The sequence below is a fragment of the Paludibacterium denitrificans genome (genome assembly GCF_009707705.1).
Lineage (GTDB): Bacteria > Pseudomonadota > Gammaproteobacteria > Burkholderiales > Chromobacteriaceae > Paludibacterium_A > Paludibacterium_A denitrificans.
Map to the genome: position 1 here is coordinate 2,864,270 of NZ_WLYX01000001.1, position 108,125 is coordinate 2,972,394.

The following is a 108,125-nucleotide window of genomic DNA, read 5'->3' on the forward strand; positions in this document are numbered from 1 at the left end:
TGTGGCAGAGCGTGGCGCGCAGTTGGGTTTGCCTGAAGCCAAGGTTGGCCTGTTGCCCGGCGGTGGCGGAACCAAGTTGCTGGCGGACAAAGTGGGCATTGCCCGGGCCAAGCGCATGATTCTTGGTGGCGAAATCATCGTCGCGGAAAAGGCCTACGAGATTGGTCTGGTCGAGGAATTGGTCGATCCCGGGTTTGCCAAGATCGTGGCCGTCAGCCCGGCCAACAAGGTGGTCAATCAGGCGCCGAATGCCGTGGCCGAGGCGCGCCGTTTGATTGAGGAAAGCTCCCAGCTTAGTCTGAGCGAACATTTGCAGCGGGAACGCGCCGCACTCGTCAGCCTGATCGGCGAGCCGGAGCAAATGGAAGGCGTGGCGGCTTTTATGGGAAAACGCACGCCAAAGTGGGCGGAAGAAAGCTGATTGACAGGTTTTGCATAAAAAAGGGATGGCCTGTGCCATCCCTTTTTACATCGCCAAGCTGAATTACTGCTGAATCTTGGCTTGCGATTTCAGGCTGTTGATGTACTGATCTACCCGTTCGCCCATGATGCGTTGCGTCAGTTGGGGGCGAATCTGGTCCAGTTGCGGAACGTTGCGTTCGCTACGGACGTCATCCAGCTTGATGATGTGCCAGCCGAATTGCGTTTGCACCGGTTGAGCGGTGATTTGGCCTTTGCTCAACTTGGTCAGCGCAGTGCGGAACGACGGCACAAAGGTACGGGCATCCTGCCAGCCCAAGTCACCACCATTATCCTTGCTGCCCGGATCGGTCGATTTTTCCTTGGCCAGCTGGGCAAACGGTTTGCCCTTCTTCAGTGCTTCCAGAGCTGCCTTGGCTTCAGCCTCCGATGCTACCAGGATATGCTGGGCGTGATAGCTCTTGTTTTCCGGGATGGTGGCAACCAGTTTGTCGTACTCGGTTTTGAGCTCGGCGTCAGTCAGCGGATGGGTACGCTGAAATTCGCGGATAACGCGGTTGGCCAGTGCCATGGCTTGCATGTTTTCCAGCTCGGCGCGGTAGTCTGCCGATTTGTCCATGCCTTGTTTCACGCCTTCCGGCGTAGCACTTCAAAGGTGATCAGCTGGTCTTTGACCATGTTCTGCAGTTGTGGGCCGTTGGCTTGTTGGTTTTGTCCTTGAGCCCGGGCTTCCATCATCTTGACTACGGCGTCAATGCGAGCCCTGGGAAATGGCGGTGCCGTTGACTACCGGGCCAGCGAAGGCGGTGGAGGTGCTGAGTGCGGCCAGCATGAGGCCAGCCAGCATGGTCTTGCGCATGATGCAAATTCCTGTGTTAAAAGTTTCGCTTACTGGATTTTTGCCTTGGAACGAATGTCGGCCATGGCTTTGCTCACGGTCTCTTCTTCCAGTTGGCGGACGATTTGTGGTTTGACTTGTTCCAGCGGCGGCAGCTTGGCGGTGCGCACGTCTTCTACCTTGATGACGTGCCAGCCCATGGGCGACTGGAACGGTTTGGTGGTGTACTGGCCTTTATTCAGCCCTTTGAGGGTTTCGGCCAACTGCGGAGCCATGGCAGACAGATTGCCCCAGCCCATGTCGCCGCCAGATTGTTTGGCTGCCGGGTCGATGGAACGAGCACGAACCAGGTCTTCAAATTTGCTGCCTTTCTTCAGGGCGGCAATGACTTTCTGTGCATCAGCTTCGCTGGCAACGGTAATCTGACGGGCGTGGACTTCCTTGGTGCCGTTCAGCTTGGCAGCGGTCTCGTCGTAACGTGCCTTGATCTGGGCGTCGCTGGGCGGATTCTGTTTAACGAAGTCGGCAAACAGCGCTTCACGCATCATATCTTCACGAATTTCGTTCAGGCGCTTGGTGAATTCCGGCTGTTTGTCCAGACCGCGCTTGCTGGCTTCCTGCAGAATCAGGGTGCGGTTGATCAGGGTGCCTTTGAGCTGTTCGCGTAGCGAAGGCGAATCCTGTACGTTGCCACCACTGCTTTGCACCACGGCGGTCACGGCATTGTCGAGTGCGGTTTTGTCGATGCTGGTGCCATTTACCACAGCAATGGATTCGGCCCGGGCCAGTGCTTAAGCAGGCTGAGCGAGGCTGCAACCAGCAAGGTTGCGATGTGGGTAGAGGTCATGGTGATCCCTTCGAGATTCATGATGGATTTAGAGTTCGGCAGGCGCTAGCGCCCGAATGGCCAAGGCATGCACATGCTGTTGCATCAGCGGGCCCAGTGTGTCGTAAATCAGTCGATGGCGTGCGACGCGATTCAGTCCTTCGAAGCGGGCACTGACGATGGTAAGGGTGTAATGCCCTCCGCCGGAGCGGGCGCCAGCATGGCCGCTGTGCGCGGCGCTGTCGTCTTCAATCGAGAGATGTTCTGGCTGCAGCGCGGCGAGAGCCTGTTGCAGTAGTGCCGCGGTGTCACTCATGCAGGGAAAACCTTGCGGAACGGCTTGACTTCGGTGTGGGCATATACGCTGCGACGTACGGGTCGGCCTGCGCCCAGCTTTGCGCGTCTTCCAGCGAGGGAAATTCAGCCACAATGAGGCTGCCAGTGAAACCGGCATTGCCCGGATCGTTGCTGTCAATGGCGGGAAAGGGGCCTGCGACAATCAGACGGCCTTCTTCCTGCAAGGCTTGCAGCCGGGCCAGATGTTCCGGGCGCACCGACAGGCGTTTATCCAGTGAGCCGGGGTGATCCCGGCCGATAATGGCGTACAGCATTATTTTTTTCCTCAACGTATTTGGCCAGAAACAGGCTTTGAGCGATGACAAACAACACCATCAAGCCAAGGCCGCCGAACAATTTGAAGTTGACCCAGATTTCTTCGCTAAAACGGTAGGCAACAAACAGGTTGAGCGCACCCATGCTTAAGCAAAAAAGCTGGTCCAGGCGAGCGTCAGCTTGCGCCATACCGGCACAGGCAGTTCTAACTGCTGGCCCATCAGCGCTTTGAGGCCATTTTTGCCAGCGAGTTCACTGATCAGCAGCCCACCACCCATGATCCAATAGAGCACGGTTGGTTTCCACATGATGAAGTGCTTGTCATGCAGCAATAGCGTTGCGCCGCCCAGTACCACGATCAGGCCGAGGCTGATCCATTGCAGGGTGTCGACCTTGCGGTGTTTGAACCAGGCATAACCCACTTGCGCCGCTGTCGTGACAATGGCGACACCAGTCGCCAGATACATGTTGCGGGTGAGCCAGTAGGTCACAAAGAACAGAAGAATGGGGAATAGGTCGGATAGGAATTTCATGCTGTTGATTATGGAGGCTGCCTGCCGGTTTCACAAGCGACAGGCAGCAAGCAAGTTAGCGGGAGCTTTGTTTGACCACGCTCATGGCGGTGGCCACCAGTGAGCTGACGTCGGCCACATTGGCCGGTAGGATGATGGTGTTGTTCTCTTTGGCCAGTTTGCCAAAGGCGCTAACGTATTGTTCTGCCACTTTAAGGTTGACGGCTTCCAGCCCGCCTTGGGTCTGGATGGATTCTGCCACTCGGCGGATGGCATCGGCCGTGGCATCGGCCACCAGTCGCATGGCTTCTGCTTCGCCTTGGGCATTATTGATGGCAGCCTGACGCGCGCCTTCTGACTGGTTGATGGCGGCACGCATGTCGCCTTCGGATTTTTGAATGGCAGCTTCGCGCGCGCCGGTGGCCAGATTGATCTGCTCCATTTTGCGGCCTTCAGATTCGGCAATGCGCGCGCGTTTTTCCCGCTCGGCCGTGATTTGTGCCTGCATGGAGTGCAGGATGTCTTGTGGTGGCACGAGGTCCTTGATTTCGTAGCGCAGAACCTTCACCCCCCAGTTGATGGCGGCTTCGTCGAGTGCGGCGACCACGGCCTGGTTGATTTCATCGCGCTCTTCAAAGGTTTTGTCCAACTCCATCTTGCCGATCACCGAGCGCAGGGTGGTTTGCGCCAGTTGGGTAATGGCGATGATGTAATCGCTGGTGCCATAGGACGCGCGCTGTGGATCGGTAACCTGAAAGTACAGGATGCCGTCCACTTTCAGCTGCGTGTTGTCACGGGTGATGCAGATCTGGCTGGGGACATCCAGCGGGACTTCTTTCAGGCTGTGTTTGTAGGCCAGCCGGTCGATGAACGGAATGATGATGTTCAGGCCCGGTGTCAGGGTGGCGTGGTAGCGGCCCAGTCGTTCCAGAATGTAGGCATGCTGCTGCGGGACTACGGTGAGCGATTTGAGGATGAAGATCACTACCGCCGCAAAGAGAAACAGTGCAAATTCCATGACTTAGCGCTTTCCCGGTTGTTTGGAAGAAATTTTGAGCTGATTGCCATCTCGGCCAGCGATAAAGCCCTGATCACCGGGTTGCAAATCGGCATCCAGTTGGGCATCCCATTCCGTACCACGGTAGTGGACACGGGCTTGCTGCGGCCCGGTGAGGCGTACGATGCGCACGGGTTGGCCGAAATCCGGGTCGCTATCGCGGGGCGCCAGCCGATGTTCATGTCGCCGTTTCCGTGCCGAAACCATGAACACGCCGATAACGCCGGTTAGGCTGGCAATGGTCCATTGCCCATTCGTGCCGATTTCCAGCAGCGCCGCCGTGCCACCACCAGCCATGGCGATGGCGATCACCAGCAGGTAAAACGTGCCTGACAGGAATTCGGCAATCAGCGCGAGTAGGGCGCAGACAAACCAGAAGGTGGCGGGTGGCAGCATGGTGGCTTTTCCAGAGTGAGATCGCCAGTGGCGTTGGCGCATTGTCGCGGAGTGCTGCGGTCATGACAATAGCGTCAAGCTGGCTAAGCGATCTGAGAAAAGCGCTAACCGATGCACGCGGCCGCGTTACCATGTTGCCCTTTGTGTGGCAGGGATGACGGATATGTTCCAGCTGGCCGGGCCGGTGCAGGCGACTATCGAGATCAAGAAAAGCCGGTTTATCGCGCTGTTATGGCCGGTAGCTAGCCGTGAGGAAGCACGACAAAGGTTGGCCGAAACCCGGCAAAACTGGCCGGATGCCCGTCACTATTGTGCCGTGCTGCTGACGGCCAGTGATTCCATGCTCGACGACGACGGTGAGCCGTCCGGCACGGCTGCCCGCCCAATGTATAACGTGCTACAACACAAACAGCTGAACAATGTGCTGGCCGTGGTGGTGCGTTACTTTGGCGGGATCAAACTGGGGGCGGGCGGTTTGGTGCGGGCTTACACGCAAGCGATCAATCAGGCTTTGCTGGATGCCATATTGCAGCCGGTGGTGCAATGGACAGAATGCCGTGTTGCCGTGGCGTTTGCCGATGAATCCAGGCTGCGGCGACATCTGGCTGATCTTGGCGTGGCGGTGCAGCAGGCAGAATACGCGCAACAGGTTGTGCTGACGCTACGTCTCCCTGTTAACCAGCAGCAGGAAAGCATGGCAAAGCTGGTTGATGCCATGTCGGGAGCGGTTACTGTGCTGGACGGCGAGCCATCGATAACCAACGCTGACGATTGAGGTTGGCCGAACCGTTTCGGCCAACCTGATGACGGCGCAGGCGAGGGGTTTATAACTGGCGCAGCAGAGTCAGCGCCTGATGCAAATCCGCGCACACGGCCAGCGCTCCGGTGGTGGCGTGGGCCGGAGGTGTCACCATGTCAGGCACCACGATGACGCGCATTCCCGCTGCCAGCGCGGCTTGCATGCCGTAGAGCGAGTCTTCCAGCACCAGACAGCGCTCGGGGGCAACCTTCAACCGACGCGCAGCGGTCAGATAAATATCCGGGTGCGGCTTGGGATGTTCGACTTCGTCGCCTGCGACGGTAACGTCAAAATAACGGCTCAAGCCCGTGCGTTGCAGTTTGATATCGGCGAGTTTACGTTGGGTTGATGTCGCCACGGCGCGCGGCAACTCGACGCTGACTATCCAGTCCAGTACGTTTTCGATGCCGTTTTTCAGGTTGAGTTCGCCTTCCTGCAGTTGCCGGTGATAATGCCGTCGCCCGGCTTGGCTCAGTTGCTCGGCCAGTGCGCTGTTGCCCAGATAACGAGCCGCGTAGGCTACGCTCAGGGTGACAGATAGCCCCACCATGCCAAGAATCATTTCTTCCGGTACTACTACACCAAGTTCCCCGGCCTGCCAGCCGCCGGGCATTTCCGCTGATGCTTTCGGTGTCCACCATCAAACCATCCAGGTCAAACAACACCGCATCAATGCTTCGTTCCATAAAGTCCTCCTGCTGTCAGCCTACTGGTAGCCATGGCATCGGTGCAAGCCTCATGACTCTGGTATAGTGGTGGACTCATTAACAAGATGGAGGTGCCTGTGCTGTCCGTACTTGTGGCCAATCCCAAGGGAGGGAGTGGCAAATCCACCTTGTCGACCAATTTGGCCGGTTATTTTGCCCAACGCGGGAAAAAAGTCATGCTGGGCGATGTGGATCGTCAGCAGTCATCGTTGCGCTGGCTGGATCAGCGCGACCCGGCGCTCCCCACTATTGCCGGTTGGGAAGTCTCACCCGGCGATCCGGCGCGGCCGCCCAAAGGAACCGAGGTGGTGGTGCTGGATAGCCCGGCTGGCCTGCATGGCAAGAAGCTGGCATCGCTGTTGTCGCGGGTAGAACGCATTCTGGTGCCGATTCAACCGTCGCCGTTCGATATGTGGGCCAGTGGAGAATTTTTTGATCAACTGCTGGAAGAAAAAGCCATCCGCAAGAGCAAGGTGTTCATGGCCGTGGTTGGCATGCGTATTGATCCGCGAACCCGCTCGGCGCGCGAGCTGGAGCGCTTCCCGGCTGAACACGATGTCCCGGTACTCACCGGCTACGGGATACCCAGTTATATGTACAGGCTGCCGGTGCAGGGCAGACATTGTTTGATTTGCCTCCGTCACGAACGGAAAAGGACCGCCAGGCTTGGCAGCCGATCCTGAACTGGTTGGGTGAAGGTGAGAATCAGAGCTGGTGCGATAAATAGCGACGGTGTGATCAATGCAAAAAAACAGGAGCCTTAAGGCTCCTGTTTTTTTGGGCCTCGCTTACTTGAACGAGATGCCTTGGTTGCCATTTGGCAACAAATACTTATCAATAATGGGAATTAAATTAACTATTTTGTTACAATTGCGGAATTGAGAATAATTAAGTTTTGACAATAAAACTATAAATGAAGATAAATCTGCCCGTTACCACACAAGAGCGCTTGGTTGACCCACGTAGACCGATTGTTACCAAAACCAATCCCAAAGGCATTATTACCTACGCCAACCGTGCGTTTATCGAGATCAGCGGCTTCAGTGAAGAAGAGTTGATCGGCAAGAACCACAACATGGTGCGCCACCCCGACATGCCAGCGGAAGCTTTTGCCGACCTGTGGGAGACCGCCAAGGCCTAAGCCAGCCTTGGCGCGGACTGGTAAAGAATCGGGCCAAGAATGGCGATTTTTACTGGGTGGAAGCCTATATCACCCCCATTACCGAGCATGACAAGATTGTTGGCTACATGTCGGTACGCTCGGCACCCAGTCGGCCAATGATTGACGCGGCAGAGGCTCTTTACCGTGCGGTGCGCGACAAGCGGGCAACCCTGCCGTCCACACTCAAGGCACTTAATAGCCGCCCCGATGCCATGAAATGGTCGGTGTGGCTGGCGGGTGGTGGTGCGCTGATGGCGATGGCCGCCGCTTGTGTGCCGGATTCCCTGCTTGGACTGCGCCTTGCCATGGGTGTGTCAGGTAGTGTGTTGGCGCTGAGCGCCTCATCCTGGTGCTGGGTACGTATTCGGGCCGGTTTGCGTTTGCTGCGCGATGGGTTGTGTTGCTTGCGCGAAGGGCGGCTGGACCAGAATTTGGTCATCCGTGAGGGCGGCCTGCTGGGGCGGGCGCTACTTGGCGTGGAGTCGCTGCGCATTCATTACCGTGCCACTCTCGCCGATGTTATCAGTGCTGGCGAAGATACCCGTCGTCAGGCTTATAGCGTGCGTGATGAAATGCACGCGCTGGCCGCCCGTAGTTTGCAGCAGCGCGAAGGGCTCAACCAGATCAGCACCAACATGGAAACGATCAATGCGGCGGTGCATGAGGTGGTGACGCTGGCACAACGCAATCAGGACGATGCCGGGCAAACCCGTAGCGTGGCAGAGCAGGGGGAGCGCCACCATGCAGGCGGCAGCACAGGCGGCCAACCGGGCAGTGGAGGTGGTTGGTTGCTCGCGTTCTTCCATGGTGGAACTGGATCAGGCGCGTGAACGCATTCGTAACATGACTGATCTGATTCGCGAGATTGCCGATCAGACCAACCTGCTGGCACTCAATGCCGCGATCGAAGCGGCTCGCGCTGGTGAAAGTGGCCGAGGCTTTGCCGTGGTGGCCGATGAGGTGCGCAAGTTGGCCGAACGCACCGCCAGCACCACGGATGCCATTACCACGATAGTCGGGGAAATCAGCCAGATCACTACCTCCGCCGTAAGCAGCATGGATGCCACGGTGCATGAAGTCACCGAGGTAATTAAGCAGATTCAGGCTTCTTCGGCCAACCTGCAAGGCTTGATGACGGCGGCGGAGCAGGGTGATGTGCGTGCGCAGACGCTGGTGCAGGAAATGGGTAGCAAGTCGGATGCGCTGGCTGTGATGGCGGCATCGCTGGAACAGCTCAATGCGATTGCCGAGCAGAATCTGCTCACGACCCAGTCGATTGATCAGACCGCCAGCAATCTGGCGACGACCTCGGACGACCTGATTAAACTGACTGCGGATTTTCGCAAGTGGCAGCAAGCCTGATTCCTTAACCAATCAAAAAAGGGGCGATTTTTGCCCCTTTTTTTGCGTTTGGCAGGCCTTGTTCCGAGGATTACGCTGCGGTTGGCGCCGTGTTCTCTGGCCGGACTTGTACCCAAATGGACGTTTCCATCTGCACGGCAATCTCTTCGTGCTGATTGCGCGTCACCCAGCCTAGCTTTACCACGCCAAACCCCGGTTGGCTGTCCGAGCGGCGCCGTTCCAGCACTTCTATTTCTGCCGTTAGCGTGTCGCCCGGTCGGGTTGGTGCTTAAGCCAGCGCATCTTGTCCACCTGCATGCCGATCAGGCCATTGGCGATATGGCGCAGTTCCGAACGTGCCACCAGCTTCATGGTCAGGCAGCTGGTATGCCAGCCGCTGGCGGCCAAACCGGCAAAGACGCTGCGGCTAGCCGCTTCCGGGTCAGTGTGAAAATATTGCGGATCAAATTGTTGGGCAAACGCAATCAGCTCATCCTGGCTGAGGTGGTAGCTTTCCGTGATGAAGCGGCGGCCCGGAGTCAGGTCTTCAAAATACATGAGTGACGTTAACGTAAGTTAAAATCACACGATAAGTGATTTGCCCTGAGTGGTAAAGTCAAATCCGTAACGCGTTGATCAGTGCGCTTTCCAGTGCCAATACTGCCTTGTTGTCCTTGAGTGTTTCGCCGGACACCGGAAGGAGTCCTCTACGCGGCTGCCCAGCGTCATGATCTTGGCCGATTGCACATGCAGCTGGTAATCGGTCAGCACCTTGGTGATGCGCGCCAACAGGCCGGGACGGTCACCGGCGACGATGGACAGTACAAAATAGTTTTCCCGGTCGTCGGCACGAATGATGACTTGCGGCGTGATCGGGAAATGCTTGAGGTGACGATTGATCCGCCCTGCGCCCGGTAGCGGAATCGGCGTGTCTTTGCTCAGGCATTCGGCCAACTCGAATTCGATGAAGTTGATCATGTCGCGGTAATCGCCGTCATGATGCTCCGGAATGAATACGTGGAAGGTATCCAGCGCATAGCCATGGCGCGTGGTGTAGACCTTGGCGTCGGCAATGCTGTAGTTGGTGCGGCCAAGGAAGGCGCAGATACGGGCAAACAGCTCGGGCCGGTCTGGGGTGTAAACCAGCACCGGATACCTTCATGGTCATCCGACAGGCGTGCCCGGACCATGGGATGTTCCACGGTCACGAAACGATTCAGAATGCGGGCATGCCGAGGCGATTTCCTTGGCCTCGTGGCGCAGGAAGTACAGCGTGTCGAGCTGCGACCACAACTTGCTTTCCACTCCTTCCGGTACGGCATACAGCCGCAGCAGGGCCTGTGCCTGACGTTTGCGATCTTCCAGCTCAGAGTCCAGATCCATCTCGCCGCCGCGCAGCAGGGTACGCAAGGTGGCGTGATACAGGTCTTCCAGCAGCTTGGCCTTCCACGCGTTCCATACCTTGGGGCTAGTACCGCGAATATCTGCCACGGTGAGCAGATACAGCGCGGCCAGCCGCCGCGGCGTTTTGGCGATGTCGGCAAAGCGCTGTACCACTTCCGGGTCGTAGATATCCTCTTTTTGCGCAATGCTCGACATTGACAGGTGCTCGCCCACCAGCCAGACCACGAGTTCGGTATCGTCGGGCGACAAACCGTGTTGTTCGCAGAACTCGCGTGCATCGGCCATACCAGGCGGGAATGGTCGCCGCCACGTCCTTTGGCTATGTCGTGGAACAGACCGGCGATATAGAGGACTTCCGGCCGCTCGAAATCATTGACCAGGCGCGACAGGGCCGGGTATTCGTGATTGAACTCGCTAATGGCAAAGCGGCGCAGATTGCGCACCACCATCAGGATGTGCTCATCCACGGTGTAGACGTGAAACAGATCGTGCTGCATCTGCCCGACGATACGGCCGAAGCCGGGCAGATATTTGCCCAGTACGCCGTACAGGTTCATGCGCCGCAGGCTGCGGGTCAATCCGGGTTCACGCAAAATCTGCATGAACAATTCGCGATTGCGCGGATTGCGCCGGAAGCGGTCGTTGATGCGGGTGCGGCCATGCCATAGTGCCCGCAGCATGCGCGGTGCAAAACCTGTCAGTTCCGGATGGCGCTGCAGCATGAGAAACGCTTCCAGAATGGCCGATGGCTCTTTCTCGAACACATCGGTACGGCGAATGCCCAGCATGCCGTTGACCGAATAAAAGCGCTCATTCAGGTTCTGCGTGACCCGTGGCACTTGCGAATACAGCCGCGCTCGCAGGTTGGGCAACAGGATGCCGTTAAGCTGACTGACGGTCTTGGCCGCGCGGTAATAGCGCTGCATCACTTGTTCGCTGGCGCGTTTGGCCGGGGTGTCCTGCAGATTGGCCGCCTGTGCTACTTGTTGCTTGCAGATCGAAAATCAATCGGTCTTCGCGACGCCGGGCCAGAAGGTGCAGGTCGATGCGCAGTCGTTGCAGCTGGCGTTCGCTTTGACGGATCAGGCGCGCTTCGGCCAACGTCAGGATGCCGCGGTGGGCCAGCGCTTCCCAGTTGTCGCCCAGTCCACTGCCCTTGCTGATCCATAAGATCGTGTGCAAGTCACGCAAGCCGCCCGGGCTTTCCTTGATGTTTGGTTCCAGATTATTGGTGACGCCAAAGTGCCGGTTGTGGCGCTGTTGCTGCTCCAGCGTCTTGCCTTCATAAAACGCGACCGGGTCACGCTGTTGTTCCAGCAGGGTGATCAGTTGCTGGTAAGCCTGCGTTTCACCGGCAATCAGCCGGTTTTCCAGCAGATTGGTCTCAATGGTGATGTCCTGACGGGCTTCGCTCAGGCATTCGGCCAACGTCCGCACGCTGTGACCCACTTCCAGCCCAACATCCCACATCAGGCTGATAAAGCGGGTGATGCGCGCGGGCAGGTCGTCCGGCGTGGGGGTGGGCAGCAGAATCAGCAGGTCAATGTCTGAATGCGGAAATAACTGCCCCCGGCCATAGCCGCCAACGGCAATCAGACTGGCCTGTTGTCCCAGTTCCAGTTCTGCCCACAAGCGCTGGATCAGCTGATCCACCGCCTCGCTGTACCCCTCGAGGAAAACTACCGGGTCGCGGCGCTGGGTATAGAATTCGGCCAACCTTGTGCGGCTATCACACAGGTTTTGCCGGTATTGGGCAATCTGTTCCGGAGTCAGGTCGTGCATGTCAGCGTCTTTCCGGCGGAGGATCAGGGCAATGCCCGCCAGCAGGAACAACAGTGTGGGCAGTGTGGCGGCGACAATGGCATTCCAGTCGTACAGCAAGCCAAGGTGGCCAAACAGCCGGTTGATGAAGTGGAACCCCACCCCCAGACAAATACCGGCAAACAGCTTTACCCCCAACTGGCCGTGGCGGCGTTGTTGCGGTGTAAAAGCCAGCGCCACAAGCGCCATGGAAACGCAGGCGAGCGGATAGAACAGCTTGCTCCACAAGGCAATTTCATAGCGTTGGGTTTGCTGCTTGTTGTTGTGCAGGTGTTCGATGTAACGGACCAGATTGAGCGCCGACATTTGTTCCGGCACCACCAGCAACACATTCAGAATTTCCGGTTCGATGATGGATTTCCACTCCACTTTGGCCAGTTGACGGCTGGTGGTGTGGTCGGTCATCAGATTGGTTTCCTTGATGTTGACCAGTTCCCGTGCGTGGTTGGCCTTGGAGAAACTGCCGCGTTCGGCAAAGCGCGTTTGCATCAGGCGGAAATTTTCATCGTAGGTATAGATGCGCACGCCCAGCAGCGTGGTGTCTGGCAGCATTTCCCGCACGTTGATGAAGTTGCGATTGTCCTTGACCCAGATGCCGGAGCGGAACTCCCGGGCCACCATGGAGCGGGTGGCGGACAGTTTGAGCCGTTCTGCCTGTTGCTCGGCATAAGGGGCCGCAAACTCGCCCAGCACCACGGTCAGTACGGCAAAACCCAAGCCAAAACGCAGCAAGATGCTTAAGCAATCTGGCCAAGAGTGATGCCCGAGGTGCGGATCACGGTGTATTCGCTGGACATGGCCAGTTGTGTCATCGCCACCATGCCGCCAATTAGTACCGCCAGCGGCATCAGTTCATACGCATGCCCCGGTAGCAGCAGGGCAATGTACCCTGCCATTTTGCCCAAGTCGTAATTGCCATGCCCCAGATCGGGAACTTCACGAATGATGTCAAAAAAAGCGTAGAGCCCGAGCAAGGCTGCCAGCGTGAACAGGGTCGTCTGGCTTAACGCGCTGATGATGTAACGATAGAGCAGCTTCATCGTGATCAGGACTTCCGGAATAGGGTGCGCAGCGTGTGCGAGAACGTGGTGGCCGGGCGGTTGCGATGCTTGAGCAGGATGAGCGCCAGCACGACGAACAGCAGGTGTACCGCCAGCATGGCCATGACGCCCACCTTGCCTTGCGATACCCAGTTGCGTGCCAGAGTCAGACCGTTCTGGTACAGGAAAAAGGTCAGCAGGGCAAAGATCAGGTTGTAGGTATGGCCGCTACGCGGGTTGTAGTAGGACAAGGGGATGGCCAGCAACGCCAGCACCAGACAGCTAAGTGGCATTGACAGGCGCCACATCAGTTCGGAACGGTGCTTGGGGCTGTCGTCAGCCAGCAATTGCTGGGTGCTCAACGCCTGTTTGTCGCCGCCTGGCCCGGCAAATTTGGTGCTTTCACCAATGATCACGCTATAACGCTTGAACTGGGCTTCTTCATAATCGGCGCGGCCCGGTTCGCCAACGTAGCGGCGACCATCTTCCAGTACCAGCACCCGTTCACCATCCTTGTTGCTGGTCAGATAGCCATGTTTGGCAAAGATGGAGGCCACGTGCCCGCCGCTCATGTCCTGCATGAAAATATTGGTCGCCGCGCCGTGCTCGCCCGAATAATCTTCAATGAAATAGACTTTGCTGGATGAACTGGATTCCTTGAAGATCCCCGGGGAAATTGCCGAGATTTCTTCGCGGTGTTTGAGGATTTCTGCGTAAGACTGGCTGCGTTGTTCTGCCCGTGGCGAGACCAGCAGGGTAATGCCACCGGTGACAATCGCCAGCGGGATGGCAAACCGCATGATCGGCCAGATCCAGTTTTTTAACGATAAGCCGGACGATAACCAGACATCCATTTCATGGTCACGCCACAGTCGGGTCATGACCACCAGTACGCTGACGAATACGGTAAGAATCAGTAGCAAGGGGAAGAAACCCAGAGCCCAGAAGCCGATCAGCGCGGTCACGGCTTCGTTGGCGACCGGCCTTCTGCGGCGCGGCCAAGCAAGTTGATGGCCTGCGTGGAAATGATAATGGCAAGAAGAACGACAAAAACGCCCAACGCCGTAAAAGTCAATTCCCGAGTCAGGCTTTTATGAAAAACCATTGATGTGTGCCTTTTTGACTTTTTATGACTAGCTTAGTGATAATTTGATCCGAAAATTCTGAAGCGCCATATCCGGCATGTTTCGGGATAGACATAATCGATGTCTTCACCGGGGGCAGAGCCGTCCAGACACATTACCCATGTAGTGACGGCCGGTCGTGAAGTGGGGCAACTGACACTCGTTATACACGGGAGTACTTGATGGAATTTAACATAAAAAGCGGTAGCCCGGAAAAGCAGCGCGTGGCCTGCGTCATTGTCGGCGTCTATGAGGCGCGCAAGCTGACTTTTGCCGCCGATTTGCTGGATCGTACCGCCAACGGGTTTATTAGCGACGTGATCCGTCGTGGCGACATGGAAGGCAAGCTCGGCAGCACGCTGCTGCTGCACTCGGTTCCCAACGTGTTGTGTGACCGGGTGTTACTGGTGGGATTGGGCAAGGAACGCGAGTTCCGCGCCAAGGAGTACCGCGACGCGGTGCGCGCCTCCATCAAGGCGCTGAGTCAGACTTCCGCCACGGAAGCGGTAAGTTATCTCACCGAATTGACCATAAAAAAACATGATGTTGAATGGATGGTAGAGCAAGCCACGGTCGTTACCGAGGATGTGTTATACCGTTTTGATCAGTTCAAAACCAAGACCGATGAAGCCGCGCGTGCGCTGCGCCGGTTGACCCCGGCGGTGCCGCGACGCAGTGATCTGGCTGAAGGCGAGAAGGGGCTGCAAACCGGGCTGGCAATCAGCCGGGGCATGAAACTGGCGCGTGATCTGGGGAACCTGCCGGGAAATGTCTGCACGCCGTCATATCTGGCCGAACAGGCGCGCACGTTGGCCGAAACCCTTGGCGTCGAGTCCCAGATTCTGGAGCAGGACGAACTTGCCACACTCGGCATGGGCTCGTTCTTGGCGGTAGCCAAAGGTAGCCACGAAAGCCCACGCCTGATCGTGTTGCAATATCACGGTGCCAAGAATGCCAGCGATAACCCGGTGGTGCTGGTGGGCAAGGGGATCACCTTTGATTCCGGCGGGATTTCCCTCAAACCCGGCGCCAAGCGATGGACGAAATGAAATACGACATGTGCGGCGCTGCGGCCGTACTGGGCACCTTCCGGGCGGCGGTGGAAATGAAATTGCCACTCAATCTGGTCGCCATTGTCCCCACCTGCGAAAACATGCCGTCCGGCATGGCTGTCAAGCCGGGTGATATTGTGACATCGCTTTCCGGTCAGACCATTGAAATCCTCAATACCGATGCCGAAGGCCGGTTGATTCTTTGCGATGCGCTGACCTATGCCGAACGCTTCAACCCTGCGGCGGTGGTCGATGTGGCCACGCTTACTGGCGCGTGCGTGATCGCGCTCGGTCATATCGCAACCGGGCTGTATAGCAATCAGGACAGTCTGGCGCGCGAACTGCTTCTGGCCGGGGAAGAGGTTGCCGATCGCGCCCGGCACATGCCACTGTGGGACGATTATCAGGAGCTGCTCAAGAGCCCGTTTGCCGATATGGCCAACATCGGTGGGCGTCCGGGCGGCAGCATTACCGCCGCATGCTTCCTGTCCCGTTTTGCCAAAAACTATGACTGGGCGCATCTGGACATCGCTTAAGCACCGCCCTGGAAGAGTGGCGCGGACAAGGGGGCAACGGGTCGTCCGGTACCGCTTCTGGTGCAGTTCCTGCAAGACCGGGCGGATATTGCCACGGGTAATGTCGTTCGACGTGGCCGCCCACGGCGTGAGGCCGTTGAAACGGTAGATGATGACGCAGATTGATTTTTATACCAATGTTGCCAATCCGCAGGATTTTGCCTGCCGTTTGGCGGCTACGGTGTATCGCAAAGGCGAGCGCTTGCTGGTGTGGCTGGAAAACCAGCAGGCGCTGGAAACCTTCAGTAACCGCTTATGGTGCGTCGGGGACACGCAATTTGTGCCGCATTGCACCATGACCGCCGATGAAGCCGCAGATACCCCGGTGTGGCTGACGCTGTCATTACCGGACACACTTACCCACCCGGTGCTGTTAAACTTGGCGCCGGAGTTACCCGATCACCCCGAGCATTTTTCCCGATTACTGGAAATCGTCGGGTGTGACGAGGCCTCGCTGGCCAAGGCTCGCGTACGTTTCAAGGCTTACCGCGCCAACGGGTACGAAATCGAACACCACGACATGAGCCACAAGTGATCATGACCGAGTCGCCAAAGCCTGATTTGCCCAACTGGGATGCCTTGGATCTGCCTGTTCTTACCGATGTGGTCGAGGACAGTCAGGTGCCTACGTTGGCCGAAACGCCACTGGATATTCCTGACTTCGATTTTTCGCATGAGCTGGATGCGCTGGACGCTGCCACCGCTCACGGTGAAGACAACTTTGCGCCCCATGTCCCGGAGTTGACTGATCTGGCTATTCCGGAGTTGGAGATTCCGCTGCTGACGCGCACGGAAGAATCCGCTCCTGTGGCACTGGATGACATTCCGACGCTCGACATGACGTCTTTGCCATCGCTGGATCTTGATGTGCCGGTGGTGGAAGAACTGGCGCTGGATGACATGTCACCGTCGCCAGCAGCGGCGGCGCTTTCTGCCGATACCGCCGTAATCCCGGAACTCACCGCTGCGCCCGAGCCGTTTGAGTTTGAATTGCCGCCGCCTTCGGCTGCCGTGCCTGAGATCCCGGAACCCGTCGTAGCAACTTCTCTATCGCCATTCGACTCGGCCGATGCCGATATCGAAACCTTGGTGCTGGATGATTTGCCACTGCCAACGTTGGCCGAAACCGATGGCGCAGATGAGCAAAATGCGTCCTGCGTGGCAGAAAACAGCGATTTCAATCTGGAAGCCTTTGCTGCCTTTACCCGTGCGGATCTGGATGAAGAGACGCTGGCTAAACTGGGTCTTGGCGTGCCTACCGCGGGTACACAACTTCCGGTCGTTACACCAGCGTCTGTTGACAGTGAGCCTGCCGTGACGCCAGCGCCCGTCACCAATGACCAGATTGCCACGCCAACCCCGCTTACCGGCTTTACCAGTATCGATCTGGAACAGTTGCCGACCGGTGTATTGGGCGGTGGGCTCGGTCCGGCAGAAGCCGCTCCCGTTGCGCCGCCCGCTCCGGTGACTTCCATCGAGGATATTTTGCAGGCGGCCGAGCAGGCTCTGGCCGCCCAGCAGAGCATGGAAGCGGAAAAGACACCGGCAGAACCAGTGGCCGCGTCGTTGTCTGTAGACGAACCGTTGCCGCCCTCGATACCTGATCAGCCGGTACCGGAAACTGTATCTGTTCCGGAGATGATCGATCCGGCTCCGCTGATGGCGGCCTTGGAACTGCAAGCACCAGAGCAAGACCACACATCAGGCACCGAACAGGAAGAACTTGTCGAGGCGCCTGTCGCCACTAGCGAATCGGTGTTGGTGTCCGAACCATACTCGACCGAGGTGAAGGTCGACGCTAGCGCCGCGTCTGAGGCTCTCGCTACTGAAGCTACCGTTGCCGCGGCGGCAGCCATGCTCGCTCCGGTTGCCGAGCCGGTGCCATTGACGGCTGGGTTGGCCGAAACGGCTGCCAGCGTTGCGATGGTTGAGCCGCCAGTGCCGGATGTGCCGGTTAGCGCTGAACTGCCTGCACCGGTTGTCCCCGAGGCGCCAGTTGCTCCGGTGATGGCTCCACCTGCCGCACCTGTCGTGCAGCCAGAATCTGTAGCCCCTGTTGCTGCGCAAACGGTGGCTGTGGTCAATGAACAGGCGCTGATCGACACCTTGTACCAGCAACTACTGCCGCGCATGAAGCTGGAACTGTCGCTCTGGTTGCAAGACGCGCTGGAAATGCAGTCTCGTCAAATGCGTAACGGGGTCATGCACCAACTGAAGGAAGATTACGAAATGCTGTTTGGTGAAGCCTTGCGCGATAGCCTGCGCCAAGCCATTACCGTTCTTGGCAAAACTAGCGATCAGGACGGGCAACACTGATGGGCCACCGGCTTTCTCGTATCGTGACTCGTACCGGTGACGATGGGACCACGGGACTGGGCGACGGCCGCCGTGTCGGCAAGGATGCACCGCGAGTGGCGGCGCTGGGTGATGTGGATGAACTCAATTCGGTGATTGGTGTCTTGCTGGTTGAAGCGTTGCCAGACAATGTAACGAGCTGGCTGTCAGCCATTCAGCACGATCTATTCGATTTGGGGTCTGAGCTGGCGGTGCCCGGCTATGTCGCATTAAGCGAACAGCAGCCGTTGGCATTGGAAGAATGGCTCGCCGTCATGAATGCTGATCTTCCAATGCTCAAAGAGTTTATTCTGCCCGGCGGCTCACGTGCAGCCGCGCTGGCGCATCAGGCGCGCTCGGTCTGTCGGCGTGCTGAACGTGCGGTAGTGGCCTTGGCGCGTGACGAAGGCGTGTCTGCCGCGGCCCGCCAATACCTCAACCGTCTTTCCGACCTGTTGTTCGTACTGGCGCGTTATCTCAACAAATTGCAAGGCGTGCCGGATGTACTCTGGCAACCTCGGCGCCAGCAAACGCTTAAGCAACCTGAATCTTTACAGCGGCCTTCATGGCCGCTTTTTCATGCTTGCTGCCATCAGTTACGTGCAATGCGCAATTGATAGCGAAAAGCATCGCCGCGATACGACACATAGTCCATTTCCAGTGGCGCCCCTTCGGTGGTGTAGGTTACCCTTTCCAGTTGCAGTACGGCGTCCCCCGGAGCGATCTCCAGTTTGGCGGCCAGATCGGCATCGGCATTGGCAGCCTGAATGCTTAACAGGGCGTGATCCAGTCCAATACTGTAATCATTTTCCAGAATGAGAAAGATGTCGCGTGTGGCTAGATCTTCGCGTGCCAGACGTTGGCCAATTTCAACCGAGACATAGGTGCGGTCGAACGAAATGGGCTGCCGATCCGGGTAACGCACGCGCTGTATCTCCGTAAGTGGAGCGCCGACGGGTAGGGAAAATGCCGCGGCCATGGCAGCGTTGGCGCTGACAGTTTGCAGGCTGATCAGGCGGTTGAAGGCTTCATAGCCTTGTCGCCCCATGGATTCGGCAAAACCTTGCAAGCGGGCGAGTTGTTGTGTTGGCTTGGGCTTGGAAACGTAGCACCCCTTGCCGGGAATCTTGAAGACCATGCCTTCCTGCCCCAGCGCTGCCAAAGCATGGCGCACGGTAATACGGCTGACGCCAAAACTCTCCATGAGCTGCTTTTCCGATGGCAACTTGTCGTGCTGCTGATACTGGCCATCCAGAATCTGTGTGCGCAGGCTATCGCGTATCTGGGTATGCAGAGGCAAGGGCATGGATGTCATGAAAAATTTCCTTAAATACTAATGCCGCCCGGATTAAACCGGGGCTGCATGGCAGCACATCGGCCACTGGTATATTTAGTCATAACCTATTATGACAGGTTATGACCTTAATGGATTTGCAAAGCAGTTTTATTCAGTTCTGTTGTGCTATTCCACTCCCTACAATCGCCCTTGCCACCCCGTTTGAACCGACGCATACCGCCACCTCAGGTGTGCAGACAAGGAGATTGACATGAGTCTGGATATTTTTTGGTTTCTGCCCACCTCGGGAGACACCCGTTACCTCGGCCAGTCGGAAACCGGCCGTGCCGTGAGCAATGAATACCTGCGTCAGGTCGCCGTCGCGGCCGATACACTGGGCTATGACGGGATTCTGATCCCGACGGGCAGTGGCTGCGTGGACCCGTGGGTAACCGCCGCTACGCTGGCTCCGGTCACGCAACGGCTAAAACTGCTGGTCGCGGTGCGAACCGCATTGACCTTGCCGTCCGCTGCCGCACGCATGGCCGCCACGCTGGATCAGGCAACCCATGGGCGTTTGCTGATCAATGTGGTGCCGGGGGGCGATGCGGCGGAACTGGCGGCTGACGGGATTTTCCTCGATCACGATGCGCGCTATGAAGAAGCCAGCGAATTTCTCACCATCTGGCGCGGTCTGCTGTCTGGTGAAACGGTTAATTTCGATGGCAAATACCACAAGATCAAAGACGGGAAAAACTATTTCCCGCCAGTGCAGCAGCCTTATCCGGGGATTTATTTTGGTGGTTCGTCTCCGGCGGCGCATGAGTTGGCTGCTGAACATGTTGATGCCTATCTTTCTTGGGGTGAGCCGCCAGCCGCCGTTGCCGAAAAAATTGCCGATGTACGTGCCCGTGCCGCCAAACATGGTCGCACCGTACGTTTTGGCGTGCGCTTGCATGTGATTGTGCGGGAAACCAATGAAGAAGCCCTGGGCGGATGCCAATCGGCTGATCAGCCGTCTGGATGATGAAGTCATCGCCAAGGTGCAAGCGCGTTATGCCAGCATGGATTCGGAAGGGCAGCGACGCATGGCAGCGCTGCATGGCGGTAGCCGTGACAAACTGGAGATCAGCCCTAACTTGTGGGCGGGGATCGGGCTGGTGCGCGGAGGTGCCGGAACAGCGTTGGTGGGTGACCCGCAAACCGTGGCGGCGCGGCTGAAAGAATATGCCGATTTGGGCGTAGACAGCTTTGTCTTGTCTGGCTACCCGCATCTGGAAGAAGCCTTCCGCTTTGCCGAACTGGTCTTCCCGCTGCTGCCGGGCAAGGGTGCGGTCAATGCCGGAGACCACGTGTTTACTGGCGGCCCGTTTGACGTCAGCACTACACAGAAATAAGCGTGGGCGTGGTCATGACAAAAATCATAGATATGCGTTGCCGTCCGGCGTTTTTGCACGATTTCTTTGGCGCAACGCCGGGAACACCGGCTTATGACGCAGCACGCTGGCTCAATCGTCGTGTCGGGGCGCTGCATGACGAGCACTTTACCCGTTCGTTAACGCAGGAAGGCTTTGTGGCTGAAGTGCGCGAGGCTGGCCTGTCGCGGGCGGTGGTGGTGGGGCGGCAAACACCGGCGCAGCATCTGCCCAACGAGCGCATTCACGGCATTGTTCATGGCCATGAAGAGCTGATTGGCATTGGTGCGGTTGATCCGGCAAGCCAAGGGGCCGCAGCGGTTGACGAGGCGGAACGGGCCATTCGCAAACTGGGGCTGGCGGGTATCAATCTGGAGTCGGGGTTTGGTGAACCGGCACGCCATGCTGATGACCCTGTTTATTACCCGGTGTACGAGCTCTGCGCGCAACTGGGGGTACCGGTTTTTCTGATGTCCGGGCCGACAACACCTGACCCGCGGTTTAACGACCCGTCACCCATTGCCAAGGTGGCCCGCGATTTCCCGCAATTGCCCATCGTTTGTTACCACGGCTTCTGGCCAAATGTGGACCAGATCGTGGGGATTGCCTTCCGCTACGAGAATGTCCACGTGGTGCCGGACATGTACCTGTTCGTGCCGGGGAGCAAGCTGTATGTGGAGGCGGTCAACGGCTTTATGTCTGATCAATTCCTGTTTGGCTCGTCCTATCCGTTCCGGCCGATCAAACAGTCGATCGATGACTTTCTGAACTTGGGTTTCAAAGATTCGGTGCTGGAGCGGGTGCTGTACGGCAATGCACAACGGCTATTCAGATTGGCCGAATAAGGCCATCGGCCGCCAAAGCACCAGTACTGATATACAAATCACTTAATCTTGTTTCACTTTGGTGAGGGTGATTCTTACCATTCTCGCCATGCAGCCTGCCTTCGCCAGGCTAAGCGATAACAACACAAAAGGTAGTGTCATGAATCATGTTAACCGACCGCGCCGTGGCCTGTTGGGGCTGTTGGCGGTATTAGGGGTGTCGTTTGCCTTGTCGACCAATGCGTGGGCCGCAAAAGCCGATCCGCTGCGTATTGGCTATCAGAAATATGGCAGTCTGGTCCTGCTCAAGGCACGCGGCACGCTGGAGAAGCGTTTGGCGCCATTGGGTGTAGAGGTGAAGTGGACCGAGTTTCCAGCCGGGCCACAATTGCTGGAAGGGCTGAATGTCGGCAGTGTCGATTTTGGCACCACGGGTGAAACTCCGCCAATCTTTGCCCGGGCCGCAGGTGCCAATCTGTTATACATCGCCAACGAACCGCCTTCTCCGGCGGGCGAAGGTATCGTCGTGCGCAAGGATTCGCCCATTCGCTCGGTCAAGGACCTGAAAGGTAAGCGCGTGGTGCTGAACAAAGGCTCCAATGTGCATTACCTGCTGGTTAAGGCGTTGCAAAAGGCCGGGCTGAAATACAGCGATATCACGCCGGTTTATCTGCCACCGGCCGATGCACGCGCTGCGTTTGAGCGTGGTAGTGTCGATGCCCTGGGTTATCTGGGACCCATTCTTTGCTGCGGTAGAAAAACAGACGGGGGCACGGTTGGTGGCCGATGGCCGCGGAACGGTGAGTAACCATCAGTTCTACCTGTCGTCCAGAACCTATGCCGAGCGTAACCCGGCGGTGATCAAAATCATCATTGAAGAACTGTCCAAGCTCGATATCTGGAGCAAGAGCCATCTTCCCGAAGTCGCGGATGCGCTGGCGGCGCAAGTGGGCCTCGACAAGACCATTGTGCAGGTGGCGGCTAACCGGTCAGCTTACGGGGTGAAACCGCTGGATGGCAAGGTAATCGCCGAGCAGCAACGCATTGCCGATACCTTTTATGAACTGAAGTTGATTCCGAAGAAGTTGTCAGTCAAGGATATTGTTTGGCATCCCAAGCACTAATCCTGAACTCGGTATTGGCAAAAACCCCGGTAGCTATATGGCTGCCGGGGTTTTTGGTTTGTGCGTGAGCAAACGAAGAGCAGGGTAGAAATTTGGTGCTTATTACTTTGGAGGGAGCCACATAGGTTGGCCGAAAAAGAGGGTTTTCGGCCAACCTCTACCGGACGAATGCTCAGGCCCGGGGCCGCCACCGCATCGCGGTGATGGCTTGAGTTCTCTGCGCCAATGTTGAGGCCTTCCAGCCAGCGGAGCAGGCATTCGGCAACCTGTTGCCAGCGTGTGTCCATCATCATCATGTGGCCCATGTTCGGCAGTATTTCGGCGCGAACATTAAGCAGTTGCGCGGTTGCCTGTACGTCTTCCGCTGGAATCAGTGCATCTTCTCCGCCGCCCAACACCAGCGCGGGCAGCGGTGGAATCGGGCGGATGCCCAGCAAGTTGACGAACGCCATGTCCATGATGGCGCGATCACTTTCCGGCTGGAAGTGCTGGATCATCGCCTCAATCACATCATCCCCGGCATCGGAGGAAAACAACATGCTGCGCAATTCATAGAATTCCGGGTTGTACATGCCATGTTGGTACATGTTCAGCTTCAGGAATAATGAAGGCGTTTCTGTCAGCAAGCGCAGGCTGGAAGATGCCAGACCTGTCGGCGGAACCGATGCCAGAAAGGCTGCTGCTTAAAGGGTATGCGTCGTCAGGTACTGCTGCAGAACAAACCCACCCATGGAATGGCCGATTACAATAGGTGGCGTGCCAATTTGCTGGATGGCGTCGTGCAGGTTCTTGACGTAATCATCAATACTGATGGCCGCCAGATAGTCCTGTCCTTCGCTCTCGCCGTGGCCTTCCAGGGCTTACCGCCCAGCAGTCATAGCCGCGAGCGGCAAACCACGGCAGAAAATGCTGTTGCCAGCACCACGCACCGCAGTAGGCACCATGCACGAACAAAAGGGGCGCGTGACGTTTGTCCGTCACGCCACCTTTTGCCGCCTCATGGACCAGTTCGAGGCGTGCTTGCATTACAGTACCTCTGCCGCGTGATCGGCCAGACGCGAGCGTTCGCCGCGTTGCAACGTGATGTGGCCGGAGTGCTCCCAACCTTTGAAACGGTCGACCACGTAAGTAAGACCCGAACTGCCTTCGGTCAGATACGGCGTATCGATCTGGGAAATGTTACCCAGACAAACCACCTTGGTGCCCGGGCCCGCACGGGTAATCAGGGTCTTCATCTGTTTGGGCGTCAGGTTCTGCGCTTCGTCGATGATCAGATACTTATTGAGGAAAGTGCGGCCACGCATGAAGTTAAGGGATTTGACCTTGATGCGTGAACGGATCAGGTCGCGGGTTGCCGCCCGTCCCCAATCGCCACCGTCATCGTCGCTCTTGTTGAGAACATCGAGGTTGTCCTCCAGTGCGCCCATCCACGGCGCCATTTTTTCTTCTTCGGTGCCCGGCAGAAAGCCGATGTCTTCGCCCACCGGCACCGTGACCCGCGTCATGATGATTTCCGAGTACAGCTTCTGCTCCAGTGTCATGGCAAGGCCAGCAGCCAGCGTCAGCAGGGTTTTACCGGTACCGGCCTGACCCAGCAGGGTGACAAAGTCGATATCCGGGTTCATCAGCATGTTGAGGGCAAAATTCTGCTCACGGTTGCGGGCCGTGATGCCCCAGACGTTGTTCTTGCTGTGGCTGTAGTCTTTCAGCGTTTCCAGAACGGCAACCTTGCCCTCTACGCTGATGACGCGTGCCTGCAGCGGCTGGTTGCCTTCTTGCCACAGCATCTGGTTGATATAAAGGTTGGCCGTATCCGGGCCTTTGACCTGATAGTAGCTGCGGCCATGCTCCTGCCGGGAGGTCATTTCCTTGCCGTTGCGTTCCCAGAAGGCTTCGTCGATTTCGCGGGTGCCGGTGTAGAGCAGGTCGGTATCTTCCAGCACCTTGTCGTTGAAGTAATCTTCGGCTTCCAGCCCCAGCGCACGCGCCTTGATGCGCATGTTGATGTCTTTGGACACCAGAATGACCGAGCGATCTTTATGCAGATCTTTCAGCGCCATCACAATGCCGAGGATCTGGTTGTCGGCCTTGCCTACCGGCATGGAATCCGGCAGCACGCTGTGAATAGCCTGCGTTTGCAGGATCAGTTTGCCGGTGGCGGCGTCACGGCTGGCGCTCTTGAGCGGAATGCTTACGGCTTCGATGTCGGCTTCCCCGGCACTGACGATGTCATCCAGAAAACGGCTGGCCGGCGGGCGTTACGCGCTACTTCGGACATGCCTTTTTTGTGGGTGTCCAGTTCTTCCAGCGTGATGATCGGGATAAAAACGTCGTGCTCTTCAAAACGGTACAGGCAGGTCGGGTCGTGCAATAGTACGTTGGTATCCAGTACAAACAGCTTGGTGGTTTTGTTCTTCTTGCGGCTTGCCATGATGGCCCCCTTGTTCTGGCAGTGTCTGGCCCGCCCGGCCAGCCTGCATTGGCTTGATTTAGAGTGATTTGACGAAGTCGAGCACTTCTTCGGCGTGGCCCGGCACTTTTACCTTGCGCCATTCGCGGACAATCGAGCCGGTGGAGTCAATCACAAAGGTGCTGCGTTCTATGCCGCGTACCTGTTTGCCATACATGTTCTTCATTTTGATGACATCAAACAGGGTGCAGACGGTTTCTTCGCTATCGGACAGCAGCTCAAACGGCAGGTTCAGCTTGGCCTTGAAGTTTTCATGTGATTTGAGACTGTCACGCGAGATGCCAACGACGCTGGCGCCTGCGGCAACAAACTGGTCGTGCAAGTCACGGAAAGCCATGCTTTCGTTGGTGCAACCGGGGGTGTTGTCTTTGGGGTAAAAGTACACAATCAGCGGTTTTTTTGCCGCGCTCAATTGGAAAACAAGGCCGGAGGTGCCGGGAAGACTGAAGGCGGGGCAGGGTGTGCCTGACATGGAAAACTCCTTTTATTGCGATGTCGCGGGGTGGCTGCGACCACTCAAGAGTAACCGAAACACCGGGAAAATGACATGGGGTAATTGGGTCTATTCAGACGTCTGACGCCGCTTGAGCAGCACCATCAGCGCCCCGCTGCCGCCATGCTGCTCACGTGACTCGCAAAACGCCAGCACATCGGGGTGGCGTTGCAACCAGCCGCGTACCATGCGTTTGAGTACCGGTTCGCCATCCGAACCAAACCCCTTGCCATGAATCACGCGTACGCATTGTCCGCGTGCGCGTGCGCGGTGCAGGAACAGGGTTAATACCTCCTGTGCCTGATAGCGGTCCATGCCGTGCAAGTCGAGTTCCCCTACGATGCGCCAGTGCCCGGCACGTAATTTTTTCAGCGTGGTGGTGGGCATGCTGGTGCTCAGGTAGCTGGCATCCAGCTCGTCGGTGTCAAACCAGCCTTAGCCATGTGGTTGTAGAGCGCGCGCTGCTGTTCGACCGTGAGTATGGCTGATTGAGGCTGCTGCTTGGGGTGTGGGCTGGGCTTGCGTGGTTGCGGATAGTGCCGATTGCCGGTTTTGAGTGGAATAACGTCGTGAAACAGCTGCTTGAATTCCGGTTCGGGCGGCTGCTGTAACTGAGGAAGGTTGGCCGAAGCCGCGGCAGGTGAGAGTTTTGGCTTCACCTGCCGACGGATATCCTTCAATGCGTTCTTGAAGGTTTTCAAGGGGGTTACTTCAGGCTGTCAAGGTAGCGTTCTGCATCCGGGGCTGCCGGCAACCGGAGGCGGCGCTGGTCACGGCCTGACGGTAAATGTGATCTTGCACGTCGCCTACTGCAAATACACCGGGAATGCTGGTGGCGGTGGCATTGCCGTCACGCCCGCCTTTGGTGACCAGATAGCCGGTGGCATCCATGTCCAGCTGGCCTTTGAAAATATCGGTATTCGGCTGGTGGCCAATCGCCACGAACAGACCCATTACCTTGATCTCTTCGGTGCTGCCATCCGTTACCGATTTCAGGCGCAGACCGGTCACGCCGGAGTCGTCGCCCAGCACTTCATCCAGACCTCTTTCCAGTTTCAGCGTAACTTTGCCTTCGGCTACGCGTTCCATCAGCTTGTCGACCATGATTTTTTCAGCACGGAAGCTGTCGCGGCGGTGAATCAGCGTGACATGCTTGGCGATATTGGCCAGATACAGTGCTTCTTCAACGGCGGTGTTACCACCACCAATCACGGCAACATCCTGATTGCGGTAGAAGAAGCCATCGCAGGTGGCGCAAGCCGACACGCCTTTACCTTTGAACGCTTCTTCAGACGGCAAGCCCAGATACTTGGCTGATGCGCCAGTGGCGATGATCAGCGCATCGCAAGTGTATTCACCTGCATCGCCCACCAGACGGATCGGCTTTTCGTTCAGGTACGTGGTGTGGATGTGATCGAAGAGCATTTCGGTGCCAAAGCGCTCCGCGTGCTGCTGGAAGCGTTGCATGAGTTCCGGCCCCATCACGCCCGCCGCGTCGGCTGGCCAGTTATCCACTTCGGTGGTGGTCATCAGTTGACCGCCCTGAGCCGGGCCAGTAATCAGCAACGGTTTCAGGTTGGCGCGGGCAGCATAGACGGCTGCAGTGTAGTCGGCAGGGCCGGAACCGAGAATCAGAAGGGGGCTGTGACGGGTGTTGCTCATCGTGATGGTTCCTGTTCTGAGGTGTCAGTGTGCTAGTTTAGCAGGTATGTCATGACAATCTGCCAATGGAGAATTACACTTAGGGGTGTAAATCATCTGTTTGGTCAGGAGGTGGGGGCATGAGCGATATTAGTCAAGTCACGGCAGCTGGGGGCTGTCTCCAGTCAAACGCAAATTTTTGCGTTGAACAAAACGCGTGAAGTGACCGCGCAAAGCGTGTTGTCGCTGGTGGATGGTGCAGCCCAATCTGCTCAGGCGATACAAGCAAGCAATCCGGCTCATCTTGGGCAAAAGATTGATGTGAAAGCCTGATAAGGCGGTCAAGTCATACTTGGATAAGCGATAAAAAAGGCGGCCAGATGGTCGCCTTTTTGCTGTGCAGTGAAGAGGATGACTTACTTCAGGAGCACCAGCGCCAACATGCGGTCGGCCAGTTCGTTGACGTTCAGTTCGCCATTGGAGCGGAACCATTGCACCGACCAATGCAGGCTGCCCAGCAAGGTACGGCGTAGCAGCCGTGTATCCGGCTTGACCAGCCCATCGGCAGCAGCTTCGTCCAGTACGGTTTGCCAGAGTGCCTCATAGCGATCACGTAACACGATGAGCCCCGGTTTGGCGGCGTCAGACACGCTGCGCCACTCATACAGCATGACTTCCAGCGCGTGCTGGTTATCACCCAGCAGCGAGTTGAGATGCACGTGGAACAGGGCGGCCAGTTTCTCCCGTGGGGTGTGCACGCTGGCAATGGCTTCAGCGAGCTGCTCGGTGGTGGCGGTAATGCCCAAGGCCATTACGGCCACCAGAATCTCTTCTTTGGTACGGAAATGATAGAACAGGCTACCAGACTGTAGTCCGACGGCGTTCCCCGTGTCGCGGACAGTGGTGCGTTCATAGCCTTGGTCACGAAACAGGCGGGCCGCGGCCCGGATCAGTTCCATGCGACGACTATTTTCTTCGGGTAATCCGTGTTTGTCTTTTACGCTCATGTTTCAATCGGCAAAGAGGCCGTGTAATTGTTATGTTAAAGGCCGGGGCAGCTATCAGTTCAGGTCGGGCAGGAAGCGTTTGGCTGCTTGCCAAGCCATATCGGGCAGCAGTTGTTCCAAGCAGTTGGTATGACCGTATGGGCAGTTGCGTTCAAAGCACGGGCTGCAGTCCAGATTCAGCGAGACCACAGCGGCCTGATCGGAAAGCGGTGGTGTGAAATCCGGGCTGGATGAGCCATACAGCGCCACCAGCGGTTTACCCAGCGCGGCCGCGACGTGCATCAATCCTGAATCATTGCAGACGGCGAGTTTGACCAGTGACAGCAGATCAATCGCCTGCTCCAGTCCGGTTTTGCCGCACAGATTGATGGCGGTGCCGTTGGAGAGATTGGCGATTTCCGTGCCAATTGTCGCATCCTTGGCCGAGCCAAACAGCCAGACGGCATAGCCTGCCTGACTAAAGCGTTGGGCTAACTGGGCAAAATGGCGCGTGTACCAGCGCTTGGCCGGTCCATATTCCGCCCCGGGACAAAAACCGATTACCGGTCGTGACACATCCAGCTTCAGCGACTGTGCCGTTTGCTGTTGCGCCAACTCGCTGACCGTCAGGTGCGGGTAGGGAATGGGACGTTTGACGGGGTGGCGTTTGTCTTCCGCCAGAGCACAGAAGCGCTCCACCATCATCGGCAGTTCATGTTCATCCAGTTCGCGGGTGTCATTCAGCAGGCCGTAGCGCGCCTCGCCGATGAAACCAGTACGCAGCGGGATGCTAGCGAATAACGGCACCAGCGCGGACTTGAGCGAGTTGGGCAACACGATGACTTGGTCGAACTTCTCGGCCGCCGTGGTTCGGCCAACCTTCCAGCGTTCGCGCAGGCGCAAGGCGCCGTGACCAAACGGGTTGAGGTGTGCCTTGGCAACTTCCGGCATGCGCGCCAGTAGCGGCAGCGTCCAGCCCGGGGCAAAGACGTGCAATTCCAGTTGCGGGTAACGTTCATGCAGGCGCTGGTACAGCGGCTGGGCCATGACGCCGTCACCCACCCACGAGGGGGCAATAACCGAGGATTTTTTTCTTCATTTAACAAGCAAAAAAGGTGCGGCACGCGCCGCACCTTTCCTCGTCCATGGGGATCGAACAATCAATGGTGGCCGCCAGCCGGGCCCACCAGTTTGTAAACGGTGCCACAGTACGGGCAACGCGCTTCACCGGTTTTGTGTACCGGCAGGTAAACACGCGGGTGCGAGTTCCACGACACCATGTCGGGGGTCGGGCAATGCAACGGCAGGTCTTTGGCGGTAACTTCGATTTCGCGCTGGGTGTTTTCTTTTAATTCAGCCATGATGTGTCCTCAAGAGGGCTTGGCGTGCAAGCCCGGTTGCTGCTTGACGCGGTGTTATTGTACGTAAGTGAGCCACGCTTCGTGCTTGGCATCGCGTCCGTTGACGATGTCAAAGTAGCGCTGTTGGATTTCTGCGGTGATCGGGCCGCGCTGGCCGATGCCGATGCTGCGGCGATCCAGTTCGCGAATCGGCGTCACTTCGGCGGCTGTGCCGGTAAAGAAGGCTTCTTCGGCGCTGTAAACTTCGTCGCGGGTAATGCGCTTCTCGATGATTTCCAGCCCCATTTCCCGGCAATGCACAGCACGGTGTCACGGGTGATACCTTCCAGCGCGGCTGTCAGGTCCGGAGTGTAGAGTTTGCCATTGCGGACGATGAACACGTTTTCGCCGGAACCTTCGGCCACGAAACCATCCACGTCGAGCAGCAGGGCTTCATCGTAACCATCGGCGGTGGCTTCGTTGTTGGCCGGATCGAGTTCATGTAGTTGCCGTTGGCCTTGGCTTTGCACATGGTGATGTTTACGTGGTGACGGCTGAACGAGGAGGTTTTGACGCGAATCCCTTTTTCCATACCTTCTTCACCGAGGTAAGCACCCCACGGCCGGGCGGCGACGATGACATGCACGTCGTCTTTCATCGGCGCCACGCCCAGTTTACCGGAGCCATAGAAGGCCATCGGGCGGAAGTAGCAGGAGTCCAGCTTGTTGGCTTTGACTACATCCACATGCGCCCTGGTTGATCTGTTCCTTGCTGAACGGCAGGGCGATGTTCAGGATTTTGGCCGAGCGGAACAGGCGATCGGTATGGTCCTGCAGGCGGAAAATTGCAGCGCCTTTGGCTGTTTGATAGGCACGTACGCCTTCGAATACGCCCATGCCATAGTGCAGGGTGTGAGTGAGTACGTGGGTAGTGGCATTGCGCCACTCGACCAGTTCACCGTCATACCAGATGAACCCGTCACGATCAGCCATGGACATTATCGCGTGCTCCGTCAATAAATTTACATCCGGCGATTATACCGCCGTGTTGCGTGTTGTGAACCGCCGCCCGGGAAAAACGCTCAGATCGTTTCCGCAAAGACCAGCTGCCACAGCTCGCGGCATAGCTGGTAATGCGCCAATAGCTCCGGGCTGAGTTCGATGGTTTTGCTTTCGTTCAGGCGTGCGGCGTGTTGCAGCTTGCGGTAATGACGGTAGGACTCGCGCGCCGCTTCGGCCAATCTTGTCGGGATCAGCCCTGCCTCGGCCGCTACTGCCAGCAGTGCGATGTTGCCGGTGTTGCGAGTGAAGGCTGGCAGCTGATGGGCGTGCCCCAGTATCAGGTATTGCACGATGAATTCGACGTCGATGATGCCACCACGCGCGTTCTTGATGTCGTAATCATGCGCTGGGTGGCTGTCCAACATGCGCTGCCGCATGGCCAGTACTTCCTGCCGCAGCGTTGCCGTGTCGCGCGGCTGGGTCAGCACGTCGTGCCGGATGGCTTCAAACTGCTGGCCGATATCGACGTCGCCAGCCACGTAACGGGCGCGGGTGAGCGCCTGATGTTCCCATACCCGGGCGTCGGTTTCCTGATAGTGCCGGAAGGCGGCGACCGAGCTGACCAGCAGCCCGCTGGAGCCATTGGGGCGCAGCCGCAGGTCGATGTCGTACAGCGTGCCGGACGACGTGGTGCTGGTCAGCCGGTCGACATCTTGCGCGCCAGACGCGAGTACAGCTCCGGCGCATCCGGATGATCGTCGTCATAAAGGAAAATGATATCCAGATCCGAGGCGTACCCCAGTTCTTTGCCGCCCAGCTTACCGTAACCGATGATGGCAAAGCGTGGGGTTTCGAGATGGCGCTTGGGAATGTCCAGCCAAGCGTGGCGCAATGTCGCGGCGAGCACCAGATCGGCCAGACTGGAAAGCTGGTCGGACAGCGCCTCGACCGTCCACATGCTTAACCCAAATCCTGCGCCACCAGCCGAAAAGCCTGTGCGTGCTGGAAGTGGCGCAGGGTGTCCATTTTGAGTTCGACATCGCCATCGCACTGCTGCAATTGTTCTTCCAGCTGACGCGCCTGTTCGGCCCAGTCTGGCGTGGCGTACAGCACGCGGGCGTCCAGCAATTCATCCAGCAGGATGGGGTGGCGCGTCAGGTAGTTGGAGACCCGGTGCGCTGGAGGAGTAGAGCGAGGCCAGCCGTTGCAGGGTTTGCGGATATTCGGTCAGCAAGGCCAGATACGACGCGCGGCGACTGATGGCTTCCATCAATCCGAGAATGCGGTTGAGCGTGATGTCCGGGTTGCCGAAGTGCGCGGCGACTTCGATCAGTGGTGGTAGCAGGGCATCGAATTTCTTGCGATTGGTCAGTGGCATCTGCTGGTAACGCTGGCTGGCCGCCATGGTGCGTAACTGGCGGGCAATGTCGTCCGGCTGGGTATAGCCCAGTTCGGCCAACCGGGCGGGCGCATCATCCTGTTCGGCAATATCGCGCCAGAGCGCGGAGAGCGGGTGATCGGGCTGCGTTTCGGTGGGCAGGATGAATACCTGCTCGAAATGGCGCGTCACCTTGCGCCGCTCGGCATTAAGCGCATCAAGGAAGCCGTGCCAATCGGCAAAGCCCATGCTGGTGGCGATCTTGAGGCGGTTTTCATCGCTGCTGGGCAGCGTTTGCGTTTGCTGGTCATCGAGATACTGCAGGCGATGTTCCAGATTGCGCAAAAAGGTATAGGCCTCAAGGATTTCGCGTACCGCATCCGGTTCCAGCAGCCGCAGTTCGGCCAACCTTGCCAAGGTGTCGCGCGTACTGCGCAGTTGCAGGCTGCGATCGCGGCCACCGCGAATCAGTTGGAATACCTGAGCAATGAACTCGGCTTCGCGGATGCCGCCGGGGCCGAGCTTGATGTTTTCTGCCATGTCCTTGCGTGCCACTTCGCGGCGGATTTGCGCGTGCAACTCCCGCATGGCGCCATAAGCGCCGTAATCGAGATATTTGCGGTAGACAAATGGCCGGACCAGTTCGGCCAACCCTGCCGCATCGCCCGTGAGTGCCCGCGCCTTGATCCATGCGTAGCGTTCCCACTCACGGCCTTGTGTCAGCAGATAGTTTTCCAGCGCGGCAAAACTCATCGCCAGCGGGCCGGAATCGCCATACGGGCGCAGGCGCATGTCGACGCGGAAGACCGGCCGTCTACGGTGGCGTCGTTGATCAGGGCGATGATTTTTTTGCCCACTTGGGTGAAGTATTCGTGGTTGCTGATCTGACGGCTGCCGTTGGTTTCGCCGCTTTCCGGGTAGATGAAGATCAGGTCGATATCGGAAGAAACATTCAGTTCTTTACCGCCCAGCTTGCCCATGCCTATGACGATCAACTCTTGCTTGGTGCCACTTTCCTCGCCGATCGGGTCGCCATACTGTGCCAGCGCGCGGCAGGCACACGGCAACGCCTGTTGTACGGCAAATTCGGCCAACTGGCTGATGGTGGTGACAACTTCATCCAGGTCGGCAAGGCCATTCAGGTCGCGGGTAATGAGTCGCGCCATGACCGCCTGACGCAGTTGACGCAGGGCAGGCGCCAGTTGTTCTGGCGTTGCCAGTGCTGGCCAATCCGCATAATCCGTCATCTCGTCTATAGAGAAAGGATGGGCCAGACGTTGCTCCAGTCGTTCGCGCTGCTTAAGCTGCGCGGTGAGCAGGCGACACAAATATTGGGAAAATGCTTGTGCCTTGATCATGGCGTCGGTCGGGTTTGCTGGCATAATAGCTCCGGAATGCTCGTCAATTTCTGCAACGTTTCATTGTAACGGTTTAGTCCTTTTGGAAAAGCTCCGCGCACGGTTGAGTCATCTTGCCGTCATCCGCACTTTCAAACGAACAGGTGCAATTTTGCTGGCGCTCATGGCGCTGGCTGGCGTCGTGCTCGCGGCGGCGTTCTCGGTATTTACCTTCTGGCTGTTGCCAAATCTGGATCACTATCGGCCGGAACTGGAACGCCAGCTGTCCAGCAAGACCGGTCGTGCGGTGCAGATCAAACGGCTGTCCGGCGCATGGGAAGGCATTGCTCCACGGCTCGATCTGTCTGGGCTGACTATCGCCAACCGCAACGGCGGCGTTCCGCTGACGCTGCAAACCGTATCGGTCAAACCGTCGTGGTTGTCATTGCTCAACCGGGAATGGCGGCTGGCTGACGTGGTGCTGGAAAGCCCGTTCATCGAACTGCGCCGCGATACGCACGGCACGGTTTTTCTGAATGGCTTTGACCTGACCAGCGGCCCTTCCGATTCCAGCACCAGCAACTGGCTGCTACGCCAGCCGCACATTGAAATACGCAATGCCCGCTTGGGCTGGCAAGACGACCGTATCGGCCTGCCGCGACTGGACCTGAGCCATGGCCATGTCGAACTGAGTAATGGATTGTTGGGCCACAGCCTAAAACTGTCCGGCGTGCCGGTGGCAACGCTGGGCAAGGGCTTTGATCTGGATGCGTCCTGGCGTGGTGATGATGTGAGCCAGTGGCGCCGCTGGTCCGGCAGCTTGAAAGTGGCGCTTAACGGTGCGCGTGCCGGGTTGTGGTCACGCTATCTGCAACAGGCCGGGCTGCTACGGAGCGGCGAGGGTAACGGCTCGGTGAACATGAGTTTTGCTGACGGCCAACTTGATACGCTGGATGCCAATGTCAGCGTGCGCAATGCGGCGTACACCCCGCCTAATGCCAGTGAGCTGGTGCTGCCTCATATCGAGGGCGAACTCAAGCTGGCGCGTACGCAGGGTCACACTTACCAGATCAACGCCAGCAATTTGACGCTGGCCAGTGCCAGTGGTCTCGCTTTCGATAAATCCAATATCAAGGGGCAATGGACCACCGGTACACAAGGCCGTGGCCAGCTGACGCTAGACAATGTCACTGTGCAGCACTTGATGCCATTTTTGCGGGCGCTGGGCCTCGACAAGAACCCACTGTTTGCCCATTTTGCTCCGCAAGGCGCACTCAAGAATCTGACGCTGGGCTGGCAAGGGGCGTGGGATGCGCCGCGTGCGTTTGTCGTGCAAACCTCGTTTGAGCAGCTCGCCCGGCAGCCCTTCGGTTCTGTGCCCGGCGTGTCCGGAGTCTCCGGGTCTATCCGCTTTGATCAAAATGGCGGGCAGTTGCGGCTGGATAACCACGCCTCGACGGTGAACTATCCTACGGTTTTCCCGCAGCCGCTGCCCTTTACTGCCTTGACCGCTGATGTGCAATGGCACCGGCAGGGCGATCAGGTCAAAGTGGATTTTCACGACGTGCAGTTTGCCAATACTGACCTGACCGGCTGGTTCAAAGGTAGTTACCAGTTCATCCCGGGCAAGGCCGGTGTAGCCGACATGCACGCGGGCATTGAGTCGGTGCGCGCCAATCGGGTGCCCGCCTATCTGCCGCATGCCGTTGGTCAACATACCTTGCAGTGGCTGAAGGATGCGCTCAAGGCCGGACTGGCGCGGCAGGTTGATTTGTCGCTCAAGGGCGATCTGGATAAGTTTCCCTTCGTTGGTGGCAAGGGTGGTGATTTCCGTGTCGACGCCAAGGTGGAGCAGGCCGTGCTGCAATACCAGAAAGGTTGGCCGAACATCGACAACATTGATGCTCAGTTGTCTTTCCATAACGAACGCATGGAAATCACCAGCCAGCGCGCCAGTACGCTAGGCGTGCCATTAAATGCCGTGGTCGCCAAGATTGATAATCTGGGGGCGGCTGTCCCGCGGCTGAGTGTCAACGGCAAGGCCGCAGACAGTCTGTCACGTATGCTGGCGTTTACTGGCAAAAGCCCGGTAGATGGCTGGTTGAGCGGTTTTACCAGCCGTATCGGTGCGACCGGCCCGGCGACACTTGATCTGGCGTTGCAGATTCCTCTGGCTGGCTCCGACAAGGTAACGGTCAAGGGCGACATTCATTTGCTGGATAACCAGCTGATCTTCCGCAACTTGCCAACGCCAGTGGTCAATCACGCACGAGGGACGCTCACTTTTACAGAGCGAGGCGTGGAAAGCTCGGGTATCCAGATCAAGGCGTTCGGCGGCAACTTCACGCTGAAAGCCGCCACCCCGGCCAGTGGGCGTATCAACTTTGACATTGCAGGTGATGCCGACAGTAATCAGGTCATGCGGCAATACCTGCCGTGGCTGCAACCCTATGTCACTGGCCGCTCCAACTATGCCGTACAGTTCACCATCCAGCATGGGCTGGAAAACCTTACGGTCGCTTCCAGTTTGCAAGGTACAGCGGTGCATGCGCCCTCGCCAGTGGGCAAGCTGGCTGAGCAGGCCGCGCCCTTGCAATTGCAGCTCCACCCCGGCAAACCCGGCAATGCCTTGCAGCTGGCGTTTACCGTGGGCTCCAGCGCCAGTGGCTTAGCTGAGATTGTCTCCGCAAGGCGATTTGCTGGCGGGCGTTGTGGCGACCGGCCCACAAGCTGGCGAGCTACCCACCCGGGGGCTGTTGCTACGAGTGCAGGCGCCCAGCGTACAGTTGGCCGAATGGGTAGATTCGGTGCAAAAAGCCGGTAACAGTCAAAACCCGCCGGGTTTGCCCTTGGCGCTGGAACTGGATACGCCAGTGCTGGACGCATGGGGGCAGGTATTGCACAAGGTGAGTGCGCGGCTGGCGCACGCTCCGGCGCAGGCCAATTGGCTGCTTAACATCAAATCGAGTGAAATTCAGGGCGATGTCCGTTACTGGCCGGAAGGCAATGGCCGGGTTCAGGCCAATCTGGCGCGGGTAGTGCTGTCGTCCGCCAACAAGTCCGCCAGACTGGCCACCCCGACCGAGTCGCCACGGGCACAAGCCTGCGTTAGCGATGGACGTCCACGTCGGTGAGCTTGTCTATCAAGGCCGGTTATTGGGGCGGGTGGATATGAGCGCCCATCGCGCAGGCTCAAGCTGGGTGCTGGACCCGTTCCGCCTGACTGTCCCGGAGGGCGCGCTCAAGGCGGCGCTGACTGTTACGCTGGCGACCAATGGTCGTCAGGAGGTAGATTCACGCTTTGACATGAATACCAGTGATGTGGGGCGTTCGCTGGCCCGACTGGGGGTTAATGATTCATTCCGCAAAGGTGAGGGTACGTTGTCGGGCACCTTGCGCTGGCCGGGGAGTGTGCTGGATCTCGACTTGGCTCGTGCTTCGGGTCAACTGGAGCTTAACCTCAAGGCCGGTCGTTTTGCCAAGGTCGATCCCGGCGTCGCTCGTTTGCTGGGCGTATTGAGCCTGCAATCGCTGCCGCGCCGGATCCGACTGGATTTTACCGACGTATTCAGCGACGGCTTTACCTTCGATGTACTCAAGGGTAGCGCACGGGCCAATCAGGGCGTTTTTGTGTTTGATAACGTCGAAATGAAAGGTCCGGGTGCCGATGTCAGCCTTGCGGGTAGCGTCAATCTGGTACACGAGACCCAGCAGGTTAACGTGCATGTCGAACCGCACCTGGCCGAAAGCGTAGCGCTGGCGACAGGCGCGGCGCTGGTCAACCCGGTGGTGGGCGTCGCGGCACTGGCGGCGCAAAAGTTGCTACAGGACCCGGTAAGCAAGATTTTCTCGGTAGACTATGTGGTGACCGGTTCGCTGAAAGATCCGCAAGTCAACAAACCTGAGCGCAACACACGCAGGAGCAATTAAATGGATGGCGATGCCATGAAAGAAAAGTTCATCGCGGCGGCGGTACAAATGGTATCGGGCACACAGGTTTCGGCCAACCTCGACAAGGCGGCAAAACTAGTGGCCGAGGCGGCACAACACGGCGCCAAGCTGGTGGTATTGCCTGAATACTTTTGCCTGATGGGGCAACACGATCAAGACAAAGTGGCGTGTCGCGAAGAATACGGCCACGGCCCCATTCAGCAGGCCCTTGCCGAGTTGGCCCGGCAACACGGTATCTGGCTGGCTTAAGCGGCACCGTGCCGCTCACTTGCCCGGACGAAGACCGTGTATTCAACACAACCCTGCTTTTCAACCCGAGCGGCGAAGTAGCAGCCCGGTACGACAAAATTCATCTATTCGGGTTTTCCGGTTTGGGTGAAACCTATTGTGAAGCCAATACCATCCGACCGGGCACTACGCCGGTCAAGGTGGCAACGCCGTTAGGGGAAATTGCCTTCAGTATTTGTTATGACCTGCGTTTCCCTGAGCTATACCGCGCCCGGCGCCGTTTGATCTACTGCTTATGCCCGCTGCCTTTACTGCGACCACCGGCGAGGCGCATTGGGAACCACTGCTACGCGCCCGGGCGATAGAGAACCAGTGCTACGCCATTGCTTCCGCGCAAGGAGGCTTGCACGAAAACGGCCGCAAAACCCATGGCCAGTCGATGATTGTCGATCCATGGGGGCGGATTCTGGCGCAATGCGACAAAGGCGAGGGTATTGCTCTGGCCGAAATCGACCCAAACCTTACTCAATCCGTGCGCAAGCGTTTGCCCGCTTTGGCTCACCGCGTCTTGAGCTGACCACCATGCCTGCCGACCAACGATCATCGGCCATGGCAAGACATTGAATACGAGAACAACAGCATGCAACACCATCATGATACGGCCCAGCAACTCTTGCTCCAGCCTTTTGGTCTGGATGAAGACGCACTGGACGCCACCTTGTCCCGCCTGCGCCAGCATGACGTGGATTATGCCGACCTGTATTTTCAATACACCCGCAATGAAGGCTGGAGTCTGGAAGAGGGCATCGTCAAAGCGGGCAGTTTCAACATTGATCAAGGTGTAGGCGTACGTGCAGTTGCCGGAGAGAAAACGGCCTTTGCCTACTCCGACGATATCAGCCCGGCCGCGCTGACGCGCGCTGCCGATGCGGTACGTGCCATTGGTCAGGTTGGTGGCGAAGGCCGCATCGGCCCGGCGCGCAAAGTCCACGGGCAAGCGTTGTATCCTGCTATCGATCCATGCCCCAGTCTGGATGCCGCGCACAAGGTGGCCTTGCTGGAAAAACTGGAGAAGCTGGCGCGGGCTATCGATCCACGTGTCATTCAGGTCATGGCCGGGCTGGCATCGGAGTATGACGTGGTCTATCTCGCGCGCCATGACGGGGTGCGGGCGGCAGACATCCGTCCGTTGGTGCGGTTGTCTGTGTATGTCATTGCTGAACAGAATGGCCGTCGCGAGCAAGGTTCCAGCGGTGGAGGCGGGCGCTTTGATCTGACCTACTTTACCGATGAAATGCTGGAGTTATATGCCCGTCAGGCGGTTAGTCAGGCATTGACCAATCTGGAAGCGCGCCCGACGCCAGCTCTACCAGATGACCGTGGTACTCGGCCCCGGCTGGCCTGGTGTGCTACTGCACGAAGCCATTGGCCATGGGCTGGAAGGCGATTTCAACCGCAAGGGTACATCCGCTTTTGCTGGCAAGATCGGCCAACAAGTGGCCGCGGCTTAACGTGACAGTGGTTGATGACGGCACGATCGCAGATCGGCGTGGTTCGCTGTCGATTGATGACGAAGGTAATGCAACCCAGCGCACGGTATTGATTGAAAACGGCATTCTTAAGGGCTATATGCAGGACGAGATGAATGCCCGCCTGATGGGTATGGCATCGACCGGCAATGCCCGACGGGAATCTTATGCCAGCATCCCGATGCCGCGCATGACCAACACCTATATGCTGGCCGGTCAGCATGATCCCAAGGAAATTATTGCCTCAGTCAAGGATGGATTGTATGCGGTGAATTTTGGTGGTGGTCAGGTCGACATCACCAGCGGCAAGTTTGTGTTCTCCGCTTCTGAAGCATGGCGTATTGAAAATGGCCAGCTAACTTACCCGGTCAAAGGCGCCACGCTGATTGGTAATGGCCCGGATGTCTTGCAATATGTGTCGATGATCGGCAACGACCGGCCCTGGATCAAGGCGTGGGCGTATGCGGGAAAGAAGGGCAGAGCGTACCGGTTGGTGTTGGGCAGCCAACATTGCGAATCGACGGTGGTTTAACGGTGGGTGGAACAAGTTAACAACATTGTCAGTCTTAACGCGGGGTGGCCGAATTAAGTTTCGGCCAACCTACAGAGTTAGTGAAGATGTTCGCCGTAGTTGATTCGGGCAGTTTAGTTAATACTCTAATAATCTTGTTGTTAAGTATCTTTATGCCGGGATATGATCTTTAGATCATTTCCCCGGATGTCACATCATGGCTGCTCTTGTCTGGTTGATTGTCTCTGTCTTTTTCCTGATTCTTTCTGCCTTGTTTGCTCCTGTGCTGTCACATCATGATCTGATGGTTTCAATTTTTTCCGGGTTTCAGGCAACCTCGCTCATGGCTTTGTTCTACCATTGTTGGGTACATTTCTTCCCCGACTTTGCAAGACGCCACCTTGCCAAACAAATTCGGCAACTCGAATCCAGATTAGCAGCCAGAAAAACGCAATAAGTACAGAAGTCTTTCAGGCAAGACACTCATCGGGTCAATTTCCACAACCGCTGCAACCAATGACGCATGAAACAAAAGCCGGATAGGGGTTTGCCACCCCGAATCCGGTTTTTGTTGGGTGCTAATGGCCAGCAACGTGTCCCGCTCGACTAGCGGGCCGCGCCAGCTAGATGCGGCAGCTGTTGATGTTCAGAGTGTTGTTGACCGCGCGGAGCTGGTCTAACAGGTTATCGCCCGGCAGATTGTGGTCGAGCCGATACTTGATCGCGTCGCGCTGTCTGCGTAGTCCGACACAATCAACCGATGGTTGGGCTTGCCGGTAGGATCCAGCACCCACTGAACTGATGTAGGGATTGTCGCCGGGCATCGAATCCACAAAGGTGGTTCCGCTGGGGCAAAACTGTGCGTTGGTCAAAATGTACCGACCGGAGTTGCCGACTTCGCATTTCAGAACCAGCGCGTGGGCACTGGTGGCTATCATCATCACGGGGGCTGCGATCAGCATTTTTGCCAAGATTTTTTGAAGTGCGTTTTTTGGCATTTTTTGGGGTCCGTTCCTGTAGGTGCGTCGCGTCCGAAAAAGAGACGGGCGACTATGTAATACCCGTCTCTTGTCCCATTATGAAACAACGGACCCCATTTTGTACCCGATTGTCATTGCCTGAAAACACCAATTTTTGACCCGTTCAAACAGTCATTTCGAGGCCATTTTTCGTCCCGTTGGAAATACCCGAAAAGTTAGAGCAAAACGCCACAAAATTCGTTGCAAGCGCAACGATGCGCCCGCGAAGCCTTAAAACACGGGCTTTCTGTGCCAAAAATAAATGTGAGCATAATGGCGGTTATGTTTACTTTCTGATGCGAGAGGGCCTGAAAACAGAAAATTTCAGGCCGTAAGATTGTGTTGTCATTAAGCAACAGATTTAGACCGTTTGCAGTTGGTCGAGGCGTTTAAGAACGTCGGCCAACCTCTCGACCGGTTCATGGTTCGGCGTTGATGGCAGACGAAAAACCAGCAAGCCCGCCTCCTTGATGGCGCGGTCACGAATCTTGTCCTTATCGCGCTTGTTGGCATGGCTGGAATCGTCCAGCTCAACAACCGCGATCATCGTGAAGTCTTTACGGCAGATCACAAAATCAGCCACTTTCTGGCGCATGGTCGAAAACAAAGCATGATTCTGGTAACCCGTGCCGCCTTTGACCGTCAGCATCTGGCTAAAAGCCACTTGACCCATGACGATGAAATCCGGCCCAAGTGCATTAACCAAACGCCAGTAACAGCCTTGCTCGCGCTCAGTCAGCAATGCCGGGTTTTTCAACGTAAATCGTGCTGACCCGTAGTCAGTAGTCTTAGGCCTAACGTCCAACTGGCGAAAGTCATCCATCTGACTAACCTTGCCACGAGGCTGATCAAGATCGGGAAATGACGGGAAATTACGACGCCTACGCTTTCTATTTGTCTGGCCAACCAGAAATGCTGAAGCAAAAAGAACCAAAAAAACAAATCCGAGAAGAAGGTAAAAGATCGGAGGAAATGAAATACGAGGCAAAGCCTGCTGTGGAGTAACCACTTGAGGCTGGACAGGTTGACCAGGTGAAGAAGAAAAAGTTGATACACCCTGAGGACTAACGGGAGTGGCAACATAACTACCCGATTCCCGCCTAGGGAACGTCTTTTGAGGCGCGGTGCAATCAGGGTGATCAGAATATGTAGTGTGGCCCACTGAGTCAACGCAGGTATACGCCGTGGCAAGGGCCAATTCACTCAGGAGCAAGAGAAAAAGCGGAAAGATTTTCATGCCAACATCTTATGAACGTACCCACTACGGCGCAAGCGCCTAGTGCCCCTACGCCCGGAAGATGCAAAAGACGCATCATCCGGTCAAGGGGTGACGCGTCCCGCTAGGTACTCAGGAAAGATCGTCCGTAAGGGGCGATTTTTTTGTCTGCAACAAGGAGGGGGTTCAGGAGGCCTTGCGAGGCTGGCTGTCTTTTGTGTAGTCCTGAGCAGCAAAGCCGTGGGGGCGGTTGGCCGAGTCAGTCATAGCCATGGAGGGCGGATTTTGTGATGGAGGCGTTATTTGTTGCGGTGGCGGTGTGCGGCCCTGCCCTTGTTGGCCGTTTTCATCCACCCTTGCCTGACGAATGTCCTGCTGTTGTGGCTGATAAGGGTCAAACTGAGGACGGGCGACATTGTCCCGGCATTTTTTCTCCGGTAGATCAACCTCGGTGCCCTGCTGGGTGTAGCACTTGCACTTGGTAGACGATGAAACGCACATGGCGACACGTGGGAACGTAGTCGGCCTTGCCAAATCGTCATAGCGTGGTTCTGACTCGGGTATATCAGGGAAACGTGGCGTGCGCTCTTGCATGTACTGCGCAGGCGTCAGTGGCTGGCGCTCTTTCTGCTGCTGGGGCGCTTGCATCATGGAGCCAGCCGGAGCGGAAGCCAGATGTTTAGAGGGGTCCAAAGACATGGATGGCCCACCGGTGGCTTTCTTGATGTACGTCAGGCTGAAATACAATCCCACACAAGCAAGAATAAAGAAAAAGATCATGTACCAGACCTTTTTAGGTATAGAGACCTTGATGGTGTGAGCCTCAGCTGACTTGTACCACTTGTAGACCTCTTTCGGATAAATGAACTTTTCAGAATGCGGGCATGAACGCTTGACGCCTGCCGCATTGGGTTTTTCCTGCATTTCCTCCCAACGGTAAAGCTGTGAAGCTGGCATACCGAAAATGCGGACAAGGTGATAATGACGAGTAAAAAGCGCCTTTAAATGGCTGTCAAAATTCTGGACGCCTTGAGTAATAAGGGGCTTTGTTGCACAAATCTGGGCTTGTATACGTCCGGTAGAATGACGGCATGAGCAAGCCCCTCCCTCCCAAGTACCAAACCACCAACTGGCAGACCTACAATCAGTCCCTCAAGCAGCGAGGGCAACTACTCCTCTGGCTCGACAAGGCTATGAACTGGCTAGCGCTTACCACTGGTAAACGGGGGCGCCAGCCAACGTTTACCGACGCCGCCATTCAGTTCTGTCTCACCATTAAATGCCTTTTTGGCCTCGCGTTACGCCAAACCACTGGCATGGTCGAAAGCATGCTGCATTTGGCCGGGCTCGACTGGGCGGTGCCTGATTTCAGTACGCTCTCCCGACGCCAGAAAGACCTACAAGTGCGTATCCCGGTACAGAAAAAGCAGGGTTGCCTGCATCTGCTGGTGGATAGCACCGGCATAAAGATGATGGGCGAAGGCGAGTGGAAGGTGAAAAAGCATGGTGCAGACTACCGCCGCCAATGGCGCAAGCTGCATCTGGGGGTAGATGCGCAGACGCTGGAAATCCGTGCAATGGAAGTGACGGACAACCGCACTGGCGACGCCACCATGCTGCCAGAGCTGCTATCGCAAATCCCAGCGTCAGAAGAACTGATGACGGTAACCACGGATGGGGCGTACGACACGCGCCTGTGTCACGCTGCGATTGCAGAACGTGGCGCAGCGGCCATCATTCCCCCGCGGCGAAACGGTCAACTCTGGAAAGGGAATTCACAGGGCAATCAGGCTCGCAATGAGTCACTGCGCGCGGTGAAGTACTTGGGAAGGACGCTCTGGAAAAAGTGGACTGGCTACCATCGCCGCAGCCTGGTCGAGACGAAAATGCATTGCTTCAAATTGTTGGCAGACCGCGTCAAATCGCGGGACTTTGACCGGCAGGTTGCAGAGCTTCAAATCTGTGCTGCGATACTCAATCGCTTTACTGCGCTGGGCACGCCGCACACGGTCCGCATGGGATAAGTCCGCCCGGGGTTTGGGGTAGTTCGGCCTTTAACTGATTTGTGCAACAAAGCCGTAATAAGGAAAAGGCGAAGACCGTAATGGCGGTGGGTATCAAAATGCTGGATGTAGTCCGGGATTTTGGAGCCGTTGGGGCGCTTGGGAAATATTTTCTGAAATTCATCAATGACAACAATGGACTGAGCCGGAAGCTCAAACCATTTGTGCGGGTCATCCAGTTCGACCCAATTTTTTAGCCGCTCTTTTCCGTATTCTGTCAGGTCAATGCCGTAGTAGTAGACCTGACAATTCTCCCGTTCAGCCAGATCATTAACATTCTTAATAATCCAGAGGGTTTTGCCAGAGCCGGGACGAGCCGTAAGCAGGTTAAGCGTTGTCATGCTTTAAACCCTTTCCATTTGCTTTGAATTAGGTTGCCTGCGCTATCCATGCCCGCCAATGTCGTGCGAATAACCAAGGCGGAAAACAAAATAGAAAGGCACTGACCTACACCGGCCATGGCTAAAATTGAAACGATAGCAACAGGTAGGGAGGAAAGATTGGAAGAAACTTTGTCCTGTAATAATTTCATGGCGAAATTACAACCCGAAAAGGCAATCATGCCAAAACCCAAAGCACCAATAATCCGAGAAATAAGGGACGACAAAAGCGCCGTAATAACAGAAGAGACAATCCCAATAATGACAGGCATGTCACCCCCTCCTGAAAATAATCATTGACGCGCCAACCAAGGAAACGGCTACCAATACCCAACGAAGATTTTGAGCAAAGGTACACAACGGACCGAACGAAATCGGGAAGGAACCAGAGGTGACGCCTAAGTTAATGGGAACGGTAATATCTGGCGGACAGGAATAAGTGCCGAAGAAAGTGTCCTGAGTGTTTAACATTGAGGACAAATCGCCACCCACACCGTCAGCCAGATTAGATGTGTCAGTGTCAGGACGTGCAGGAGAAGAGTCATCCGAGCACAGGAACTTGAGCAGGCCGGTATATTCGCAGGTGCCGCTATCCGTTCCATTGCCCGTGCCTGTAGTACCTGACGCCGTGCCAGTGGTTCCAGAAGCCGTGCCGGTGGTGCCAGAAGCAGTGCCACTGCCCATGTTGGTGTTTGATGTTGGGTTAAAAGTAGTGGAGCCACCGCCACCAGATTGAGTGATCGGCGTATACGGCCAAGGCGGCAACAAAGTACATTGACCCGCGATATTTATCTGGCCAGATGGACAATTTCCATTTGAATCAGGCGCATTGGTTTTAGTGCACTTACCATCATAAGTGGTCATTTCCCCTGCACCGCACTTGCCATTCAAATCCTTGCCATCATTGGTAATCGGCGGATTTTTAGTGCCGGGCGTAGGAGCATTTTTGACGCAAACATAATCATTATTGACCTGACCATAGGTGTAACCGTCAGGACAAACGGCATTCGGTGCCGGGCCTGCATCATAAAGCTGGGCCGGGTCCGTCGTGTTTTTAGGTGCAGGCGTTGCAGGAGGTGGCCCGCCACAGTAACTGCCTGTATAGCTATAAGCCCAAGAACCGCCATTGGCATAGTCGGCATTAGCCTTGATTTCACAACCATAAGGAGAGGTTGAACCGGTTTGCTGACAAGCCCTTTGAGTGGGTGACCACGCGGAGCTAGATCCGGTTAATGTTGGGAGGCTAGGAAGGCCCTGCCCTTTTTTAGCTGCGCAAACGGCAGCAGCATCAGACGCACCAACGCGAGTACATGTTGTGCCGGAAAGCGTCCAGGTTGAATCAGGACAACCCGCTTGAACCTTAGAAGAAACGTAATAATGGACGCCGTGGTTATCGTCGCCAATCAGGCAAGCGCCCGAACGGGGTTCGTAATAGTCATAAACACCGGCGTGGTAGGTGTTATGAGAGCAAACTTCCGAGGGTGTAGAGTAATAGCCAGTAAAAAGATTACCGGGGGCATAGTAAACCGTGACAGAAACAGTAGCCGTCGTTTCTGCGAAAGCACTAGTGGAAAAGAATCCAGCCAGCCCCGACAAGAGCAAGAATAACGAAATAGCCCGCCACATTGAGCACTCCCCGAAAAGATAAAAAAAGGGGCCGAAGCCCCCTCGCCTAGCCAAAAATTAAATGGACTGACGTACAGCACGGAAACCAGCCGCAGCGGCCTTAACAGCCAACCAAGCCAAACCAATCGCACCAACAGCCGCAACAATAGTCGCGATGTAAGCGGTAATCGTAGAAACATCAATGGCAGGGAGGCCGTCGGCAAAGGCAGACGAAGCAAAGGCACCGATAGCCACCGGGGCAGCAAAACGGGCCGGGATACGGGAAGCGAAACGACGAGCAGCGTTGATCAGTTTCATGATTAATCTCCAGATGAATCAGGTTGATAAGACATTGCCGCAGAGAGCGGACGAAAAACCCATGCGACAACCCAAACCGAGAGAATGGATACGGAAATGGCTGCCCCATCGGCTAGTGATAGCGGCATCCAGATGGACCCCGCTAAATTCGAATATTCTTGCGGCGTAACCGCCAGATAACCGGTGCACGAGGCCGGAGCATCTTGTGTTGTGTGGACCGCGCCAGAGGCGTCAGGGACTAGGCAAAGTGGCATTGTCGCGTTCCGTTAGTGAATCCAGCCGGGTGGATGGAAAATGAAGGAAGATTCGGTGTGGAAGTCATCGAAAACCTCCACTTCATCAAGCAGGGATTCCCGGTAATCCGCTCTACTCTGTCCGGTGGCCGTACAGTTATTGACACGAGTCCAAGAGCGGCTAACGCCGCCGTCGCGCTGGCCGTCGTCCCTCCGTCCCGCGCCGTCGGCTGTCGCCGCTTCGGACGCGGGTTGCACTGTCCATTCATGGATGCGGGAAATAGCGACAACCCCGAAGCCATCCACGCCACGAATCACGGCTGACTCTTCACCGTATTGATTCGTGACCGGCTCACGATAGGTGTGAGCGGCCAAGTCGGCACGCTTGGCGGTAGCGCCACCCATCAAGCGCAGGTACTGGCACCAGTCAGAGCAATCCGCCGCCGTAATGAGGTCGGCCAGTTCCGGGCGTTCATCCTCAACGTGGAGGCGGCGCAGTTCGCGCCATACCGTGACCGGTACAGCACCGATTTGCTGGAATTGGCGAATGCCCCACTTCGCCCAGTGCTTCGACGCGGAAAGCGGACTCGCTGAATAGCTGGGGGTCGGTGGGATTGGATTCATGGTCGAAATCCGAGAGGGACAGACCTTCATGGTTACGACCATCGACGTTCTTGGCGATGTACTTGGCGACGTAGCCGCAGGCCGAGCCATTAACCAGATCAATGGTTTTAAAGGTGCACCGGCGACGCCATGCACCCGGTTGATTCGGTTCGACTTGCAGTGCGTAGTGGCGCATGACCTTACGCACGATGCGGCGATACTGGCCTTCAAAGAAAAGCACCATGTGCCAGTGCGGCGTACCGTCGTGGTGTGGTTCAGCCACACGGAAGCCGTACATACGAACACCGGCACGGGCAAGTTTTGCTCGTGCACGCGCCCAAACAGTGCGCAGGTGCATTTGCGATTCACGCGGGCCGAACAGGGGGTTGTAGCCGGGATTCGGTGCGCCGGTTTTGGATAGGCGCGGATGGTAGGAGCCGGGGCACGTCAGGGTGATGAAATCACAGACGTGACCTTCCTCCTTGGCGTACTGTTCAAAGCCACGCAAGCGCACCATGAGTTCAGCGCGACGAATCAGCGGATTGGAGGTGGACAGTGCCGCCAGTTCCTCAAGGGTATAAGACTGGCCTAGCTCGTTGATCACTTGCGTCATGGCGAGCAATTCACGACTCTGACGCTTGCGTGCGGCCAGACGCTTTACGGCGTCATCTGAGGCGTATAGCCCGGCGCGATTATGCACACGTCCGGCAATAATGGCTCCTCGCTCCAAAGTACGATGTGAAGCCTTCCTAATCTGGCGCCGCCACCAGACGGGGTTGCTGGCGCGGAGCCAGACGCTTTGTTCGGTGTGCGGAGCTTTGCCGGGGTCTGGTAGGTCCACAGCATAGAGCCGGGCCAGCGCTTGTACTTCAACGAGTGAAGCGCCATTCCGGCACATCCAACCGACACGCCGAGCAAGTGCCTTTGCCTTTGCAGTAATGTCATTTTCATCAATGAGGACGTGGCGCGGCAGGCCAAGGCCGCGAATGGTTTCGGAGATATGGCGAAGCCAGATATTGGCGTTACGTGGGCGATCATCGGGAACGTGAATCCCCATGACGCCACGCTGAGGGTTGATGCGGCGACCCTTGGGGGTTTCCAACGGGACGTGTTTACGGCCTTCCCATTCACGCAGAACCCCCTCAGAAACCGCTTGGGGAATGCCCCGAACGGTTTCGAAGGCGAATTCTGAATCAATGTGCAGACGGTTGAGCATGATCAGACCTCGAAGAACTCGAGCGGGGTCAGGAAGGTCAGGCCCTTGGGGGTGCGGTAAATCGCCAGTTGCTCAGGCTCGTAGCCAAAGCCAGCCGCGCCCAGCCGGTCCAGTTCGACTTTCTCCGATGCGGAGAGGTCGGAAAACTGAACGCGGTTCCAGTCCAAAAAGCGGGGGTTATGGGGCATGAGTTCCGGTAGGTTGGGCGCGGTGTTCATTTAGGCGGCTTTCTGGTCTTTAGGCAGGCGGGCGGCGCACTTGTTGACCAGTGCGGCGTAGTCGGACGGAGAGACAAGCACCGGATCAATGGCGAGTGCGTCGTAACGGTCGGAGTAGATCGAAGCGACGTCATGTAGAAGCCAGCGGCATACGGCAGCTGATCTTCTTGCAGGCGAATTTTGATTTCAGTCGGGTACTTCTTGAGTTCGCCGGTTTCAACGTCGAAGGTATGCGCGTAGCAGGTTTGGTTGCGGATTTTGTACGGGGTGCCCTTGGCGCTGATGCCTTCACGCTGCTGGACGTTGGGGGTTTCAACTTCGATAACGATCATGATTAGCTCCGGTTGGTAAGAGATTGGAGGCGGAACGAGAGGTATTGCAGGTAGCGGCGGCAATCCACGTAGGCGCGGAGTGATTCATTGTCGACAACACCAACCGTCAGGCGGGCCGTGACGGTGTTGGCTAAGGAGTTCATCCGCCCCATTGTTTCTGCCATGCAAAGCTGGATGATGTAAGCGAGGCATTGGCGGTCTGGACCGTCGGCAGTCACGAACAATTCGGGCGGAAAAAGCCGTGGAAACATGGCGATACCTATTCCCTGCTAGAATTAAAGAATAGTCGGCGTACTCAGCCGAAGACGTTTAGATGGTAGTGTCCTCAAACGAAGACATGCAAGGGGAGAAGAATGGAAAAAAGCGTTGACTACCTGAAAGCAGCAATAGAAAAGCTGGGTGCGAAAAGTGATACCAAAGCTGCGCAATCACTTGAGATCAGCAAGCAAGCCATTAGCCAATATCTCAATGAGAGCCGAGTAATGGATGATTTCGCAGCGGCAAAAGTAGCCGAGGCGCTAGGAATTCACCCGTGGGAAGTGATTACTTTATGTAATGCAGAACGCGAGAAAACCGAGGAAAGACGGGCGTTTTGGAGGGGTTTTAGATCGGGGGCGGCAGGAATTCAGGCGCAAGCAGGATGCGCAACAGTCAAAGGCATGGCTGCAACCGCACTGTCCGCCCCCGCGCTGATTTTTGTGGTCAACGCGGCCCGGGAATTATGGCGGTTATGTTGAAAAGATTGCGTGGGCAGCCAAGAACATTGGTGTTCGATGGGTTTCCCCGACGGGAAATTCTTACTCATGACTACACCTTTGATCTCAGTGTTCGCCGTCTCCGGTCTCAGTCTCTCCATCTTCGAGAACCAAATGGTTTTGCAATTGTTTGTTGTTCTTGATGCCTAACTTGCGTAGTTTCTCGGCGCTGGTTACCAGGTTGCCGCGACCGCTGCCCAGTTTTTTCATGGCGTCAGCGAATGTGTCGCGTGAACCGTCCAGTTGTTTGCCGAGTTTTTCCATGCTGTCGATAAAGCCGACAAACTTGTCATACATGGCGCCACCTTGGCGGGCTATTTCCTGTGCGTTCTGGTTCTGATACTCGTAACGCCAGATGCTTGCGACGGTACGCAATGTGGCCAGTAGCGTGCTCGGGCCAACAATCATGATACGGCGCTCGAAGGCCTCGTTAAACAGGGTCATGTCATGCTGCACGGCCAATAGATACGCGGGTTCTACCGGGATAAACATGAACACGAAATCCAGCGTGTTTAGCCGGTACAGATCCTGATAGCGTTTCTCTGAAAGTGCACGAATGTGCTGACGGATGGCTGCAATGTGTAATTTCAGCTCGGTATCGCGGCTCGTTTCGTCACTGGCCGCGGTGTAACGCACATAGGCGTTGAGCGAGACCTTGGAGTCCACGACCAGCTGTTTGCCTTCTGGCAGATCGATTACCACGTCTGGCTGATAGCGTTTGACGCCGTCTTCGGTGTCGACAACGTCCGAAACTTGTACCCGGTATTCGCGGTCTTTCTGCAGCCCCGAGGTTTCCAGTACCTTCTCCAGTACCATTTCCCCCACGTGCCTTGCGCTTTGTTATTGCTGCCGGTCAGTGCGTTGGTCAATGCCACGGCGTCGTTATTCAGGCGGGTGTTCAGTTCTTGCAAACGGCGCAGTTCATGCTCGAGCGTCAATCGCTCTTTGGAGTCTTTGTCGTAGGTGTCTTGCACCAATTTGCCGAAACCTTGCAGGCGTTCATGTAGTGGGATTAGCAAGGCGCCCATGTTCTGTTGATTCTGCTCGGTAAACCGTTTGGATTTTTCTTCCAGAATGTCGTTGGCCAGTGCCTTGAACTGGTTGGACAGTGTTTCTCGCGCCTCGGTTAGTAGCCCGATTTTTTCCTGAGTTTGTTGGCGTTCCTGTTGTAGCGTGGTGGTCAGTTCCTGTTCGCGTGCGGTAAGCCGGGTGATGGTTTCGGCCAACCTTTGCTGCTGTTCGGCGGCGGACACCAGTTGCTGTCGCAGCTCTTCCATTTGCCGCCCCTGCTCTTCTCTGGCTGCCAGTTGGCCAGAAAGATTGCGCAGTTCGTCCATTAGCTGGTGCACGTGGGTGTCACGTTCCGTGATGCTTTGCTCCAGTTCTGGCAGGCGTTGTGCACGCGTCTGATAGGCCGCCAGTTGTTGTTGTGTCGTGGCCAGTGTCTGGCGATGTTCGGCCAACTCTGCCTTTGTGGCACGCTCGCGCTCTTGCCATTCGGCGGCCGGGCGATTGGCAGTTTGGGCTTCGGTTTGCAGGTTGGCGGCTTCCATTAGCCATGTGTTGCGTGCCTGTTCCAGTAGTGTTTGCCCTTGTTGGCGTGCAAGCAGCCAGCCAGCGATGGCGCCTAGCATCAAGGCAAAAATGGCAATTACAGCGAATGTTGTCATATCAATGGGTTATCTGTATTTGTTAATGCAACCTCTAATGCTTGAGTCACGCAAAAACAAAGGGTTATTAACAATAGTTAGAGTGATTTATAGATTTCCGTCGATCTTTAGCCTTGCCGTAAATCTCGCGGCGAAGGTGTTTTTCAGAATTTGATATCAAATAAAAACAATTGGTTGCGAGTTTTTATTAGAGTTAACTGGCTTGCCAGTGTTGGATGTAGATTTGCATCTCCTTGCGTCCCTGCCACTCGTTGGAGATCAGTTGATAGACGGCATCTACACTATCCGGCAACCAGTCAACCTGGTTGAACAGCATGGCATCAAATTCTTGGCCATCTTTGGCCAGACGCAATTTCAGATGCTTATCTCCGACCACACGTTGGCTCGTGACGGCAAAGTGGTCACAGAAGTGAGGCACTGGAAAGCCCTGCCCCCACACTTCTGCGGCCAATTCCTCGGCAAATTCCAGACACAACTCGCGGGTCGGCAAGCTGCCATCGGTTTCGATGGTACGCGTCAGTTCGTGTTCGGTGAGGAGTTCCCTTGCCACCTGTTCAAAGGCTTGCTGAAACTCGGTGAAGCGTTGTTCGGCCAACGTTAGCCCGGCCGCCATGGCGTGGCCGCCAAATTTCAGGATGAGCCCCGGGTGGCGTTTGTAGACCAGATCCAGCGCATCGCGCAGGTGAAAGCAATCGAGCGGCCCGAGCCTTTGATTTCGCCAGCGTCGCCGGGTGCAAAGACGATGGCTGGACGATGAAAACGTTCTTTTAGCCGCGAAGCCACAATGCCGACCACGCCTTGATGCCAGTCGTCACGATACAGCGTCAGGGTGTATCGCCCGGCCGGGTCGATAGCCGACAACACGGCCAGCGCTTCGTCCTGCATGCCGTGCTCGATGGAGCGCCGCTCGCGGTTGAGACGATCCAGCTCTTGCGCCAAGGCCATTGCCTGAGCTTCGTTGGGGGCGAGCAGGCAGGCGATTCCGAGGCTCATGTCATCCAGCCGCCCTGCCGCATTGAGGCGTGGGCCGATGGTAAAGCCCAGATCAAACGCATTGGCCTTGTAGGCGGCGCGGCTTAGCCACGCGGAATAGCGCGGCAATGCCCGGCGCCATACGCCCAGCGCGCATGCGGCGCAGGCCGTTTTCCACCAGAATGCGGTTGTTCTGATCTAGTCGCACCACGTCGGCGACCGTACCCAGCGCGACATAGTCCAGTAGCTCGCCCAGATTGGGTTCTGGCTGATTGGCAAATACACCGCGTTGACGCATCTCGGCACGCAACGCCATCAACACGTAGAACATGACGCCAACACCGGCCAGATTCTTGGACGGAAACGGGCAACCCGGCTGATTGGGGTTGACGATCAGCGCCTCCGGCAAGGTGTCGCCCGGTAAATGGTGATCGGTCACCAGTACTTCTATATCGCGCTCTTTGGCTGCTTCCACTCCGGCGACGCTGGCAATGCCGTTATCCACGGTAATGATGATGTCGGGCTGGCTTTGCGCGGCCAGTTCGACGATTTCCGGCGTTAAGCCGTAACCGTATTCAAAGCGGTTGGGCACGATGAAATCGACGATGGCACCAAGCATGGACAACCCCTTGATGGCCACGGCACAGGCGGTGGCGCCATCGGCATCGTAGTCCGCCACAACCAGCAAACGCTGTTTGGCTGCAATGGCGTCGGCCAGCTAACTGGCCATGGCTCGTGCATTTTTCAGCGAATCAAAGGATTGCAGTGCCTTGAGCCGATAATCCAGCTCGTCGGCCGAGGCGATGCCGCGAGCGGCATAAAGGCGCGCCATCAGCGGGCGAATGCCCTGAGCTGTAAGGGTTTGTTGTGACGCGGGAGGGACTGGACGAGTAACGATGCGAGACATATCTGCTTCAGTAAAGTGCCGCGAGTGCGATGGGACGCTGCCAGAATTTCCAGCGCAAGGATGGCGTTAATGTGGCCTTGAAGCTTACCGGGCCGTGGCAATGCAGGGTTAATTCTGTCAGCTGGCTGCGGGTCAATGCTTGCTGTAATGGCTCAAACCAGTCCGATTCCGGTGCGCGAGAGCGTTTCGCGCCAACCCCAAGCGTCGCGATACTGGGCGGGAGCCTGTAGCGCGTCCAGTACGAGCAGCAGGTTTTGTTCTTGCGGATGCTCCGCCAGTATTTCGGCCAACCCTGTGTAGGCGTGAGGGGCCGCTTCGACCGCTGCTTGGCTGGTCGCGGCCAGCAAGTGCAGATCGGCGTCATCCGCCAGTACGCGGTCATAGTGTGTGGCTGGGGGCGTGAAGTCGCCCTCACCCCAAAGCCAGACGCTGTTAACCGGCAATTCGCCACGCGCTTCACGCTGGTCATTGACCGGATGGGTGTAAAGCAACATCTGCATTTCGTTGAGCAACCGACTCCACTCCAACCCATGTTCGCCCTGCGGGAGATGGTCGTTGACGTTTTCGCCTACGGCATCCACAAGCGGAGTAAAGCGGGCCTGACTGGTGTGCTGGCACTGCACAAACCAGCGCCCGGGTGATGGCGCAACGAAGTGCAAGCCATCGTCGGCAAAGTGCTGGTTCAGTGTGGCGGTAAGTTGCTCTGCTTCCTGTTGCGACAGCGCCATGACGCCGATGTCTGCCAGTAGGGCGCGATCCCGGTCAATGCGCACGTGCACCGGGTCGGCAATCAGCCAGTGGCCATTGCCAAAGTCCAGATTTGCCTGCTGCGCCGCCAGCGCGGCCATGCCTTGCCGTGGTTGGCCGAACAGGCTACCAAGCATGGCGCTCAGGCTGGTGGCTTGCGGTGTGCACCGGGCGCGCCCCAACAGGTGTTGCAGTGTCGGTAGTTGTAGGCCTTTGCAGACCTCTGCGCCGTCGTAATGATCGAGCCAGGTCAGGCCCGGCAATGCCAGTGTCAGCTTCATCGTAAGGAATCATGAGCCAACGCCGCGCTGGGCGCGGCGTTGATGCAACAGTTAAAACAGCGCGTGAATGCTGGGAGTGAATCAGGCGAGGGTGATGCGGGCAAATTTGCGCTTGCCCACCTGCAGGACCACGCTGCTGCCTTTGGCTAGCGTCAGTGCTTTGTCTTCCACTTTTTCACCGTCTGCCTTGACCCCGCCCTGCTGGATCATGCGGAATGCTTCCGAGGTGGACGCCACCAAGCCAGCTTCTTTCAGCACCGAGCCAATGGCCATGGCGTCGCCTTCCGGTACGGTTACGGTTACCTCAGGCAGATCGTCCGGAATGGCGTTTTTCTGGAAGCGCGCCTGAAAGTCGGCCAGTGCCGCATCGGCGGCGGCCTTGTCGTGGAAGCGTTCTACCAGCTCCAGCGCCAGTTCGATCTTGATGTCGCGCGGATTGCGGCTTAAGCCTCAACCTGTTGCTTGAGTTCGGCGATTTCGGCCAGCGACTTGCTGGATACCAGCTCGTAATAACGCCACATCAGGGTGTCGGAAATCGACATCACCTTGCCGAAGATTTCATTGCCCGGCTCGGAAATGCCGATGTAGTTGCCAAGCGACTTGGACATCTTGTTGACGCCATCAAGGCCTTCCAGCAGCGGCATCATGATCACGCACTGCGGCTTCTGCCCATGCTGTTCTTGCAGGGTACGGCCCATCAACAAGTTGAATTTCTGGTCGGTGCCGCCCAGTTCGATATCGGCGTGCATGGCCACCGAATCGTAGCCTTGCAACAGCGGATACATGAATTCGTGGATAGCGATTGGCTGGTTGCTGGCGAAGCGTTTTTTGAAGTCATCGCGTTCCAGCATGCGGGCTACCGTGCTGCTGGCGGCCAGTTTCAACATGCCTAAGCTGCACCCGTGTCGTTGTTCCAGCTGGAGTTGAAGCAGATTTCCGTTTTGGCCGGATCCGGGATTTTATATACCTGTTCCTGATAGGTTTTGGCGTTGGCTTCCACTTGTTCGCGCGTGAGCGGTGGGCGGGTGGAGTTCTTGCCGGTAGGGTCGCCGATCATACCGGTGAAATCGCCGATCAGGAACATGATCTTGTGGCCCATGTCCTGCAGCTGGCGCATCTTGGTCAGCACCACGGTGTGCCCCAGATGCAAGTCCGGTGCGGTCGGATCAAAGCCTGCCTTCACGCGCAGCGGACGGTTTTCTTTTAGCTTGGCAATCAGCTCGGACTCGATCAGCAGTTCTTCGGCGCCGCGTTTGATAACGGCAAGGGCATCTTCAATGGAAATATCCGGACGTACGCCAGTGGTCATTACAAAAATCCTTGTTGGGCTTTCAAGTGTGTCCAAAGCGGAACGGTGCCAAGTCACTGTTTTGTAAGGCTTGGGTTCACCTTGGCCGGTGGCTCTGTTAGAATCCGCTTTTGAATCTGGAACTTATGCCAGCGGGCCCGTGCCTTAATGCACGGTTGGCCGAAAGGCCGTGTCCATGGCTAGACTCGGTCCGAGGGGGCGTAGTGCCCTGCCCGGCATCAAAGTGATGAATTATCGCAAACTGCTTCAAATACCGCAAAACTGTACACGACATCTGGTCAATAACCATCTGAGCTGGCTTGGCTTGGCGGCCAGTTTGCCGCTGTTTGGCACGCTAACGGCCTTTGCCATCGCGCCGGGCGGCTATCAATCGGCCTCAGCCGAAGTGTCGGTACAGGCAATTACCCAACGGCTGGCTTTGCCGACCTTTACGTCCAGCGTCAGCCATACGCGCTACTGGCGTGACGTAGCCATCCGGCGTGGCGACACCATTGCCGGTACGCTCAACCGTATCGGCGTGCAAGATAGTGAAGCCAATCACTTTCTGAGCGCCAGCCCGTTGTCCCGTGATCTGCTGAAACTCAAAACTGGCGCCACCATTTCGGTGCAAACCAATGACGCGGGCGAACTGTTTGGCTTGCGTTTTTTGAACGATGACGAGAACGGCGAGAAGGTGTTGGTTGTCATCGAGCAGAAAAACGGTCAGTGGCGTGCCAGCGCCGATCCGGTGGCCACGCAAACCATTGAGTCGGTGCGTTCGGTAACGCTTACCAGTAGCGCCAGTGGCGCACTGGCGCGGGCACAAGTGCCGGTGGAAGTGCGCGCGCAACTGTCGGAAATCTTTTCCGACCAGTTTGAGTTGTCGTCGCTGACGGCTGGCGATCGCATCCGTCTGGTCTACGAAACCCTGCTCTATCACGGTAGTCCGATCGCCAGCGGCAATGTGCTGGCGGCGGAAATCGAACACGCTTGTTTTGCATCAGGCTTTTTACTTTGCGCACGACAGCGAATCCGGCGCTTACTACGATGCGTCGGGTAAACCGGTGAAAAAAGGCTTTAGTCGCCAGCCGATCAGCGGTGCTTCCATCAGTTCCGGGTTTGGCATGCGCTATCACCCTATTCTGCAAGCGCTGCGCATGCACGAGGGTGTGGATTATGCCGCCAGCGTGGGGACGCCCATCGTGGCGCTTACCGATGGCGTGGTCAGCGCGGCTGAAACGCAAAACGGCTATGGCAATGTGGTGACGCTGCGGCACAACGCCAAACTGTCCACGCTGTATGCCCACATGAGCAACTTTGCCGCTTAGGCATCCACCCGGGAACATGTGTCCATGCGGGCGATGTCATCGGCTACGTTGGCACCACCGGGCGCTCTACTGGCCCGCATTTGCACTTTGAGGTGCATATCAACGATCAGCCGGTTGATCCGGCCACCACCGCCTTGCCAAGCCCGGGGTTGTCCGCCGCGCAGCGCGTGGCATTCCACACGGCTTACAACAAACTTTCGGCCAACCTCAAGCTACTGCGCGACATTCCTGTCAATGTGGCGCAACTGGATTAAATGACTGAACGCTATATAGGGCTGATGTCCGGCACCAGTTTGGACGGCGTTGATGCCGTACTGGTGGAGTTTGATGCCGCCTGCACGCCACGGGCCACGGCAGACTTCTTTGTTGCTTACCCGCAGGCAATCCGTCAGGCCGTGTTGCAATTACAGCCGAGCGGCCATGATGAATTGGCGCGCAGTGCCCAACTGGGTAACGAGCTGGCCAGACTCTATGCCGAGGCGGTGCATGGCCTGCTCGCTGCGCAACAGCTGTCACCTGCGGCGATCACGGCCATCGGCTGCCATGGACAGACGGTTCGCCATGCGCCGCAACATGGCTATACCCTGCAAATTGGCAATCTGTCATTGTTGGCCGAACTGACCGGCATTGATGTGGTTGGCGATTTTCGTAGCCGTGACGTGGCCGCCCAAGGGCAAGGCGCGCCGTTGGTCCCCGCCTTTCATCAGTCCGTGTTTGCGTCGCCGACGGAAAATCGCGTGATCCTGAATGTCGGCGGCATCAGCAACCTCACCCGTCTTGCCGATGCCGCTCCTGTCATCGGCTTTGATTGCGGCCCCGGCAACATGCTGATGGACGCCCTGGTGCCAGCAGCACCTTGGGCACGCTTATGATCGTGACGGCCAGTGGGCCGCCAGCGGACAAGTCCATGCCGATCTGCTGACGCGCTGCCTGCAAGAGCCTTTTTTCGCGCAACAGCCCCCCAAAAGTACCGGACGCGACCTGTTTGATCTGGCATGGCTGGCGCAGCAACTAGCCGCCCTGCCCGGCGAACTGGCGCCAGCGGATGTGCAACGCACCCTGCTGGAGTTGACCGTTACCGGCATCACCACGGCAATTCGCCAGCATTGTCCGCAGACACGTGCGGTTTATGTGTGTGGTGGCGGAGCCAACAATCGCCTGTTGATGCAAAGGTTGGCCGAACATCTGCCCGAGTCGGCCATTACCACCACCGCCACGCTGGGTCTGCCGGTGCATCAAGTGGAAGCGGCGGCATTTGGCTGGCTGGCCTTCCGCTTTACCCACCGGCTTTCGGCCAACCTGCCCGAGGTAACCGGCGCAAGAGGTGCCAGAATTCTTGGTGCGTTGTATCCTCATTAGCCCGTAACGCCGTCATGTCAGGCTATAATCGTCCACTGTCATAGCCACCCACGAAGAACATGCGACTTTTCAAACGAAAGGCCGTCGTCAAAAACAGTCATACTCCGCTGCCACCCAAACTCGCCAACCTGCTGCGCGAGGCCTGGTGGCTGCTGATGGCTGTGGCGGCAGTCTATCTAGTGCTGGTGCTGGCCAGTTACTCCCCGCTGGACCCTTCCCCGGTCTCACAGTTCGGCCGATCGTACCGTACGCAATTACGGCGGGGCGTTTGGCGCTTGGCTATCTGATCTGCTGCTCTACGTGTTCGGGCTGTCCGCCCGGTGGCTGGTGGTGTTCTGTCTGGTCGCTATCGCCCGGGGCTATCGCCGCATAGAAACCCCGGGTTTTCATCTCAATCCGATAACCCGGCCGCTATTGGCGGATTCTTCCTGCTGTTGATCTCCAGCTCCAGCGCCGAGGGTGTGATGCTGGCCGACAAGGCGCTCAAACTGCCACTGGCGCCGGGCGGCATGTTTGGCCATTTTATTGGCAGTGGCATTGCACGCGGATTGGGGCTGTCTGGCGCCTATCTGCTGCTGTCAGTCACCGGAGCCATCGGCTTTTCGCTGTTTACCGGCTTGTCCTGGCTGGAATTGATGGAGCGCATCGGTGGCGCACTGGAAGATGGCGTACTCAAGGTGTGGCATGCCCGGCAGGCGCGCAAGGATCGTGAAATCGGTCGCGAGATCGCCCTGAAGCGCGAAGAAAGCGTTTCCAGCCAAAAGAAAAAAGACGAAGACAAACCTCCCGTGCACATCGAACCCGCCGTGCTGGATGTGCCACTCTCCCCCAAGGCGCAAAAGCCGGTACAGCAATCATTGTTTGCCGATCCGCTGCATGGCGAGCTGCCGGGGCTCAGTTTGCTGGAAGCGCCTAAAGAACAGCACGAACCGGTTTCCGCCGATACCGTGGAGTACACCTCCCGTCTGATCGAACGCAAGCTGGCGGATTTTGGCGTGGAAGTCAAAGTGATCGCGGCGTATCCGGGGCCGGTGATCACCCGCTACGAAATCGAACCGGCGGTTGGGGTGAAAGGTGCGCAAATCGTCAACCTGATGAAGGATCTGGCGCGCGCGTTGTCGCTGGTATCCATCCGTGTGGTGGAAACCATTCCCGGTAAAACCTATATGGGTCTGGAATTGCCCAACCCCAAACGCCAGATTGTTCGCCTGTCGGAAATCATCGGCTCAGATTCCTACCAGAACATGACTTCGCGCCTGACCATGGCGTTAGGTAAGGATATTGCTTAAGCCAGCCGGTCTCTGCGGATCTGGCCAAGATGCCGCACCTGCTGGTGGCCGGTACCACCGGTTCAGGCAAATCTGTCGCCATCAATGCCATGATTCTGTCCCTGTTGTATAAGGCCACGCCGCATGAAGTCCGGCTGATCATGGTTGACCCCAAGATGCTCGAACTCTCGGTGTATGAGGGCATCCCGCACCTGTTGGCCCCGGTCGTGACCGACATGAAGCAGGCCGCCAACGCCCTTAATTGGTGCGTGGGTGAGATGGAGCGACGCTATAAACTCATGTCCAAACTGGGTGTGCGCAATCTGGCCGGTTACAACCAGAAAATTCGCGAAGCGGAAAAAGCCGGGGAAAAACTGACCAACCCGTTCAGCCTGACCCCGGAAACGCCCGAGCCGCTGGATACGCTGCCGATGATCGTGGTGGTCATCGACGAGTTGGCCGACCTGATGATGGTTGCTTAAAAAGAAAATTGAAGAACTGATTGCCCGTCTGGCCCAAAAAGCCCGGGCGGCAGGCATTCACCTGATCTTGGCCACGCAACGGCCATCGGTTGATGTGATTACCGGCCTGATCAAGGCCAACATCCCCACCCGCATTGCCTTTCAGGTATCCAGCAAGATCGACAGCCGCACCATCCTCGACCAGATGGGGGCTGAGGCATTGCTGGGTCAGGGTGACATGCTTTATATGCCACCGGGCACCGGTTATCCGCACCGCGTGCACGGCGCTTTTGTCGCTGACGAGGAAGTGCATCATGTGGCCGAGTATCTGAAAACCACCGGTCAGCCCGACTACGTCGAAGGTATTCTTACCGGACAGGCGGATGCCGACGACAGCAGCAGCGAATCTGTCAGCGAAAACAGCGCAGGTAGTGAAAGCGATGCCCTGTACGATGAAGCGGTAGCCATTGTGCTGAAAACGCGCAAGGCGTCCATTTCGTCAGTGCAGCGCCACTTGCGCATTGGCTACAACCGCGCGGCACGCCTGATCGAACAGATGGAAGCTGCCGGGCTGGTGTCCGGCATGGAAACCAATGGTAATCGCACCGTTCTGGTGCCAGCACGCGACGACTAACATCATCATAGCGATGGCGCCCTTCTCGTGGGGCGCCTGACTTTCTGCATCATTCAGTAGGGTAGAACAACCATGCCCCGTTATCTGCCAGAGCCGCCCTTCCGCCATGATTACACGCCCAAGATTGGGGTGTTGCTCATTAATCTGGGTACGCCACAAGCCCCCACCGGCAAGGCGCTGCGCCCTTATTTGAAGCAATTTTTGTCAGATCAACGCGTCATCGAGATTCCGCGTGCCATCTGGTGGTGCATCTTGAACGGCATCATTCTGAATACCCGGCCAAAAAAATCGGCAGAAAAATACGCCAGTATCTGGACTGAAGAAGGCTCGCCACTGTTTGCCCACACGCAGAAGCAAACGCTGTTGCTTAAAGGGCTACTGGGCGAACGCGGCCACAAAAATCTGGTGGTGGATTTTGCCATGCGCTACGGACAACCCTCGGTGAGTGCGGCGATCCAGAACATGCGTCAGCAAGGCGTGGAACGCCTGCTGGTACTGCCGCTTTACCCGCAATATGCCGCCTCATCCAGTGGCACGGCTCTTGATGATGTGTTCCGTACCTTGATGTCGCTACGCAATATGCCGGAACTGCGCAGCGTGCGGCATTTTCATGATGACCCCGGTTACATCGCGGCGTTGGCCGAACGTGTGAAAACGCACTGGCAGCAAAACGGCCGGGGCGACAAGCTGGTCATGAGTTTTCATGGCGTTCCTCGCTTCACACTGGACAAAGGTGACCCCTACCATTGCGAATGCCTCAAAACGGGGCGTTTGTTGGCCGAAGCGCTGGGGCTGTCCAAAGACGAATATGTGGTGTGCTTCCAGAGCCGTTTTGGCCGGGCCGAATGGCTCAAACCGTATACCAGTGCAGTACTGAGCAATCTGGGTAAAGCCAAGACTGGCAAAGTGGATGTGATCTGCCCCGGTTTTGTGGCGGATTGTCTGGAAACACTGGAAGAAATCGCCATGGAAGGCAAGGAAACTTTCCTTACCGCCGGTGGCGGCGAGTTTCGCTATATCCCCTGTCTGAACGAGCAACCGCAGTGGATCGGCGCTTTGGCCGATCTGGTCGAGCGTCAATTGGCAGGATGGGATTTGGCAGAAGCAGAGCAAAATCTGGAACGCCTAGAGCGGGCCAGACAGCTTGGTGCGCGAACGTAACACTCTGTTGAAAATTATTGACAGGGTGTGAGTCAACCGCGTTGACACTTGCGTAAACACCTCCCCATAATCAATGCCAACTGACGGTTGTTTCACAAGAACGACAGAGTCAGTCAACAAATAGATCGCCAAGTCTACATGGTTAAGATCAGGGGAAATAAAACATGAATAAATATGCTCGCTTGAGCCTCATCGCTGCAGCCGCTATGACATTGGTTGCGTGTGGCAAACAAGAACCGTCCGCTGCAAGCAAGGACGCCTCCGCCACGGCTGCCAGCGATGGCGATGTGGTGAAAATCGGTCAGGTTTCGCCGATGTCCGGTCCGGTTGCTCACCCGGGCAAAGACAATGAAAACGGTGCCAAGCTGGCCATTGAAGACCTCAATGCTGAAGGCGTTGAGATCAATGGCAAGAAGGTCAAGTTCCAGTTGGTATCGGAAGATGACCAGGGCGACCCGAAAATTGGCACCCGGGTGGCTCAGCGTCTGGTTGATGCCCACGTCGTGGGTGTGGTCGGCCACCTGAACTCTGGCACCACCATTCCGGCTTCCAAGATTTACTCCGACAGCCGGCTGATCCCGCAGATTTCGCTTAAGCTTCCACCAACCCGGACTACACCAAGCAAGGCTTCAAGACCACCTTCCGCGTTATTGCCAATGACGTACAGCAAGGTGGCGCGCTGGGCGAGTTTGCCGTTGGCACGCTGAAGGCCAAGAAGATCGCCATCATCGACGACCGTACCGCCTACGGTCAGGGCTTGGCTGACGAATTTGAGAAAGCAGCCAAGGCCAAGGGTGCGCAAATCGTTAAGCGCGAATTCACCACCAATAACGCTACCGATTTCAACGCCATTCTGACTTCCATCAAGGCAACTCAGCCGGATGTGATCTTCTATGGCGGTATGGATGCGCAGGCGGGGCCGCTGGCCAAGCAGATGCAGCGTCTTGGCATCAAGTCGAAATTGCTGGGTGGTGATGGCCTGCAATCGCCGGAATTCATCAAGCTGGCTGGTGATGCAGCCGAAGGTCAGTACGGCTCCAGCTGCGGCATGCCGCCGAGCAAGATGCCGGGTTTTGCCGCCTTCAATGAGAAGTTCAAGAAGAAGTTTGGCACCGACGTACAGATCTACGCGCCGTTTGAATACGATGCCGTACGTGTTCTGGTTGACGCCATGAAACGTGCCAAATCGACTGACCCGAAAGTCTACCTGCCGGAAATTAGCAAGACCAACTACACCGGCGTCACCGGCAAGATCACCTTTGATGACAAGGGTGATATCAAGAACGGTGCCGTTACCGTGTATCAGGTCAAAGGCGGCAAGTGGCAAGTGGTCTCCACCGTTGGTGGCTCTGCCCAATAATCGCGGTTCCTTTGCGAGTCAAAAAGCGCAGCGTTGGCTGCGCTTTTTTTGCACTCTCATCACACGTTATTTGTTGACGTAAAAGCAAAAAAAGCGAAAAATTAGCGGGTCAATGATGGAGATTGTATCCGCTCCCCAGCATTTTCGGCCACCACTCACCCCCGGTTGCCGACTGACATGAAATGCCAAAAGCTTTCGTGGCGAATGACCCTATAAAAACTCTTTAACTGACCAGGGCATTTCCATGTTTTCCCCACGACTCTCCCTTATTATGCTCGGCGTACTGGCGCTGACTGCCTGTAACAAAGCTGCCGAGACCAACAAGACTGCCGCCTCCGCGCCTGCTGCTGCCGCTGACGGGTCTACCGTAAAAATTGGTTCGGCCAACCCGCTTACCGGCCCGTTCGCCCACTGGGGGCGTGATGCCGATAACGGCGTAAAGCTGGCAGTTGAAGAGGCCAATGCCGAAAACATCACGCTTGATGGCAAAAAAGTAAAATTTGAAGTGGTATCGGAAGATGACCAGGCCGATCCTAAAGTCGCCACTCAAGTTGCCCAACGCTTTGTCGATCAGAAAGTGGCTGGCGTGATCGGTCACCTGACCTCTGGCGCTGCCATTCCGGCTTCCCGCCTGTATTCCGACGCAGGAATTCCGATGATTGCCGGTTCGGTTACCAGCCCGAAATTCACCGAGCAAGGCTACAAGAACACCTTCCGCATCATCGCCAACGACGTGCAACAAGGTCAAGCGTTGGCCAAGTTTGCCGTTAGCGGCCTAAAAGCCAAAAACGTCGCCATTATCGATGACCGCACGACCTACGGTCAGGGCTTGGCTGATGACTTTGCCAAGTCGGTAGAAGCCGCTGGTGCCAAAGTGGTGAAACATGAATTCACCACCAACAGTGCTACCGATTTCATGGCGATTCTGACCTCGATCAAGGGTGCCAAGCCTGATCTGGTGTTCTACGGTGGTATGGACGCTCAAGCTGGCCCGATGGTTAAGCAAATGCGTAAACTCGGGCTGAACGCTGCCTTCATGGGTGCTGACGGCGTGAACACCGCTGAGTTTGCCAAACTGGGTGGCAAAGATGCCGAAGGCTCTTACGCTTCCAGTGCTGGTGCTCCGAAAGAAAGCATGCCTGGCTTCGCCAGCTTCAACGAGAAGTTCAAGAAGCGTTTCAATGCAGAAATCCAAGCCTATGCACCGTATACCTACGATGCAACGCGCGTAATGATCGATGCCATGAAGCGCGCTGGTTCGGCCAACCCTGCCAAGTACCTGCCTGAACTGTCCAAGACCCAGTTGCAAGGCGTTACCGGCAAGATCGCTTTTGATGCCAAGGGCGATATCCAGAACGGTACCGTGGCCTTGTATCAGCTGAAAGCAGGTAAATGGGTGTCTGTTGACGCCCCGGCGGCCAAGCCCACTGCCAGTGCCGCCAAGTAAGCTACGCGGTTAAAACAAAAACGGCGCCCTTGGTTGGCGCCGTTTTTTTGTTGCCGAGAATGCTCAGTCGCGAAACTCGGCAGTTTGTTTACTCATCAGCGCCATGCTCGGCTTTCTGCAAATCCTCGGACAGCAACATGGCGGCATTCCGGTGGCTACATAATTCAGGCTGTCTGCAACCGAATGATCGCGGCTGTAGTTAAGGATCTCCTTGCTGCCGCGTATGGCCAACGGGGATTTGCTGGCAATTAGCTGTGCCGTCGTTAGCGCCGCCTGTAATGTGCTGTCGGCATCGTCGTAGAGGCTGTTGACCAGCCCGCCTTGCCACGCTTCATGTGCGCCGATATCGCGCCCGGTCAGCACCCATTCGCGTGCCCGGCCTTCTCCACAAATTCGGCCAAGTCGTTGCAGCGAACCCACATCAGCTACCATCCCCACATCAATCTCGCGCACGCCTAACACGCTGTTTGCCGCTGCGTAGCGGAAATCTGCCGCCAGCGCGATGTCCAGCCCTCCCCCCAGACAAGAGCCGTGGATGGCTGCAATCACCGGTTTGCGGCATTGTTCCGGGCTGGAAACGCTGGTCTGCAGTGCCAGAATCAACCGGCGCAGGTTTTCCCGTTTGCGTGCCTCGCATGTTTCGCGGATGGACGATTGCACTTCCATGAGCATGGCCAGATCAATGCTTAAGCACAAAAGTGCTTGCCCTGCCCGGCCAAAACAACGGCGCGCACGGACGGCTCCAGATCGGCCCACTCCATGGCCTGTTGTAGTTCTTGCCACATGGCGGCATTCAGTGCGTTAGCTTTGTCCGGACGGTTAAAGCGGATCAGGGCGATGCTGTTTTGTTGCTCGCACGTCAAAGTCGTCAGATTCATGGGCCTGCCCTCAGGTTCGTTGTTTGGGCACCCAAGCCCATACCATTTCGCAACTGATGGGCGATTCACCCGATTCATCCGTCACGTTGACCGCCACCGTCACATTGCCCTTCTCCAATTCATGCATGCTGGCGATCTGCTCGGCAGTCAGCGAAGCACTGGCACGCATATCGCCTTGTGCACGCTTGAGATAATCGATCTTCATCGACTTGAGCAGCATCAGCTTGTCGTCCGGCACATTCATGCCAACGACAAAGCCGGTGGCGGTTTCGGCCAACAGTGCCATGGCCGCGGCATGTATCCCCTTGATATGGTTCTGTACTTTCCGGCGGTTACGCAACGATACAACCAGCCGTTGCTGGCTGACTTCCTCAAAGCGCAAGCCCGCTGTCGACAGAAACGGTACCACTTTGCCAAACATCACGGTCAGCGCCAGTTTAACGCCAGCCGACCGGTAGCTTGGCAACGCGGGCGGTCATACGGCTCATGCCGTTTTTTTTGTAGTCCATGTGTTGTCCCCTCTATTGTCATGGATGGTGGTTCAGGTAAGTCCCAGCAACGCTCTGATTTGTTGTTTGATGATGTCCAGTGCCCTGGTCATCAACCCGGGCCAGTTGCAATCCGCCTTGCAACGCGGAAAACAGCACAACGCCCATTGCCTCGGCGCTACCGGCAAAATGCATTTGCCGCGTTTCCAGCCCTCGGCGTACAACGGCAACGGCCCACTGTCGCATTTCATCAATAAACGCGCAGGCTTCCTGCTGCATTTCCTCCGGTAACGTCTGGAATTCAGTAGTCAGAATGCCGCTCGGGCAGATTTTCTTGTCATGCTGATAGTACGTTTCTGTCAGGCCGAAGTAGCGTTCCAGTTGGGCCGTGGCGTCCAGTTGGCTTTGCGCCTCGATAAAGCGTTGGAAGCGGCGGCGATAACGTTGAATCAGTGCCACGCCCAGATCGGTTTTTTTAGGAAAATGGTAATGAATGGCAGCATTGCGCACCCCCAGCTCAAGGCTGATGTGCTGATAACTGAAAGCATTAAAGCCTCGGGCCAGCAGCAAGGCTTCGGCAATATCCAGAATGCGCTTGCGTGTATCGGTTTTAGGGTCTATTGGCGTTTTCATTAGGTCACTTTACTTACTGATCAGTAAGGATGTCAATTGCGGGGCAGCCACAATGCTGTACAGCGATTTGGGATGGGTTATGATGGTGGCTATTTCGGCCAACCTGCGCCCGGACACGTAAATAAAAATGAAATTGAAATTTAGCAAGATGCACGGCCTTGGCAACGACTTCATGGTCATTGATGGCGTTCGGCAAACTGTTTCACTCAACACCGAAACCATTCGTCGGCTGGGGGATCGCCATTTCGGCATCGGCTTCGATCAGCTGCTGCTGGTTGAAGCGCCGCACCAGCCAGAAAACGATTTCCGCTATCGCATTTTCAATAACGATGGCGGCGAAGTGGAACAGTGCGGCAATGGTGCGCGCTGTTTTGCCAAGTTTGTCAGCGATCAGAAGCTCACCAATAAGCAGTCGATTCGAGTGGAAACCGCCAAGGGCGTGATTGTCCCCAAATATCTGGGCCGCAATCAGGCGGTGGTTGATATGGGTGCCCCGCGTTTTCAGCTTAAGCTGAAATACCCTTTGTCGCTGAGGCCGAGGCGCTGATCTACCCGCTCGATACTCCGCAGGGCTGTTGCGATATTTCCGTGGTTTCCATGGGCAACCCGCACGCGGTACAGCTGGTGGATGATGTCGAAACCGCCCCGGTGCAAACGCTGGGCGATGCCATCGAGCACCACCCGCGCTTCCCGGAACGCGTCAATGCCGGTTTCATGCAAGTGATCTCGCGTGAGGAAATTCGCCTGCGCGTGTATGAGCGCGGCGCAGGGGAAACCCCGGCCTGTGGCACTGGCGCCTGTGCGGCGGTAGTGGCCGGTATTCGCCGTGGCCTGCTGGATAACAAGGTTCGGGTGCATACCCGTGGCGGCGAGTTGACCATTGAATGGGCGGGTGAAGGCGCTACTGTGCTAATGACCGGCCCTGCCATCACCGTGTTCCGGGGTGAAATTGAAATCTGAATCACCGTTTGCACATAAGGATCAACAATGCACGCTGATGACGTTCTGGCCTTTCTGGATAGCCACCCCGATTTTCTGGTACAGCACGCAGAACGGCTCAACTTGCCGGAACCCTCGCTGTTTTCCGAATCGCAACGCGGGGTGATTCCGCTGGCAGAACGTCAGTTGCTTGGCTTGCGTGACCGCAATCGCCAGCTGGAAGCGCGCTTGCATCAATTGGTGCGGCATGGTGAAGCCAATGATCTGATCATCCGCCGCTCACACCGCATGGCCGTGCAACTGTTACGCGGGCAGACACCGGCAACCATGCTGCAGGAACTGCGACAGTGCTTTGCCAACGAGTTTGGGCTGGATCGCTTTGCCATCCGGGTCTGGCATGACGCGGCGGCGCGCTATCCGGATATTTATAATAGCCGCCATGACATTCAGGCACTGGCGCGCAACCTTGCCGCTCCTTATTGCGGCCCCTACGTCAATGACGAGGTGATGGGCTGGTTCCCGCCTACGCCCGTATTGCAATCCTTTGCCCAAGTCGCCCTGCGGGATGATCAGGGCCAACCCTTTGGCTTGATGGTTCTTGCCAGCGATGATGCCGAACGCTTTACCTTTGACATGCATACCCACTATCTGGCGCAGATGGGGGAACTGGTGGCGACCGGCCTGCTACGGGTATTGACCGAATCATGATGCTTACCGCCATGGCTGGGGCTTGCTGGCCGTTTTGTTGTCGTTTTTCTTGCTGATTCTGTGGCGCCTGATCGCTGCCAGAAGCGGTGTTGCCATCGCCTGCTTTGTCGCGGCCTATTTCATTCTCGCCGGACTGTTCCGGCTGGCCGACCCGCAAACGCTGTTGCGCCCGATCTGGTTGCCGTTTGTCTATATCTATAGCTGGCTGGCAATCGCTACCGTGTTATGGGCGGCGGCGACCATGCGCGTTACGCGCCGCGCCTTGTCGTTTCCCGGGCAACCGCCATTATTGTCAGCGCTGTTTTCCTCGCAGTTGGCCTTGCATCTGGGCGTTGTTGCACTGTCGCCCTGGCTCGGATGGCGCCCGCTGGCGGCTTATGCCATGTTGCCGCCGGTGGTGGTGGTGGTCAGTTATGGCTGCTACCGGCTTTTTGCTTATGTGACTGGCAAACTGGGCTGTGCCACCGTCCCTTGGCCGATACTCGGCGGAGCGGTATTGCTGGCGCCTCTCGCGCTCATGGCATTGGGCAAATGGCTGGTTCCATACTTGTTAGGCTGGGTATAGTTGGCCGAACATACACAAAAAAACCGGGGTTGCCCGGTTTTTTTGTGTCCATCCAATTAGTGTTCTGATTACAACCGACGGCCCGGGGCTTCGGCCAAGGGTTTGAGTTCGCCTACCAGTTGCTGCAATTCCTGCGGGGTCAGTGCTTGGTCCGCATCACACCATGCCTCGCACGGCGTTGGATGCATTTCTATCATCAAGCCGTCTGCCCCCGCTGCCAAAGCCGCTTTGGAGAGTGCAGGTACCATCCAGGCTTTGCCACCGGCATGACTCGGATCAACGATCACCGGCAAATGCGTTTCCTTCTTCAGCACCGGGATCGCGGTAATATCCAGCACATTGCGATAAGCATTTTCAAAGCTGCGAATGCCGCGTTCGCAGAAAATAATATTGTGGTTGCCACCAGCAGCAATGTATTCCGCGGCCATGAGCCATTCGGTCAGGGTGGCCGATAGCCCGCGCTTGAGGATGACCGGCTTGTTGATTCGGCCAACTTCCTTGAGCAGATCAAAGTTTTGCATGTTGCGCGCGCCGATCTGGATCACGTCGACATCGTGCTCCAGAAAGGTATCCAACATGCGCACATCCATCAGCTCCGTGACAATCGGCAGGCCGTAGTGCGCGCCCGCCTCCTTCAGATAATCCAGCCCCTTGACCCCCAGCCCCGGAAACTGTAAGGGCTGGTACGTGGCTTGAAGGCTCCTCCGCGCATCAGGCGGCAACCCGCAGCCTTGACCTCTCGCGCCGAAACTGACATCTGCTCGGCGGTTTCTACCGAACACGGCCCGGCGATGATCTGGATAGTCTGACCACCCACCGGCACCCCACGAATATTGATCACACTGTTGGCTGGCTGGGTTTCGCGCGAGACGATGCGGTACTCCTTCACCACCCGCATGGCACGCTCCACGCCTTCCATCAGTTCAAACATGTCCGGAGTCAGCGCGCGTTCATCGCCCACGGCACCAATAATCGTGCGTTCAGTGCCGCGAGAGACATGCTCAACCAGCCCGGCAGCACGGATTTTGTCGATCACCGCCTGTATCTGGCAGTCTTGCGCATTGTTGGCCATGACGATGATCATGGGGGAAGTTCCTGTATGAAGTTTGGCTTGCCACGGGGCAAGAGAATTACAACAAGCTTTGCAAACCAGCCACGGCGGCCTGGCAGGAGGCAAACACCTGTCTTAAGCGTAGCGGCGCCATACATGTAGGCCGGGGCCGAAACAAAGCGATGTGTCCGATCAACGCAGGCTTGTTCTACCGGCGTTTCGACATGTTGCTGCCCCCACTGCTCGAGCGCGGCGATCATGGCCTGACCTTCCGCCGCATGACCAAAAGTGATGCGGGCGCCTTGAATCCCGGCCTCTTTGGCAATCAGCCCCAAGACCAGAGGGGCGGCACACAGCGCCACCACGGGTTTGTGGGCCAGAACAAAGGGCAAAACCGCCGCCTTGACGTCATCGAACAGCTTGGCATTGGCGCCATCGCTGGCAAAACTGGTCAGATTCTTTGCTGCACCAAAACCACCGGGAAACACGATGGCATCAAATTCGGCAGCATTGAGTGCTTCCAGTGGCTGAATCTGGCCGCGCGCGATACGGGCGGCTTCGTCCATGATGTTGCGTGTTTCAGCCATTGGTCGGCCTGCTGCATGGTTGACCACTGCTTGTTCCCGGTTCGGGGCAAAAAAGCGCACAGCCAAGTCCGCCTGCGACAAGGCAATCACCACGCTTAGGCGGCTTCGGTAATCTCACTACCATCAAAGACGCCACAACCAGAAAGTACCAGCGCTACGGTTTTCATTGTCTGCTCCTTGTGTTGCTGGTCCTGAATGCTGTCATTTTCGCAGATGCTGCCAGCGTTCAGCCAGTTTTTTGGCAAGTCTTGACCATGCCTGACGGCGACGCGTGCGCCACGTTTGCAATAGTGCGCGGAATGTTATCCAGGCTCGCGTCAGCGCCAAGCGATAATAGATCCGCTGGCGAAACTGCAGGAACCATTGATATAGCGTAGAAAACCATGGCACCTGAAGCAATGCATCTCGGGTCAGGCCAAACAGCCACGCTACCACGCTGGTGCCCAGCAGTTTGGCCAGCAGGATGATGGCAAGGCCCAGCAGTGCATGCCCCTGCCCGATGAGCCAGACAGCGGTCAGTTTGACTGGCAACAGGCCCAGCACCGGGATGGTGTACAACGCCAGTGCCTGATGTGGTGACAGGCGCCGGATGGCAGGCTCCAGCCGCCTGAGCCTAAGAACGTGCCCCAGACGCCGCAGCCCGTCGGCCAGTTCATCCCGGTGCAAATTCCTCAAACGCAATGACCAAGGCCGCCAATAAAACCAGCGGCCGGTCAGTAGACGGCGAAGGAGACGTCGACCCTGCATCAGTCGCCTACGGCCAGCTCCAGCACTTCAATGAAGCGGGCGTTTTCTTCCGGCAAGCCGATGCTTACACGCAGGCTGTTGGGCATGTTGTACGGTGCGAGCGAGCGCACGATGACGCCATGCTTGAGCAGAAAGGCGTTGAGTGCCTTGGCGTCGCCAACGTGGAAGGTCACGAAATTACCGTAAGACGGAATGTAAGGCAGGCCCAGACGCTGGAAGGCGTCAGTCAGTTGTTTCATGCTTAAGCCTGATTGTTGGCAACTGACTGGCGCAGGAAGTCATCGTCATCCAGCGCCGCGCAGGCAGCCACTTGCGCCAGACTGTTGACATTAAACGGCTGACGAATGCGGTTGATCAGCCCGGCCACTTCCGGATTGGCCAAGGCAAAGCCAACGCGCAACCCGGCCAGTCCATAGGCTTTGGAGAAGGTGCGCGAAACGATCAGGTTGGGATAGTGTTTTAGCCAGCCGATGCTGTCAGAGGCCAATTCTGGCGGCAGGAATTCGGTGTAGGCCTCGTCCAGTACAACCAGCACGTTGGCTTAAGCACCGCATCGAGGAACTCCAGTAACGCGCCCGGCTTCAGCAAGGTGCCGCTGGGATTGTTGGGATTGGCAATGAAGATCAGCTTGGTATTGGCTTTGATTGCGGCGCGCATGGCGTCCAGATCATGGCCATACGCCTGTGCCTTGACCTCAATGCCTTCGGCTCCGACGGCCTGCACCGCCAACGGGTAAACGGCAAATGCGAATTCGGAATACAAGGCCGAGTCCGCCGGGGTGAGGAAGGTGCGAGCTACCAACTCGAGAATATCGTTGGAGCCGTTGCCCAGTACGATTTGCTCCGGCTGGACATGGAATTTCTGGCTGATCTTGGCTTTGAGGTCAAAGCCGTTGCCATCCGGGTAACGCGACAATTCGGCAATCGCCGCGGTCAGCGCTGCCTGGGCTTTGGGCGGAATACCCAGCGGGTTCTCGTTGGAGGCCAGTTTGACGATCTGATTTTCTTCCAGCCCCATCTCGCGGGCGACTTCACCGATCGGCTTGCCCGGTTGATAAGGGGCAATGGCGCGGATGTAGGCTATGCGCCAGTTCGGAAAAAGACATGCTAACTCCTAGTGAATTTAACAAAACCGGGTCAGGTTCTTTCCAGATCCAGCCATTTGGCAATGTGTCGTGGTCGATGGTTGCGCATGCTGTCCAGCAAGGCAGTTGGTGTTTCGGCCAACGTAAACAGGCTCAGGTTTTGTTCGCGCACAAAACCGGCTTCAATGGTTTGTTTGACCATCTGCATGAGCGGATCATAGAAACCCGCCACGTTCAGCAAACCGATCGGTTTGCCATGAATACCCAGTTGTGCCCAAGTCAGAATTTCAAACAGCTCGTCGAATGTACCAAATCCACCGGCAGCGCCACGAAGCCATCCGATAACTCGGCCATCAGCGCCTTGCGCTCATGCATAGTGTGGGTGATGTGGATTTCGGTCAGGGCATGGTGAGCCACTTCCTTGGCTTGCAGGAAGCGTGGAATCACGCCAACCACTTTACCGCCAGCGGCCAGCGCGGCATCGGCGGCGATTCCCATCAGGCCGACATTGCTCGGCGCCATACACCAGAGTAATGCCCTGCTCAGCCAGCGTCTGGCCAAACAGTCGGGCGGCTTCGGCATATCGCGGATTACTACCTTTATTGGAACCACAGAACAAGCAAACAGATTTCATGATGAGCGATCAGGACAAGCGTCCGGCCAGTGGCCGGACCATGGTGACAGGAACATTACAGCACAGCGATCGGATAAGACCCCAGTACTTTTACAAATGACGTTTTTTCGGCCAACCCCTGTAATGCCCGGTCAATGTTGGCATCGCTGTAGTGGCCTTCCATGTCGATAAAGAAAACATAGTCCCACAGGCACGCGAAGGACGCGACTCGAATTTGGTCATGGAGACGCCATTGACGGCCACGGGTGTCAGCAATTGATGGACGGCGCCGGGGCGATTGGGGGCAGACACCACAATGGAGGTTTTGTCCTTACCCGACGGCCCGACATCCTGATGCCCCAGCACCAGAAAACGCGTGGTGTTGTTGGGTTCATCTTCAATGCTTTCGGCCAACTTGAGCAGATCAAAACGCTCGGCCGCCGCCTGACCCGCGATGGCCGCGGCCGACGGGTCTTCACTAGCCAGACGGGCCGCTTCGGCATTGCTGGCTACCGACAGCCGCTCTACCGTGGTAAGCAGATTCTTGTTGAGCCACTCATGACATTGCGCCAGCGCTTGTGCGTGCGCATAGACACGGGCAATGCCTTCCGTGCCACCAATCTTGCGCAGCAAGTGATGATGAATGCGCAGTACCACTTCGCCACAAATCTTGAGCGGCGAGCTGACCATCAGGTCCAGCGTGCGGCCGACGGTGCCCTCGGTAGAGTTTTCCACCGGCGCCACGACGTAATCCAGCGCGCGCGACTCCACCAGCCGGAAGGCTTCATCTATCGAATTGCAGGCAATCGTGCGGGCGGCATGGCCAAAGTGCTTGACCGCTGCCAGCTGGGTAAAGGTTCCTTCCGGCCCCAGATAAGCCACTGACAAAGGTCGCTCCAGCGCCGGGCATTCGGACATGATTTCGCGAAACAGCCGGGCCACTGCTTCGCCCGGCAACGGGCCGGGGTTGATTTCCTTGATGCGCCGCAAGACCGGGCTTCGCGTTCCGGGCGATATACCACCCCACCGCCTTTGATTTCGCCAATTTCACGCGCATGACGTGCACGCTGGTTCAGTAGCTGGAGGACCTCGGCGTCGATGGCGTCGATGGCATCACGGTGTTGCTTGAGAAGTTCTTCCGACACGTTATTCAGTCTTTCAATATGACAAACTGCCCTTTTCCAATCCCGTAAGTTTCCGCGAGATAGCCTTCGCTCGCAAGCACTAGCCGGACAAAATCGCCGCATTCGTCCTGATGCGACAGGGCATTATCCATGATCAGCAAACCTTGCGGGCGTAATACCCGCTGAATATCCGGCCAGTAAGAACAATAGCGGGATCGGTCAGCATCAAGAAAAATCAGGTCCGGGCTGTTGTCCGGGGTTTCGGCCAACCTGATGCTTCGGCGTCACGGCACTCCAGTTGCACGCGATCTTGTACGGCAAATGCCTGCAGGTTTTGCTGCGCCAGCACCTGTTTTTCCGGACTGACGTCCAGCGTAACGATCCGCCCCGGCAGATCGCGTAGCGCCAACGCCATCCATAGCGTGGAATAACCGTTGGACGTGCCGATCTCGAGAATATCGCCGCCGCGCTGGTGGCGCACCAGCTGGTACAGCAGCTGGCCAGTATCCGGGGTGATATTCAGCCGTTTTTCATGGCGCAACGTCGTGGCGTGATCGAGCTGATAACCTTCTTGCCATAACGATTGTAACCGTGCCAGTAATTCTCTAGTCAGCATGACAGGCTCCTTGTGACGCATAAAAAACCCGCGCCGGGCGCGGGTATGGCTCATGCACTTTTCGTTGCCGTCTCAACTGTGTTGACGGGCAAAATCGGTCATGAAGCTGGCCAGCGCCTTGACGCCTTCCAGCGGCATGGCGTTATAGATGGAAGCGCGCATGCCGCCAACCACGCGGTGCCCCTTGAGTTGCACCAGGCCGTTTTTCTTGGCTTCCTGCAAGAACGCTTCGTTCAGCCCATCGTCTTTCAGGCGGAACACCACATTCATGCGTGACCGGAATTCTTTATCGATATGGCAGTGATAGAAGCCATTGCTGGAGTCGATCACCTGATACAGCACGTCGGATTTCTCTTCATTGCGAGCCTGCATGGCCTTGATGCCGCCCTGCTTTTTCAGCCATTTGAATACCAGTCCGGCGATATAAATGGGGTAAGTGGCTTAGCGTGTTGTACATGGAATCAGCATCGGCATGTACCTGATAGTTCAGCATGGTTGGCAGGTCAGCACGGGCCTTGCCCAGCAGGTCTTCGCGGATGATCAGCACGGTCAGTCCAGACGGGCCGATATTCTTTTGTGCACCGGCATAGATCAGGCCGAAACGGCTGACATCGATTTCGCGCGACAGAAAGTCGGACGACATGTCGCACACCAACGGTACGTTATCCTGTGCCGTCGGGATAAACGGAAACTGCAGACCGCCAATGGTTTCATTGCTGGTGTAGTGCAGGTAAGCCGCGTTTGGGTCGCGCTGCCGGTGTTTTCTGCCGGGACGTAGGCAAAATTACGGTCTTCGCTGGATGCCACGATATTGACGTTGGCGTAGCGCTTGGCTTCCTTGACGGCCAGCTTGGACCAGTGCCCGGTATTGACCACGTCGATCGACTGTTTGTCGCCCAGCAGGTTGAGCGGAATCATGGCAAATTGCAGCGAGGCGCCGCCTTGCAGGAACAGTACCTTGTAGTTTGCCGGGATGTTGATGAGCTCGCGCAGGTCATGCTCGGCGTCATGGATGATCTGCATGAACTCCTTGCCGCGGTGGCTCATTTCCATCACGCACATGCCGGAACCATGCCAGTCGAGCATTTCGCTCTGGGCTTCCATCAATACTTCTTGCGGCAATACTGCCGGGCTTAAGAAAAAGTTGTACACCTTGGCCATGTCTGTCCTCTGTAATTGCAATAGTCTGTTCAGGTGGTCAGCAGGAAGTGCGCCCGGGCTACGGCTACCGGCTTGTGTCGGTTCTCTTGCCAGGGCTTCAATCAGCACATGTGCAACACGTTTGCCCTGCTTGGTGATTTCGCATTGGGCATGCAGTGTCTTGGCACGGCAGGATCGCAGGTAATCAAGAGAAAAGTCGAAAATCTTGGGTGCTTCCAACGACTCACGCCCCCACATCAGGTGAATCAGGGCGGCATTTTCCAGAAAACCGCCGATCAGCCCGCCGTGCAAGGCAGGCAACGTCACGTTGCCTACGTTATGGGGATAAAACGGCAGGCTGAACAGCAATTTCCCGTGTTGATCTTCGGAAATTTCCACGCCCATCAGCTTGGCGTAGGGAATGCTGTCAACAATCGCGGTAAAGGCCTTCTGCTCGCGCAGGAGCGCAAACTGCTGCATGAACTGGCTCATGTTGGCGCCCCTTCCGGCAGCATTGCCACCGGACTGGATTCACGCATGAAGGTGGCCACGCCATGGGCAATCGGGTCGGAAGGCGTGTCGTGGTAACACACCGCCCGGGTAAAGGCTATCTGGTTGGCTAGCCGATAGCATTCCGCCGTGCAAAAGATGGCCTTGCCCGGCGTCGCCGCTTTCAGGTAGTCAATGCGCAAATCCAGCGTGGCGATGGTTTCCATGCGTTCCAGTTGAGCCATGACGGCGATGCCGCTGGTGGTATCCACCAGCGAAGTGATAATGCCGCCATGCACCACGCCACTGGCCGGGTTGCCCACCAGATCATCCCGCCATGCCACCTTGAGCGTCGGGCTTCTGCCCTCGGTGCCAAGGTATTCGAACCCCAATGTCTTGCAGTGCGGGAACGAAACAAACAACTGGCTCATCGCCGCCAGCAGTTCAGGGTTGGTTAGGCCGTACAACTCATGCTTGCTCATCCGTTTCGGGTGCATCCGCAGCGGGAGACTCATCGACAGCCGTTTCCGCTTCGGCGTCGATTTCATCCTCGTCGCCCTCGCCTTCGGCCACCTTCTCCAGCCCGATCAGTTTTTCGCCTTCATCCAGATTGATCAGGCGCACGCCCCGGGCCGAACGGCCGGTCTCGCGCACCTCGGCCACCTTGGTGCGGATCAGTACGCCACCGGTGGTGATCAGCATGACGTCATCGCTGTCCTCTACCAGGCTGGCGGCGACCAGTTTGAGACCGGTCTTATCGGTCAGGTCCATGGCGATCACGCCTTGCGTGCCACGGCTGGTATGGCGGAATTCGCCGGTACGTGTGCGTTTGCCATAACCGCCATCGCTAGCGGTCAGCACTTGCTGGTCTTCCGAATTGGTCACCAGTAACGAGATTACGTGCTGACCTTCGGCCAACTGCATGCCGCGAACGCCGGTAGCGTTACGCCCCATCGGGCGAACATCGGTCTCGTTGAAGCGAACAGCTTTACCAGCATCAGAGAACAGCATGATCTGGTCGTCACCGTGCGTCAGCGCAACGCCAATCAGCTTGTCGTCATCATCCGGGTTGACGGCAATGATGCTTACCGAACGCGGACGGGAGAAGTCCACCAGTGGGGTTTTCTTGACCGTGCCATTGGCGGTACACATGAAGATGAACTGGTCTTCGCGGAATTCCTTGACCGGCAGCAGTGCGTTGATTTTCTCACCTTCGGCCAACTGCAATACGTTGACGATCGGTTTGCCACGGCTGTTGCGGCCACCTTGCGGCAGGTCGTACACCTTGATCCAGTGGCAGCGCCCCAGCGAAGAGAAGCACAGTACGTAGTCGTGGGTATTGGCGACAAACAGCGTATCGATAAAGTCGTCGTCTTTGGTTGCTGCCGCCAGCTTGCCTCGCCCGCCACGGCGTTGCGAGCGGTAATCGTCAATCGGCTGGGCCTTGATGTAGCCAGAGTGAGAGATCGTCACCACCATGTCTTGCGGGGTAATGAGATCCTCAATATTGATGTCGCCACCAAATGGCTCGATTTCCGAGCGGCGCGGATCGCCAAACTGCGCTTTGATGGCGGTTAACTCGTCCGCAATAATCTGATTAATGCGTTCCGGTTTTTCCAGAATGTCGATCAAGTCGAGGATGACAGCCATGATGTCGCGATATTCGCCAACAATCTTGTCTTGTTCCGGGCCGGTCAGGCGCTGCAGACGCATTTCCAGAATGGCCTGCGCCTGCGTATCGGATAGCCGGTAGCCGCCGGTGTGCAGGCCAAACTCTTCGGCCAACCCGTCCGGCCGCGCTTTGCTCTGATCCACGCGCGACAGCATTTCTTCAACCAGCGGCGAGCGCCGGTGCGGGTCATCAATGCGGCTTTGGCAGTAAGCGGCGTTTCCGATGCTTTGATGAGCGCAATGATTTCATCGACATTGGAAAGCGCAACTGCCAAGCCTTCCAGAATATGCCCGCGCTCACGAGCCTTGCGTAATTCAAAGATGGTGCGGCGCGTCACCACTTCACGACGATGACGCAGGAACTCTTCCAGAATCTGCTTCAGGTTCAGCAGGCGCGGCTGGCCATCAACCAGTGCTACCATATTGATGCCGAAGCTGTCTTGCAGCTGGGTCAGCTTATACAGGTGATTGAGAACGACCTCAGGCATTTCACCACGCTTGAGCTCAATCACCACGCGCATGCCAGACTTGTCCGATTCGTCGCGTAGGTCGGAAATCCCCTCGATGAGCTTCTCGCGTACCAGTTCGCCAATGCGTTCCAGCAGGCGTGCCTTGTTCACCTGATACGGAATTTCATCAACGATGATCGCCTGACGTTCACCCTTGCCAATATCTTCAAAATGGGTGCGGGCACGCATGATCACGCGGCCACGACCGGTGCGATAGCCTTCTTTCACGCCCGCGGTGCCATAGATAATGTCGGCCGGTCGGGAAGTCTGGCGCAGGGATGATGTCGATCAGTTCATCGATGGTAAGCGTGCTATTGGCCAGCAACGCCGGGCAGGCATCAATCACTTCCGTCAGGTTGTGCGGCGGAATATTGGTGGCCATGCCCACGGCGATGCCGGAGCTGCCATTGATCAACAAATTAGGAATCTTGGCTGGCAGAATCAACGGCTCGTGCTCGGAGCCATCGTAGTTCGGGCCAAAATCGACGGTTTCCTTGTCGATGTCGGCCAGCAGTTCATGCGCAATGCGCGCCATGCGGATTTCGGTGTAACGCATGGCTGCCGCGTTATCGCCATCCACTGAACCGAAGTTGCCTTGCCCATCCACCAAGGGGTAACGCAAGCTGAAATCCTGCGCCATACGTACGATGGTGTCGTACACCGCCAAGTCGCCGTGGGGATGGTATTTACCAATGACATCGCCCACGATACGCGCAGATTTTTTGTAGGCACGGTTCCAGTCATTGGAGAGCTCGTGCATGGCAAACAATACGCGGCGGTGGACAGGTTTCAGGCCATCTCGCACATCAGGAAGGGCTCGCCCTACAATTACGCTCATGGCGTAATCCGGTAGGAGCGGCGCATTTCCTCCTCGAGGCTAATTGGGATCGTTTCCTTGGCGAAAAGCTGATCAGTCATGGATAAATGGCTAACTTTTTCTGAAAAGAAGTAGCGCACATTCTACCATGCCGACACCCTGCCCGCATGTCTGGACAACAAAAAGCCGGGTTTCCCCGGCCTTGTTTTTGACGTTAGTGCACCACTAGTGTGCAGCAATCTGGTACCGCTTCTCCAGACTGGAGATGCCCCGAGCCATCAACATGGTCATCGCCAGATAGAGGAAGGAAATCGTCAGGTAAGGCTCCCAGTAGCGAGAATAGACCCCGGCCACTGTGCGCGCGGCAAACGCGAGTTCGGCCAACCCGATGGCAGACACCAGAGAGCTGTCCTTGAGCAGCATGATTGCTTCGTTCCCCAGTGGCGGCAACATGCGGCGGAAGGCTTGCGGCACCACCACGAGCTTCATGGCCTGACCATACGACAACCCGAGCGAGCGGGCCGCCTCCATCTGACCTTTGTCTATGGACTGAATCCCCGCGCGAAAGATCTCGGTAATGTAAGCACCAGCGTTCAATGTCAGCGCCAACAGCCCGGACAGGAATGCGCCATAGTTCTGGCGAATCTCGCGTGCCAGATCACCATCAATCAACAAACCATCAGTAGGATGGATTAGTGATGGCATCAGCGCAAAATGCACCAGCAGTATCTGCACAAACAGTGGCGTGCCACGGAAAAAAGTCACATAGGCCGCTGCCGGAAAACGCACGCCGTAGCGGAGAAAAATCTTGGCAAACCCGTGCTTTGCCTGAGCGAGTCGAGCCACACCCATGAATAGGCCAATTAACGTACCTAAAACCACAGCGATAATCGTGATGGATAATGTCATCTTCACGCCATCGATAAACAGCGGAAGATACTCGTTAATCATTTCCCAGCGGAAATCCATCTTGCCTACCCTTAATTAAAAGGCCCGGCCAATACCTCTGACCGGGCGTATTTCAACTATGCTAATTACTTTTTGGCGCCAAAGTACTTGGCGTAAATAGAATCATAGGTGCCGTCAGCTTTGATTGCTTTCAGGCCGCTATTAATCTTGGCCAGCAATTCCTTATTGCCCTTCTTGACGGCAAAGCCATAGAACTCTGCGGAGAAGCTCTTGTCATCGGCAACGACAGAAATGCCGTTTTGCGGATTATTTTTTACGTAGTTGATAACGACGCCGTTATCACCAACTGCCGCCTGAACGCCGCCGCTTTCCAGCTCTTTCAGGGCCAGCGGCATGCTTTCAAAGCGCTTGATGTTAGAGCTGGTTTTGCCCAACAGCTTTTTCACGACATCATCACCCGTCGTGCCAGTTTGCACGGCAACCTTCTTGGCCTTCAAGTCTTGGAAGGTCTTGATGTCCGACACACCCTTGGCTACGGCAATCAGCTGACGGGCTTCAAAGTACGGATCAGAGAAGTCCATGCTTTGCTTGCGCTCATCCGTAATGGTGATGGCGGAAGTCAGAATGTCGCGATCGCCTTGCTGCAGCGTGGAGAAGATACCTTCCCACGGGGTATTGACGAACTTGACCTTGAAACCAGCCTTGGCGGCAACGGCACTCAGCACGTCAATATCAAAGCCAACGATTTCTTTTTTGTCATTCTGGAATTCAAACGGAGCATATGTTGCGTCCGTTCCAACAACATACTCCTTGGCTGCGGATGCGGCCGGAGTGCTAGCGGCCCCGGCGCTTGCACTGGCTTGTTCGGTTTTTTTACCACAAGCGGTAACAGCTACCGTTGCAAGCAAAACACTGGCAAGTAGCATTCTTCTGGACTGCTTCATCCTCGTATCTCCGTGTCGTTGTTTCGGTTTGACTCGTTGTGAGAGTCGGCTGCATGCTACTATACCCTGTCTTTTTTTATTGACAAAATTTTCACTAAAATCAGGTGGCATATTAAAAAATGACGATCAAATCTCCCTTAAAAGCACTATGCATTATTTTAATGACATTATCGTCAGGATTTGCCATGGCAGAGCCGGAAGACACCCCTCTTCCGGGAGACATGCAGCCGCCCCCTTCTATGGTTAAAAGCAAGAAACACGCCAATGCATCGAATATGAGCGCTACGCATCGCGCCCAAAAACACTCAGTTCATCGCGGCAAAATCAAGAGCCATCGACGTGGTCAACCCAAACTGGCGGCACGTCACGTCCGTTCGACCAAGCATCTACATCAAGGCAAGAAAAACCTGATCACACACAAAAAAGCCGTGAAACCGGTCAAGCATCATAAAATCAAACAGTTGCATGGCAAGCAGCACGCAAAGCATAAAAAAGCAAAGTAAACGACTTGCGTTAGCTTGGTGGCCTAGGTATATTACGCGCCTATCGCCGGTGTAGCTCAGTTGGTAGAGCAGCTGACTTGTAATCAGAAGGTCGGGGGTTCGACTCCTCTCTCCGGCACCAATACAGACGGGCCTTGCAGCTATGCAAGGCCCGTTTCACATTCATGGTTTTAGAAAAATATTAGACAGTGCTGTCTAATATAAACACTACTTCACGGCCTTTCCCTTGCGAATACTTCGCCTGTCATAGACCTTGTGAAGCGTTGTGTCGTCGGCATGGCCAGTTGTATTTTTTGCATCCTCGCCTTGCTGTAACGTTGCGAATTGATTTGCACAGTTTAGCGCGGGCTTTTGCACTGCCCAACACGGCTAACCAGTGCAAATAACCCGCAAAAATACCGGCTTTTAACCCTCCCCCTACTCAATCAGACTGGCCGCGACAAACAGCGCATCCAGCTGCTTATCCGTCAGCCCTAGCTGCTGACCAACCCCGGTGATAAACGGGCTGTACCGTTTGAACGTCTGGGCATCCTGCCAAGCCAGCTTCAGCATCATGTCCGTTCCCTCGGCGGCAATGAATGCTTCCACCTTGTCCAGTAGCCCAGCCTGGTAAAGCGCACCACGCGCTTGAAAGCGGGTGACTTCCTGCGGAATAGCCGGTGCCGGGTCTGGCACGACCTCCGATTTGATTGGCCGTTCCGGCAGCACCACCCACTGGCCGTTCTGGTACTTGGCCACCTCGCTCCCCGATATTGGTGGTACCGGCGTTAGTGTCGAGTAGTGCGGGAGCGGCCCAGTCGGGTCAAGCTGTTCAACATGGTCAAACAGCCAGTCAGAACCACAGACGTAAACACTGATCAGGTCGGCCATGGTTAAGTCCTCACGTAAGCTTTGAGCTGGCTGATACGGCCATCCAGCGCGTCGATGTCAGGGACGACAAACTGGGTCCCGGTGTCGTAGCTGTAACGCGGCCCATCAGGGGATATGCCGTAAACCACGCCAGATGCAGGTAAAACAACGACCATCCCCCCGCCAAACGCCGCGCTGTTGCATGTAAAGGCGGCGGGTTGTGTGTGCTTACTCCACACGATTCCGTCGGTAGACGTGGCCGCGAAGTAACCGGATGCGTTAAAAGCCGCGAAGTAACCGTTACAGAAAATAACCACGCCGATTGACGAAATATACGGGAGGTATCCCCCGGTCCAGTGCTGCCCGTCCGCCGAGACGGCAAAGCCTGACGAGCCTACCGCCACAAAGACGCCGTTTCCATAGGCGATGCTGGTCCAGCTTGCATTGACCGGCAGTGTGCCGCCGAATGTCCACGTCACCCCGTCCGGGGAAGTGGCGCACACGGTATTGTTAGTCATTGCTACCGCGACGAAGACGCCGTTTCCGTAGGTCAGTGCTGACCAGTTGGCCGATATGCCTATCGCCCGCTGCGTCCACGTCACCCCGTCTGGCGACGTGGCAGCAATCGACGTGTTATTGGCAAGCGCGACAAAGACACCGTTACCGAACGCTACCGCCTTCCAATAGCTGTTCGGCATCGTATGTGTTGTCCATGTCATACCGTCAGAAGACGTGGCCATGGTCGCCGTGCCGTTAGCGACGGCGACAAAAACTCCATTCCCGTAGGCGACTGAATCCCATGATGCCGTCGCGCCCATGGACCGTTTAGTCCAGTTGATGCCATCCGGTGAGCTGTAGCTGTATAGGCCGCTACCTGCTGCCAGCGCAACAAACATGCCGTTACCAAAGGCGACAGCCATCCAGTTCGAGGTCGGCAGGATTTGGGGAACGAGATCACCCAAGTTGCTGGTTGGAATAGTACCCAGCTTCCCGTACAACGCCGGATAGCTGCTTTGCAGGTAGGCCGAGCCATCGCATGGCAGCCAGTCAGGTCCGGGGGCATCGGCAGCGTAGAGAATGTCGCCCGTCTTGCTAGAGCCACGGTTAAACAGGCTTTTGATGTCAGCTCCAATCGCGCCGAGGGAAGACTGAATGTTCGCAAGCAGCGACATACGGCAGCCCTCTTATGCCTTGGCGGCGTTGTAGATGGCAACGAGGTCAATAGTCGGGTCACCCACGCCGATATTCTGGCACGCCTGCAACTGCTGGGCAGCAGTGAGCGTCTGGACATCAGCAAAGCTTACACGATTGCCTACAGCGGAAAGCAGGTTGGCCAAAGCGGTGTCATCACCCCCCAACTTGGCTTCGATTTCCTTCAGCGTATCGTAGGCCGCGCTAGATCCGCCGAGGATATCTTCCTTCAGTTGAGCCAGCAGATCGGTGACCTTGCTGGACGAGTACGTGGATGCGGCCGATATAGCTGCATCGTTGATGCCAGTGGCTGATTGCAGGGCCAGCTGTAACTCATTAATGGCGTTGACAAGAGAGGTCTTCGCTGTGGTATTCAGTGCGGCAGGATTGCCAACAGCAGCCATCAAGGCTTTTACATCGGTGGCGAGCGCTTGTGCCAATGCAGAGAGTTTCACATCAAGTGTCATGGTGGTTCCTTAGAGTTTCGCGATTTGGTAGATCAAAACAAGGTCGACATCGAATTCAGCAGTACCGGATTGGCCGGGCGGACCGGGTGGCCCCTGTTCTGCCGAGGTGGTGAGCACCTCGCGGTCGATAACCGTGGTTTCCAGCACCTCGACCTCGACGCTGGGCACCAGTTCGATGATTTCCGGATCGCTCATGGCGCCAGCACTCCCGGTTTCACGACGATCGTCCCGGTCATGACAAGGTCCACGCGGCGTGGCTCGGGGCCGGGCCAGCGCACTCTCAGGTTGAAAACGGCAGAACGCCGGGCGTAGGTTCGGGTGATGTCGGATTCGATGCGGAAAGTGAAGGTACTATCCGTGACGGTGATGCCAGTACCGGTGGTCAGGAACAAGAGCGTGTCCATGGACCCGGCATCGGCCTTAGCCACCAGTTCGAACTCGGCCCCGGTTAGATCGACAGGCTTACCGCCCGCCGTCCACTGCCAAGACTTCTCGAAGGTGCAGCCCGGGTAATCTCCAGTGGGTCGGGACGGGCATACGGTTTCATGGGGTTCCTAAAGCAAAAACGCCGAACAAGGCGAATTGTCCGGCGTCTGGTGGCTTCAGGGAGGTGGGAAGGGGTTCGGTAGATTAGTGACCGATCAAAACTATTGCTAAATCAATCATCTATTATGCATAATTTGATGGTCGCTAAGTCGTGAAGAATATATGCTCCTATATTCATAACTATTGGGCCACTAATGAGCGCACCTTCAATTCAAAAAGAACACGCAGTTGAAACATACAAATCACTTATACAAATTTCCGTTGAGGGAATGAAATTACTTGCCGTTTTCAATGGAGGGGCGGCTGTTGCATTATTATCTTACCTGGGAATCTGGCAGGAAAAAATATCCCAGTTCCAAATATGAAATGCTCCATGGGGTGCTTCTTGGCAGGGCTATTTTGTTGTGGCGCTTGTTTTATAACAAGTTACCTAACTCAGCTGAATTTATATCAGGAATCTATGGAGTTCCATGAAAATAATTCCAAGACAAATCATGCGTGCATACTAAAAATTTCAATACTATTTGCTGTATTAAGTATTCTATTTTTCGCCATTGGCTCCTATAGTGCCGTTGTCAATTTTAAATAGATTCGGATAGATAATTATGACATCAATGAAAACCATAAAAATATTTTTACTTACTGCATGCATTGTCATTTCTGGCTGTGCGGCGATAGTTAAACCTATGACAACACCTGATGGTAAACAGGGGTTTCTTGTTTCGTGCGATGGTGCCGCAGATGACTGGAGTTCTTGCTATGAGGCGGCTACAAAGGCATGCCAAGGCCCATACAAACTTATTGATCGTAATGAAAGCGCCATCCCGTCGGCATACGGGCCAATTATCAGAAGAAATTTAATTGCCGAATGTAAGCAGTAACAAGTATGACGGCCATGGGCGCCCCTACACAAAAAACACACTCTGGTCGTTCGGGTTATCTGACAGGAAGATCCTGTCCGGGGAGATGGCCCGGACATAGCTGGCGTTGGCGTTCTTGCGCAGGATTTTGTCTTCGGGGATAACCTGCTGGGTGGTCAGGTCGTAGTAGACGTGGTGGTCGACATGGCTGGTTGACTCACTGATCGTCAGCGGCATGACATTCAGGGTGTGGCTGCCATCCGAAAAACTACCAGCGTTGATATCACCGGTGCCGATATCAATGCCGATCAGGCTGTGCGTGATTTCCAGCGCCGGAAGGTCGAAGCTGTCCGTGCCGTACGGCAAGATTTCCCCGGTATCTTGCCGACGCGACCAACCATCCTCTGCATTTTTCCGATGAAAATCAAACGAAATGGACCCGATTTTCTGGCTGAAGGTGTAGTCCTCCAGATAGTAGCCGTACTCGACAATGTACGGCGTCCCCATCGGGTGGCCCGCCCCGTCAGAGGTCGGATACGTAAGCACTTCCCTGACTTTGACCATTTCGACGGTACCGGTTGTTCTGACATAGAAGTCGACCGGTACGACGTTGCCCGCTTCACTCAGGGTATAGAGCGGCCCTTTGTAAAAATACGTCCATCCCCCTTCTTTTACGTCAACCTGCACCCGTCCAAGCTGTTGAATCGTCATCGTCACGTCGTAGCGGGTCTTATTGATGCGGTACGGGTCACTGACATTGTCCGTACGGACCACGCTGGTCACGTTGACCTGGTAGTAATAGCGCCGGGTGCTTCTCAACAAGGCCGTCTTTCCATCTTTTGAGGCCATGACCCACTCGTAGTCGCTGTCATCGTCCTCGGTCTTGGTGATGGTGCTATGAACCACGACGTTGGGCTGGTAGGTGTACTCCCGGTCATCGGCGTAGCCTCCCGCCCCAACCGTGAGTTTCAAGACTTCGCCGGGAGCGATGGGGTACAGCCAACAAAGCCATCCCCCACCAAGACGATGCTTGCCGCCATACACCGACATCTGCGGCCCGGATGTCCAGATATCGTTTCGGGCACCGGCCACGTTTTTAGGGGCGTTCGGTACCGTGGTGACATTCATGTACACGGGGCTGCCACCAGTAAGAAATCCACCATAATTATTCAGTTTGCAATCAAACGGATTGATGCCCTTCCATGGAAATGTTTGGCCGTCATCGCGGAACAGCGTACCGGTGGAACCAAACCCGGTGATGCTTGAATATGGGGCATCTTTGTCTGGGGTAACGACGACATACCCACCGCCAATGAATCCGTATTGGGTCGGCTGGTCGATCATCATGCCCCCTGTTTGAAGGTGATGGTGACGGGTGAACCAGTGGGGTTTCCGCTGCTGTTTGACTCGGCAATGGTCAGGGTTTTGATCGGCACTGTTCCAATCCGGAACAGCCCGTCATGGGTAAAGTAAGGCGTGGTGTCGGTGGTGCTGTCGTAGAGCGTCCGGCCGGTTTCCACATACTTGGCCGCGAGGCCCGCCGACGTCTGGCCAGTCCCACTACCTTCCGTTGCCTTGCCACGAAATATCCCGCCGGGAATACCACCGGGGCCGCTGGCGGGCGGTAGGCCGGGGTCGGTCTTCTGGCTGGATTGCCGGGCCAGTGCCTGGGCGACTTCGGCCGCTTCTTGTGCGCTGAGTCTCGCCATGGTTACACCTCGTAGATTTCGTTGCTGACCAGTGAAAGGTTGGCGTACTGGCCATCGTCCAGTCCGGCATCTTCAACCTGCAGCCACAGTGCTTGCATGCCGGACACCACTTGCCCGATGGCTACGCTGGCACCGCCATGGGCGAGTTCTGAGAGCGAGTTGGCCAGTCTGATCTGGCTGGCCGGGAGTCCGGGGCCGATGGCCTGCGCCGTCAGGGTGATGGTTTCACCACTGGGTGTCATGGCCACCTTGCTGCCATCGGTACCGACCCAGATCCGGGTAACAGTGCCACCGGCTAATGCCAGCTGGCAAGCGGCTGGTGACGCTCGGCGTCACGATAAAAGCCGAATGTCAGGCTCATGAGCGGAACTCCAGATGATCGACAGGAATGGCCACGGACACGGTGTAGGCCAGTTCCCGCGAGACCGGGTCGGTGAGGTAGACCGGAATCTCCGGCACGGCGATGGCCACTTCATGGGGGTATTCCGAGGCGGCATCTCCACTAGCCCCCGTGGTATAGCCGGTGGTGCTGGTGCTGTACTGGCTGCGTCCCTCAAGGCAGGTGCCCAGATCCGCACTATCCGCCCGGGACTGGCTGGGCAGCGCCTCCAGCTCCGGGCTTTTTAGCGGGTCGCTGTCGACGGTGCCAACACCGATCAGGCCCGAGATGGCCAGCTCGACGGCGGCCAGTGCACTACCCGCCGTCAGGTCGTAGGTTTCGGTCAGGCGGGCAATCTTGCCGCTGGTCAGCAGGTCGGGCCGGTCTACCGTGATTGCCCGCGAGGTGTCTAAAGCCGGGTTAATCGGCAGGCTGAATTTAACGCGGGTTAAACGGTGGGATTCCAGAATCTGGCGCCGGGCAATGGCAGCCAGTGTCTGGATGGCCAGATTGGCGTCCTCACGGGTGGCATCGGCCAGACTGGTGAGGTCGACCGAGGTGGTGCCCACTTCCGGCAGCATGGTGGTCGAGTCTGTCCAGGCCGAGGCGTCAAATGCACTGCCGAGCATCGATACTGGCGGTCTGCCCCTGTTTCTTCATCTCGCCCAGCGCGGCAATGCTGTCCGGTGCCGTCACGGTAATACGCCACCGCTCGGTCAGGGTCTGCACCACTCGCTTGGCGATGGCGATCACCGCAGACTCGCAGCGCGGATCGTCTTCGGGCTTGCCGGTGTAATCGTTGTTGTACTTCAGCACCGCCACGGCATCATCTGGCACCGTATCACCAGAATGGACGTTGCCACTGCTATCGACATATCCGACATAGTGGACACCACCCTGTAGCGGCGACGTATAGAACTCGGAGAGCAGTTTCCAACCACTGGAATCCACCGCTGACTTGAACAGCGACTTCTCCGGAAGCTTGTACGGCTTGCCGTTATTCCCTTTGGCGTATTCGGCATAGCTCATACCCATAGCCCGGTATAGGTGCGGCGGTATTCGTGCAGGCGCGGATAGCGGTATTGCAGCGAGCAGTCGACGACGCGCTCTTGCGCGGCCTGACCGATGATTGCCGTCCCTTTGCCATTCCGGGCCACCTGAAACGGCGTGCCCCACATCGTGCACTGGATGGTTCCATACGTAAGGGTGACGCACGGGGTATAGCGGCCATCAGCCGGGGTTTCGTTACCTTGGCCGACCAGTGGCCCCCGGCGCTGTGGCAGTCAGGGTCTGGCCACCGACCTTCACCTTTACGGTCATACCGGGCGTGGCCACGCCGGTGATCGTCGGCTGGGTACTGGTGGTCAGGGTCTTGCCGTCCGACAGTTTGCAGATCGCCGTGGTACTGATGGTCTGGGGTGATTCATTGTCATTGGTGACCGGGTTGATCACCGACTTGTGGCTGCTGGGCTGAATCGATAGCGATTCATCGACGATATCGCTCGGCATGCAGGGTCAGGCTGGACGCCAGCCCGGCCCATGGGGTCAGGCGCGGATTGCCGTAGACATCCAGATCATAGGCAGCGGGGATGGTAGATAACCGGTCATTGGCGTATTGCAGGCTGTCGGCGTAGCGGGCAAACACATGTTGAGACCAGTAGCCGCCCAGCAGTGCCTCCAGCTCGGCCCGGCTGGCCAGAGCCAGCGATTCACTCCGCTGGTCACGGGCATGCAGGGTGACAAAGTCACGATCCCGGCCAAACTCGGGCGTGTCCACGATGCCGGTAAAGCGCCGCTGCCAGCTGGCCAGCACGTTCGGACGCATCTCGACCACCAGTGGCTTGCCAGTCAGGTCAGACAGGCGTTGCCCGGTCAGCAGCAGCTTGACCGTGGCGATACGGGCGGCAGACTCCTCGGCCTCAATCACGACCTGCCCGGTCAGGTGGTCGGTGATGTCCTGGTCAGTGAGTAGAACACGGATATCCCAGATCGTGACAGCATCCGGCTGGGTATGCGCGACGGTGACCACCAGCGGCAGCGAAACGGTTTCACCGGTGATGCTCTCTCCCCCGGCCGTACCGAATGGCGCCGGCCAAACGTCGTCAGGCCGAACATCATGAGACGACTCCAACGCTTCCCGATGCATCAAACCATACTGTTTCGCCAGATAGTTTTGTGGTTTGCAGTACGACATACCCAGCGGCAGTGTAGTAGCACAGAACAATCAGCCCGCTATCACCACTTTCTACTGCTTAAGCAGCTGAAAGCCAGAGCCGTCTGGATTCATCATATACGGGCTAAACCCGCCAATGCAGGCCCATGTCCCATTGTTGATGACATAGGTGATGCACTCGGGAGACCGGTTAGCCAGTAGCTGCATATCAGCGGCCATCAGCGGCAGGTATACCCGGCTTCCTGACGGAATCGTCATGCTGGCATCAGATACTGCACCGGTCGCCATGTCCGGCATGTCACCCCAGCGGATAACATCGCCTGCGGCATATAGTGAAAAGGGACGACGATAGGTTGTACCATCTTCGCTGTCCCACTCGATCACCACTGTGGCAGTGGTACCGGACAGCATTTTTAGCTGGGTATCCAGACCGATCCAGTCAGTCAGAACAGGACTGCTCATGCCGTTTGGCGTCCAGTCAGCTGCTAGCGTGGTTTCCCACCCATCCAGATAAATAGAACGTCCGCTAATAGCATGGGTGAGCGGGGAATAAGCATCATTCGGGAGCACAGTCGCCATCATTCTTCCTCTATCGTTATGGTCCAGCCCCACGTGGCCGAGCGCGGGTCGGTGTCTTCCGTGATTTCCAGATAGCCGGTGAGCCGGGGCCAGTACACATACATGCCGTCGCGGATCACGCCGGGCACATCCGGGCGTTCGGAGACCGGGGTGCCAATGGGCACGGCGCGCGGAGCAACGCAGTCAATGGTGTGCACGATGCTCCGGTCCAGCCCGGCCAACGGGAGCGGCGCCCAGCCGGTACCTGACAACTCGCTACGCATCTTTTGCCACCGGGATTGCAGATGGCCCCGGCCATTGCTCATGCGCGTCAGGGTGCGACCGCCAAGGGTCTCGTACCGCTGGGTGACTTTAACGACAGATTTAACCGGGATTAACACGCCGTCGATGCCGAATGTCAGGGCATAGTCGTGGACGTTCATATCATCCCCTCTTCAGATTCATGAGTTTGGCGGCGGCCACCAGCTGCTTCACCGCATCCTCGCTGCCGGAGAGCGGGACCGGGTCAGACTGGCCGGGTAGATGGAGATTTACCGGTCGAAGTGAACCGGATGAATGTGCCGGTTGGATCGTTGGCATGCTATCCAACGTATTACGGATTAGATCTGCAGGTTGTTTCAGGCGAGAGACAATGCCCCCTGATGCATAGCCACGCCAGCCCTGAAGAGCCTTCAAGCCATAGCGGTTAACCCGGTCAAACAATGCCAAAGCCCCCGGCTCGCGGGTAACTTCCTGACGCATTACAAATTCGTCAGCGTGAACGATACCAGCGGGTTGATATTTCCCACCCGGTCCCGTCCAGCCACCGGTATCAAAAGTCGATAGTGCGATTTTTACTAGATCATCGGTGGATGCCCCTGCCGCAGCAGCCTTAGTGACCTGTGCTTGCAGACTGGTATCGGGTGCCGCCGCATTCTTCTGCTGCACACTAACCGTGACGACCTTATCCTGGATTGAATCGATCTGATCCTTGAGTTCTTGCACCTTCGTTTTGGCTTGTTCAACATCGGCATCTACCTTGATCTGGTTATCTGCCGCCATTAACTTTGCCAAGGTTTCTTCAACCGATTTAACGTTGGCATTGGCATCATTCAGCTGCTGCTTCAGCTTATCGATACCTTTGTTCTGTTCGGCCAGCTTGGCTTCCTGATCTGACTTCTGCTGCTCAGTGTCGGCAATATCAGCCTTACTGGTCGAATTGGCCTGATCAATCGCTTTCTTGGCTAGTTCCTCCGCCTTTTTGTTGTCTTTAATGCTTTCCGCCAAGGACAAGGCATCCTCTGCAGCTTTTTTGGCTCCTTCATAGTCGCCCTTGTTACGAAGGGAGCTGGACTGACTAATTTTTTCGTCTGTTTGTTTTGCGATGTCCTTTTGCTGATCATCTTCTGACATGCTCCGGCGTTGGATGACACGCAGCCTATCGGAATAGGACATGTTGCTAGTGACCATTGCCTCCTGTTTTTTCTTGAGGTCAGCATTGATCTGTTTGATCTTATCGGCTGTTTGCTTGGCGGCTTCCTCCTGCTTGTGCAAGGCATCTTTGACAACATCAACCTGTTTTTTTGCCGACTCGACCCATGCCTTACCTTGCTCCATCTGCAAGCTAGTAGAGGTGGCCACATATGCTTGCTCAGCCGCTGTCAGCGTTTGCAGTGTGTGGATTTTGTACTTGATGCTTTCTTCATAGGCTTTGATATCCGCTTCTTGCTGTTTTTTCTTCTGCGCGGCCAACTTACTCGCTAAGTCTGCCTCTGCTACATTCAACTGCCCCTGCAGTTCATCCCGCTTGGCAAGCAAATCGTTGATCTGTTTCAGTTGAGTAATCGCGTCAGCATAAAGATGATTCATCCTGGCTGCGTTTATGGCCTCGGGTGAGTCCCACTGTCTTGCGCTTTCCTGCTCCATCCTTGCTTGCCAATAGGCTTTAGCCTGATCCAGTTTTTTGGCGTACTCTTCGCGCTCCTTGACCGATGCTTTAGACAGTTTTTCAGAACTCTGTACGACGGTGTTAGCGTAGTCTTTAGTCGTTGCTATTGTTTGATCCAGCGCGGCTTTACGTGCAGATACCGAATCTTGCATATCCTGATTTTCACGCCATAGCCGATACAACTCGGTCAACTTGTTGCTGGTCCAAACCACCTCAGCCACAAATGCTGTCAATAACGGCACGGCCGCCATGGCCGAAGCCCCAACAGTCCCCAGTCCTGCGCCAAGTTCTACCGCACTGACCGAACTGGAAACGGCCAGCGTAGGCAGTTTCGAAAGCACTCCGGCAAGGCCACCCACACCGAGAATATTGAGCAGTCCGGATACAGCTACACCGGCAGCAGTCATCCCAGCTAAAGCAAGGCCAGCATCCTTGATCGGCTCAGGCAGGGCATTAAAGGACCGCAACATATCCGTCAGAAAGTTAAGGAATGGCGTCGCTGAGTTCACCATGTCACCAAACTCAATCTTCAGCTCCGAGACGGCCCCTTTGAATTCCGTTCCACTATGCTTTGCCGTATCGGTTGCTTTGCCGTAAGCCTCCATCGCCACACCGCCAACATTCCCCATCTTGACGACTTCATTGGCGAGTTCCTGGTAGTGCTGTGACAGGGTTAATACCCCGCGCGCACCCTCCATATCCGGGACGATGGACTTGATAGCATCGATGCCAAGGTGCTTATCGGTAATTTGCTTAATCGTACCGGCCAGCCCATTCCAAGTGATTCCTAACTCACCAAGTTTGTCTTTGGCTTCTTTTGATGGTGCCGTGAGCTGGGTAATTGCCCCGTTAATTGAGGTAATGGCTGCCGGAGTCTGATAGGCCTTGTTGGTTAACACGGCAATGGCGGCCCCCAACTCACTCAGCGGTACTTTTGCACCGACTGCCGTTGGCAGGACCAAACCGATGGATTGCGCCAGTGCCGGGAATTCCGTTACACCGTCCTTGATCGTTTGAAACAGGATGTCGTAGATACCATTCAGATCTTCAGTACCCTTCCCATAGGCATTCATAATGCCGAGACCGACCCGAACACTGGTCCCCACATCCGTGAATCCGCCCTTGGCTGCAATTTGTGCTTGGTGCAGTACCTTTAGTGAATCCGTTGGCCGAGTAAAATCCATTGATCCGAAGATATCGGCCAAGGCATACGCCGACTGAGTGGCATCGACCCCCATACTCTGCGCCAGATCACGTACCCCTTTGGTTAGATTGGGAAGCTCTTTCGTCTGAGCGCCTTCCAACTGGGTATTCACCTTGGCCATGGCCTCTTCAAAATTGGCGGCATACTGCGAGGCTTCTTTGGTGATGTAGCCCGCAGTCAGTCCCGGTGCAACCTGAGTCCCGATCTGACGGAGCTGAGAGGCCACTGGTGGCAGACTGGTCGCTGAAACATTCGACATCTCTTGCTTCAGCAGGGCAATCTTTGACTTTGCCGACTCAGCGGCACGAGCCAGCTCTGCCGATGAAATTTCGCCTGACCGAGCCAACCGTCCGTAGGCGGCCGCAACAAGATCAATCTCCCGCTGTATGTCTTTCTGGCTACGAATGTTGAGTACCTGTTCAGCCCGTGCAATACGGGCTGAGGCGAGCTGGCGAGCGCTATTAATGGACTGACTTTGTTCAACAGATTGCTGGGCAGCTTCCAGTACTTTGCTGTCAGCCGCATACGCCTGCAACTCCGCGCGAGATTGTTTAAGAATTACCGCTTGCGTACCGAGTTGACCGGATAAGGATTTCACCACGGCCTCAGCCACACCTTGCAGTTTCTCCAGCGAAGTAATGGGCGATGTGGCTTGGCTGGTCGCCTGTTGATAGGCCTCCAGTTCGTGTTTGGCTTCAGCTAGCTGATTGGCCAGGTTTTGGAAATCACGGTTTGCCGCTGAGAACAACTCCAGCTTACTGGCCATCTCTGGCCAACGCTTGATCATGTCCTGATAGCGTGCCTCAGCCTCTTTCAGGCCAGATAGAAACCCCGCAGGGTTTAGCTGCAGGGCATAAGCCAGCGTTGTGTTACTCATGATTTCTCTTGTTGATTGATGTCATCAATGGCGTCTAAAAAGAAACGCCAAGGGAACTGCTCAACATGCGTAAACCCGCGCTGCATAAGGCCACGCATGTTGCGTTCTAATCGACTGAGTTGTTCGGAGGGGTGATCAGCAACTTGGCCATGTCGGTCGTCATCTTCGCCTGATGTATCCGCCCCTTCATCCCGAAAAAAGCGGATTCAACTCCCGCATGGTATCGACCACCTCGGTCAGTTCAGACTGAGTCAACAAGTCCATCTTAAGCCTCATCAAGATCCGTCATGGCTAGCACATCGGTTAATGTCGGTACAGGCAGCAGCCAATTATTCATTTCCATCCGGCTGCGTTCCTCTGCAGAGCAATGTAAATCGGCATCTGATGGACCGTTATGCGTGGTGATCAGCAAAGCCCGTATTTCTCCTACCGTCAGCTCTTTCACCAAAACTCCAGAGCCAATTTGCAGGTTCTTTTGCACTCGCATGAAAAACTCCAAAGAGGATGCACGGCCAGTGTCCGTGCATCATGTAATGATTACTTCATGAGGGTTTCACGTACCCACTGGGAGAGGCCGTCACCGGTCTGCAGCGGATCAGACAGCACTTCGAACTTCAGACCGGCCCCACGGAAGTCCTTACCCAGCAGGGCATACTTGTCGGCAAAGCCGAACTTGCCCCGGAAAATCTCCACGGCCACCTCTTTGCGGTTGGCCTTGTTCACCCCATGGAAGATGAGTGAACGCTCTTGGCTGGAGCTAAGCCAGCCAGTTGACGATGTCGGCCTGCTTGGCCTTGTAGCTGACCTTGATCTTGGCGCCGTCAGCGATAGCGCCACTTTCCAGAACAAAGATACCGGCAGCGGTCGGCAGATAATCTTTACCGGCCACGTAAGGGGCCGGATTCGTACCGGCTTCATCGGTCACAATAAAGTCACCGGCACCGATGTTTTCCAGCGGAACCAGCGTGCCCTTGTAGACCGTCTGTACTTCGTCAGAGATAGCCTCTTCCGCCCGCGTGGTGGCCACGCCCATGGTCATCTCAGCGATGATTTCCGGCTGGAAGGTCTTGATGTCCAGATCCAGCGTGACGGCTTTCACCGAGTACATCTTGTCGTAGTTGCCCGGCCGGTGTAGGCATCCGGCAGTTCCCGGGTTTCCTGCTCAATCGTCAGGTTGGCGGTATCGACCATGGCAAACGGCTTGTACTTTTTTCGCCGTAGGCCGACATCAGCATCTGGCCGGACACCGAGTAGGTGTGCTTTTCAGTCGAGGTAAGAATCGGGGCGTAACCCATCATTCATTCTCCGTAGTGGGGGTAACGGTTGCCTTGGTAAGCGTGGCTTGGCGATGTTGTGGCGGTACAGCCAGGGCAGCGGTGCTCGAAGACACCACCAGCTCATGACCAACTGGGTATTCGGTACCGGCGTTTTTGTGCACTTGTAGCAACTCAACGCGTTCACGCTGGGACGATCCAGCCATGGGTGCCTCCTTTCAGGCGTAAAAATCGGCGTTAAACATCAGCGGGAAATACCCCCAGTCACTGAGGTACATGGCAGCAGGAGGTGTTGCCGCTTGTAGCGGGTCATATAGCGCGGTGTCCGGGGTCCAGCCCAACAGGGCATCACGGACGCCCGCCAGCAGCTGGCCAGCCTTGTCGATAAGTTGATCCGGACTACCCTGTACGGCGACCACCACCATCCACTGCTGCACGATATGGTTCATGCCATCCATGCTCTGGCTGCCGGATGGCAACAAATCCCGGACATAGATCACATACAGCGAGGGGGATATCTGCTCACCGCTGGTGACATCGTTCATCTCCCCGCGCAGGGCGATCTGGCGCACGTCATTGATCTGCTGTTTTAGCCGGGCGACGATGGCTTAACCCCTAGCGCGAGGTGGTTCGGGCGCATCAGTAGTCCTTCATGCTGTGGCGGGAGAACTTGCGACGCGGGGTTAACCATGACGACCTTGCCGGTCGAACTCACCGGGGTTTCCGCCACCGGCAAGCCCAGCGACACCACACCATTGGCCACGTCCTTGAGCCACTTGACCCCATCGTCGTAACGCTTGGTCACTTCCTCGCCGGGCTGGCTGGCATAGAGGAAATAGCGCACCAGATCAGCGGCTACTCGCTCCAGCGAACCCGGCACAAACGGCACCGGCAAGGTGTAGCGCTTACCCAGATAGGAGTTCACCAGCTCGGTGGCATCACTGATGGCGCGGGCCACCTTGCCCTGGTCAATTTCGCCGGTATTGGTCGGGTCGGTCACACGCAACAGGAACTCGCGGCCGAAGCGATCTTCGAGACCTTGTTGGGTGATGTAGTGAGTGGAAGTCGTCATGCCCGCATTGTGCGGGCATCGGGAGTGCAAAAAAGGCAGGAAAGGGTTCGGTAGTGGTCAGTTCTCTGAACAAAACTAAGTCTGGGTGGCTACTGGTCTACCGAAGCAAGCATTCATGCCATTGTGATAGCATGGCTATCGGCCAATACCGGCTATTGAGGATTTTCCCGATAGCGGACGTCCCTGCCAGCACTCTCCCTCGCATACTATTTAAGTCGCCATTCTGCCCAATGAAACAAAGCCTCTGCCCCTATACTCTTAAGCCGCTAGCTGAAATCTCCAACACCAATGGGGAACATATCCTTCCTAGGGCATTCGGTGCCCCGGAAAGCTTCACCGTTCCTGCAGACGAAGCAGAGAACACTCGCATGAACGATCAGATCGACTCCCCCGCAATCAATGATCCGCTTATGCGTCTGCTTGCAGTAACACAAGGCGTCAAGTCTCGTTCTGGATCGGTTAGAGCAAAGCTTAAGGGAGTGGTTACCGAAAGCGGCGAGGAGGTGATAGCAATTCTTGGGCAAGAGGGCATTGATTTCCGCTTTGTAGCCCCCGTTGATGTCGATGAAAACGGTTCCGTAAAAGGCGTCCGAGGTTTCGGAGATGCTGCACAAAAACTAGTAAACCAATTCCTGCGGGATAGCGCCCGTAAAGGACGCAAAATGGAAGTAGACGAGACGGTATCGCAGCCGAATCCACATCTTTCTCTCGGACTGGAGGGAGACCTTAAAGTCATCCATAAGGAAGTCAGGAAAATTGCATATCTGATGACGGTACGAATTTTTGGTGACGAAGCCATTAAGTCCCGTAGCGGGGAAATTTATCGTGCAGCTATCCACGCCGAAACCGAAGAGGAGGTTCAGGCCACTGGCTTGCGAGGTGGCACGAACATTGACAGTATCGCTACTCTTGCTCGTGCAAAGCACAATGAACATGCACTTACCTGCTTTCGAATAGGCAGTGCCATCGTCTCGGCAGTAATTCTTTTCGGATCGATTACCGGCATTTGTATTACCCCGGCGGAAGGCTTCTCAGCCCCGGAACTGGCTGGTGAAGTGATCATCATCAATGCCACGACCGGCACGCTAACCAGCGCTCCATACGACCAATGGATCCGGGATTTTATGCAAACGCCCGAGTTCGGGCAGGCGATGGTTAGGGCAGCCTCCTTGCAAACATATAAAACCTGACAACTCCTGCGGCCAACAAGCTATTGGCGCCGGGAGGATGGCAGCTAAGCACCAGCACTCTCGGCCACGCCCATAGTGTTCTGGTTGGATTGTCGCTGACTTCCATGGGGGAATGTTCGCTTCCCTACAATGGCTACTTCTGCTTTGGGTCGAAAGCAGGCATTGCCAGCATATGCAGGTAATGCCTGATCAGGCCTAATCACTACCAGCTACAAATGATCAACTCCGCGCTGGCCTTCCCCTTGTTCTGATTCACGCTGTACTGGATGGCCACCTGCTCCATCCTGAAACCCGCGAACACGTCACGAATATCCGGGTGGTCGTTGATGCTCAAGATCACCTTGCCTTTACAGCTGCTCATCACCTCAGCCAGTGCCCGGTACTCTTCAAACGGAAACGGCACCCCATAGCCTGCGGTCTTCCAGTACGGCGGATCGGCATAGAACAGAGTGTGGGGCCGGTCGTACTTCTGGATGCAGGTTTTCCAGTCCAAGTGCTCGACGTAGGTCCGGGCCAGGCGCAAGTGTGCGGCCGACAGCTCCTCCTCAATGCGCAGAAGGTTCAGCCGGGGCGCACTGGTGGTGGCGGTGCCGAAGGTTTGGCCGGTCACTTTTCCGCCAAACGCCATTTTCTGCAGATAAAAAAACCGGGCTGCCCGCTGGATATCGGTCAACGGCTCCGTGCGGGTCAGTTGTAGCCATTTGAACATTTCACGGCTGATCAGGGACCATTTGAACTGCCGCACGAACTCTTCAAGGTGGTGCTGTACCACCCGGTACAGGTTCACCAGTTCGCCATTCAGGTCGTTGATGACCTCGGTTTTGGCTGGCGCTTTCATGAAGTACAGTGCGGCGGCACCACAGAACGGTTCAACATAGCAGGCGTGTTCGGGGAACAGCGGCAGGATGTGCTTGGCCAGACGGCGTTTGCCGCCGATCCATGGCACAAGGGGGTTAGCGTTAGGCATCAGGTATGTCCTTTTTATTGGCACTCCGGTGCTCGGATCGTGGCTCGTGGCCCTGAAATGATTCAGTGCCCGGCATCGCGGGCACTTGATGGAGAGTTCGGTATAGCGGCCTTCGGCCAGTTTGCGGCCGCAATGGCCACAGCGGATGTCTTCCAGTGGGGTATTCATACTCTGCAAGTGCAAATAAACCCGCTAAACTGTTCAGGCTTTCGTGCACGAAAGTGACAGCCTCGGGTTGGCTTGCAGCTCACTCTGCGGGTCAGCTGTCCGGGTGGGTGTTGACGCACCCACCCGGTCGCTGTCTCTCTATCGCCTTCCGGCGACGCTTACTTCAGCTGCAATTCCACCAGCACACCCGGACGCAAGCACAGCGGCAAGCGGTTGGACTGGGTATGCAGATCCACGCCCCGGTCAAAGTCGGTGTTCTTGATCTTGGCGTAGTAAGGTTGGCCGATGGTGCCCACCGCTTCGACAAAGTCACCCGGCGCATCGTAGATGCGGAAGGTCGACATGGTGCCCAGCGGGACGACATGACCATGGCCTTGGTCAATCAGCCGTTGCGTGCTCTTGCCATCCGCCGTCGGTACTTCACCGGTGTACTCTTCGAACGTCAGCCCGCCAAACTTGAAGCCATTACGGGTGTCTCCACCGATGTTTTCTTGTGCCGCCGCCCAGCCCGGAAGGCTTTTTCGACATTGGGGTGCGACGTCAGCGCATCAAAGAAATCCGCGTCGATCCATGCCTTGATACCGGTGGAAATATCGCCCAGCAGGTTCTTTTCAACGTGGCGGCAGACATCGGCGCAGGCTTTTTTGACGTTGAAGGCAGGATCGGACAGCTTGAACTCAACGACTTTCTTCTGGATGCTGAATTCCTTGAACAGGTCATACATCAGCTCGCCATTACCATCCAGAATCTGCCCCTTCGCCGCCCCCAGCATCATCCATTCGTGGGTCAGATCGTGGCGGGACTTCATATCCTGCAGGTGGTCGTTGACCACGCTGGCCACGTCAGCCACCGGATCGGTCGAGCCAAAGCCGCGAGACCCCATCAAATCGGCCGACAAGATCGTATCGTCGTGCGGGATATGTGGCACACCGAAGTAACGGACGTTGCGCGGGTTACGTTTGGTTCGCTGCCCCGGACTACCGACGTCCTGGTTGGCCAGCAGATGGATGCGACCCGGGCGTATTCGATGGCAACGGTACGGGTGTTGATCCCCTTGCCCTTAAAGATGCCGCTTTGGCCGACCTTGGAGAAGGTATTGGGCAGCAGCTTGATGGACTCGGTCAGGCTGGCGACGTTAAAGCACGGGTCTTTCAGAATGTCCGCAAGCGATTGGGGCATTGTGTTGTTCCTTTATATAGGAGTCGGTGGCGACTATTCGCCAGCACGCTCGGTGATACGGATGCCACGTGCCGACAACTGGCGATAAACGTGGCGATAATGGGCGGGCGCGGCCGACTGGGCCTCACTCAGGACCGGTAGCGAGTCGAGGGCAATCACGCAGTCACCAGCCGCAATGCTTCGGCATTACGCGAGGTCACGCCCGCGTCGGCAGCTGGCAAGTCATGGCGCAGGACGCCCAGCACAAAGGCCAGCGGGTCACTCGCGGCGGCAGACCAGGGCACGGCCAGCTCATCATCCAATGAGGCCACACCGAGAATGGTGCTTAGCAGAGCGTCCGGGCCGACCTGTACGGTTTCGCCGTATTCGTCCGGTTCGCCACACAGCGGAATTTGCGGTGGCAGCTGTTCAGTCACGGAAGGCATTCTCTTCTCCTGTTAGTGCGATGCAGCTCGCGCCTTGGCATTGGCGAGCAGCGGGTTGTCGTGGGGTTTTTCTTGCTGGCTGTTCATCGCACGGCTGGTGGCATCCGTGCCGGGCTTGACCACGACCGGGGCCGTTTTGATGAAGTCCTGGAAGGCGCTCATGTCGGCGCTACACATGGCCTTGTAAAAACCACGGCTGGTAAGCGCGATCTTGCTTAAGCCGCCACCGCGTCATCCAGTTGCTTGTCGATTTCCGCCTCGGCCGTACCGGCCTGCAGCTGTTGCAGCGAGTTGGCCACGCGTTCGTATTCCGCCTTCGGCACAAAGCCGGTCATGATGCTGCTGGTCACGGCTTTCAGATCTGCATCGGCCGCTGCACCGGTAACTTGGCGCAAGCTATTCATCGCGGTGGTGGTGTCGGCACTGGCGGATTTCAGCGTTTTGATCGCCTCAATCACCGCTGCGGCATCTGCCGCCGGGTCCAGTCCGAGCAGTTCAATCAGTTGTTTCAGCAGGTCCACAGAGGTCTCCATTGAGTTAAGGGCACGTAAAAACAGGTTCGGGACATTGACGATGGCCACGGATATCAGCTTGACGATGCGGCCCGTGGCATCGAAATCGAATACCGGCGAGAGATATCGATACTTTTTAGCGACGACTTTCTCGGCCCCCTCCACGACCCAGTCGACACACGCCCAGATCGCACCATCACGGACCTCAAGCTGCTTGATCCATCCGGCGGCCTCGGCCTTGGTGCCGGGTCCGCAGGTCTGGTGGTTGTAGTCGACGACGGGATCAATCCCCGCCGACTGGTCAGCGGCAAAGGACTGCAAGATGGCCGGAACATCGCTAAACCATGGCCCGCGCCCATCACGACCGGTAAACGTCCCGGCTGGAATAACCTCTACCCACTCGGGAGCCGAGTCACCCTCTGGTAACGAAAGGGTCAGCGCGTTAATGGCCCTGCCAGCGGATGGCATGGCATTGATGGCCCGAAGGAGTTTTTGAGCGGTGTTCATGCCCCGCATTGTGAGCGGGGAGAAATGGGGAAAAACGGGGGAAAGGGTTCGGTAAAACCGAGTGGGGATTGCCGCGCGTCACATCGATGGCGTTAAAACCCCGTTAAAATCGCCATGGTAGCCTTACCAGTGCCATGAGCATGGCGTTAGGCGATAGATGCCAAATCAAACGCACAACGGCCGTTTGTGCGCTTAACCATTTCTTTGGATCAACGATGAGCACTCAAACAGAAAACCTCATTCACCAACTCTCGTGTCTCCCGGTCTGTGATGCCATTAGCCAACATCCTGCTGTGATGCTGGACCTGTCGAATGGAGCCATCATCAGAAGCCCGGCTAATCTTGCGGCGGACGACGAATGCGAGTTCTTTGAAGTTCAATGGCCGGGCGGAGAACCACAGCAAGTTTTGGCCTGCAAGATCGTAGACAAGCTACTTCTCGCGGCTATCCATCACTGGAAAGACACGGGAGAAATGAAGGGGGATATCGCGATGCTCTTTCAGGATCAGCGGGAGCACCTGCAGATCAAGTTTGGGTTCTGATTGGTTACTCATCAAAGTATCTCCCCAAGATGGCCAGCAGCTCCGCTTCAGCGACGGGTGCCAGCTGGCCATTCTCATCCACCGGCAGATAGGCCCGCGCCGGGATATACACGCCAAGGCCTCGGCCAGCCCGGCCACCCAACTGCTGGATGGCCGCATAGGCATCCAGTCCATTACCCCATGGGCCGAAGGCCAGATGATCCGGCCCCGCTTCAAAGCTGAAGGCGTACTGGCGCAGATTGTTGGTATGGCCCTGCAGGATTTTCTTGTTGGCCAGCACGGTCTGGCCGCGCTTCGATAGCGAGCCATCTTTCTTGAAGTTCTTCTTGCCGCCGTGCCGGATATACGCCGCCAGTGTCGTCGGGGCGTTCGGCTCCCAAGGCTGGCCGTGCCAGTCTTTCTGTTCGGCAAAGCGCTGGTCGGTCTCTGCCTTGGCCCACTCGGCAAAGTCCAGCAGTGCCGGGCGCAGGTTGTGGGCTTGCGCCAACAGTTTATCCAGTGCCCGGCCAACACTGTCATTGACGACTTTGATTTCGAAGCTGTTGTCACTCATAATGAATATAGGCCGTGCAGAAGTACGTGAAATATCGCATTACGTACTGCAACCCCGAAAGGGCGTGCACACGCAGGGGGTGGCGTCCTGCCTGCACGGCTATCCTCCTCATATGATCCGCCGATACAGGGCCGGGTTATTCAAGTCCCGTAAATCCACATAGCCCAATGTGGTCAATGTATTTGTCTGCATGGGTATACGCTTCCCGTTCCGATCCTTGTCTTTCACGCGGTAATTTGCATTGATCACGGCTTTTACGTACCGCTTCTCATCCTGGGCTTTCCATACCGCTAGATAGATCGGCTCAAGCTGGTCATTGCTTACCTGCTGATAAACCCGTTCAGGCTCCCACATGCCAATAATTGTCTGCATGGCATCGTCCAGGGGTAATCCGCTTGTCTGCCTTGGCCCCCGTATCCCGCAAAGCATGTTTCACCTCGCTGTCATCGACCGACACCACCGCCGTGGCCAATGACTCGCCCGTGGCCTGCTCGATCTTGTCGACCAGTTGCGGCGACAGCCCGCCAATATGGATACGCTGCTTGGTTGGCCGGTAGCCCGCCGGGTCCGGGTAGATCTGCTGGACCAGCGGTTGCCAGCGTTCCTGGACGATCTTGTCCAGTGCCTGAATGTTGTCGACCGCGCTCTGAATAGCCGCAGCCCCGATCCGGGCCGACGTTGTCGCCGCCTTGTCCAGCAGCAGGCGGCCAAGGTTCGCTTGTCCTGGGGCGTAGTCCCATCCGTAGTCAATGCCATCCGGCACGGACACAGGGCCATCTGGCGTGTCCTGCTCGACGTACTGAATGGCCGGGGCGGTATCGGGGCCGTTCTTGCCGTACTTTTCGCGCAGTTCTTTCTCGGATACCCCATAGACCGTGCACTGACATCCCCAGCCGTTTGGCGGGTAATGGGTTTGCCACCACGGATCATCGGCCCGCAGGATCAGGCCGTTCCGGGCTAAATGCTGCGGCCGTGGATGCAGGACTGAATCGGAATGGCGATAGCGCCAGTAAGGCCGCGCTTTCAGCATGTCCGGGTCGGTCAGCTGCTGGTAACGGCCAGCGGCATAGCTGGTCTGCAGATTGGTCTGGTAGATGACGCGGGTTCGCCAGTTTCGACCACCCTTATAGTCCCAGCCGTGCCGGGCGACGATGTCGTCAAACCCGGCCCGGAAATCTTCCAGCGTCGACTCACCGGCAATGGCCTTATCGACTTCCTGCCGCAGATCCTCCAGCAGATCGCTGGCCATAGCCCCGGCCACGACAAACGAACGGTCGTGCTGGGCCTTCATGATGTCGGTCCATGTCTGGGTGGGCAGATTCAGCTTCTGCCGGAAGTAGTCCATCTGAACTGGCCACGGCTGCTTGAACACCGCACCCAGCAACGCATCATCGGCCATGGCGGACCTCATAACGGCCAGCCAACTCAGCCAGACTAAAAGCGGTGTTCATTACCCGCTGCAGCTCGGTGGTAGGCAAGTTACCAAACCCATTGATCAACCACGCCCGGAACGACGCCAGATCCGGGGCATCGGCCAGTGCTTGGCGAATGACCTGAAGAATGGCTTCCATCGGGTCGGTAGTCTCGTTGGTAAGCTGTTCAATTAGCGGTGCCATCGGGTCAGCCGGTCCCGGCTGCAACGCATTAGTCGCCCGATAGTGATTCATCGCCGCTTGGGTCTGAGGGGCTTAAGACATCAACCGGCACCATCAGAGCTTCGCTTTGGGCCGTTCCAGACCGAAGCGCTCATAGGTGGACTCCTGACCGACCGGCAGGCACGCACCAGCTTATCCACCACGCCAGCCAATGCGGTCAGGTCTTCCGGTTTGTTAATCCGTAGGCGGATGGCCGGGTACTTTTGCTGCGGCCCCAGATTGAGGTCCACCACCGGCTTGACGTAGTCGCGGGCCAGCGTGGCTACCAGCTGTTTGACGTCGGCGTCCAGAATATCTTCGCGTACCTCGTTATGGACCTTGCCCAAGGCGTAGGCGCCACCGCCACTGCTCCCGCCGGTGTTGGTGGCAAGCGTCTGGCCAAGGACGATCTTGCTGGTCTGCTTGTCGAAATATTCCGTCAGGCGGGCATAGATATCGACCGAGGCGGTTTTATTGCTAAGCGTCGACAAAGTCGATTTCCATGTTCTTCGGGATGGCGGCGGCCGCATCCGTGCCGAGGCTACGCAGGGCCGTCAGCAGAGTTTCAATGTCCTGCGGCGTGGCTGAGACATCGTACTTACCGACACGCAGCGGCTGGCCATACGCCTCGGCAAACGTGACCCAATCCTTGATCGCGTAGTTGCTGAACAGAAAAGCCCAGCACGCCATGCGGGCCAGACCGCCGCGGATCAGCACGCCCGACTTGGCCTTGACCTTGTGGGTGATGAATTTATAGGGTGCCAGCGGATCGCCGTAGATATTGGTATCCGAGCGCAGATATAAGGTTTCAGGGTCTTCGCGGCGGGTTTGCAGCCAGTACGGTTGCAGATAGGACAAGCCACGCGGCATCCACTGCCGCGCACTGGTTTCCCAGTCGATCTCATGCACGCTGAAGCCCTTGCCGATGGCGTCCAGAATATCGAACAGGTTTTCACTGATCGGGGCCAGCGCTTCTTCCACCAGTGCGGCGGCCTGCTGACTGGCGGCATCATCGCCAGCTTACCAACGTACAGCTCCAAACCGACTAGGGCACGCTTGCGGGTCGACAGCTCGGAGCCGTAGTGCAGGTACTTCTCTTCCATGTCCTCGGCCAGCCGCAAGTAGGCGCTGGCATCACCGTTCACCGCCTGACGCAGCATGTGCCCCAGCAATTCCGGGTCAAGGCCATGGCTGGCAGAGGCAATGATCTGCCGTACCCCGGTGGTGGTCGGGGTGGCGATGGAGGTTTTTAACAGGCCCATGTTAATCGGCTGGCCATTATGGTCAACGAGTTGCGCCATGATTTACATCCTTTTTTGCATTGGCACGTCACTGCTAAACTTCAATGTCATTACTTGGAGACGGAACCATGATTGATATGATTACGGGCGCATTCGGCGGCCTGAAGTCTGCGGCGGAGCTGGCTCAGAGTTTGCTCACGCTCAAAACGGATTCGGCTGTATCGACCAAGGCCGTTGAGCTGAACAGAATCATTTTTGATATCCAGCAGAAAATGTTTGCCATTCAGGCGGACTATGCGGCGCTGCTGAGCCGCACTGGCGACCTTGAAGCCGAAATTCGAGATCTCAAAAGCTGGGAAGAAGAAAAGCAGCGCTATCAATTGCACGAACTGGCTCCGGGAACGTTCACTCACCGCCTGAAGCCAGATTGCCAAGGCTCCGAACCGCTTCATGACCTGTGCGAAAACTGCTATCAGAATGGCGTCAAATCGATCTTGCAGGCGGCTGGACATAAAGGCTCCTATCCATGTTTTGTCTGTCCAAAATGCAAAAGTGAGTATTTGGCTGAACGACAATCCATGCCGTCCTATGTCGTCTCGCTGCCATCCAATCCCCGTACTCGTTTCTGATGGGCTACCAGGTGCCGCGCCCGAATCGGGCTGATGCCGCAAACTGTCCTCGGCCGATGCCCTTGTAGCCTTTGGTCGCCAGCGGCGCGGCATCAATCACGCGGGCGGCATACCAGGCCAAGGCCACCGCAACGGCCACGTCACCGTGGCGCTTGCCCTTGTCTTCGCCGGTGGTCCGGGTGTCCGGTATGCGCGGTACGCCATTAATGATTTGCACTGCCCGCAGGTCGGCCAGCACGTCCTTGTCTTTCGGCAGGCCATCCAGATCGCCGTCTTCCAGCGCGGCTTTGACCGGCGGCATGTGTTCGCGGTACCAGCTCTCCGACAGCATCACCTGATGGATACGATCCGCCCCGTATTTCTGCATGGCTACCTCGGCCAGAAACTGGCCGTTGCCCCGCGCATCGAAGGCACCACCGGCAAAGCCCGGCAGGTTATCTAGCAGATGGAAGGTGACTTGCTCTTGCTGGCGGAAGGGGACGTTGCGCATTTCCAGAATGAACGGCACGCGCCGCACCAGGTTCTGCAGTTCGATCAGCGGCACATGGACCGACAAGTCACCGCTCCGGGCAAAATCCTCCCCGTCAAAGCTGCGGACATCCTTGGGGAGTTTGTCCAGCTCCGGCTGGAGCACTTCATCAATCCAGTCCTGGCAATGGCGCTCCCGCACATAGTCAGGCTCCAGCTCAAAGCCTTGGGGGCACTCGTAGCGCAGCACCGGCGTATCGGCCGACATGCGCTTTTCGATCAGCAGGCTGGATAGCCAGTTGCCGCCGCTGTTTTTGGGGATACAGCCGTACTCCTCGTCGGCCGACTCGGGGTTCGGGGCATTCTTGTAGAGGTCATCGCGCCATTTCTTCTCGGCTTCGACCGACCAGGTCTGACCGGTGACATAACAGATGCGCTTATAGAGACCGTCGGCAATGGCGTCATCCAGCGTGATGCGATGCACGCTGTAATCCTTCTTGCTTAAGCACGCGCTTCCTGAATCAGCTCGTTGAAGATGTTTTCGGCCCCGTTATGGGTACTGATCAGCCTGACCTTGTTGCCCCACATGGTGAGGGCTAATGCCGCCTTGAGCAGTTCTGCGAGTGAATCGTGGAAAGCCGCTTCATCAATCACCACATCGCCCTGCAGACCGCGCAGGTTGGAGGGCCGACTGGATAACGCCTGAATCTTGAAGCCCGACTTGGGGAAGCGAATCATGTAGGCGAGGATTTCTTCCTGCTTACCTTCATCCCAGAATGTCTGTTCATACACATCGGCCCGCGCCAGCTCATTGAAGGCTTTGGCAAACAACGCAGCGGCGGCGATGTACTCCAGCGCCATTTCCTTTTTGCTGCCGACATAGAAGGTATTGCAACCGTGGCGCTTGCGCGGTTTTGCCGCTTTGACCACGTTGCGTGTAAGCTTCCGCCCACGTCAGACCGGTACGGCGTGACTTCTCCGCGATCATGATCTGGGACTCGTCCTCAAACCAACGCTGCTGATACGGCAGTAAAACCGGTTGATTCTCCGGGATGGCGTCAGCCACGTCCTGCGGCACCACCACCCCGGCCAGTTCCATCTCTTCGGCCAGGTTAATCTTGCGCGGGCCACCAAGGGCTTTTAACGGGGGATGTTCCTGTTCGGCCATCACTCTTTACCCAACAGGATGCGGCGGATGCTGTTTTCCATCTGCTCGCTCATGCCATCCGAGCCACGCAGTTCTTCCAGCTTTTCTTCCTGCTCGGCCAGCAGTTTGGCACGGGCTTCGCGCTCGATGCGGGCCTGCTCATCCAGACGGAATTTCTTCTGGTTGACCGAAGCCCGGCTCAACGTGGCAATGTTCTTGGCCACCTTGCTCAACAGCGCAATGCGGTCTTCATTAGAGACATTCTCGTCCCCGGCTTCCTGCAGATCTACGATGGATTCGAACAGCTGGGTCTGTACCGGGGCGAGCAGTGCTTCGGAACGGGTATCGGTATCGTCCGAGGCGCCTTGCGTCAGCAGCCGGGCGGCCTCGGTGCTGGCCTTGATGGCCGCGAAGCGCCGTTCAATCTTCTGACCGAAGCGATGGATGGCAGATTTGCTGATGACAAAGCCCTTTTC

123 protein-coding genes, 1 tRNA gene and 25 pseudogenes (2 of these 149 running past the window's edge) are annotated in these 108,125 nt (G+C 56.7%); 42 read left to right on the forward strand and 107 right to left on the reverse strand.

Annotated elements, in window-relative coordinates; translation table 11 throughout:
- A protein-coding gene (locus GKE73_RS18455) for an enoyl-CoA hydratase (RefSeq protein ID WP_230371043.1) crosses the window boundary here: on the forward strand, positions 1 to 421 show its 3' portion. The gene continues 359 nt to the left of window position 1, outside the view; the window shows 421 of its 780 coding nt (coding positions 360-780); its start codon lies off the left edge, out of view; it ends in the stop codon at positions 419 to 421.
- Between the two features lie 63 nt (positions 422 to 484).
- Here the strand turns inward: GKE73_RS18455 and GKE73_RS18460 are convergent, their stop codons facing one another.
- The 7 genes and pseudogenes from GKE73_RS18460 to GKE73_RS18490 all read right to left on the reverse strand — a co-directional run bounded on the left by GKE73_RS18460 (position 485) and on the right by GKE73_RS18490 (position 4,661).
- Positions 485 to 1,051 (reverse strand): peptidylprolyl isomerase, encoded by a 567-nt coding sequence (locus tag GKE73_RS18460; protein ID WP_230371044.1) that lies wholly within the window; start codon positions 1,049 to 1,051, stop codon positions 485 to 487.
- A 257-nt stretch (positions 1,052 to 1,308) separates the two neighbouring features.
- Positions 1,309 to 2,022, reverse strand: coding sequence for a peptidylprolyl isomerase (locus GKE73_RS18465; protein WP_230371045.1), 714 nt, complete (start codon positions 2,020 to 2,022; stop codon positions 1,309 to 1,311).
- A 111-nt stretch (positions 2,023 to 2,133) separates the two neighbouring features.
- Complete coding sequence (locus tag GKE73_RS18470) at positions 2,134 to 2,400, reverse strand: BolA family protein (RefSeq protein ID WP_230371046.1); 267 nt, start codon at positions 2,398 to 2,400, stop codon at positions 2,134 to 2,136.
- A complete protein-coding gene (locus GKE73_RS18475; protein ID WP_446686344.1) occupies positions 2,393 to 2,695 on the reverse strand; it encodes a YciI family protein in 303 nt (100 codons plus the stop codon). The genes GKE73_RS18470 and GKE73_RS18475 overlap by 8 nt, the downstream gene beginning before the upstream one ends.
- Positions 2,649 to 3,229: pseudogene (locus tag GKE73_RS18480) on the reverse strand (septation protein A). The gene GKE73_RS18475 and the pseudogene GKE73_RS18480 overlap by 47 nt, the downstream one beginning before the upstream one ends.
- 55 nt (positions 3,230 to 3,284) lie before the next feature.
- Positions 3,285 to 4,226 carry an SPFH domain-containing protein gene (locus GKE73_RS18485; protein WP_230371047.1) on the reverse strand — a complete coding sequence of 314 codons (942 nt, stop codon included), beginning with the start codon at positions 4,224 to 4,226 and terminating at the stop codon, positions 3,285 to 3,287.
- 3 nt (positions 4,227 to 4,229) lie between these two features.
- A complete protein-coding gene (locus GKE73_RS18490) occupies positions 4,230 to 4,661 on the reverse strand; it encodes an NfeD family protein (RefSeq protein WP_230371048.1) in 432 nt (143 codons plus the stop codon).
- A gap of 163 nt (positions 4,662 to 4,824) precedes the next feature.
- On the opposite strand from GKE73_RS18490, the gene GKE73_RS18495 reads away from it, so the two are divergent.
- Positions 4,825 to 5,436 carry an IMPACT family protein gene (locus GKE73_RS18495; RefSeq protein ID WP_230371049.1) on the forward strand — a complete coding sequence of 204 codons (612 nt, stop codon included), beginning with the start codon at positions 4,825 to 4,827 and terminating at the stop codon, positions 5,434 to 5,436.
- A 49-nt stretch (positions 5,437 to 5,485) separates the two neighbouring features.
- On the opposite strand, the gene GKE73_RS18500 is transcribed toward GKE73_RS18495, so the two are convergent.
- Positions 5,486 to 6,073, reverse strand: a complete 588-nt coding sequence (locus GKE73_RS18500; RefSeq protein WP_230371050.1) for an HAD family hydrolase — start codon at positions 6,071 to 6,073, stop codon at positions 5,486 to 5,488.
- A 171-nt stretch (positions 6,074 to 6,244) separates the two neighbouring features.
- On the opposite strand from GKE73_RS18500, the gene GKE73_RS18505 reads away from it, so the two are divergent.
- The 4 genes from GKE73_RS18505 (at position 6,245) to GKE73_RS18520 (ending at position 8,691) form a co-directional block, all read left to right on the forward strand.
- Complete coding sequence (locus GKE73_RS18505; protein WP_230371051.1) at positions 6,245 to 6,850, forward strand: nucleotide-binding protein; 606 nt, start codon at positions 6,245 to 6,247, stop codon at positions 6,848 to 6,850.
- A gap of 266 nt (positions 6,851 to 7,116) precedes the next feature.
- A complete protein-coding gene (locus GKE73_RS18510) occupies positions 7,117 to 7,308 on the forward strand; it encodes a PAS domain-containing protein (RefSeq protein ID WP_230371052.1) in 192 nt (63 codons plus the stop codon).
- Positions 7,309 to 7,364: 56 nt separating this feature from the next.
- Positions 7,365 to 8,159 (forward strand): methyl-accepting chemotaxis protein, encoded by a 795-nt coding sequence (locus GKE73_RS18515; protein WP_230371053.1) that lies wholly within the window; start codon positions 7,365 to 7,367, stop codon positions 8,157 to 8,159.
- Positions 8,071 to 8,691 carry a methyl-accepting chemotaxis protein gene (locus GKE73_RS18520; protein ID WP_376767385.1) on the forward strand — a complete coding sequence of 207 codons (621 nt, stop codon included), beginning with the start codon at positions 8,071 to 8,073 and terminating at the stop codon, positions 8,689 to 8,691. The genes GKE73_RS18515 and GKE73_RS18520 overlap by 89 nt, the downstream gene beginning before the upstream one ends.
- A gap of 70 nt (positions 8,692 to 8,761) precedes the next feature.
- Here the strand turns inward: GKE73_RS18520 and GKE73_RS18525 are convergent, their stop codons facing one another.
- From GKE73_RS18525 to lptF, 8 genes and pseudogenes are all read right to left on the reverse strand, one after another.
- Positions 8,762 to 8,917 (reverse strand): hotdog family protein, encoded by a 156-nt coding sequence (locus GKE73_RS18525; RefSeq protein WP_230371054.1) that lies wholly within the window; start codon positions 8,915 to 8,917, stop codon positions 8,762 to 8,764.
- Between the two features lie 14 nt (positions 8,918 to 8,931).
- Positions 8,932 to 9,228, reverse strand: coding sequence for a MaoC/PaaZ C-terminal domain-containing protein (locus GKE73_RS18530; RefSeq protein ID WP_230371055.1), 297 nt, complete (start codon positions 9,226 to 9,228; stop codon positions 8,932 to 8,934).
- Positions 9,229 to 9,306: 78 nt separating this feature from the next.
- Positions 9,307 to 9,819 (reverse strand): ACT domain-containing protein, encoded by a 513-nt coding sequence (locus GKE73_RS18535; RefSeq protein ID WP_230371567.1) that lies wholly within the window; start codon positions 9,817 to 9,819, stop codon positions 9,307 to 9,309.
- Positions 9,820 to 9,834: 15 nt separating this feature from the next.
- Positions 9,835 to 10,359, reverse strand: a complete 525-nt coding sequence (locus GKE73_RS18540) for a hypothetical protein (RefSeq protein ID WP_230371568.1) — start codon at positions 10,357 to 10,359, stop codon at positions 9,835 to 9,837.
- 71 nt (positions 10,360 to 10,430) lie between these two features.
- Positions 10,431 to 11,000 (reverse strand): annotated as a pseudogene (locus GKE73_RS25120) ([protein-PII] uridylyltransferase); the annotation flags it as partial.
- Positions 10,957 to 12,627, reverse strand: coding sequence for an LPS export ABC transporter permease LptG (gene lptG, locus GKE73_RS18550; protein ID WP_230371056.1), 1,671 nt, complete (start codon positions 12,625 to 12,627; stop codon positions 10,957 to 10,959). The pseudogene GKE73_RS25120 and the gene lptG, both read right to left, overlap by 44 nt.
- Before the next feature lie 5 nt (positions 12,628 to 12,632).
- Positions 12,633 to 12,935: an LptF/LptG family permease gene (locus tag GKE73_RS18555; RefSeq protein ID WP_230371057.1), complete on the reverse strand. Its 303-nt coding sequence runs from the start codon at positions 12,933 to 12,935 to the stop codon at positions 12,633 to 12,635.
- 5 nt (positions 12,936 to 12,940) lie between these two features.
- Positions 12,941 to 13,900 (reverse strand): LPS export ABC transporter permease LptF, encoded by a 960-nt coding sequence (gene lptF / locus GKE73_RS18560; RefSeq protein WP_376767386.1) that lies wholly within the window; start codon positions 13,898 to 13,900, stop codon positions 12,941 to 12,943.
- 341 nt (positions 13,901 to 14,241) lie between these two features.
- Between lptF and GKE73_RS18565 the strand changes: the two are divergent.
- The 4 genes and pseudogenes from GKE73_RS18565 (at position 14,242) to GKE73_RS18580 (ending at position 18,637) form a co-directional block, all read left to right on the forward strand.
- Positions 14,242 to 15,812 (forward strand): annotated as a pseudogene (locus tag GKE73_RS18565) (leucyl aminopeptidase).
- Positions 15,796 to 16,221, forward strand: coding sequence for a DNA polymerase III subunit chi (locus GKE73_RS18570; RefSeq protein ID WP_230371058.1), 426 nt, complete (start codon positions 15,796 to 15,798; stop codon positions 16,219 to 16,221). The pseudogene GKE73_RS18565 and the gene GKE73_RS18570 overlap by 17 nt, the downstream one beginning before the upstream one ends.
- A gap of 2 nt (positions 16,222 to 16,223) precedes the next feature.
- Positions 16,224 to 18,002 carry a hypothetical protein gene (locus GKE73_RS18575; protein ID WP_230371059.1) on the forward strand — a complete coding sequence of 593 codons (1,779 nt, stop codon included), beginning with the start codon at positions 16,224 to 16,226 and terminating at the stop codon, positions 18,000 to 18,002.
- Complete coding sequence (locus GKE73_RS18580) at positions 18,002 to 18,637, forward strand: cob(I)yrinic acid a,c-diamide adenosyltransferase (protein ID WP_230371060.1); 636 nt, start codon at positions 18,002 to 18,004, stop codon at positions 18,635 to 18,637. Before GKE73_RS18575 ends, GKE73_RS18580 begins: the two co-directional genes overlap by 1 nt.
- Here the strand turns inward: GKE73_RS18580 and GKE73_RS18585 are convergent.
- Positions 18,613 to 19,335 carry a GntR family transcriptional regulator gene (locus GKE73_RS18585; RefSeq protein WP_230371061.1) on the reverse strand — a complete coding sequence of 241 codons (723 nt, stop codon included), beginning with the start codon at positions 19,333 to 19,335 and terminating at the stop codon, positions 18,613 to 18,615. The genes GKE73_RS18580 and GKE73_RS18585 overlap by 25 nt on opposite strands.
- A gap of 232 nt (positions 19,336 to 19,567) precedes the next feature.
- Here GKE73_RS18585 and GKE73_RS26765 point away from each other — a divergent pair, with 232 nt between their 5' ends.
- The 5 genes from GKE73_RS26765 (at position 19,568) to GKE73_RS18605 (ending at position 22,659) form a co-directional block, all read left to right on the forward strand.
- The gene (locus GKE73_RS26765; RefSeq protein ID WP_280955023.1) at positions 19,568 to 20,323 is read left to right on the forward strand and encodes an LLM class flavin-dependent oxidoreductase; all 756 of its coding nucleotides are present in this window, start codon (positions 19,568 to 19,570) and stop codon (positions 20,321 to 20,323) included.
- Positions 20,274 to 20,693: an LLM class flavin-dependent oxidoreductase gene (locus GKE73_RS26770; protein ID WP_280955024.1), complete on the forward strand. Its 420-nt coding sequence runs from the start codon at positions 20,274 to 20,276 to the stop codon at positions 20,691 to 20,693. The genes GKE73_RS26765 and GKE73_RS26770 overlap by 50 nt, the downstream gene beginning before the upstream one ends.
- A 14-nt stretch (positions 20,694 to 20,707) precedes the next feature.
- On the forward strand, positions 20,708 to 21,556 hold the full coding sequence (locus tag GKE73_RS18595; RefSeq protein ID WP_230371062.1) for an amidohydrolase family protein: 849 nt from the start codon (positions 20,708 to 20,710) through the stop codon (positions 21,554 to 21,556).
- Positions 21,557 to 21,695: 139 nt separating this feature from the next.
- Positions 21,696 to 22,343, forward strand: coding sequence for an aliphatic sulfonate ABC transporter substrate-binding protein (locus GKE73_RS18600; RefSeq protein WP_230371063.1), 648 nt, complete (start codon positions 21,696 to 21,698; stop codon positions 22,341 to 22,343).
- Positions 22,336 to 22,659 (forward strand): type 2 periplasmic-binding domain-containing protein, encoded by a 324-nt coding sequence (locus GKE73_RS18605; protein WP_230371064.1) that lies wholly within the window; start codon positions 22,336 to 22,338, stop codon positions 22,657 to 22,659. The genes GKE73_RS18600 and GKE73_RS18605 overlap by 8 nt, the downstream gene beginning before the upstream one ends.
- Here GKE73_RS18605 and GKE73_RS18610 read toward each other — a convergent pair.
- The 8 genes and pseudogenes from GKE73_RS18610 to trxB all read right to left on the reverse strand — a co-directional run bounded on the left by GKE73_RS18610 (position 22,656) and on the right by trxB (position 27,284).
- Positions 22,656 to 23,246: an alpha/beta hydrolase gene (locus GKE73_RS18610; protein WP_230371065.1), complete on the reverse strand. Its 591-nt coding sequence runs from the start codon at positions 23,244 to 23,246 to the stop codon at positions 22,656 to 22,658. The genes GKE73_RS18605 and GKE73_RS18610 overlap by 4 nt on opposite strands.
- Before the next feature lie 96 nt (positions 23,247 to 23,342).
- On the reverse strand, positions 23,343 to 23,516 hold the full coding sequence (locus tag GKE73_RS18615; protein ID WP_312854593.1) for an alpha/beta hydrolase: 174 nt from the start codon (positions 23,514 to 23,516) through the stop codon (positions 23,343 to 23,345).
- Positions 23,461 to 23,685, reverse strand: a complete 225-nt coding sequence (locus GKE73_RS18620; protein WP_230371066.1) for a lipase family protein — start codon at positions 23,683 to 23,685, stop codon at positions 23,461 to 23,463. Before GKE73_RS18620 ends, GKE73_RS18615 begins: the two co-directional genes overlap by 56 nt.
- Positions 23,685 to 25,090, reverse strand: a pseudogene (locus GKE73_RS24220) (PhoH family protein). Before GKE73_RS24220 ends, GKE73_RS18620 begins: the two are co-directional and overlap by 1 nt.
- A gap of 58 nt (positions 25,091 to 25,148) precedes the next feature.
- Complete coding sequence (locus tag GKE73_RS18635) at positions 25,149 to 25,601, reverse strand: peroxiredoxin (protein WP_230371067.1); 453 nt, start codon at positions 25,599 to 25,601, stop codon at positions 25,149 to 25,151.
- A 90-nt stretch (positions 25,602 to 25,691) separates the two neighbouring features.
- Positions 25,692 to 26,009 carry a Smr/MutS family protein gene (locus GKE73_RS18640; protein WP_230371068.1) on the reverse strand — a complete coding sequence of 106 codons (318 nt, stop codon included), beginning with the start codon at positions 26,007 to 26,009 and terminating at the stop codon, positions 25,692 to 25,694.
- An 8-nt stretch (positions 26,010 to 26,017) separates the two neighbouring features.
- On the reverse strand, positions 26,018 to 26,323 hold the full coding sequence (locus GKE73_RS18645; RefSeq protein WP_230371069.1) for a hypothetical protein: 306 nt from the start codon (positions 26,321 to 26,323) through the stop codon (positions 26,018 to 26,020).
- Between the two features lie 5 nt (positions 26,324 to 26,328).
- Positions 26,329 to 27,284 (reverse strand): annotated as a pseudogene (gene trxB / locus GKE73_RS18650) (thioredoxin-disulfide reductase).
- Positions 27,285 to 27,467: 183 nt separating this feature from the next.
- Here trxB and GKE73_RS24230 point away from each other — a divergent pair.
- A complete protein-coding gene (locus GKE73_RS24230; protein ID WP_280955026.1) occupies positions 27,468 to 27,596 on the forward strand; it encodes a hypothetical protein in 129 nt (42 codons plus the stop codon).
- A gap of 83 nt (positions 27,597 to 27,679) precedes the next feature.
- Here the strand turns inward: GKE73_RS24230 and GKE73_RS18655 are convergent, their stop codons facing one another.
- The 7 genes and pseudogenes from GKE73_RS18655 to glnE form a co-directional block, all read right to left on the reverse strand.
- A complete protein-coding gene (locus tag GKE73_RS18655) occupies positions 27,680 to 28,222 on the reverse strand; it encodes a TetR/AcrR family transcriptional regulator (RefSeq protein ID WP_230371070.1) in 543 nt (180 codons plus the stop codon).
- Positions 28,223 to 28,324: 102 nt separating this feature from the next.
- Entirely contained in the window at positions 28,325 to 29,296 is a 972-nt protein-coding gene (gene waaF / locus GKE73_RS18660) for a lipopolysaccharide heptosyltransferase II (protein ID WP_230371071.1), read from the reverse strand.
- 113 nt (positions 29,297 to 29,409) lie between these two features.
- The gene (locus tag GKE73_RS18665; protein WP_230371072.1) at positions 29,410 to 29,610 is read right to left on the reverse strand and encodes a zinc-finger domain-containing protein; all 201 of its coding nucleotides are present in this window, start codon (positions 29,608 to 29,610) and stop codon (positions 29,410 to 29,412) included.
- A 54-nt stretch (positions 29,611 to 29,664) separates the two neighbouring features.
- On the reverse strand, positions 29,665 to 29,808 hold the full coding sequence (locus GKE73_RS26155; protein ID WP_376767455.1) for a hypothetical protein: 144 nt from the start codon (positions 29,806 to 29,808) through the stop codon (positions 29,665 to 29,667).
- 42 nt (positions 29,809 to 29,850) lie between these two features.
- Positions 29,851 to 30,119 (reverse strand): annotated as a pseudogene (locus GKE73_RS26160) (aminotransferase class IV); the annotation flags it as partial.
- A gap of 144 nt (positions 30,120 to 30,263) precedes the next feature.
- Positions 30,264 to 30,581 carry an aminotransferase class IV gene (locus tag GKE73_RS26165; protein ID WP_376767389.1) on the reverse strand — a complete coding sequence of 106 codons (318 nt, stop codon included), beginning with the start codon at positions 30,579 to 30,581 and terminating at the stop codon, positions 30,264 to 30,266.
- Between the two features lie 89 nt (positions 30,582 to 30,670).
- A pseudogene (gene glnE, locus GKE73_RS18675) lies at positions 30,671 to 33,350 on the reverse strand (bifunctional [glutamate--ammonia ligase]-adenylyl-L-tyrosine phosphorylase/[glutamate--ammonia-ligase] adenylyltransferase).
- Between glnE and GKE73_RS18680 the strand changes: the two are divergent.
- The 6 genes and pseudogenes from GKE73_RS18680 (at position 33,325) to GKE73_RS18705 (ending at position 39,981) form a co-directional block, all read left to right on the forward strand.
- A complete protein-coding gene (locus GKE73_RS18680; RefSeq protein ID WP_376767390.1) occupies positions 33,325 to 36,129 on the forward strand; it encodes a YhdP family protein in 2,805 nt (934 codons plus the stop codon). The pseudogene glnE and the gene GKE73_RS18680 overlap by 26 nt on opposite strands.
- A complete protein-coding gene (locus GKE73_RS18685; protein WP_446686345.1) occupies positions 36,017 to 36,439 on the forward strand; it encodes a YhdP family protein in 423 nt (140 codons plus the stop codon). Before GKE73_RS18680 ends, GKE73_RS18685 begins: the two co-directional genes overlap by 113 nt.
- The gene (locus GKE73_RS18690; protein WP_230371075.1) at positions 36,420 to 37,235 is read left to right on the forward strand and encodes a YhdP family phospholipid transporter; all 816 of its coding nucleotides are present in this window, start codon (positions 36,420 to 36,422) and stop codon (positions 37,233 to 37,235) included. The genes GKE73_RS18685 and GKE73_RS18690 overlap by 20 nt, the downstream gene beginning before the upstream one ends.
- Before the next feature lie 15 nt (positions 37,236 to 37,250).
- Positions 37,251 to 38,061, forward strand: a pseudogene (locus GKE73_RS18695) (carbon-nitrogen hydrolase family protein).
- A 63-nt stretch (positions 38,062 to 38,124) separates the two neighbouring features.
- Positions 38,125 to 39,565: pseudogene (gene tldD, locus GKE73_RS18700) on the forward strand (metalloprotease TldD).
- Positions 39,566 to 39,741: 176 nt separating this feature from the next.
- Complete coding sequence (locus GKE73_RS18705; protein WP_230371076.1) at positions 39,742 to 39,981, forward strand: hypothetical protein; 240 nt, start codon at positions 39,742 to 39,744, stop codon at positions 39,979 to 39,981.
- A gap of 166 nt (positions 39,982 to 40,147) precedes the next feature.
- Here GKE73_RS18705 and GKE73_RS18710 read toward each other — a convergent pair whose 3' ends face one another.
- The 3 genes from GKE73_RS18710 to GKE73_RS18720 form a co-directional block, all read right to left on the reverse strand.
- Positions 40,148 to 40,522 (reverse strand): hypothetical protein, encoded by a 375-nt coding sequence (locus tag GKE73_RS18710; RefSeq protein ID WP_230371077.1) that lies wholly within the window; start codon positions 40,520 to 40,522, stop codon positions 40,148 to 40,150.
- 382 nt (positions 40,523 to 40,904) lie between these two features.
- Positions 40,905 to 41,780: a DUF2726 domain-containing protein gene (locus GKE73_RS18715; RefSeq protein ID WP_230371078.1), complete on the reverse strand. Its 876-nt coding sequence runs from the start codon at positions 41,778 to 41,780 to the stop codon at positions 40,905 to 40,907.
- Between the two features lie 165 nt (positions 41,781 to 41,945).
- On the reverse strand, positions 41,946 to 42,716 hold the full coding sequence (locus tag GKE73_RS18720) for a zonular occludens toxin domain-containing protein (protein ID WP_230371079.1): 771 nt from the start codon (positions 42,714 to 42,716) through the stop codon (positions 41,946 to 41,948).
- 134 nt (positions 42,717 to 42,850) lie between these two features.
- Between GKE73_RS18720 and GKE73_RS18725 the strand changes: the two genes are divergently transcribed.
- Positions 42,851 to 43,783 carry an IS5 family transposase gene (locus GKE73_RS18725; protein ID WP_230371080.1) on the forward strand — a complete coding sequence of 311 codons (933 nt, stop codon included), beginning with the start codon at positions 42,851 to 42,853 and terminating at the stop codon, positions 43,781 to 43,783.
- Here GKE73_RS18725 and GKE73_RS18730 read toward each other — a convergent pair.
- From GKE73_RS18730 to GKE73_RS18770, 9 genes are all read right to left on the reverse strand, one after another.
- Positions 43,714 to 44,163, reverse strand: coding sequence for a zonular occludens toxin domain-containing protein (locus GKE73_RS18730; RefSeq protein ID WP_230371081.1), 450 nt, complete (start codon positions 44,161 to 44,163; stop codon positions 43,714 to 43,716). The genes GKE73_RS18725 and GKE73_RS18730 overlap by 70 nt on opposite strands.
- A complete protein-coding gene (locus GKE73_RS18735) occupies positions 44,160 to 44,474 on the reverse strand; it encodes a DUF2523 domain-containing protein (protein ID WP_230371082.1) in 315 nt (104 codons plus the stop codon). Before GKE73_RS18735 ends, GKE73_RS18730 begins: the two co-directional genes overlap by 4 nt.
- 1 nt (position 44,475) lies before the next feature.
- Positions 44,476 to 45,798: a virulence factor TspB C-terminal domain-related protein gene (locus GKE73_RS18740; RefSeq protein ID WP_230371083.1), complete on the reverse strand. Its 1,323-nt coding sequence runs from the start codon at positions 45,796 to 45,798 to the stop codon at positions 44,476 to 44,478.
- A gap of 87 nt (positions 45,799 to 45,885) precedes the next feature.
- Positions 45,886 to 46,125: a major capsid protein gene (locus tag GKE73_RS18745; protein WP_230371084.1), complete on the reverse strand. Its 240-nt coding sequence runs from the start codon at positions 46,123 to 46,125 to the stop codon at positions 45,886 to 45,888.
- A 266-nt stretch (positions 46,126 to 46,391) separates the two neighbouring features.
- On the reverse strand, positions 46,392 to 46,763 hold the full coding sequence (locus GKE73_RS18750) for a hypothetical protein (RefSeq protein WP_230371085.1): 372 nt from the start codon (positions 46,761 to 46,763) through the stop codon (positions 46,392 to 46,394).
- A 73-nt stretch (positions 46,764 to 46,836) separates the two neighbouring features.
- Positions 46,837 to 48,177 carry a replication endonuclease gene (locus GKE73_RS18755; RefSeq protein WP_230371086.1) on the reverse strand — a complete coding sequence of 447 codons (1,341 nt, stop codon included), beginning with the start codon at positions 48,175 to 48,177 and terminating at the stop codon, positions 46,837 to 46,839.
- A gap of 2 nt (positions 48,178 to 48,179) precedes the next feature.
- A complete protein-coding gene (locus GKE73_RS18760; protein ID WP_230371087.1) occupies positions 48,180 to 48,395 on the reverse strand; it encodes a hypothetical protein in 216 nt (71 codons plus the stop codon).
- Positions 48,392 to 48,727 carry a single-stranded DNA-binding protein gene (locus GKE73_RS18765; RefSeq protein ID WP_230371088.1) on the reverse strand — a complete coding sequence of 112 codons (336 nt, stop codon included), beginning with the start codon at positions 48,725 to 48,727 and terminating at the stop codon, positions 48,392 to 48,394. Before GKE73_RS18765 ends, GKE73_RS18760 begins: the two co-directional genes overlap by 4 nt.
- A gap of 2 nt (positions 48,728 to 48,729) precedes the next feature.
- Complete coding sequence (locus GKE73_RS18770) at positions 48,730 to 48,978, reverse strand: hypothetical protein (protein ID WP_230371089.1); 249 nt, start codon at positions 48,976 to 48,978, stop codon at positions 48,730 to 48,732.
- A gap of 102 nt (positions 48,979 to 49,080) precedes the next feature.
- On the opposite strand from GKE73_RS18770, the gene GKE73_RS18775 reads away from it, so the two are divergent.
- Positions 49,081 to 49,464, forward strand: a complete 384-nt coding sequence (locus tag GKE73_RS18775; protein ID WP_230371090.1) for a helix-turn-helix domain-containing protein — start codon at positions 49,081 to 49,083, stop codon at positions 49,462 to 49,464.
- 84 nt (positions 49,465 to 49,548) lie between these two features.
- Here the strand turns inward: GKE73_RS18775 and GKE73_RS26170 are convergent.
- The 6 genes and pseudogenes from GKE73_RS26170 to tyrS (GKE73_RS26785) all read right to left on the reverse strand — a co-directional run bounded on the left by GKE73_RS26170 (position 49,549) and on the right by tyrS (GKE73_RS26785) (position 55,368).
- A pseudogene (locus tag GKE73_RS26170) lies at positions 49,549 to 51,152 on the reverse strand (DNA recombination protein RmuC).
- A 193-nt stretch (positions 51,153 to 51,345) separates the two neighbouring features.
- Positions 51,346 to 52,842, reverse strand: a pseudogene (recJ, locus tag GKE73_RS18790) (single-stranded-DNA-specific exonuclease RecJ).
- Positions 52,843 to 53,183: 341 nt separating this feature from the next.
- A complete protein-coding gene (locus tag GKE73_RS18795) occupies positions 53,184 to 54,059 on the reverse strand; it encodes a hypothetical protein (protein WP_230371092.1) in 876 nt (291 codons plus the stop codon).
- Positions 54,060 to 54,140: 81 nt separating this feature from the next.
- On the reverse strand, positions 54,141 to 54,332 hold the full coding sequence (locus GKE73_RS26775) for a S4 domain-containing protein (RefSeq protein ID WP_230371093.1): 192 nt from the start codon (positions 54,330 to 54,332) through the stop codon (positions 54,141 to 54,143).
- Positions 54,333 to 54,502: 170 nt separating this feature from the next.
- A complete protein-coding gene (gene tyrS / locus GKE73_RS26780) occupies positions 54,503 to 54,946 on the reverse strand; it encodes a tyrosine--tRNA ligase (RefSeq protein WP_280955027.1) in 444 nt (147 codons plus the stop codon).
- 2 nt (positions 54,947 to 54,948) lie between these two features.
- Positions 54,949 to 55,368 carry a tyrosine--tRNA ligase gene (gene tyrS, locus GKE73_RS26785; protein ID WP_280955028.1) on the reverse strand — a complete coding sequence of 140 codons (420 nt, stop codon included), beginning with the start codon at positions 55,366 to 55,368 and terminating at the stop codon, positions 54,949 to 54,951.
- A 175-nt stretch (positions 55,369 to 55,543) separates the two neighbouring features.
- Between tyrS (GKE73_RS26785) and GKE73_RS18810 the strand changes: the two genes are divergently transcribed.
- The 9 genes and pseudogenes from GKE73_RS18810 (at position 55,544) to GKE73_RS18850 (ending at position 64,365) form a co-directional block, all read left to right on the forward strand.
- Entirely contained in the window at positions 55,544 to 56,407 is an 864-nt protein-coding gene (locus tag GKE73_RS18810) for a hypothetical protein (RefSeq protein ID WP_230371094.1), read from the forward strand.
- Positions 56,408 to 56,411: 4 nt separating this feature from the next.
- Positions 56,412 to 56,675, forward strand: a complete 264-nt coding sequence (locus GKE73_RS25125) for a M23 family metallopeptidase (RefSeq protein WP_230371095.1) — start codon at positions 56,412 to 56,414, stop codon at positions 56,673 to 56,675.
- A 92-nt stretch (positions 56,676 to 56,767) separates the two neighbouring features.
- Positions 56,768 to 56,929: a hypothetical protein gene (locus tag GKE73_RS18820; protein ID WP_230371096.1), complete on the forward strand. Its 162-nt coding sequence runs from the start codon at positions 56,768 to 56,770 to the stop codon at positions 56,927 to 56,929.
- Positions 56,930 to 58,034 (forward strand): annotated as a pseudogene (locus GKE73_RS18825) (anhydro-N-acetylmuramic acid kinase).
- A 155-nt stretch (positions 58,035 to 58,189) separates the two neighbouring features.
- Positions 58,190 to 58,472, forward strand: a pseudogene (locus GKE73_RS26180) (DNA translocase FtsK 4TM domain-containing protein).
- Between the two features lie 17 nt (positions 58,473 to 58,489).
- A pseudogene (locus GKE73_RS26190) lies at positions 58,490 to 60,397 on the forward strand (DNA translocase FtsK); the annotation flags it as partial.
- A 72-nt stretch (positions 60,398 to 60,469) separates the two neighbouring features.
- Entirely contained in the window at positions 60,470 to 61,558 is a 1,089-nt protein-coding gene (gene hemH / locus GKE73_RS18840; protein WP_230371097.1) for a ferrochelatase, read from the forward strand.
- Positions 61,559 to 61,722: 164 nt separating this feature from the next.
- Positions 61,723 to 62,918: pseudogene (locus GKE73_RS18845) on the forward strand (branched-chain amino acid ABC transporter substrate-binding protein).
- Positions 62,919 to 63,162: 244 nt separating this feature from the next.
- On the forward strand, positions 63,163 to 64,365 hold the full coding sequence (locus GKE73_RS18850) for a branched-chain amino acid ABC transporter substrate-binding protein (RefSeq protein ID WP_230371098.1): 1,203 nt from the start codon (positions 63,163 to 63,165) through the stop codon (positions 64,363 to 64,365).
- 63 nt (positions 64,366 to 64,428) lie between these two features.
- Here GKE73_RS18850 and GKE73_RS18855 read toward each other — a convergent pair whose 3' ends face one another.
- The 4 genes from GKE73_RS18855 to GKE73_RS18865 all read right to left on the reverse strand — a co-directional run bounded on the left by GKE73_RS18855 (position 64,429) and on the right by GKE73_RS18865 (position 66,364).
- Positions 64,429 to 65,037 (reverse strand): enoyl-CoA hydratase-related protein, encoded by a 609-nt coding sequence (locus tag GKE73_RS18855; protein WP_280955029.1) that lies wholly within the window; start codon positions 65,035 to 65,037, stop codon positions 64,429 to 64,431.
- A gap of 14 nt (positions 65,038 to 65,051) precedes the next feature.
- Positions 65,052 to 65,243, reverse strand: a complete 192-nt coding sequence (locus GKE73_RS24250) for an enoyl-CoA hydratase-related protein (protein ID WP_280955030.1) — start codon at positions 65,241 to 65,243, stop codon at positions 65,052 to 65,054.
- 10 nt (positions 65,244 to 65,253) lie between these two features.
- Positions 65,254 to 65,664: a DUF4442 domain-containing protein gene (locus GKE73_RS18860; protein ID WP_230371531.1), complete on the reverse strand. Its 411-nt coding sequence runs from the start codon at positions 65,662 to 65,664 to the stop codon at positions 65,254 to 65,256.
- A 106-nt stretch (positions 65,665 to 65,770) separates the two neighbouring features.
- Positions 65,771 to 66,364, reverse strand: coding sequence for a TetR/AcrR family transcriptional regulator (locus GKE73_RS18865; protein WP_230371099.1), 594 nt, complete (start codon positions 66,362 to 66,364; stop codon positions 65,771 to 65,773).
- A 127-nt stretch (positions 66,365 to 66,491) separates the two neighbouring features.
- On the opposite strand from GKE73_RS18865, the pseudogene dapF reads away from it, so the two are divergent.
- The 3 genes and pseudogenes from dapF to GKE73_RS18880 all read left to right on the forward strand — a co-directional run bounded on the left by dapF (position 66,492) and on the right by GKE73_RS18880 (position 68,576).
- Positions 66,492 to 67,324, forward strand: a pseudogene (gene dapF / locus GKE73_RS18870) (diaminopimelate epimerase).
- Between the two features lie 27 nt (positions 67,325 to 67,351).
- Positions 67,352 to 68,011: a DUF484 family protein gene (locus GKE73_RS18875; protein WP_230371100.1), complete on the forward strand. Its 660-nt coding sequence runs from the start codon at positions 67,352 to 67,354 to the stop codon at positions 68,009 to 68,011.
- A gap of 22 nt (positions 68,012 to 68,033) precedes the next feature.
- Positions 68,034 to 68,576 (forward strand): hypothetical protein, encoded by a 543-nt coding sequence (locus GKE73_RS18880; protein ID WP_230371101.1) that lies wholly within the window; start codon positions 68,034 to 68,036, stop codon positions 68,574 to 68,576.
- Between the two features lie 68 nt (positions 68,577 to 68,644).
- Here the strand turns inward: GKE73_RS18880 and aroF are convergent.
- The 15 genes and pseudogenes from aroF to GKE73_RS18960 form a co-directional block, all read right to left on the reverse strand.
- A pseudogene (aroF, locus tag GKE73_RS26195) lies at positions 68,645 to 69,660 on the reverse strand (3-deoxy-7-phosphoheptulonate synthase).
- Positions 69,657 to 70,307, reverse strand: coding sequence for a DJ-1/PfpI family protein (locus GKE73_RS18895; protein WP_230371104.1), 651 nt, complete (start codon positions 70,305 to 70,307; stop codon positions 69,657 to 69,659). Before GKE73_RS18895 ends, aroF begins: the two are co-directional and overlap by 4 nt.
- Positions 70,308 to 70,415: 108 nt before the next feature.
- Positions 70,416 to 70,961 (reverse strand): hypothetical protein, encoded by a 546-nt coding sequence (locus GKE73_RS18900; RefSeq protein WP_230371105.1) that lies wholly within the window; start codon positions 70,959 to 70,961, stop codon positions 70,416 to 70,418.
- Positions 70,961 to 71,200 carry an aminotransferase class I/II-fold pyridoxal phosphate-dependent enzyme gene (locus GKE73_RS24255; RefSeq protein ID WP_280955031.1) on the reverse strand — a complete coding sequence of 80 codons (240 nt, stop codon included), beginning with the start codon at positions 71,198 to 71,200 and terminating at the stop codon, positions 70,961 to 70,963. Before GKE73_RS24255 ends, GKE73_RS18900 begins: the two co-directional genes overlap by 1 nt.
- A 2-nt stretch (positions 71,201 to 71,202) precedes the next feature.
- Positions 71,203 to 71,978, reverse strand: a pseudogene (locus GKE73_RS18910) (pyridoxal phosphate-dependent aminotransferase).
- A 119-nt stretch (positions 71,979 to 72,097) separates the two neighbouring features.
- Positions 72,098 to 72,627: pseudogene (locus GKE73_RS26200) on the reverse strand (LOG family protein).
- Between the two features lie 107 nt (positions 72,628 to 72,734).
- Positions 72,735 to 73,803, reverse strand: a pseudogene (gene pheA, locus GKE73_RS18925) (prephenate dehydratase).
- 5 nt (positions 73,804 to 73,808) lie between these two features.
- A complete protein-coding gene (locus tag GKE73_RS24265) occupies positions 73,809 to 74,051 on the reverse strand; it encodes an O-methyltransferase (RefSeq protein ID WP_280955264.1) in 243 nt (80 codons plus the stop codon).
- Positions 74,018 to 74,398: an O-methyltransferase gene (locus tag GKE73_RS24270; protein WP_280955032.1), complete on the reverse strand. Its 381-nt coding sequence runs from the start codon at positions 74,396 to 74,398 to the stop codon at positions 74,018 to 74,020. The genes GKE73_RS24265 and GKE73_RS24270 overlap by 34 nt, the downstream gene beginning before the upstream one ends.
- Positions 74,399 to 74,470: 72 nt before the next feature.
- Positions 74,471 to 75,559, reverse strand: a pseudogene (serC, locus tag GKE73_RS18935) (3-phosphoserine/phosphohydroxythreonine transaminase).
- A gap of 138 nt (positions 75,560 to 75,697) precedes the next feature.
- A pseudogene (locus tag GKE73_RS25130) lies at positions 75,698 to 76,030 on the reverse strand (PaaI family thioesterase); the annotation flags it as partial.
- Complete coding sequence (locus GKE73_RS18945) at positions 76,027 to 76,509, reverse strand: PaaI family thioesterase (RefSeq protein ID WP_376767446.1); 483 nt, start codon at positions 76,507 to 76,509, stop codon at positions 76,027 to 76,029. The gene GKE73_RS18945 and the pseudogene GKE73_RS25130, both read right to left, overlap by 4 nt.
- Positions 76,496 to 79,125, reverse strand: a pseudogene (gyrA, locus tag GKE73_RS18950) (DNA gyrase subunit A). The gene GKE73_RS18945 and the pseudogene gyrA overlap by 14 nt, the downstream one beginning before the upstream one ends.
- A 124-nt stretch (positions 79,126 to 79,249) precedes the next feature.
- On the reverse strand, positions 79,250 to 79,993 hold the full coding sequence (locus GKE73_RS18955) for an amino acid ABC transporter permease (RefSeq protein WP_230371108.1): 744 nt from the start codon (positions 79,991 to 79,993) through the stop codon (positions 79,250 to 79,252).
- A gap of 65 nt (positions 79,994 to 80,058) precedes the next feature.
- Positions 80,059 to 80,877: a basic amino acid ABC transporter substrate-binding protein gene (locus GKE73_RS18960; protein WP_230371109.1), complete on the reverse strand. Its 819-nt coding sequence runs from the start codon at positions 80,875 to 80,877 to the stop codon at positions 80,059 to 80,061.
- A 185-nt stretch (positions 80,878 to 81,062) separates the two neighbouring features.
- Between GKE73_RS18960 and GKE73_RS18965 the strand changes: the two genes are divergently transcribed.
- Both GKE73_RS18965 and GKE73_RS18970 read left to right on the forward strand, forming a co-directional pair.
- Positions 81,063 to 81,380 (forward strand): hypothetical protein, encoded by a 318-nt coding sequence (locus GKE73_RS18965; RefSeq protein ID WP_230371110.1) that lies wholly within the window; start codon positions 81,063 to 81,065, stop codon positions 81,378 to 81,380.
- Between the two features lie 45 nt (positions 81,381 to 81,425).
- Positions 81,426 to 81,501: transfer RNA gene (locus GKE73_RS18970), tRNA-Thr, on the forward strand.
- Positions 81,502 to 81,797: 296 nt separating this feature from the next.
- Here GKE73_RS18970 and GKE73_RS18975 read toward each other — a convergent pair.
- From GKE73_RS18975 to GKE73_RS19080, 22 genes and pseudogenes are all read right to left on the reverse strand, one after another.
- A complete protein-coding gene (locus tag GKE73_RS18975; protein ID WP_230371111.1) occupies positions 81,798 to 82,250 on the reverse strand; it encodes a hypothetical protein in 453 nt (150 codons plus the stop codon).
- Between the two features lie 2 nt (positions 82,251 to 82,252).
- Entirely contained in the window at positions 82,253 to 83,401 is a 1,149-nt protein-coding gene (locus GKE73_RS18980) for a phage tail protein (protein ID WP_230371112.1), read from the reverse strand.
- 12 nt (positions 83,402 to 83,413) lie between these two features.
- Entirely contained in the window at positions 83,414 to 83,887 is a 474-nt protein-coding gene (locus GKE73_RS18985; RefSeq protein WP_230371113.1) for a hypothetical protein, read from the reverse strand.
- Between the two features lie 9 nt (positions 83,888 to 83,896).
- Complete coding sequence (locus tag GKE73_RS18990; RefSeq protein WP_230371114.1) at positions 83,897 to 84,082, reverse strand: hypothetical protein; 186 nt, start codon at positions 84,080 to 84,082, stop codon at positions 83,897 to 83,899.
- Positions 84,079 to 84,375 (reverse strand): annotated as a pseudogene (locus tag GKE73_RS18995) (hypothetical protein); the annotation flags it as partial. The gene GKE73_RS18990 and the pseudogene GKE73_RS18995, both read right to left, overlap by 4 nt.
- A 963-nt stretch (positions 84,376 to 85,338) precedes the next feature.
- On the reverse strand, positions 85,339 to 86,640 hold the full coding sequence (locus GKE73_RS19000; protein ID WP_230371116.1) for a hypothetical protein: 1,302 nt from the start codon (positions 86,638 to 86,640) through the stop codon (positions 85,339 to 85,341).
- On the reverse strand, positions 86,637 to 87,002 hold the full coding sequence (locus GKE73_RS19005) for a hypothetical protein (RefSeq protein ID WP_230371117.1): 366 nt from the start codon (positions 87,000 to 87,002) through the stop codon (positions 86,637 to 86,639). The genes GKE73_RS19000 and GKE73_RS19005 overlap by 4 nt, the downstream gene beginning before the upstream one ends.
- Positions 87,003 to 87,004: 2 nt before the next feature.
- Complete coding sequence (locus tag GKE73_RS19010; protein WP_230371118.1) at positions 87,005 to 87,244, reverse strand: hypothetical protein; 240 nt, start codon at positions 87,242 to 87,244, stop codon at positions 87,005 to 87,007.
- Positions 87,245 to 87,359: 115 nt separating this feature from the next.
- Positions 87,360 to 88,010 (reverse strand): hypothetical protein, encoded by a 651-nt coding sequence (locus GKE73_RS19015; RefSeq protein ID WP_230371119.1) that lies wholly within the window; start codon positions 88,008 to 88,010, stop codon positions 87,360 to 87,362.
- Positions 87,991 to 88,410 (reverse strand): hypothetical protein, encoded by a 420-nt coding sequence (locus GKE73_RS19020; RefSeq protein WP_230371120.1) that lies wholly within the window; start codon positions 88,408 to 88,410, stop codon positions 87,991 to 87,993. Before GKE73_RS19020 ends, GKE73_RS19015 begins: the two co-directional genes overlap by 20 nt.
- Positions 88,407 to 88,559 carry a hypothetical protein gene (locus GKE73_RS19025; protein ID WP_230371121.1) on the reverse strand — a complete coding sequence of 51 codons (153 nt, stop codon included), beginning with the start codon at positions 88,557 to 88,559 and terminating at the stop codon, positions 88,407 to 88,409. Before GKE73_RS19025 ends, GKE73_RS19020 begins: the two co-directional genes overlap by 4 nt.
- Before the next feature lie 67 nt (positions 88,560 to 88,626).
- Entirely contained in the window at positions 88,627 to 88,890 is a 264-nt protein-coding gene (locus tag GKE73_RS19030; RefSeq protein ID WP_230371122.1) for a hypothetical protein, read from the reverse strand.
- Positions 88,868 to 89,575 carry a hypothetical protein gene (locus GKE73_RS19035; protein WP_230371123.1) on the reverse strand — a complete coding sequence of 236 codons (708 nt, stop codon included), beginning with the start codon at positions 89,573 to 89,575 and terminating at the stop codon, positions 88,868 to 88,870. Before GKE73_RS19035 ends, GKE73_RS19030 begins: the two co-directional genes overlap by 23 nt.
- A gap of 51 nt (positions 89,576 to 89,626) precedes the next feature.
- The gene (locus GKE73_RS19040) at positions 89,627 to 90,133 is read right to left on the reverse strand and encodes a hypothetical protein (RefSeq protein WP_230371124.1); all 507 of its coding nucleotides are present in this window, start codon (positions 90,131 to 90,133) and stop codon (positions 89,627 to 89,629) included.
- Positions 90,133 to 90,555 carry a hypothetical protein gene (locus GKE73_RS19045; RefSeq protein WP_230371125.1) on the reverse strand — a complete coding sequence of 141 codons (423 nt, stop codon included), beginning with the start codon at positions 90,553 to 90,555 and terminating at the stop codon, positions 90,133 to 90,135. The genes GKE73_RS19040 and GKE73_RS19045 overlap by 1 nt, the downstream gene beginning before the upstream one ends.
- A gap of 1 nt (position 90,556) precedes the next feature.
- On the reverse strand, positions 90,557 to 94,141 hold the full coding sequence (locus tag GKE73_RS19050) for a phage tail tape measure protein (protein ID WP_230370758.1): 3,585 nt from the start codon (positions 94,139 to 94,141) through the stop codon (positions 90,557 to 90,559).
- Between the two features lie 265 nt (positions 94,142 to 94,406).
- The gene (locus GKE73_RS19055) at positions 94,407 to 94,586 is read right to left on the reverse strand and encodes a hypothetical protein (protein ID WP_230371126.1); all 180 of its coding nucleotides are present in this window, start codon (positions 94,584 to 94,586) and stop codon (positions 94,407 to 94,409) included.
- A 92-nt stretch (positions 94,587 to 94,678) separates the two neighbouring features.
- Positions 94,679 to 94,864, reverse strand: coding sequence for a hypothetical protein (locus GKE73_RS19060; RefSeq protein WP_230371127.1), 186 nt, complete (start codon positions 94,862 to 94,864; stop codon positions 94,679 to 94,681).
- Positions 94,865 to 94,898: 34 nt separating this feature from the next.
- The gene (locus tag GKE73_RS19065) at positions 94,899 to 95,249 is read right to left on the reverse strand and encodes a hypothetical protein (RefSeq protein ID WP_230371128.1); all 351 of its coding nucleotides are present in this window, start codon (positions 95,247 to 95,249) and stop codon (positions 94,899 to 94,901) included.
- Between the two features lie 186 nt (positions 95,250 to 95,435).
- Positions 95,436 to 95,621, reverse strand: a complete 186-nt coding sequence (locus tag GKE73_RS19070; protein WP_230371129.1) for a hypothetical protein — start codon at positions 95,619 to 95,621, stop codon at positions 95,436 to 95,438.
- A 12-nt stretch (positions 95,622 to 95,633) separates the two neighbouring features.
- Complete coding sequence (locus GKE73_RS19075; RefSeq protein ID WP_230371130.1) at positions 95,634 to 95,987, reverse strand: phage tail terminator protein; 354 nt, start codon at positions 95,985 to 95,987, stop codon at positions 95,634 to 95,636.
- Positions 95,988 to 96,004: 17 nt separating this feature from the next.
- Positions 96,005 to 96,487, reverse strand: coding sequence for a gp436 family protein (locus tag GKE73_RS19080; RefSeq protein WP_230371131.1), 483 nt, complete (start codon positions 96,485 to 96,487; stop codon positions 96,005 to 96,007).
- 230 nt (positions 96,488 to 96,717) lie between these two features.
- Between GKE73_RS19080 and GKE73_RS19085 the strand changes: the two genes are divergently transcribed.
- Entirely contained in the window at positions 96,718 to 97,677 is a 960-nt protein-coding gene (locus GKE73_RS19085) for a hypothetical protein (protein ID WP_230371132.1), read from the forward strand.
- A 202-nt stretch (positions 97,678 to 97,879) separates the two neighbouring features.
- On the opposite strand, the gene GKE73_RS19090 is transcribed toward GKE73_RS19085, so the two are convergent.
- The 6 genes and pseudogenes from GKE73_RS19090 to GKE73_RS19120 form a co-directional block, all read right to left on the reverse strand.
- A complete protein-coding gene (locus tag GKE73_RS19090; RefSeq protein ID WP_230371133.1) occupies positions 97,880 to 98,812 on the reverse strand; it encodes a DNA adenine methylase in 933 nt (310 codons plus the stop codon).
- Between the two features lie 158 nt (positions 98,813 to 98,970).
- Positions 98,971 to 99,991 (reverse strand): annotated as a pseudogene (locus tag GKE73_RS19100) (major capsid protein).
- A gap of 33 nt (positions 99,992 to 100,024) precedes the next feature.
- Positions 100,025 to 100,150: a hypothetical protein gene (locus GKE73_RS24275; protein WP_280955033.1), complete on the reverse strand. Its 126-nt coding sequence runs from the start codon at positions 100,148 to 100,150 to the stop codon at positions 100,025 to 100,027.
- A complete protein-coding gene (locus GKE73_RS19110) occupies positions 100,147 to 100,416 on the reverse strand; it encodes a hypothetical protein (RefSeq protein ID WP_230371135.1) in 270 nt (89 codons plus the stop codon). Before GKE73_RS19110 ends, GKE73_RS24275 begins: the two co-directional genes overlap by 4 nt.
- Before the next feature lie 12 nt (positions 100,417 to 100,428).
- Complete coding sequence (locus tag GKE73_RS19115) at positions 100,429 to 100,578, reverse strand: hypothetical protein (RefSeq protein ID WP_230371136.1); 150 nt, start codon at positions 100,576 to 100,578, stop codon at positions 100,429 to 100,431.
- 53 nt (positions 100,579 to 100,631) lie between these two features.
- Positions 100,632 to 101,435, reverse strand: coding sequence for a phage protease (locus GKE73_RS19120; protein ID WP_230371137.1), 804 nt, complete (start codon positions 101,433 to 101,435; stop codon positions 100,632 to 100,634).
- A gap of 296 nt (positions 101,436 to 101,731) precedes the next feature.
- Between GKE73_RS19120 and GKE73_RS19125 the strand changes: the two genes are divergently transcribed.
- Complete coding sequence (locus tag GKE73_RS19125) at positions 101,732 to 101,977, forward strand: hypothetical protein (protein ID WP_230371138.1); 246 nt, start codon at positions 101,732 to 101,734, stop codon at positions 101,975 to 101,977.
- A gap of 4 nt (positions 101,978 to 101,981) precedes the next feature.
- Here the strand turns inward: GKE73_RS19125 and GKE73_RS19130 are convergent, their stop codons facing one another.
- The 6 genes from GKE73_RS19130 to GKE73_RS24285 all read right to left on the reverse strand — a co-directional run bounded on the left by GKE73_RS19130 (position 101,982) and on the right by GKE73_RS24285 (position 105,145).
- Positions 101,982 to 102,530 (reverse strand): phage virion morphogenesis protein, encoded by a 549-nt coding sequence (locus tag GKE73_RS19130; RefSeq protein ID WP_230371139.1) that lies wholly within the window; start codon positions 102,528 to 102,530, stop codon positions 101,982 to 101,984.
- Positions 102,531 to 102,638: 108 nt separating this feature from the next.
- Positions 102,639 to 102,902 (reverse strand): hypothetical protein, encoded by a 264-nt coding sequence (locus GKE73_RS19135; RefSeq protein WP_230371140.1) that lies wholly within the window; start codon positions 102,900 to 102,902, stop codon positions 102,639 to 102,641.
- Positions 102,871 to 103,941 carry a phage head morphogenesis protein gene (locus tag GKE73_RS19140; protein ID WP_230371141.1) on the reverse strand — a complete coding sequence of 357 codons (1,071 nt, stop codon included), beginning with the start codon at positions 103,939 to 103,941 and terminating at the stop codon, positions 102,871 to 102,873. Before GKE73_RS19140 ends, GKE73_RS19135 begins: the two co-directional genes overlap by 32 nt.
- Positions 103,919 to 104,146, reverse strand: a complete 228-nt coding sequence (locus GKE73_RS19145) for a DUF935 domain-containing protein (RefSeq protein ID WP_230371142.1) — start codon at positions 104,144 to 104,146, stop codon at positions 103,919 to 103,921. Before GKE73_RS19145 ends, GKE73_RS19140 begins: the two co-directional genes overlap by 23 nt.
- An 80-nt stretch (positions 104,147 to 104,226) precedes the next feature.
- Positions 104,227 to 104,655, reverse strand: coding sequence for a phage portal protein family protein (locus GKE73_RS24280; RefSeq protein ID WP_280955034.1), 429 nt, complete (start codon positions 104,653 to 104,655; stop codon positions 104,227 to 104,229).
- Positions 104,642 to 105,145: a phage portal protein family protein gene (locus tag GKE73_RS24285; RefSeq protein ID WP_312854518.1), complete on the reverse strand. Its 504-nt coding sequence runs from the start codon at positions 105,143 to 105,145 to the stop codon at positions 104,642 to 104,644. Before GKE73_RS24285 ends, GKE73_RS24280 begins: the two co-directional genes overlap by 14 nt.
- Positions 105,146 to 105,246: 101 nt before the next feature.
- Here GKE73_RS24285 and GKE73_RS26790 point away from each other — a divergent pair, with 101 nt between their 5' ends.
- Together GKE73_RS26790 and GKE73_RS19155 are read left to right on the forward strand one after the other, a co-directional pair.
- The gene (locus GKE73_RS26790; protein WP_446686346.1) at positions 105,247 to 105,417 is read left to right on the forward strand and encodes a hypothetical protein; all 171 of its coding nucleotides are present in this window, start codon (positions 105,247 to 105,249) and stop codon (positions 105,415 to 105,417) included.
- 116 nt (positions 105,418 to 105,533) lie between these two features.
- The gene (locus GKE73_RS19155; RefSeq protein ID WP_230371143.1) at positions 105,534 to 106,034 is read left to right on the forward strand and encodes a hypothetical protein; all 501 of its coding nucleotides are present in this window, start codon (positions 105,534 to 105,536) and stop codon (positions 106,032 to 106,034) included.
- 4 nt (positions 106,035 to 106,038) lie between these two features.
- On the opposite strand, the gene GKE73_RS19160 is transcribed toward GKE73_RS19155, so the two are convergent.
- The 4 genes in view from GKE73_RS19160 to GKE73_RS25135 are tightly spaced (at most 17 nt apart) and all read right to left on the reverse strand, a layout consistent with a single transcriptional unit that may run on beyond the window.
- The gene (locus GKE73_RS19160) at positions 106,039 to 106,986 is read right to left on the reverse strand and encodes a hypothetical protein (protein WP_230371144.1); all 948 of its coding nucleotides are present in this window, start codon (positions 106,984 to 106,986) and stop codon (positions 106,039 to 106,041) included.
- Between the two features lie 17 nt (positions 106,987 to 107,003).
- Positions 107,004 to 107,363, reverse strand: a complete 360-nt coding sequence (locus GKE73_RS19165; RefSeq protein ID WP_230371145.1) for a hypothetical protein — start codon at positions 107,361 to 107,363, stop codon at positions 107,004 to 107,006.
- Positions 107,311 to 107,670, reverse strand: a complete 360-nt coding sequence (locus GKE73_RS19170) for a hypothetical protein (RefSeq protein WP_230371146.1) — start codon at positions 107,668 to 107,670, stop codon at positions 107,311 to 107,313. Before GKE73_RS19170 ends, GKE73_RS19165 begins: the two co-directional genes overlap by 53 nt.
- Positions 107,670 to 108,125, reverse strand: partial view of a DUF3486 family protein gene (locus GKE73_RS25135; RefSeq protein WP_312854519.1) — the 3' portion only. It continues 426 nt past the right edge of the window; the window shows 456 of its 882 coding nt (coding positions 427-882); its start codon lies beyond the right edge, outside the window; the stop codon is at positions 107,670 to 107,672. The genes GKE73_RS19170 and GKE73_RS25135 overlap by 1 nt, the downstream gene beginning before the upstream one ends.

Bases quoted from the DNA above. Each gene is read 5' to 3' on its own strand.
- GKE73_RS18470 (WP_230371046.1), bottom strand. From the start codon at position 2,400: ATGAGTGACACCGCGGCACTACTGCAACAGGCTCTCGCCGCGCTGCAG.
- GKE73_RS18475 (WP_446686344.1), bottom strand. From the start codon at position 2,695: ATGCTGTACGCCATTATCGGCCGGGATCACCCCGGCTCACTGGATAAA.
- GKE73_RS18485 (WP_230371047.1), bottom strand. From the start codon at position 4,226: ATGGAATTTGCACTGTTTCTCTTTGCGGCGGTAGTGATCTTCATCCTC.
- GKE73_RS18490 (WP_230371048.1), bottom strand. From the start codon at position 4,661: ATGCTGCCACCCGCCACCTTCTGGTTTGTCTGCGCCCTACTCGCGCTG.
- GKE73_RS18495 (WP_230371049.1), top strand. From the start codon at position 4,825: ATGTTCCAGCTGGCCGGGCCGGTGCAGGCGACTATCGAGATCAAGAAA.
- GKE73_RS18500 (WP_230371050.1), bottom strand. From the start codon at position 6,073: ATGCCCGGCGGCTGGCAGGCCGGGGAACTTGGTGTAGTAGTACCGGAA.
- GKE73_RS18520 (WP_376767385.1), top strand. From the start codon at position 8,071: ATGCAGGCGGCAGCACAGGCGGCCAACCGGGCAGTGGAGGTGGTTGGT.
- GKE73_RS18530 (WP_230371055.1), bottom strand. From the start codon at position 9,228: ATGTATTTTGAAGACCTGACTCCGGGCCGCCGCTTCATCACGGAAAGC.
- GKE73_RS18540 (WP_230371568.1), bottom strand. From the start codon at position 10,359: ATGGCCGATGCACGCGAGTTCTGCGAACAACACGGTTTGTCGCCCGAC.
- GKE73_RS18555 (WP_230371057.1), bottom strand. From the start codon at position 12,935: ATGAAGCTGCTCTATCGTTACATCATCAGCGCGTTAAGCCAGACGACC.
- GKE73_RS18570 (WP_230371058.1), top strand. From the start codon at position 15,796: ATGATGACGCAGATTGATTTTTATACCAATGTTGCCAATCCGCAGGAT.
- GKE73_RS18575 (WP_230371059.1), top strand. From the start codon at position 16,224: ATGACCGAGTCGCCAAAGCCTGATTTGCCCAACTGGGATGCCTTGGAT.
- GKE73_RS18580 (WP_230371060.1), top strand. From the start codon at position 18,002: ATGGGCCACCGGCTTTCTCGTATCGTGACTCGTACCGGTGACGATGGG.
- GKE73_RS18585 (WP_230371061.1), bottom strand. From the start codon at position 19,335: ATGACATCCATGCCCTTGCCTCTGCATACCCAGATACGCGATAGCCTG.
- GKE73_RS26765 (WP_280955023.1), top strand. From the start codon at position 19,568: ATGAGTCTGGATATTTTTTGGTTTCTGCCCACCTCGGGAGACACCCGT.
- GKE73_RS26770 (WP_280955024.1), top strand. From the start codon at position 20,274: ATGAAGAAGCCCTGGGCGGATGCCAATCGGCTGATCAGCCGTCTGGAT.
- GKE73_RS18595 (WP_230371062.1), top strand. From the start codon at position 20,708: ATGACAAAAATCATAGATATGCGTTGCCGTCCGGCGTTTTTGCACGAT.
- GKE73_RS18600 (WP_230371063.1), top strand. From the start codon at position 21,696: ATGAATCATGTTAACCGACCGCGCCGTGGCCTGTTGGGGCTGTTGGCG.
- GKE73_RS18610 (WP_230371065.1), bottom strand. From the start codon at position 23,246: ATGTACCAACATGGCATGTACAACCCGGAATTCTATGAATTGCGCAGC.
- GKE73_RS18620 (WP_230371066.1), bottom strand. From the start codon at position 23,685: ATGCAAGCACGCCTCGAACTGGTCCATGAGGCGGCAAAAGGTGGCGTG.
- GKE73_RS18635 (WP_230371067.1), bottom strand. From the start codon at position 25,601: ATGTCAGGCACACCCTGCCCCGCCTTCAGTCTTCCCGGCACCTCCGGC.
- GKE73_RS18640 (WP_230371068.1), bottom strand. From the start codon at position 26,009: ATGCCCACCACCACGCTGAAAAAATTACGTGCCGGGCACTGGCGCATC.
- GKE73_RS18655 (WP_230371070.1), bottom strand. From the start codon at position 28,222: ATGGAACTGATCCGGGCCGCGGCCCGCCTGTTTCGTGACCAAGGCTAT.
- waaF (WP_230371071.1), bottom strand. From the start codon at position 29,296: ATGGCCCAGCCGCTGTACCAGCGCCTGCATGAACGTTACCCGCAACTG.
- GKE73_RS18665 (WP_230371072.1), bottom strand. From the start codon at position 29,610: ATGGCTGAATTAAAAGAAAACACCCAGCGCGAAATCGAAGTTACCGCC.
- GKE73_RS26165 (WP_376767389.1), bottom strand. From the start codon at position 30,581: ATGGCTGATCGTGACGGGTTCATCTGGTATGACGGTGAACTGGTCGAG.
- GKE73_RS18680 (WP_376767390.1), top strand. From the start codon at position 33,325: ATGGCGTCGGTCGGGTTTGCTGGCATAATAGCTCCGGAATGCTCGTCA.
- GKE73_RS18690 (WP_230371075.1), top strand. From the start codon at position 36,420: ATGGACGTCCACGTCGGTGAGCTTGTCTATCAAGGCCGGTTATTGGGG.
- GKE73_RS18705 (WP_230371076.1), top strand. From the start codon at position 39,742: ATGGCTGCTCTTGTCTGGTTGATTGTCTCTGTCTTTTTCCTGATTCTT.
- GKE73_RS18710 (WP_230371077.1), bottom strand. From the start codon at position 40,522: ATGCCAAAAAACGCACTTCAAAAAATCTTGGCAAAAATGCTGATCGCA.
- GKE73_RS18715 (WP_230371078.1), bottom strand. From the start codon at position 41,780: ATGAAAATCTTTCCGCTTTTTCTCTTGCTCCTGAGTGAATTGGCCCTT.
- GKE73_RS18720 (WP_230371079.1), bottom strand. From the start codon at position 42,716: ATGCCAGCTTCACAGCTTTACCGTTGGGAGGAAATGCAGGAAAAACCC.
- GKE73_RS18725 (WP_230371080.1), top strand. From the start codon at position 42,851: ATGAGCAAGCCCCTCCCTCCCAAGTACCAAACCACCAACTGGCAGACC.
- GKE73_RS18730 (WP_230371081.1), bottom strand. From the start codon at position 44,163: ATGACAACGCTTAACCTGCTTACGGCTCGTCCCGGCTCTGGCAAAACC.
- GKE73_RS18735 (WP_230371082.1), bottom strand. From the start codon at position 44,474: ATGCCTGTCATTATTGGGATTGTCTCTTCTGTTATTACGGCGCTTTTG.
- GKE73_RS18745 (WP_230371084.1), bottom strand. From the start codon at position 46,125: ATGAAACTGATCAACGCTGCTCGTCGTTTCGCTTCCCGTATCCCGGCC.
- GKE73_RS18750 (WP_230371085.1), bottom strand. From the start codon at position 46,763: ATGGGTGGCGCTACCGCCAAGCGTGCCGACTTGGCCGCTCACACCTAT.
- GKE73_RS18755 (WP_230371086.1), bottom strand. From the start codon at position 48,177: ATGCTCAACCGTCTGCACATTGATTCAGAATTCGCCTTCGAAACCGTT.
- GKE73_RS18760 (WP_230371087.1), bottom strand. From the start codon at position 48,395: ATGAACACCGCGCCCAACCTACCGGAACTCATGCCCCATAACCCCCGC.
- GKE73_RS18765 (WP_230371088.1), bottom strand. From the start codon at position 48,727: ATGATCGTTATCGAAGTTGAAACCCCCAACGTCCAGCAGCGTGAAGGC.
- GKE73_RS18770 (WP_230371089.1), bottom strand. From the start codon at position 48,978: ATGTTTCCACGGCTTTTTCCGCCCGAATTGTTCGTGACTGCCGACGGT.
- GKE73_RS18775 (WP_230371090.1), top strand. From the start codon at position 49,081: ATGGAAAAAAGCGTTGACTACCTGAAAGCAGCAATAGAAAAGCTGGGT.
- GKE73_RS18795 (WP_230371092.1), bottom strand. From the start codon at position 54,059: ATGAAGCTGACACTGGCATTGCCGGGCCTGACCTGGCTCGATCATTAC.
- GKE73_RS26775 (WP_230371093.1), bottom strand. From the start codon at position 54,332: ATGGCCATTGGCTCGGTGCTGAAAGAAGCTGGCTTGGTGGCGTCCACC.
- tyrS (WP_280955027.1), bottom strand. From the start codon at position 54,946: ATGTTGAAACTGGCCGCCAGCAGCACGGTAGCCCGCATGCTGGAACGC.
- tyrS (WP_280955028.1), bottom strand. From the start codon at position 55,368: ATGACCACTGGCGTACGTCCGGATATTTCCATTGAAGATGCCCTTGCC.
- GKE73_RS18810 (WP_230371094.1), top strand. From the start codon at position 55,544: ATGGCTAGACTCGGTCCGAGGGGGCGTAGTGCCCTGCCCGGCATCAAA.
- hemH (WP_230371097.1), top strand. From the start codon at position 60,470: ATGCCCCGTTATCTGCCAGAGCCGCCCTTCCGCCATGATTACACGCCC.
- GKE73_RS18850 (WP_230371098.1), top strand. From the start codon at position 63,163: ATGTTTTCCCCACGACTCTCCCTTATTATGCTCGGCGTACTGGCGCTG.
- GKE73_RS18855 (WP_280955029.1), bottom strand. From the start codon at position 65,037: ATGCTCATGGAAGTGCAATCGTCCATCCGCGAAACATGCGAGGCACGC.
- GKE73_RS24250 (WP_280955030.1), bottom strand. From the start codon at position 65,243: ATGAATCTGACGACTTTGACGTGCGAGCAACAAAACAGCATCGCCCTG.
- GKE73_RS18860 (WP_230371531.1), bottom strand. From the start codon at position 65,664: ATGTTTGGCAAAGTGGTACCGTTTCTGTCGACAGCGGGCTTGCGCTTT.
- GKE73_RS18865 (WP_230371099.1), bottom strand. From the start codon at position 66,364: ATGAAAACGCCAATAGACCCTAAAACCGATACACGCAAGCGCATTCTG.
- GKE73_RS18875 (WP_230371100.1), top strand. From the start codon at position 67,352: ATGCACGCTGATGACGTTCTGGCCTTTCTGGATAGCCACCCCGATTTT.
- GKE73_RS18900 (WP_230371105.1), bottom strand. From the start codon at position 70,961: ATGCAGGGTCGACGTCTCCTTCGCCGTCTACTGACCGGCCGCTGGTTT.
- GKE73_RS24255 (WP_280955031.1), bottom strand. From the start codon at position 71,200: ATGAAACAACTGACTGACGCCTTCCAGCGTCTGGGCCTGCCTTACATT.
- GKE73_RS24270 (WP_280955032.1), bottom strand. From the start codon at position 74,398: ATGCTGACTAGAGAATTACTGGCACGGTTACAATCGTTATGGCAAGAA.
- GKE73_RS18945 (WP_376767446.1), bottom strand. From the start codon at position 76,509: ATGAGCAAGCATGAGTTGTACGGCCTAACCAACCCTGAACTGCTGGCG.
- GKE73_RS18955 (WP_230371108.1), bottom strand. From the start codon at position 79,993: ATGGATTTCCGCTGGGAAATGATTAACGAGTATCTTCCGCTGTTTATC.
- GKE73_RS18960 (WP_230371109.1), bottom strand. From the start codon at position 80,877: ATGAAGCAGTCCAGAAGAATGCTACTTGCCAGTGTTTTGCTTGCAACG.
- GKE73_RS18965 (WP_230371110.1), top strand. From the start codon at position 81,063: ATGGCAGAGCCGGAAGACACCCCTCTTCCGGGAGACATGCAGCCGCCC.
- GKE73_RS18975 (WP_230371111.1), bottom strand. From the start codon at position 82,250: ATGGCCGACCTGATCAGTGTTTACGTCTGTGGTTCTGACTGGCTGTTT.
- GKE73_RS18980 (WP_230371112.1), bottom strand. From the start codon at position 83,401: ATGTCGCTGCTTGCGAACATTCAGTCTTCCCTCGGCGCGATTGGAGCT.
- GKE73_RS18985 (WP_230371113.1), bottom strand. From the start codon at position 83,887: ATGACACTTGATGTGAAACTCTCTGCATTGGCACAAGCGCTCGCCACC.
- GKE73_RS18990 (WP_230371114.1), bottom strand. From the start codon at position 84,082: ATGAGCGATCCGGAAATCATCGAACTGGTGCCCAGCGTCGAGGTCGAG.
- GKE73_RS19000 (WP_230371116.1), bottom strand. From the start codon at position 86,640: ATGATGATCGACCAGCCGACCCAATACGGATTCATTGGCGGTGGGTAT.
- GKE73_RS19005 (WP_230371117.1), bottom strand. From the start codon at position 87,002: ATGGCGAGACTCAGCGCACAAGAAGCGGCCGAAGTCGCCCAGGCACTG.
- GKE73_RS19010 (WP_230371118.1), bottom strand. From the start codon at position 87,244: ATGACACCCAGTGGTGAAACCATCACCCTGACGGCGCAGGCCATCGGC.
- GKE73_RS19015 (WP_230371119.1), bottom strand. From the start codon at position 88,010: ATGCTCGGCAGTGCATTTGACGCCTCGGCCTGGACAGACTCGACCACC.
- GKE73_RS19020 (WP_230371120.1), bottom strand. From the start codon at position 88,410: ATGAGCTATGCCGAATACGCCAAAGGGAATAACGGCAAGCCGTACAAG.
- GKE73_RS19025 (WP_230371121.1), bottom strand. From the start codon at position 88,559: ATGTGGGGCACGCCGTTTCAGGTGGCCCGGAATGGCAAAGGGACGGCA.
- GKE73_RS19030 (WP_230371122.1), bottom strand. From the start codon at position 88,890: ATGCCGAGCGATATCGTCGATGAATCGCTATCGATTCAGCCCAGCAGC.
- GKE73_RS19035 (WP_230371123.1), bottom strand. From the start codon at position 89,575: ATGTCGTACTGCAAACCACAAAACTATCTGGCGAAACAGTATGGTTTG.
- GKE73_RS19040 (WP_230371124.1), bottom strand. From the start codon at position 90,133: ATGGCGACTGTGCTCCCGAATGATGCTTATTCCCCGCTCACCCATGCT.
- GKE73_RS19045 (WP_230371125.1), bottom strand. From the start codon at position 90,555: ATGAACGTCCACGACTATGCCCTGACATTCGGCATCGACGGCGTGTTA.
- GKE73_RS19050 (WP_230370758.1), bottom strand. From the start codon at position 94,141: ATGAGTAACACAACGCTGGCTTATGCCCTGCAGCTAAACCCTGCGGGG.
- GKE73_RS19065 (WP_230371128.1), bottom strand. From the start codon at position 95,249: ATGTACTCGGTGAAAGCCGTCACGCTGGATCTGGACATCAAGACCTTC.
- GKE73_RS19070 (WP_230371129.1), bottom strand. From the start codon at position 95,621: ATGGCTGGATCGTCCCAGCGTGAACGCGTTGAGTTGCTACAAGTGCAC.
- GKE73_RS19080 (WP_230371131.1), bottom strand. From the start codon at position 96,487: ATGACGACTTCCACTCACTACATCACCCAACAAGGTCTCGAAGATCGC.
- GKE73_RS19085 (WP_230371132.1), top strand. From the start codon at position 96,718: ATGAAACAAAGCCTCTGCCCCTATACTCTTAAGCCGCTAGCTGAAATC.
- GKE73_RS19090 (WP_230371133.1), bottom strand. From the start codon at position 98,812: ATGAATACCCCACTGGAAGACATCCGCTGTGGCCATTGCGGCCGCAAA.
- GKE73_RS19110 (WP_230371135.1), bottom strand. From the start codon at position 100,416: ATGCCTTCCGTGACTGAACAGCTGCCACCGCAAATTCCGCTGTGTGGC.
- GKE73_RS19115 (WP_230371136.1), bottom strand. From the start codon at position 100,578: ATGAGCGCCTTCCAGGACTTCATCAAAACGGCCCCGGTCGTGGTCAAG.
- GKE73_RS19120 (WP_230371137.1), bottom strand. From the start codon at position 101,435: ATGAACACCGCTCAAAAACTCCTTCGGGCCATCAATGCCATGCCATCC.
- GKE73_RS19125 (WP_230371138.1), top strand. From the start codon at position 101,732: ATGCTGGACCTGTCGAATGGAGCCATCATCAGAAGCCCGGCTAATCTT.
- GKE73_RS19130 (WP_230371139.1), bottom strand. From the start codon at position 102,530: ATGAGTGACAACAGCTTCGAAATCAAAGTCGTCAATGACAGTGTTGGC.
- GKE73_RS19135 (WP_230371140.1), bottom strand. From the start codon at position 102,902: ATGCAGACAATTATTGGCATGTGGGAGCCTGAACGGGTTTATCAGCAG.
- GKE73_RS19140 (WP_230371141.1), bottom strand. From the start codon at position 103,941: ATGAGGTCCGCCATGGCCGATGATGCGTTGCTGGGTGCGGTGTTCAAG.
- GKE73_RS19145 (WP_230371142.1), bottom strand. From the start codon at position 104,146: ATGGCACCGCTAATTGAACAGCTTACCAACGAGACTACCGACCCGATG.
- GKE73_RS19155 (WP_230371143.1), top strand. From the start codon at position 105,534: ATGATTGATATGATTACGGGCGCATTCGGCGGCCTGAAGTCTGCGGCG.
- GKE73_RS19165 (WP_230371145.1), bottom strand. From the start codon at position 107,363: ATGGCGCTGGAGTACATCGCCGCCGCTGCGTTGTTTGCCAAAGCCTTC.
- GKE73_RS19170 (WP_230371146.1), bottom strand. From the start codon at position 107,670: ATGGCCGAACAGGAACATCCCCCGTTAAAAGCCCTTGGTGGCCCGCGC.